Raw genomic sequence first — 115,343 nt, 5'->3', positions numbered from 1 at the left:
AGTATGGACAATGCTAATCTAGTAAAAAAAGGCACTACAAAGAGTAATGCAAGTGTTCCTACCAATGCAACAGCAGTAACGAGTATGGTTACACCTGTAAATGGTACTATTGCTCAAGGATATACAGGAGTTGCTGGTGCTATGGCAGTAGGTTTAGATAATGTATCAAGAACCATATTAGGGGAGTATATAAAAGTAGCCAATAAAGGAGTACCTGTTTATGCGGCAATGAATGGAAAGATATCTTCAGTTAGTGGTGGAAATGTAGTTATTATAAGTAATGATGGAAAATTAAAAACTGTATATGACAATTTAGATCCATCAAGTATAGCAATAAAAGTTGGAGATCCAGTTGCTAAGAACAGCAAAATTGGTGTAGTAGGCGATAGTGATAATGCTAAAGATAGAATAGTTAATTGTGATCACTTATATTTTGAAATCGATGAAAAACAAAGTGATGGAACTTATAAGGATGTAAATCCACAGAATTATATAAAATACTAATTATTCTATATATCAGCCATTCCTAAAAAAATAGGGGAATGGCTGATATTAAGTAATCAATATGGTATATAGTGCATATTTATAATATAGAAGGGTTAAGGAGGTAGCACTTTGAAAGATTACATTGAGGAAAGAGTTTTAGAAGTAGCACAATACATTATTGAATCAAAAGCTACAATCAGAAAAACTGCTAAAGTTTTCGGAGTGAGTAAAAGTACTATACACAAAGATATGACAGAGAGATTACCTCAAATAAATCCTCAAATTGCTGAACAAGCTAAAAATATTTTAGAAGTTAATAAAGCTGAAAGGCATATTAGAGGTGGAAAAGCTACAAAAATGAAGTACAAGGCTATTGAAGGTTAGAAACATTCCTATTATAATAAAAAAGAAGAAATTTTTATAATTTTATGTAATAATAAAGTTATAATAAGATAAATGTGTTGTTTTATGTAAAAAAACATAAGAGATGGAGTGAATAGAGGGATGTTTTTTGGAATTGGATCTGATATGGGCATAGACTTAGGAACAGCCACCGTGCTTGTGTACCTTAAAGGAAAGGGTATAATTTTAAAAGAACCATCAGTGGTAGCGATAAATCGTAATACTAACGAAGTCCTTGCAGTTGGTGAGGAAGCAAGAAAGATGATAGGCAGAACACCTGGAAATATAGTAGCTATTCGTCCATTAAGAGATGGAGTAATATCAGACTATGATATGACTGAAAAAATGTTAAAGCATTTTATACAAAAAGCTTGTGGAAAAAGAAGAATGTCTACACCCAAGGTAGTAATTTGTATACCTTGTGAAGCTACAGAGGTTGAAAAAAGAGCTGTGAAAGATGCGGCAATGAATGCAGGAGCAAAGAAGCCTTGCTTGATTGAAGAACCACTGGCAGCAGCAATTGGTATGGGACTAGATATAACAAAGGCAAGTGGGAATATGGTTATAGACATAGGCGGAGGAACAAGTGATATAGCTGTTATTTCTTTAGGAGGAATAGTAGTAAGACGGACTATAAAAGTTGCAGGAGATAGATTTGATGAATCTATTATCAAATATATAAGAAAGAAACATAAATTAATGATTGGCGAAAGAACTGCTGAAGATCTAAAAATAAATATAGGTTCAGCCTTTAAGGGTGAGTCTGAGGAGTCTCTGGAAATCAGAGGAAGAGATTTAATAACAGGTCTTCCTAAAAATTTAATTGTTACGTCACAAGAGATAAGGGAAGCACTTGAAGATGCGGTTAATGCTATTGCTGAATGCACGCATTCAGTACTTGAAAAAACTCCTCCAGAATTAGCAGCGGATATTGCTGATAAAGGAATAGTTATGACCGGTGGAGGTTCCCTTCTAAAGGGGTTGGATAAGCTTATTCAACATGTTACTAAAGTTCCAGTTTATGTTGCTGAAGATCCGGTTTCTTGCGTAGCACTGGGAGCTGGTAAAGTTTTAGAATTTATTGATAAAGTATACTTAGATGGGGAAGATATATTAATGTAATAAATAGTGCTAAAAGGTGACTGCAGTATAACAACAGTCACTTTTTTTATTATTAAGATTTTTTATTTTAAGATGATTTCTCTATTTTAGTATTTTCTATATCCTTTTATTAGGAGTGTTCTTAAATAAATAATATGAATGCAGCAATGCATCACAAATTACTGTAGTCATATCTAAAATTAAGTTTAGTCTTATATTTCTATTGGTAAATAATTCAGTGCTATCGCAGGAGTCAACTATACCAATTATAGATGAGTTGCCTACGTCGGGAAGGGATTTTCCAACACCCTTTCCAGGATGTATAGGATAATCACGTACTTGTATTTCACCAATATTATTGCTATTACCTAAACATGCATCTATTCCTATGATTTCTGATTTAGGGTAGAGTAGTTTTATATGGTTTAATTTTTTATCAAGATTTAGTGCATGAATTGGTTCAGATATTGTTCCGTAAACTGGCAAAGGAAAATTTCTATTTTTTAACATAGTGCCTGTTAATGGTCCGAGGCAATCTCCTATGCATCTATCGGTACCAATACAAACTATTATTGTATTATCGTTAATATAATTTTTTAAAAAATAGGCTATTTCATAATAGGCCATGGAATTTTTGTAAAATGTTTTGACTTTATTCAAGAATTACACCTCCCAATAATCTATATGAAATTGTAATAGGTAATATTATGAAAAATTGAATAAAAAACTTTTTTGATGAAATAATTAATAGATATTGGAGGGATTTGTGTGAATAAAAAGAAATTGAGTATTGTGGTAATAATGCTTGCGATGGTAACTGTAATCATTATGCTTTTAACCTTTAGTTTCAGTAAGGGAATAGATACTGAGGATAATAAAACTTTGATTTTAAATAATAGTAAAGTGGAAAACAACCCCAATATAGATACTTCTAATAATATTAAAAAGGATTCCTCACAGGAAAGGGTAAATAGCAATAAAAATTCAATTAAATCTAGTAATGTAGAGGTACCTAAGGATGAAGATAGTAATAAACAAGTTTACCAAGATTCAAATTACCAAAATGAAAGTAAAGCAGGAGATATAGAAAAAGAAAATGTAAGTAGAGAAAATGATTTATCTTCTTATAGTTCAGAAGAGAAAAATCAGCTTGATGATAGAAGTGATATTTCAGTATTTAAGGTCTCTAAAGAAAAAATAGCAAGTGAACTCACTTTTTCAGATAAAATAAAAATTTTATCTATAAGTAAAAATCTTTCGTCCAGTGATGTAAGTGAACTGAAAAATGATATAAACAATGGTAATGAAAAAAAAGGAATTTCAGATGCTATGCAACTTTTAAAAAGAAAACTTAATAATAAGGATTTCAATAATGTTGAAAATATTGCATCAAGGTTCATTAATTTGGATAGTATAAATAATTGACTTTAATAATTTCTTATAGAATTTTATAGGCCCTTGGTAATGGGTAAGCGCATTATTAAAACTAATAATTAAATAGAAAATGTGAGTTTATGCATATAAGTGAGAAAAATGGACGTATGGCGAGATATATAGATAAAATCATGATATTTATCCCGATTTACAATTTGAAAATTCATTCTTAGAATTATATAATATTCCTTGTTGATGCGCTTGATTCTTAGAGCATTATCCAAATAGTACTTATAGCGTGGAGGAATTCCCGAGCGGCCAAAGGGGGCAGACTGTAAATCTGTTAGCTCAGCTTTCGATGGTTCGAATCCATCTTCCTCCACCAAAAAATGGGCGCTTAGCTCAGCTGGGAGAGCATCTGCCTTACAAGCAGAGGGTCACAGGTTCGAGCCCTGTAGTGCCCACCATTTTTATATAATTACATAGGCTGGCATAGCTCAATTGGTAGAGCAACTGACTTGTAATCAGTAGGTTATGGGTTCAATTCCTATTGCCAGCACCAATTTTGGAGGAATTCCCGAGTGGCCAAAGGGGGCAGACTGTAAATCTGTTAGCTCAGCTTTCGATGGTTCGAATCCATCTTCCTCCACCAAAAGACACATAGGTGTCTTTTTATTTTATACATATTGACTAGTGATAAATACTATGTTACTATAACATTGCAGTTTAAATTTAATTGTATAATGAATTTTAGACTCTTATCGAGAGAGGTGGAGGGAAATGGCCCTATGAAACCCGGCAACCAGTGTGTTATTTTCACATTAAGGTGCCAATTCCCGCAGATAGATTTCTGCAAGATAAGAGAGATTTGCAAAAATAGTCTCTTCTTATTTAAGAAGAGACTTTAGTTTTTTATATGACAAGGGGGAAAGTACAGTGAGAAAATTATTTACTTCTGAATCGGTAACTGAAGGACATCCAGATAAAATATGTGACCAGATATCTGATGGAGTATTAGATGCTATACTTGCACAGGATCCATATGGAAGAGTGGCTTGCGAAACAACAGTTACTACAGGTATAGTTAATGTAATGGGAGAAATATCAACAAAATGTTATGTTGATATACCTAAAGTTGTTAGAGAAACAATAAGAGAAATAGGATATACTAGAGCAAAATTTGGCTTTGATTGTGATACATGCGCAGTGGTTACCTCAATTGACGAACAATCTGCTGATATAGCTCAAGGTGTAGATGAAGCATTAGAATCAAGAAAGGGAGAAATGGACAAATTAGAGGCTGTTGGCGCAGGAGATCAAGGTATGATGTTTGGTTTTGCAACAAATGAAACTCCAGAATACATGCCTATGCCTATAGCTTTAGCTCATAAGCTCTCAAGAAGGCTAACTGAAGTTAGAAAAAATGGGAAATTAGCTTATTTAAGACCAGATGGAAAAACTCAGGTGACAGTTGAATATGAAGATAACAAACCAGTAAGAATAGATGCTATTGTTATATCAACTCAGCATAGCCCAGAAGTTTCACAGGAAGATATTGCAAAAGATCTTATTGAGAATGTTATAAAGCCAGTTGTTCCTGCTGAACTTTTAGATGAAAATACAAAGTATTTTATCAATCCTACCGGAAGATTTGTTGTAGGTGGACCTCAAGGAGATTCAGGACTTACTGGTAGAAAAATAATAGTAGATACTTATGGTGGATATGGTAGACATGGTGGTGGAGCATTCTCTGGCAAAGATCCAACTAAGGTTGATAGATCAGCAGCTTATGCTAGTAGATGGGTTGCTAAAAATTTGGTTGCAGCTGGTATTGCTGATAAACTTGAAATACAACTTGCTTATGCAATAGGTGTTGCAAAGCCTGTATCAATTTCTATTGATACCTTTGGAACTGGAAAAATTTCTGAAGATAAGATTGTTGAAATTGTTGAAAAAGTATTTGATTTGAGACCTGCCGCTATAATAAGGGATTTAGATTTAAGAAGACCGATATATAAACAAGTAGCAGCTTATGGACATTTTGGTAGAACAGATATAGATGTACCATGGGAGAAACTTGATAAAGTAGATGAAATAAAAAAATATATATAAAGTTACTTTAAAATTTAATATCTAAAATATAATGTTTTAAAGTTAGTTAAAATAGGGAGCTTGAATAAGCTCCCTATTTTCATGCCCCAATTATTTGTTGAATTTTAGTTATTAGATTATACATTAAATACAGTATTTAATGTAATATTTATGTAAATAATAACAATGTTCTCTGTATAGAGTAATGTTGTATAATGAACATTATTTGTAATTAGGCATATAAAGCCTATAATATCACTATAAATTTTCATAGAACTTCAGGTGTAATTAAATATTTTGTAATGGGCATATTTAGTATGATATAATTTTTATATTAAGCATTATAGATAATAATTGTAACTGGATAAGATTTGTTGATAGTAGGAGAGATTTTATGTCCCAATTAAACTGCATTGTTGAAGATATAGTTTTTAAAAATGAAGAAAATGGGTATGTTGTAGCTCACGTTAAAGAAAAAGATATAAGGCATACCATAGTAGGGTGTATACCATATATTATAGAGGGGCAATCATTAAAGTTGCAGGGAGAATGGGTTAAGCATCCACAGTTTGGAAGACAATTAAAAGTTATTGCCTGTGAAGAAGTAGTACCAGATTCTAAAATTGGAATAGAGAAATATTTATCTTCCGGAGTTATAGCTGGAATTGGTCCTGTAACAGCAAAGAAAATAGTTGATAAATTTGGTGAGAAGACTCTTGAAATATTGGATAATGATATAGATAGACTTAGTGAAATAGAGGGTATAGGAGATAAAAAAATAAAAATTATATATGAATCTTATTCTACACAAAGAGAAATAAGAAATATAATGGTTTTTTTACAGACTTATGGAATAACTCCTAACCAATGTGTAAAAATATATAAGAAATATGGATCAGAATCTATAAAGGTTGTTAAAGAAAATCCCTATATGTTAACAGAGGATATAGCTGGTATCGGATTTAAAAGTGCAGATAAAATTGCAAGGAGTTTAGGTATAGAAGCAGACTCTCCTTTTAGAATACAAAGTGGAATAAACTATATTGTAAATGAATTTTGTGCTATGGGAAATACCTATATGCCTATAGAAAAATTAATTAAACAAGCCATGGATATGCTTTCAGCAGAAAAAGCAAATATAGAAAAAAATATATATGAATGTACTCTAGAACAGAAAATAAAAATTGAGATAATTGATAATGAAAATTGTGTATTTACTATGCCCTATTACTATTGTGAATTAGGTGTGACTAAAAAAATAATAACTTTGGCTACCAATAAATACGATGATATTAAAATTGATATAGATAGCAAAATAGAAGAGTTTGAAAATTTGAATTCTATAGATTTTGCGTTAACACAGAAAGAAGCTATAAGAGGTGCGTTTGAAAATGGAGTTGAAGTGATTACTGGTGGTCCTGGCACGGGTAAAACTACTATCATAAATTGTATAACTCATATATTTGAAAAGGAATCTTTAAGAGTATTTATGGCTGCACCAACAGGTAGAGCTGCCAAAAGAATGTCAGAAGCCTCGGGAAGGGAAGCAAAGACAATACATAGATTATTGGAGCTGGGAGTTGGAAACGATGAGCAAATGACATTTTTTAAAAAAGAGGAATGTCCTTTAGAATGTGATGTAATTATAGTTGATGAAGCATCTATGATTGATATTGTATTAATGAATAATCTCCTTAAAGCCATAGGAATGGGCACAAGGCTTATAATCGTTGGAGATGTTGATCAATTGCCTTCTGTAGGACCAGGTAATGTGCTAAAAGATGTAATAGAAAGTGGAGTTATAAAAGTAGTGAGGTTAAAAGATATATTTAGGCAAGCCAAAGAGAGTATGATTATAGTAAATGCACACAAAATTAATAGCGGAGAAATGCCAATTTTGAATAAAAAAGATAAGGATTTTTATTTTATAAGCAGGGATGGAAATGAGAATATACTTAATACTGTTATAGAGCTTATACATAAACGTCTACCTAAGTTTAATACAAAATGGCATAGTAAACATCATATTCAAGTTCTTTCACCTATGAGAAAGGGACTTCTAGGAGTATCAAACTTAAATAATAGTATTCAACAGGTTTTAAATCCCAATGAAGAAGGAAAAAAAGAAATTAAATCCAGAGACATAATATTTAGAACTGGTGATAAGGTTATGCAGATTAAAAATAATTATACATTGAAATGGACTAGAGTTGCAGGTATTGGGGAAAAAGAAGGAGAAGGTGTATTCAATGGAGATGTAGGATTTATTGAAGATATTGATGATAAAAATAATCCTGTTGTAATATTTGATAACGAGAGAAAAGTAGTCTACGAAGACATGTATTTAGAGGAGTTAGACCTTGCATACGCTATTACAATACATAAAAGTCAGGGAAGCGAATTTCCAGTAGTGGTAATGCCCGTGTTTATGGGACCACCGCTGCTTATGAATAGAAATTTATTATATACGGGTATAACTAGGGCTAAAAAGCTAGTAGTTCTTGTAGGTAACCAAAAGGCAATACAATTTATGATAAATAATAATAAAAGCTTTGATAGATATTCCGGTCTTAAGTGGAGAATTATAGATATAATACAATAGAAATGTAATATAATAAAATACAAATAAATATATTATTTGTATTGGAAAAATTGAATTCTATTATATCATCATTGAAAATAATATGATGAGTATGGGAGGCATAGTTATGAATACTAATAATTTAAATAATCTCAGCATAGAAGAAATAAAAATCAGTAATGCTATTTTAAATTGGAGTCTCGGAAGAAAAAATTTTTTAAGCGTTGTAGCGCCTCCGTATAATACATCTCTTATATTTATTAAGACAATAATGGAATTCATAAATGATGAAAAAAAGGTACTATACATAACTGGTGAATATGAAAAAAATATTCAAATAATTAAATACTTTAGAAATAATACTAAGTTCAGAAAATATACTTATATTAGAAATAGTGTAACTATGACAAATTCTTCTTTAGTCTTCTGTAATTATAAAAAGTCTATACTGATTAAAGATAAATTTGATTTAGTAATTTATGATGATATTAGAAGCTACCCACTATATTCTAAATATGAAATAATAGATATTATGAATAAATGCTGCAATGGACATGGAAAGCTTATAGCATATTCTATTGATGATATCTTTAACAAGGGAAAAGAGATCCTTTTGCCTGCTAAGTATAATAAAATGCCTTTAGTTGAGCCTAGAGTCATAACCACAAGAATTGATATAAATAAAGATATGCCCTTTGTTGTATACGAATATATAAAATGGTCAATAAATATAGGTAGAAGAGTAGCTATGATTTTACCAAATAGTGTAAACATATTTAATGTTACATCCTATGTATTTAAGTATTGTGAAATGCTTACTCATAATATAACATATCATTCCAAGTACGAAAACAATACAAGTAAAATAAATGAGCTCCATAAATATGAGGGTGGGATAATTGTAACAGATGATTTTGATAGCATTTGCAATAATGGCAGTATGAATATAATAGTTTTATTTGCAGATAATAGTGAATTTAATTATAAAAAATTAGTATACTTTTGTGGTAGAACAGGAGAAGGAGATATAGGAAGTCGGGGAGAAGTTATATTTTTAGCCAAGGAAGAAAATTATGAAATTGAAAAAGCTAAGGCTATAACTCGAAACTTCAACAAAAAAGCATGGGAAGATGGATTATTAAGTATATAAAATATTTATTGGATTGTATACTGAGCATAGTATACTGTGGGGAATATAAGTGCACAGTATGTGGGGCTTATGTGGAAGAAATAAATATATGTGATGAATGTAGAAAAAAAATTAAATTTTGTAAGGATATTATAAGAATTGAAAGGGCAAATAGTGAAATAATTTGTTATAGCGTGTCTTATTACTCTAATATCATGGCTAAATTAATTTTAAGGCTTAAATATAAAAGTGATTTTGCCTGTGCGGATATCATAGGAAGTTTTATGGTAAAGGTCATAGAAGAGAATGCTATTAAATTTGAGGGCGTGACTTTTGTGCCCATGACTAAAAAAGCTGTGAAGAAAAGAGGATATAATCAGAGTAGAATTTTAGCTAAGGTTATAAGTGAAAAACTTCATGTAGAACTGATAGACTGCCTTGGAAAAGTAAAAGAAACTAAAGATCAAATTGGATTGGATGGTGAGTCAAGATGGAAAAATCTATCTTCATCCTTTAAAATAAAAAATCCCAATATAATTTTAAATAAAAATATTTTAATTATTGATGATGTTATAACTACAGGTGCTACTTCCTATTATTGTGCTCAGGAAATACTTAACAATGGAGCAAAAAAGGTTAGCGTCTTGACTGCTGCTAAAACTAGTATATAATATTAAGTATTAAGTTAGGTTTGTGGTTGAAAGTCGATGCCAGTCGCAGGCAAAGCGATCCACGTAAGTTAAACAAAGTTTAATGAGCATGGTGCGGTTTAGAGGTAAGTCCTGCCGTGAAAACGAGAGAACAACTAGTGAGAGGTTAATTCCGGGTAGCAAAAGTTCCAGCAGGCGAGTGTGGGGTCAAAGACCAGGTCAGCTAATTTAATAATGCACTTATGGTGCTGTTTAGCAGTCTTTTTTAAGACTGCTATATTTATTTAAAAATCATTATTCCCGACCTAGTTAGCATATAGTTAACTAGAAGGTACATTAAATTTATGGAAAAGGCAAAGACGATTTGTCTGGGAGTAAATATTAAGGAAACTGCTATGAAGGTAATAATAATGAGTTGTTTAAATAATCATAAAGATGAACCTAAGGGGCCTACGATAAGGCTCCTTTTTATTTAATGCTATATTTATCTAATAATTCAATATATCTATATTTGTTAATAATTAACACCAGCAAAATGCCGGTGTTTTTTTTATATATGCTCTATTTATAAATATTTTAAAAAATATGTTTATATCCGCGAATTTTGTTATTATATGGTAATGAAAGGAGGGATATTATGACAGAAGTAGAGATAATGTTAAATAAAATTGAAGAATTAAGAACTTTAATGCATCAGTTAATGAATAAAAAATTAGAATTAACTGATCCAGAATTAGTAGACTTAAGTCAAAATTTAGACAAGCTACTAAACAAATATAATAGATTATTAAAAAAGTTTAAGTAATCTATTATAGAAATTGAAAGGAACACCCAAATTGGGTGTTCTTTTGATGAAAATCAATTCTTATTAAAATTATAAAATTTAAAACTAAATTTTGATAATTTATTGATAGATTTTAATTTACAGCTTTTGTGGTCTAATCATTTAGATGTGTTTAAAATGATTATATATTAAAAATAACAATTATTTTATGGTTTTAAACATAGATATTTTGTAAATAATAATAAGGTATATATAAAAGAGTATTAATAAAAAATTTATATAATATTCTGTCAATTTATCTTTTAATACTTGATACTTTATATAAAAAGTAATAAAATATTATCACAGGAATAATTATCCTAAGAATATAATTCAACAATTGGTTCTAGAGAGGAGCTGTTAATATGAGAATAACTATTAGCGGAAAAAATGTAGAGGTTACAAATGGTCTTAGAAGTGCCCTTGAAAAGAAATTGACAAAATTAGATAGGTACTTTAATCCTGATGTAACAGCTCATGCAACTTTAAGTGTGGAAAATTACAGGCAAATAGTTGAAGTGACTATTCTTTTTGGAGGAGCTATACTTAGAGGTGAAGAGTCTAATACAGATATGTATGCTGCCATAGATTTAGTTGCAGACAAAATGGAAAGACAGGTGAGAAAGCAAAAAACTAAGTTAGAAAAGAGAAAATATGGTGCATCTTTAAGATTCCAATCTATACCTGATTTTGAACAAGATAATAAAGATGAAGTAAAAGAACCATCAATAGTAAAGACAAAAAGATTTGCCATAAAACCAATGTCAGAGGAAGAAGCTGTTTTACAGATGGAGTTATTAGCGCATAGTTTCTTTGTTTTTCAAAATGCTGATTCAAGTGAAGTAAATGTAGTTTATAAGAGAAAAGATGGTAATTATGGTCTTATCGAGCCAGAATTTTAATTTATATATTAAAAGAGTGTGGATTTATAAATCTACACTCTTTTAATGTAAAGTTTAAATAAACATTATATAAGTTGAAGGAATATAAGTTAGATGTTATAATCTATTAGGTATAATACTTTTGTATAAGGCACATTCAAATAAATAACTAGTCAGTATGCTAATCTATTATGAATCCTACTGGGCCAACAGAATCCTCAGATAGCTCACTATCTTGGTCACCTGTTTCCTTGTATGATCCAAAATATACGTGGCATCTTTAACTTACTATTTATTTTCATATGCCTAATTTTATAAAAACATAGTGAGGATGAATTCGATGGGAATTTTAGGAAAAATATTTGGATCTTATAGTGAAAGAGAAGTAAAGAGAATTATTCCAATTGTAGATAAAATAGAGAGTTTTGATGAAAAAACAAGTGTTTTAGATGATAATGAACTTAAAGAAAAAACAGAAGAGTTTAAAAATAGACTTAACAATGGAGAAACATTAGATGATATACTTCCAGAGGCTTTTGCAGTAGTGAGAGAGGCATCTTATAGAGTACTTGGTATGAAGCATTTTAGAGAACAGCTTATTGGTGGTATTGTGCTTCATCAAGGAAGAATTTCTGAAATGAAAACTGGTGAAGGTAAAACATTAGTTGCTACATTGCCTTCATATTTGAATGCATTAAGTGGTAAGGGTGTACATATAGTAACTGTAAATGATTATCTTGCAAAGAGAGATAAAGAGTGGATGGGAAAGGTTTATGAATTTCTTGGCCTAAGCGTAGGAGTTATCCTTCATAATTTAAATCAGGATGAGAGGAAAGAAGCTTATTGCTCAGACATAACCTATGGAACTAATAATGAATTTGGATTTGATTATTTAAGAGACAACATGGTTATATATAAAGAGGAAAGGGTTCAAAGACCACTAAATTATTCTATTGTGGATGAAGTTGACTCTATTTTAATAGATGAATCTAGAACTCCTCTTATAATTTCTGGTGAGGGAGATAAATCAACTGAATTCTATAAAGTAGCAGATGGTTTTGCTAAAACCCTTAAGAAGGAAGACTATACAGTAGACGAAAAGTCTAATTCTGTAATATTAAATGACTCAGGAGTGGAAAAAGCAGAAAAGTTTTTTGATTTAGAAAATTATGCAGATTCTGAAAATATGGAAATTCAACACCATCTATCACAAGCATTAAAAGCTAATTACATGATGAAAAAAGATAAAGACTATATGGTGAAAGATGGAGAAGTAATCATAGTGGATGAGTTTACTGGAAGACTTATGGAAGGCAGAAGGTATAGCGATGGTCTTCATCAGGCAATTGAAGCAAAGGAATCAGTAAAGGTTCAAAAGGAATCAAAGACTCTTGCTACTATTACATTCCAAAATTATTTTAGATTGTATAATAAGCTTTCTGGTATGACTGGTACTGCATTGACTGAGGAAGTAGAATTTAGAGAAATATATGGCTTAGATGTAATTGTTGTACCAACACATAGAGGTATTGCAAGAAAAGATTTTCCTGATCTAGTTTATAAAACAGAAATGGGAAAGTTTAATGCTATAGTTGACGAAATAGTAGAAACTAATAAAAATGGTCAGCCGGTACTTGTAGGTACCGTAAGTATAGAAAAATCAGAAGTACTTTCTGAACTTTTGAAAAGAAAAGGCATACGGCATCAAGTACTTAATGCTAAATATCATGAAAAGGAAGCTGAAATTATATCCCGTGCAGGTGAAAAAGGCAGTATAACTATAGCTACCAATATGGCAGGCCGTGGTACGGATATTAAACTTGGTGATGATGTTGTGGAGTTTGGCGGACTTAAAATAATTGGTACAGAAAGACATGAGTCAAGACGTATTGATAATCAATTGAGAGGTCGTTCTGGACGTCAAGGAGATCCAGGAAGTTCAAGATTCTATGTATCATTAGAAGACGATCTTATGAGAATATTTGGATCAGATAAATTAAGTGGCATGGTCGATAGACTTGGATTACAAGATGATGAAGCAATTGAAAGTAAAATGGTAAGTAATGCCATAGAAAATGCACAGAAAAAAGTTGAAGGCAATAATTTTGATATAAGAAAAACTTTGTTAAAATATGATGACGTAATGAATCAGCAGAGAGAGATTATGTATAAGCAAAGAGCACAGGTGCTTGAAGGTGAAGACATGAAATCCCAGATTCAAGCTATGATTAAAGATCTTGTCTATACTTCTGTAGATTCACATTTAACAGATATAGAAGAAAATATAGAAGAAGATTTATCACACTTAATTGAATTTTTAGAGGATATCTATTTACCAAAGAGTAAGATTACAGTTGACGAATTAAAAGTAATGTCTAATGAAGAAATTAAAGAAAAGCTTTTGCAGACGGCTATGGATATATACACTGAAAAAGAAGAAAACTTTGGATCTGAGCAAATGAGAGATATAGAAAGAGTAATTCTTCTAAGAGTAGTAGACACAAAGTGGATGGATCATATTGATAATATGGATCATTTAAAGCAAGGTATGGGACTTAGAGCGTATAGACAGCAGGATCCTGTTCAGGCTTACCAGTTTGAAGGAAGTCAAATGTTTGATGAGATGATTTATAACATTAAAGTTGAAACAGTAAAATATTTATATCGTGTTCAAGTTGAAAGAGCTCCTGAAAGATTAAGAGTGATTAGACCAACTACTACAAATCATGGTGATACAGAAGAAGTGAGAGAACCTATAAGAAGGAAAGAAGAAAAAGTTGGAAGAAATGATCCTTGTCCTTGTGGATCTGGTAAAAAATATAAAAATTGTTGTGGAAGAAGAGCATAGATAGGATGTGATTACAGTGTTTATAAAGCTTGATGAGTGCTTAAGTGATACAAAAATACTTGAAGAGGGAATACAGGAAATAAGGGATTCACTTTGACCTGCCTTTAATGCAAGTAAAAATAGAAGAATTAGAGAATATTATGCAGGAGCCAGGTTTCTGGGATGATATGAAAAGAGCTCAGGAAATAGCTCAAGAAGCTAAAGGATTGAAAGATAGAGTTGAGTTAGTCAATTCTTTAGAGCAAAAATTGGATGATGTTAAAGTTTTAATAGAAATGTGCCAGGAAGAAGAGGATGAAGCCGTTTTAGATGAAATAGTTTCTGAAATTAAAGAATTAAATTTATCAATAGATAAATTTAGGATAGAAATCCTCCTCTCTGGTGAATATGACAGGAATAATGCCATATTGGATTTGCATACTGGTGCAGGTGGTACAGATGCTCAGGATTGGACAGAAATGCTTCTTAGGATGTACACGCGCTGGGCGGAGTCAAAAAATTTTAAAGTTGAAACTTTAGACTTATTGCCTGGAGATGAGGCAGGTATTAAAAGCGTTACGCTAAAGATAACAGGAGAATTTGCATATGGGTATCTAAAGGCAGAGAAGGGAATCCATAGACTTGTAAGAATATCGCCCTTTAATGCAAATGGTAAGAGGCAAACTTCTTTTGCTTCTGTAGAAGTTTTACCTGAACTTACAGAAAGTCAGGATATTGATATAAAAACAGATGATTTAAGAATAGACACCTATAGATCCAGTGGAGCTGGTGGACAGCATGTAAATAAAACTGAATCTGCTATAAGAATAACCCATATCCCTACAGGAATAGTAGTTCAATGTCAAAATGAAAGAAGTCAACATTCTAATAAAGAATCAGCTATGACTATGCTTAAAGCTAAGCTTGTTGAATTAAAAGAAAGAGCTCATAAAGAAAAGATAGAAGATTTAACTGGTGAACTAAAGGACAATGGATTTGGAAGCCAAATACGATCTTATGTTTTTCAACCATATACTATGGTAAAGGATCATAGAACTGGCGTTGAAATGGGTAATATTGATTCAGTAATGGATGGAGATATAGACAATTTTATAACAGAATACTTAAAGAAAAATAGCTTATAAAACAAAAGAAAGACTATCTAAAAATAAAATTTTCAGATAGTCTTTTTTGTTTTAATTTAAAACTGTAATAAATAATAATATAAAAAATAGAATAACATATGGCTAACTAAAATTTAATATTGATGAATTTACATCAGAAAGATTTGGTATTATTCTATCTGCCATATTTGTTTCTATATTGATTCCTATTCCTATAGCTGTCATGTTAAGCAGTTTTGCTTCATTTAATCCATCTATTTCACTGTCAAATACAACGCAGTTTTCAGGTGCAATATTAAGGTTTTCAGCAGCTTTAAGAAGCAAAGGCTTAAAATCAGAATCCAAATTGTTATCTGAGATGACGTCAAAGAAATCTTCAATTTTTAGAATTTTTACAATATCCAATAAATTATTATTGTTAGAAATAACAGCTAATTTCATGTCGGACATTCTTAGATTAATTAAAAATCTTTTAAGATCTTTTAATCCAATTGAATTTTTAGAATAATTTAAAATGTAGTCAAGGTGAAAAATACATCCTTCTACTTTTTTCAAAATTACACCCCCATCAATAAATAGAAATTTAATAAATCTAATATTGTATGAAAAATTTGTAATAATAAATCTAATATTGTTAAATTTATTATACAATCATAGTTTAATTTTATTATAATACAATTTAATGAGAAAATAACATTTGTTAAGAATAATTAACATTAGTATAATGATTTCCACTAAATGGCAATCGATTCTAAGTATCACAAACCGATACTTAGAAATCTGTTTATGATAATATAGATTAATCAATATACCAATATTTATAGATGGCAGTGTAATAAGTAATAATATATAATAGAAAAGGGTGTAATTATTATGAATGAATATTATCCAATAATGTTAAATGTAAAAAGTAAAAAATGTGGAGTTATTGGGGGAGGTAAGGTTGCATATAGAAAGATAACTGCCTTATTAGAATGTGGAGCTGAGGTTTTAGTTATATCTAGAGAGATAATACAAGATATCGAAATATTGGTAAATGAAAATAAAGTAATATATTTGGAAGATAATTATGATTTTAAATATATTTCAGATTTGTATCTTGTCTATGCTGCTACTAACGAAAAAAATATAAATAACAAAATATATAAGCAGTGCAATGAAAAGAACATTCTTGTAAATGTAGTTGATGAACCTGATATTTGTAATTTTATAGTTCCATCTAAGATTAGAAGAGGAGATTTGACAATAGCAGTATCTACTAATGGTAAAAGTCCAATGCTTGCAAAGAAAATAAGAGAAGATTTAGAAGAGATTTATGACGATAGATATGAAATATTTTTAGATATTATGGGACAGATAAGAAAAGAGGCTTTTGCTATTTTAAAAGATAGCAAAAGGCGGAGTGAATTTTATAGGCATGTAATATATTCGAATTTTATAAACAGATTATCTTATGATAATAAAGAGTCTATACAAAAAGAAATAATGGATATTTTAATAGAATATAAGAGTAATGGAAAATTATAGATAATAATTTTGTAAAATAAAATTTTTGTTGAAATTTAAAATATAAATTTAGAATTTTTTATAAAAACCATTGACATATTTACTAATATAAATTAAAATTAACAGTAATATAGTAAAACCATATAAACAAAGTAGAATACTTGGTATTGAATTAAGGTTGATAAATAATTTATTAACCTGCAATTTTTGTAAAAACTTTTTACCATTTTGGAAAGAACAATAGGTTAAGGAGTTTATAAATGACAAAAGTTATTGATACATTAAAAAACATGAATAGAGATGGAAAAAATATTTTCAGTATTCTCCAGAAAAACGGTCCATTAACAAAGGCGCAAATTATGGATTTAACTAAACTAAAATTGACGACCTTAAACCGCATAATTAAACCTATTATTGATGAAAAATTAATTGTTGAAGCAAGTATAGGTGAATCCACAGGGGGAAGAAGACCTAGTTTATATGATGTAAACATGACAGATTATGCGTTTATTGGCATAGATATTTCTAGAATTTATACACAGGTTATTTTTGCTGATTTTAAACTTAATATAATTCACAAAGAACGTTTTAGTATGGATAGTTCATATTCTCCAGAGAAAACAGTTGATAGGATAACAGATATCTGCAAAAATGCAATTCATATGGCTGAATTAATGAATAAAGAATTAATTGCGGTAGGACTTGGTACAGTAGGGCCAATGGATATCTACAAGGGGATAATGAAAAGTCCGGCTAACTTTATGTCAAAGGGATGGACAGGTACTCCTATAAAAGAAATGCTGCAGAAAAATTTGAATTTAGAAGTGTATATGGATAATGGTGCAAATGCAGCAGTCACAGTAGAATATTTGTTTGGATATGGAAAAAATTTAAAAAATATTGCATATTTTAACTTTGGTATAGGTATAAGAACAGGGGCCATATCTGATGGTAATATAGTGAGAACAATTAATGATGCAGAGGATGCTTTCGCTCATATGGTAATAGATGTAGACGGTGAAAAATGCATTTGTGGAAATTATGGTTGTGTTGAATGCTACTCTTCCATAAAATCCATTACAAAAAATTTTAAAAAAAGAATTGCAATGGGTGAAAGTACTAAAATACAAAAATCTATAGATGATATTAATTATATTGACATAAGTTTGGCAGCACAAAATGGAGATAATGTATCAGAAGAGGTAATAAAAAAAGCAGCAGAGATATTTGGAACAGGATTATCAAATTTTATAAATTTATTAAATCCAGAATTAATTATTTTAAGTGGACCACTTATAATGGTGTCAGAGTTGTTTTATAAAATTAGTGTGGCTACAGCAAAACAAAAATGTTATTTAAGTAAGCATAGTAACATTTTTTTCAATAGAGGCGGTTACTTTAAAGAAAATGCAATTTCGGCAGGGGCTGCTGCTATGGCAATTGAAAATCTGCTTAGAGAATAAGCATATGAAAATAAATTATATATGCCAAAATGCTAGGTGTTAAATTTAAAATATATAGTTATTATAATGAGGAGGACAATCATGAAAATTAAAGTAAATGGTGAAGTCAAAGAAATAAAGGATGCAGTAACAGTAACGGAAATATTAAAAATTGAAAATGTAGAAATGCCTGATATGGTATCAGTACAATTAAATGGAGAATTTGCAGAAAGAGATAAATTTGATACCACAGTACTTAAAGAGAATGATGAAATTGAATTCCTTTACTTCATGGGAGGTGGAAGCTGTGGATTTTAGTGAAGAGCAAATAGAGAGATATTCAAGGCACATAATTTTATCTGAAGTTGGAGTTGAAGGCCAGGAAAAATTACTTAATTCAAAGGTTCTTATAATAGGAACTGGTGGACTTGGAGCACCGGCAGCTATGTATTTGGCAGCAGCAGGAATAGGTACTATTGGTCTTGTAGATGGAGACGCTGTAGATCTTTCCAATTTACAGAGACAGATAATTCACCAAACTGCAGATGTTGGTAAATTAAAGGCTGAATCTGGTAAAGAGACCATTAATGCCATAAATCCGGATGTGAAGGTAATTACATATAACGAATTTGCCACTTCAGAAAATATAATGGATATAATAAAAGATCAGGATTATGATTTTATATTAGATGGTACAGATAATTTTCCAGCAAAATTTTTAATAAATGATGCTTGTGTGCTTGCTAAGAAACCATTTTCTCATGCAGGTATAATAAGATTCCAGGGACAACTTACAACCTATATACCTGATAACGGAACACCTTGCTATAGATGTATTTTCCAATCACCACCACCAGAGGGAGTTGTACCAACTTGTAGAGAGGCTGGTGTAATAGGTGCTATGGGTGGAATAATTGGAACACTTCAGGCAATGGAGGCAATTAAATATTTACTTGGACTTGGGGAAACTTTAGCAGGGTATCTTTTAACTTATGATGCATTAAAAATGGAGTTTAAAAAGATAAAAATAAATTATAATAAGAGATGTGGAGTATGTGGTGACAATCCAACAATTGATACGTTAATTGATTATGCTAAACCAGCGTGTGATTTAAAAACAGGAAATTTAGGCATGTGAGAATAAATAGTCTAGCATTTTGACTGGTTATTTATTTGAATATGACTCAAGCGGGTGATTATATGATTTATATAGAAAAAAAAGAGTATGAAAAAATTATAGAGCAGGCCAAAAAAGAATTTCCAAATGAATGTTGTGGATTTCTTGCAGGAAATAAAAAAGATCAGGATTTATTTATAAAAACAGCATATGCAATGACCAATATAGATGCCAGCAGTGAACATTTTTCCATGGATCCAAAGGATCAGTTTAAAGCTGTGAAAGCTATAAGAGAAGAGAATATGGAGCTAATAGGGAATTATCATTCTCATCCATATACACCTTCACGTCCTTCGGAAGAGGATAAGAGACTTGCCTATGACCCAAAGGCCATTTATGGAATTTTGTCATTGGAAAAGGAAGTACCAGTTTTTAATCTTTTTAAAATAGAAAAGGGTAATGTGGAAAAGATTCAATATGAAATTATTTAGAAATTTAAAATAATTGTATGGGGTGATATGAGTGATACAGATAACTGAAGATAACTTTAAGGCTATTGAAGATTTTAAAGAAAAAGCAGATCAGTATAAAAATGGTGACATAGATCCACTTAGATTTAAAGCTTTCAGAGTTTCAATGGGAGTTTATGAGCAGAGAGAAAAAGAAACTTATATGGTTAGAACCAGAGTTCCGGGAGGAGTTATAACTCTTCAGCAGCTTCAGACAATAAATGATATTGCAAAAGAGTATGCAAATGGAAGAATGCATATTACATCAAGACAGGATCTTCAATTTCATAATGTAAAACTTGAAGATGTCTATGACATTATGAAACAGCTTATAGAAGTTGGAATAATTACAAAGGGTACTGGAGGAAATACTGTAAGAAATGTGCAATGTGCAGCACTTTCAGGTGTTTCAACAGATGATGTATTTGATGTAACTCCATATGTGAGAGAGGTAACTAATCATTTAATAAAAGATCCTTCAAATATGAATCTTCCAAGAAAATACAAATTAGCTTTTTCAAACAGTCCAGTGGATGAAGCTGATGCTACCATATCAGATCTTGGTTTTATAGCTAAAGTACAGGATGGCAAAAAAGGGTTTGAAGTCTATGGCGGCGGCGGTTTCGGAGGTAATCCTAGAGTATCTCTGAAATTGGCAGATTTTATTGAGGATAAGGATGTAATATATTACGTTCAGGGAATGAAGGAGCTTTTTGAAAAAGAAGGGGATAGATCCAATAAAAATAAAGCTAGAATAAGATACATAGTTGCAAGACTTGGAAAAGAAAAATTTATTCAGCGTTTTGAAGAGGAATTGGCAAGAGTAAGGAAAGAAAATAATCTTGAAATCAATATAGATGAACCTTATGAGAAATATGACACTGATAATATAGAAACTATAGATAAACCACTTAAGAATATAATATTCCCACAGAAACAGAAGGGCCTTTATTCTGTATATGTACATCCGCAAAGTGGTAATCTGGCTTCAGAAAATTTAGATAAGGTTATAAATTTTATAAATACCTTAGACTATGGCACTTCCATAAGAGTGACAAATACTCAGGCATTCTTTGTAAGAGATTTAAAGGAAAAGGATGTAGCTAAATTATCGGATATAATTCTTCAATTTACATCCAGATTTAATATAGATAATTCCATAACCTGTGCAGGAGCTTCTACTTGTCAATTGGGACTTTGTCTTTCACAAAATCTTTTAAAGGGAATTAAAGAGGAATTTAAGGATGCCAGTGACGATATAAAATATGCTTTACCAAGAATATATATATCAGGATGTCCAAATTCTTGTGCAGTACATGAAAAGGGAAAGATAGGTCTAAGTGGAAGAGCAAAAAGAACTGAAGATGGACTTATACCAATGTATACAATTTTCCTTGGAGGAAAAGTTGGTGCTGGTGGTGCAAAAATGGGTGAGGTTTATGGAGACATACTAGCTAAAAAAGTTCCTAAATATCTCTACAAATTAGCAGAATTGAAAAGTAAATCTTCCTATGAGAATTTTGATGAATTTTTAGATAACAGCAAAGAAGAGATTAAAAAATTAGTAAAAGAATATAGTACTTTAGAAAGTTTTGCTGAAAATGCTGACCTCTACTATGATTTTGGAGCCTGCAATAAATTTACCTTAGAAGGAAGAGGTGCAGGTGAGTGTAGTACAGGAGTTGTTGATGTTATAAAGCTTGATCTTGCAAATGCAGAAGGGGCTCTTGAAAAATATAAGACCACTAAAGAAAATGCTGATTTGTATTCTTCAGCAGTATCTTCAGCTAGAGCACTTCTTGTTTTAAATGGAGTAGATACAAATAAGGATAGAGAAATTTTCAAAGCTTTTAAGAAAGATTTTGTTGATACAGGATATGTAAAAGCTGAAATAGGGGATTTATTTGATACACTTATAGATTTTAAATTAGGCGATATAAAGAACATAGCTGATAAAGCAGAGGATATATCATATTTGTACAATAAGGTAAGAGCTATGTATGACTCATTAGACGGACAATTGCATATAACTCTTCCAAAAGAAGTTGAAAAAGAAGAAACTAAGAAAAACTTAGAAGATAAGCAAGAAAATTCATATGAAGTGATTGACTTTAGAGGAGTAAAATGTCCTATAAACTTTGTAAAAGTTAAGGTTGAGTTGGCAAAAATAAAATCTGGAGAAAAAAGAGGATTTTATTTAGATGATGGAGCTCCTATAGATAATGTGCCTAAAAGTGTAGAAAAAGAAGGACATAGAATAGTAGATATTGATACTAATTATGATGGATATAATTTGCTTATAGTAGAGAAAAAATAAGGAAAACATTACTATTATTTTCAACAAAATCTTTATTTTATCTACACAATTTTGTTATATAATGTATTCAAGTTAAGTTAATTTAACAAAATCTTTATTTTATCTACACGATTTTGTTATAGAATATAGTCATATAATATATTCGATTAAAACTAGGCTTATGGCGGAGGTTGTATATGAATTTTAATACCAAACTTATTCACGGTAATCGTAAAAAAGATGAAATAGGAGCTACTAATACTCCAATATATCTTTCCAATGCATATGCTCATGATTCGGCTGAAAAGCTCGAAAGTATATTAATGGGAAATAGTATGGGTTATGCTTATACAAGAATCTCCAATCCTACAGTTACTGCTTTTGAAAGAAGAATTGCCAGTATAGAAGGTGGTATGGTGGCTACTTCAGCAGCTTCAGGCATGAGTGCAATATATTTAGCTATTACAAATATAGTGGAAACAGGAGACGAGATAATTGCTTCCAGTGGTCTTTTTGGTGGAACATATACTTTAATGAGAAATTTAAAGTCTTTTGGTGTAAGCGTTAAATTTTTAGATAGTATAAATGAAGAAACACTAAAGGAAAATATAACAGACAATACAAAATTAGTATTTGCAGAAACAATAGGTAATCCAAAGCTTGATATTTTGGATATAGATTCAGTTTCAAAAGTCTGTAAGGATAATAATGTAATTTTAATAGTTGATTCTACAGTAACTACTCCATATCTTATAAAACCATTGGAACATGGGGCAGACATAGTTATACATTCTACTTCTAAATATATAAATGGTACTTCAAATTCTATTGGTGGAATTATAGTAGATGGTGGCAGTAATAAATACAGTGATGAGAAATTTAAAAACTTTAAAGATTTTTCTAAAAAGTTTGGTAAAATGGCATTTACAGCAAAGCTTAGAGCTACTGTAGGTAGAGATCTAGGTGCAGCCTTGTCTCCAGTTAATGCATTTTTAAATCTTACAGGAATTGAGACTCTGTCACTTAGAATGAAGGAACACTGCAAGAATGCTATGGCTGTAGCTGAATATTTAAGTGGAAATAAAAAAGTTGTCTCTGTAAATTATCCTAAGCTTAAAGGCTCAGAATATTATAGTTTAGCTGAGAAGTACTATGAAAGAGGCGCTAGCGGAGTTTTAACATTTAGACTTGGAACAAAAGAAAATGCATTTAAATTTGTAAACAATCTAAAGCTTATATCAAATTTAACTAATATAGGAGATACAAAGACATTAGTCATTCATCCCTCTTCTACTATCTGTGCAGGAAATACAGAGGAAGAAAAGCTTCAAATGGGAGTTTATGATGATCTTTTGAGAATGTCTGTTGGAATTGAAGATATAGAAGATATAATAGCTGATATTGAAAATGCTTTAAGCATATGAAAATAAATAGTAAGTCAAAATAGACTAGAATACTGACTATTTATTTGAATGTGCATTAGAAGCAATATGAGGTGATTCTGTGGGAATAAAGGCAACAAATATAGTCTGGCAGCAGACGAATGTAAGTAGACAGGATAGAGAAAAACTTCTTAGGCAGAAGGGGATACTCATTTGGTTTACAGGACTTTCAGGATCCGGAAAGTCTACTGTGGCAACTATGCTTGAAAAGAAGCTTCACGATATGGGAAAGCTCACATATTTATTGGATGGCGATAATGTAAGACATGGTTTGAATTCTGACCTTGGATTTTCTATAGAAGATAGAATTGAAAATATAAGAAGAATAGCAGAACTTTCAAAATTATTTGTGGATTCAGGGGTTATAACCATAACAACTTTCATTTCACCTTTTATAAAGGACAGAGAAGCTGTAAAAGAACTTTTAAAAGATGACTTTATAGAAGTTTATGTAGACTGTCCTATAGAAGTTTGTGAAAAGAGAGATCCAAAGGGTATATATAAAAAAGCCAGAAAAGGTGAGATTAAAAATTTTACAGGTATAGATTCACCTTATGAACCGCCTGTTAATCCGGAGATAACAGTGAAAACACATATAGACAGCTTAGAAGAATGTGTATCTAAAATTATAGATTATCTGGAGCTTAAGTAAGCCGTTGTAAAATTAATTAATTTTGCAGAAATCAGTTAAAGATACTATAAAGGTAATTAAAGTGAGGACAATACCGATGAGATTAGAACCTAGAATTAGTACTACAGATATTCTTATAATAGGCGGTGGTGCTGCAGGTTGCTTTGCAGCCATCACTGCTGCTAAATCAAATATAAAGGTAACTATTGCGGAAAAGGCAAATATAAAAAGAAGTGGATGTCTTGCAGCAGGAGTTAATGCATTGAATGCGTATATAACAAGGGATGAAACACCAGAGTCTTTTGTAGAATATGTGAAAAAGGAGTTCAATGGAGTTATAAGGGAAGATCTTGTATATTCCATTGCTAAAAGGCTTAATAAAGTAACTAAGGATATAGAAGATGCTGGGCTTACCATTTTAAAGGATGAGGCTGGTGAGTATATAACCAGAGGCAAGCGAAGCATAAAAATAAATGGTGAAAATATTAAACCAATACTGGCAGTTGCGGTTAAAAACATAGAAAACATAGAGGTTATAAATAAATTAAACATTATAGATTATATTGAGAAAGATGGAAAGATAATAGGAGCATATGGATTTTCTCTGGATACTGATGAGTTTTATGTAATACATGCAAAGTCAGTAATATGTACTACAGGAGGAGCAGCTGGAGTATATAAACCTAATAATCCTACCTTTTCAAGGCATAAAATGTGGTATAGTCCTTTTGATACTGGAGCAGGTTATGCTATGGGCATAAGAGCAGGGGCCGAAATGACTACCTTTGAAATGAGGTTTATAGCACTTAGATGTAAAGATACCATAGCACCTACAGGAACTATAGCACAGGGGGTTAGGACACCTCAGGTAAATGGTTCAAAAGAGTTGTATGTAAATAAATATGGTAAACCTACTACAATTAATAGATTATACGCCACAGTTATGGAAAACTTAAATGGAGAAGGTCCATGTTATTTAAAGACTACAGGTATAACAGAGGAGCAAAATGAGGAATTACTTAAAGCCTATTTAAATATGGCACCAGCCCAAACTTTGAAATGGATAGAAAATGGTACTTCACCAGCTACAGAGGATGTAGAAATTGAAGGAACAGAACCTTACATTGTTGGAGGCCATACAGCTAGTGGATACTGGGTAGATACTAATAGAAAGACTACTTTAAAAGGCTTATATGCAGCAGGAGATGTAGCAGGTGGCAGCCCTAAAAAATATGTAACAGGATGTTTTGCAGAAGCTGAAATTGCTGCCCAGGAAGCAGTGAAATATATACAATCTGTACAGCTTCAAGAAGTTCTAGAAGCTGATATTAAAGATAAGCTTAAAGAGATTAACAGTTTTTTTGAAAATAAATTTTCTCTGTATTCCATAGAAGAAGTGGAAGAAGCCATGCAAAAAGTAATGGATGAATACTCAGGTGGTATATCTCAAAATTACAGATATAGTGCTAGAAAACTCAGTATAGCAGCAAAGAGAATTGAAGAGCTCATTGAAATAACTGAAAAACTTAATGCAAAAGATACCCATGAATTATTGTTTATATATGAAATACTTGATCGATTGTATGTGGCTAAAGTATTAATTTGTCATCTATCAGCCAGACATGAAACCAGATGGAAGTGTTATCAAGAAAATGAGGATTATACACAAAGAGATGATGAAAACTGGCTAAGATATGTAAATTCTACTTATAGGGATGGGAAAGTTAAAATTATATTTAGGGATTTAGTGGGAAGGGATGAAATCTATGAGCATAAAAATTGATAAAGATAAATGTGTTGGTTGTGGAAAATGTATAGATGTTTGTCCTGGTACCTTAATATATAAAGATAAAGAAAATAAAGCCTATATAAAGTATGAAAAGAACTGTTGGGGATGTACAGCTTGCCTGAAAGAATGTAAAGTAGCAGCGATTAAATATTATTTAGGTGCAGATATTGGTGGTAATGGTGCCAGCTTATATGTAGAGCAGGATAAAGATATATTAAATTGGAATATTACCGATAAAAATGGCGAAAAAGTAGTAATATCTACAAATAGAAAAGAGGCAAATAGATATTAGCAATAATTTTACTAATGTTTATATAAGGCACATTCAAATAAATAACTAGTCAGTATATCTTTGACTTACCATTTATTTTCATATGCCTAAATTAGATTCAATATTATAAAAGGGGGTTTATAAAATGAAAGGTAAAAAAATTCTATTTTCACTGGTTGCAATGCTAACTATAGGGGTGCTAGCTGGCTGCAGCAGTGCTAATAACACAAGTGGCTCTTCTAATACAACAGGTAGTAAGCCATTAGATACAGTAAGGATTGCATATTTCCCTAACATAACCCATTCACAGGCTTTAGTAGGTATGCAAAATGGTCAATTCCAAAAGGATTTAGGGAGTACAAAAATTGAATGGAAGCAATTTAATGCCGGCCCTTCAGAAATTGAAGCATTTCTTTCAGGAGCTGTGGATATTGGGTACATAGGACCAGGACCAGCTATAAATGGATACACAAAGTCAAAAGGTGATTTACAGATAATTGCTGGTGCCACTGATGCAGGTGCAGTGCTTATAGGTAAAAAAGACAGTGCAATAAAAAGTGTAAAAGATCTATCGGGTAAAAAAGTAGCTATACCTCAGTTTGGTAATACTCAGGATTTATGCCTTAGATTTTTACTTCAAGAAAATGGTTTAAAAGATACTACTAAAGGAGGAACAGTTCAGATAGTGCAGGCTGACAATCCAGATATAGTGTCTTTACTTGATAAAGGTTCTATTGATGCAGCATTAGTTCCAGAGCCATGGGGAGCAACAATCCAGGCTAAATCAGGGGCTTCAATAATATTGGATTACAATCAGATATGGAAACAGGGAAAATATTCTACAGCAGTTGTAGTAGCTAGAAAAGAGTTTATCAAAGACCATCCGGATGTAGTTGAAAAATTCTTAAAAACTCATGTAGAATTGACTGATTATCTAAATAAGAGTCAGACTGAAGCATCTACGAAAGTAAATGATGAATTGAACACATTGACAAAGAAACCTCTAGATAAATCTGTCTTAGATACAGCATTTAAGAGATTAACTGTTACTGTAAATCCAGAAACAGAGGCAACAAAAGAAATGATTGATATGTCTGTAAAAGCTGGATTCATAAAAGAAAAACCAGATGATAAAGGTTTATTTGATTTAACCATACTAAATAAAGTTTTAAAAGCAAAAGGTGAAAAAACTATTAATTAAGTTATAATAGATAAAAAAATAAAAAGTCAATTTATAAAAACAAAGTTGACTTTTTATTTTTGGTAATGCTAATCTAGATTTGGTAAGTAATTTTTAAAAGGGTTGATATATTTACACTCATGTGTAAAATTTCTTATAAAAAAATTCAAGTGTTATCAATGATTTAGTGAATTATTTGTAGAATTGGAGTTTAATTAAAAATAAAAGAGGTGATATGTTTGAGTTTAGTCATTGATGGAGTCAGTAAGAAGTTTATAACAAAAAGTAAGGAAACTTTTACACTGGACAATATAAATCTTTCTTTTAAAAAGGGAGAGTTTATATGTCTTTTGGGGCCCTCGGGCTGTGGTAAATCCACTCTGCTTAATATAATTGCAGGTCTTGAAAAACCTACTTCGGGAAAAGTAACCTTAAAGGATAAAGAAGTAAAGGAAGTTGGACCGGATAAGGCCTTTATGTTTCAGGAAGCCGCATTGTTTCCTTGGCTTAGTGTCATAGAGAATGTAGAGTTTGGAATGAAAATGGCAGATGTATCAAAAGAGCAGCGAAGAGAAAAAGCTTTAAAATATTTAAAGATGGTACATCTAACTAAATTTCAAAATTCTTTTCCACATGAATTGTCTGGTGGAATGAGGCAGAGAGTTTCTCTTGCCAGAGCTTTAACTCTTGATTCGGAAGTGCTTTTAATGGATGAGCCATTTTCAGCCTTAGACAGTCAGACTAAAAGTATACTTCAGCTTGAACTTCAAAAGATTTGGTGGGAAACAAAGAAAACTATAGTATTTGTAACTCATAATGTGGAAGAGGCCGTACTTTTAGGCGATAGAGTAATAGTAATGTCTGCTAATCCAGGAAGAGTGAAAAGAGAATTTAAAATAGAACTAGCAAGGCCAAGGGAAGCGCAGAGTATAGATCTTACTTATGTAGTTTCCGAGGTTATGAAAGAGTTAAAAGAGGAGGTGGAGAAGGTTGCAAAAGCTGAATACGACAGTGATTGGAGTATTGAAGAGAATAATATTTTATATAATTCTGATAATGATATGGGAAATGGTTTATAAAATAGGTGTTGATGCTTTAGGAATATGGAAGCCCTATTCTTTTCCATCACCTATAGATGTATTTAAAACTTTAAAATCACTTATAGGAGATAATAGTCTGTTTATTGCAACTGTAGTAAGCCTTAGAAGACTCCTTATAGGCTATTTGATTTCACTTGTTATAGGTTTGCCGCTAGGACTTATTGTTGTTAGATATAAATATCTGGATGAAAATTTAAGTTCTTTAATATTGGGACTCCAAACCCTTCCAAGTGTATGCTGGTTACCTTTTGCTATACTTTGGTATGGACTTAATGAAAGTTCTATATTATTTGTTGTTACTATTGGTTCTGTATTTGCAGTTTGTATGGCTACAGAGTCTGGAATAAAAAATGTAAATCCCATACATATCAAAGCAGGCAAGATTATGGGTGCTAAGGGAATAAAGCTTTATTGGAATGTAGTAGTTCCTTCTGCACTTCCAGACATAATAGGAGGTATGAAGCAGGGCTGGTCCTTTGCCTGGAGAGCATTAATTGCAGGAGAGATGTTATCAGCAACTAAAGGACTAGGGCAAATATTAATGGTAGGAAGAGATCTTGCTGATATAAGTCAGGTAGTAGCAGTAATGATTGTAATCATAGTACTTGGACTTATAATTGATAAACTCATATTTGGAGCTTTAGAGAATAGTGTGAGAAATAAGCGTGGACTAGGTAGAGTTTTGTAAACTTATAAAAAAAATTAAGTTGCAGTAAATATAAGTATAAAATGTGTAAATCCATATAATTTATATAAGGATAACATATATGAATTATATGGATTTACATGAGAAAATAGGAGGAATTAATTATGGATCATTTAGACAGATTGGAAGCCGAAAGTATATATATATTGAGAGAAGCTTATAAGCATTTTGGAAAACTTGGAATGCTTTGGTCAGTAGGAAAAGATTCAACAGTAATGCTGTGGCTTGCAGAGAAGGCTTTTTTCGGAAATTGCCCATTTCCACTAATTCATGTGGATACTACATTTAAAATACCTGAAATGATAAAATTTAGAGACAAAGTTGCTAAAGACTATAATCTGAATCTTATAGTAAATACAAACTGGAAGGCATTAGAAGAGGGGATGGGACCACAAAAAGGAAGATTAGTCTGCTGCAAAGCATTAAAAACGGATGGACTTCAGGAAGTAGTTAGTAAATATGAATTTGAAGGACTTATTGTTGGAGTAAGAAGAGATGAAGAGGGATCAAGATCCAAGGAAAGAGTTTTCAGTGAAAGAAATGCTGAATCTGAATGGGACTATACTGATCAGCCACCAGAACTTTGGGATCAATTTAAAACTGACTTCAAAAAGGGAAATCACATAAGAATACATCCACTTTTAGGCTGGAGAGAAATAGATATTTGGGAATACATCAAAAGGGAAAATATTCCTGTAGTTGATTTGTATTTTGCTAAAAATGGTAAAAGATACAGAAGCTTAGGATGTGCGCCATGTACTAATCCTATAGAATCCAGTGCTTCCAATGTAGATGAAATAATAGAAGAATTGAAGAATACAAAAGAAACAGAACGATCAGGAAGAGCACAGGATCAGGAAGATGCTCATGCATTAGAAAAACTTAGAAAACATGGATATATGTAGTTGGAGGTGCCTAAAATGAAGAGCGAAAGAGAAAACTTAAATATTGTAGTAGTTGGACACGTAGATCATGGTAAGTCAACACTTATAGGAAGACTGTTATATGATACAGATTCACTTCCTGCTGGAGCTATAGAAAAAGTAAAAAAGATATCTGCAGAAAAGGGAAAGTCCTTTGAATATGCCTATCTTTTAGATGCTTTTGAAGAGGAACAAAAGCAGGGTATAACTATAGATATAACTATGATTCAATTTTTTACAAAGAAAAGAGACTATGTAATAATAGATGCTCCAGGACATAAGGAATTCCTAAAAAATATGATATCAGGGGCAGCCAGTGCAGAAGCAGCCTTCCTTTTGATAGATGCAAAGGAAGGTATTCAGGAGCAGTCCAAAAGACATGGTTACATACTTTCATTACTTGGTATAAAGAAAGTATATGTGCTTGTAAATAAAATGGATCTTGTAGACTATTCAGAAGAGAGATTCAATGAAATACAGGTTCAATTTAACGAATTCTTAAATAATTTAAATGTATATCCTGAAAAGTATATACCAATATCTGCTTTTAATGGTCAGAACATAACTTCAAAACCATCTGAAATGCCTTGGTATAAGGGAGATTATGTTCTTGAATGTATGGATAAAATAGAAAAGGCAAAAGGAATAGAGGAGAAGCCTCTAAGATTCCCAATACAGGATGTTTATAAATTTGATGACAGAAGAATAATTGCCGGAAGAATAGAAGCAGGTACTTTGAAAAACGGTGACGAAATTGTAATATATCCAGGCGGTAAAACTACAAGAATTAAATCTATTGAGGCTTGGCAAGGCAAGGATAAGACTGATGTGATTTCAGCTGGCATGTCCGTTGGAATTACTGTGGAGGATGAGTTCTTTAACAAAAGAGGAGAAGTTATTTGCCACAAAGAAGATCATGTTGCTACAGCCAATATTTTTAATGCAAATGTATTCTGGATGGGTAAAAATAACCTAGAAAGAGGAAAGAAGTATAAACTTAAAATTGCAACTCAGGAAGTGGAATTTGAAGTTTTCTCAATTAATAAGATAATAGATGCGGCATCACTGAAAACTAATAGTGAATTAAATTATATAAAGAAAAATGACGTGGCAGAAGTTACTATAAAGACAAAAACACCTATATGTTTTGATGCCTTTGGAAATATACAGGCTCTAGGAAGATTTGTAATTATAGATGATTATAATACTGCTGGCGGTGGAATCATATCAAATGTAGAAGATTCTCTAAATAGAGAAGTGACAAATGTAAAAAGCAAAAATATTACTATAAGAAAGAGACTTGTATCGAGAAAAGATAGAGAAGAGGCTCTAGGACAAAAGGGTAAAGTAATATGGCTTACTGGACTACCTGGATGTGGAAAAAATGAAATTGCCGTTAAACTTGAAAAGAAGCTTTTTGAACTTGGCAAAAAAGTATATTATATAGATTCAGCTAATGTAAGATTTGGACTAAGCAGTGATTTGGATTTTTCTCCTAAGGATTCTTACGAGCAGACTAGAAGAATATCTGAGGTTTCAAATCTATTTGCAGATAGCGGAACTATAACTATAGTAACTTCTGTAAGCAGATTTAAAGAAGCCAGGGAATATTCTAGAAAAGTAATTGGAAAAGATAATTACGTAGAGATATTAGTGGAAGCCTCCAACGAAATATGTAAAAAGAGAAATCCAAATGCCTTTACAGAAGACTGCGATAACGTATTTGATTATGAAAAATCAGAATATCCAGTTATATCTTTGAATATAGATGAAGCAGAGTTTAATTCTGATAAAAAGGCTGAGGCTATTATAGATTTATTAAATCTATAAATTTTAAAATAAGGCATCCAAAAAGAAATAACTAGTCAGTATATAGTATATTTCTCTGAAGATGCCTAAATAGCTGCTCTGTGCATAATATTGTGAATTGTGATTATATAGAATTGTATACTCTTTATTAATTGCAATTTTCTTCTTGTAACTTGTTATTTTATTTAATATGCTTTACAATTAATATTATAGTATTAGGATAAGACACAATTGTGTCTTATCCTATAATAATTTTTGGATGTTTAATTGATGAATATTGTTTAGAGGATTTATCAATGATTTGCTACTGTTATGGTATAAATTTATTTCCCCATATAAATAACATATTTACAATATTACTATACAACATATGTAAATTAGTATATTTTTTTAAAAATAATTTTAGAAGGTGAGTATAAAATGTATTATTTAGTTATGGCTGGAGTTGATTATAAAAATAGTAAGCTTACCACTAGAGAAAAAGTGAATTTCACCTCTAGCGCCATAAAAAGAGCCTTTGAAAGAATAAAAAGTGAAGGTATTTTAAAGGAAGCTGTGATTTTATCTACCTGTAATAGAAGTGAAATATATGGAATTTTGGAAAAAGAAAATGGAGAAGAATACTTACGTAGTTTTTATTGTTCATTTTTTAATATAGATACAGAAGAAATTAAAGATAATGTAGTCTGTAGATCAGGCTTTCAAGTTATTGACCACCTTTTTCAGGTGACTAACGGATTTAAATCTATGGTACTGGGAGAAGATCAGATACTTGGTCAGGTGAAAAATGCCTATAGTGAGGCACTTACTAATAAAGCCAGTGGAAAGATTTTAAACAGATTATTTTTAAGTGCTATTACTAATGCCAAAAAAGTTAAAACTATTACTAATATCTCTCAGACATCTATATCTGTAAGTTCTATAGGTATAAAGCTTATACATAAGCATTTCGGAAAGCTTAAGGGTAAGAAAGTCCTGGTAGTAGGACTTGGCAAAATGAGTAAGATAGCTATAAAATATCTTCTATCTGAAGGTGTAGAAAAAATTTATGTTACCAATAGAACTAAGAATAAAATTATGGATATGGAAATTATTGCAGATAATATTCAGGGCATAGATTTTGATAATAAATATGAAGCTGTCAAAGATGTGGATATAATAATAAGCTGTACAGGTGCACCTCATTTTGTCATACACAAAGAGGAATTCTTAAATAATTATAGTGGAAATTCCATGTGTATATTGGATTTGGCTGTACCAAGAGATGTAGAACCAGACATTGGAAATATAGAAAATGTAAGCTTATATGTAATAGATGATATAGAAAAAATAGCAAAAGAAAATGAAAATAAGCGTAGAATAGAATTTAATAGAGGCATGATATTAGTAAGAGAAGATATATCTAAATATTTAGAGTGGATTGTAAACGAAAATATAGATATATATCAGTGTGATAGTTCCTCCAGGATTACATTGGAAAAGGATGTTGCACTTTAAAATCGAAAGAGGATTGTATATGAAATCTAAAATTATAATAGGTACTCGTGGAAGTAAACTGGCAGTTACTCAGACTAATATGGTTATTGAAAATCTTAAGAAGCATTATCCAAATCTCATTATAGAAGTAAGGCAGATTAAGACCACTGGAGATAAAATACTGGATAAAAGCTTAAGTAAAATAGGCGGTAAAGGATTATTTATAGCAGAAATAGAGAATGCATTGAAAAATCATGAAATAGATTTAGCTGTTCACAGCATGAAGGATGTGCAAAATGTTGTGATAGAGGATTTTGAAATTTTGTCTGTGTTAAAGCGAGAAGATCCTAGAGATGTTTTGGTTGCTAAGAAAAAAATATCTCTTTTGGATTTACCAGAAGGGGCTGTTATAGGCACCAGCAGCCTTAGAAGGATGGTACAGCTGAGGAGGCTTCGCCCTGATTTTCAGTTTAAACTTTTAAGAGGAAACATAGATACCAGAATAAATAAAATGTTAAATGGAGAAGCTGACGGAATAATATTGGCAGCAGCTGGTCTTAAGAGAATGGGCTGGGAAAATAGAATATCAGAATACGTTGATATACATAAATGTATACCTTCTGTGGGACAGGGAGCATTATGTGTGGAATTCAGAAGTGGAGACAGGGAAGTAAAGGATATTGTAAGCGCTCTGGTGAGGGAAATAGAATTTAAATGCTTGCTTTCAGAACGCAGCTTTTTAAGAGAAATGAATGGAGGCTGCAGTATTGCTATAGGTGCTCACAGCACTGAAATCAATGGCAAAATTGAGTTGGAAGGTTTTGTATGTGATGATGATAATGCTGCTATTTTTAAAAGCAAAGTAGTAGGGAATATAGATGAATATGAAAATATCGGGATAGAACTTGCTAAAAAACTTATGAAACTTAAGGAGGAAAAATAATTGTGGAGGGTATAGTATATATTATTGGGGCTGGTTCAGGTGATGAAAGGCTTATAACCTTAAAGGCATTGGAATGTATAAAAAAATCGGACGTAATAGTATATGATAGACTTATAAACACAAAACTTTTGTCTTATGCTAAAGAATCAGCGGAAAAGATAGATGCAGGGAAAAAAGCAGGTAATCATACCATACCTCAGCACAATATCAATGAAATACTGGCAAGTAAGGCAAAAGAGGGTAAATATGTTGTAAGATTAAAGGGGGGAGACCCTTTTGTGTTTGGAAGAGGTGGAGAAGAGGCAATTCATCTTTTTCAAGGGGGAATAAAATTTGAAATTGTACCCGGGATCTCAGCAGTAAATGCTGTAACTGCCTATGCAGGAATTCCTGTAACACATAGAAACGTAAGCAGTTCCTTTCATGTAATAACAGGCCATGAAAATCCATCAAAAGAGGAAGAAGCTATAGATTATAAGGTCATAGCAAAGCTTTCTGGAACTTTGGTTTTCTTTATGGGTCTCAATAATCTAGATACCATATGCGAAAATCTCATAAATTACGGCAAGAAAAAGGAAACTCCTGTGGCTGTAATATCTAATGGTACCCGTGTAAATCAGAAAACAGTGTGTGGAACTTTAGAGAATATTGGAACCTTTAAAGCTGAAATGGAATCTCCCGCATTAATTGTAGTTGGAGAGGTGGTTTCCCTTAGAAAGTATCTAAACTGGTTTGAAGGTAAAACTTCTTCTAAAAAGAGAGTGCTTGTAACCAGATCAAAGGAACAATCACAGAAAATATGTTCAAGACTTAAGGATATAGATACAGTTCCTGTAGAACTGCCAATGATAGAAGTAAAGGATAATATTGATAGGAATAAGGAAATATATTTAGATATAGAAAAGTATGATTGGATAGTGTTCACCAGTGAGAATGCTGTAAAAATATTTATTAAGGGATTAATGAAATATAAGGAAGACATAAGATCTATAAGTAAAGCTAAAATAGCTGTAATTGGAAGTGCTACGGAAAAAGCTTTAAATAACTACTATTTAAAGTCGGAAATTTCGCCAAAGGAATTTGAATCAGAAAAATTAGCAGAGGAGTTAAAACATAGAGTTAAAAGAGGAGAAAAGGTACTAATACCTACCTCTAATATTGCCCATAATTCTATTGCGCAAACTCTTGAAGAAATAGGGGCAGAGCTGGAAGTAGTATATATATATGATGTGGTGAGCCCACAGTATGAGTCAGGTAAGCTGTCAGAAATTTTAGAGAAGGTTAATGTACTTACTTTTACTAGCCCATCCTGTGTAAAAGGATTTATGAAAAATTTTCAAGGAAGTAAATTGGATTTTAAATTATTAGAGCATAAAGAAATAATATGCATAGGACATATAACTGCAGAGGCTCTTGAAAAAGTTAATATTAAAAATTATAAATGTGCAAGAACTCATAATGTAGAAGGTATTGTTGAGTTATTGAGATAATGTAATATACGAGGTGAATTATAATGAAAAAAACAAATAACATAAAGTCAGAGGAACTCTTCAAGAGAGCAAAGGAACTTATCCCTGGTGGTGTCAATAGTCCTGTAAGAGCTTTTAAAGGTCTAGATATAGACCCACCCTTTATAGTAAGAGCGGATGGGAGTAAAATTTATGATGAAGACGGTAACGAATATATAGATTACATAGGTTCCTATGGTCCTATGATTTTAGGGCATAATTCTGAAATCGTAAATAATAAATTAAAAGAGCAGATAGATAATTCCTTAAGTTTTGGGGCACCTACAAGACTTGAAGTTGAAATTGCAGAACTCATAAGGTCAATTGTACCATCAGTAGAAATGATAAGAATGGTTAATTCAGGAACAGAAGCCACTATGAGTGCCCTAAGAGTGGCAAGAGGATACACTGGAAGAAGTAAAATAGTGAAATTTGCAGGTAATTATCATGGTCACGGTGATTGTCTTCTGGTTCAGGCAGGTTCAGGAGCATTAACCCACGGAGTACCTAGCAGCAGTGGCGTGCCGAAAAGCATTACTGACAATACTATAGTTGCTGAATATAATAGTATAGAATCTGTTGACAATATATTTCAAGAATATGGAAATGACATTGCAGCAGTTATTATGGAACCTATTTCTGGAAATATGGGAGTAGTTCCTGCAGCTCAAGAGTTTATGGACTATGTACGAAAAATTACAAGGGAATATAACAGTGTCTTAATTATCGATGAAGTTATGACTGGATTTAGAGTGGCGCTTGCTGGAGCACAAAGTCTTTATAAGGTGGAACCTGATTTAACTTGCTTTGGTAAGATAATAGGGGGAGGACTTCCAGTAGGTGCCTATGGTGGCAAAAAACAAATAATGCAGTGTGTAGCTCCACTGGGCTCTGTATATCAGGCAGGTACTCTATCCGGTAATCCACTGTCTATGACTGCAGGAATTACCACTTTAACATATTTAAAGAATAATCCCAAAGTATATGAGGAGCTTGAAAATAAAGGACAAAAGCTGCAGAAGGGAATAGAAAAAGCTATAGCTGATTTTAAAATTGAAGCTACTGTAAATAGAGTTGGTTCTATGGTTACTTTATTCTTTTCCAAGAAAAAGATAGAAAATTACGGGGATGCTAAAAAATGTAATATAGAAGTATTTGGAAAATATTTCAGAGCTATGCTTCAACATGGAATATATTTGCCTCCATCTCAATTTGAAACCTTCTTTATTTCACAGGCTCATAGTGAGGAAGATATTGAAAATACCATAAAAGCTGTAAGAGATGTTTTTAGTACTATATGATTGATAAAATTCAAGAGTTTGTTCTAATTTTTATATAATTGATATTAGTTATTCAGTAAAGCATCTGAAAATAGATAACAAGACAAAGATGTTCTGGATATTTTATCCAATGACTAGCCGCTGTAACACTCCACCTTCTAAAGGTGGAGATAACACCGGCATGTCCCTGGATAATTCGTCTAAACTCAGTGGGGATACAAACTCCCACTGAGTAAGATTCATTGATAATCATATAGTCTTTGAAGGTGGCTAACGAAAATTATATAGCAAGGAGTGTTGAGGAGGAGTTGGGAGTGCCGCATATGAGAATAAATCCTATTTCTAAGGAAACTGTAATAATGTCAGAAAATCGCTCAAAACGACCAACAGATTTTTCTTCCAATAAAAATGGTATTGAAAAAATGGAATTTAAAGATGATTGTCCTTTTTGTATTGCAAATCAGCATATGACAGCGGAAAAGATTTATGACAGTAAAGGTTCATATCCAGTTACAGTAGTAGAAAATAAATATCCTATTGTATCAAAAAAAGAAGACACTAAAAGTAATATATATGGTTTCCACTATGTAGTCATTGAGGGAAGGGAGCATAGTAAAAGTTTTTATGAACTTAAAAAAGTGCATATAGCTGAAATAATAAAGGCTTATATTAGTGTTTCAAAAGATATATATGAAAATGAATTTATTAAATATGTACAAATATTTAAAAATAATGGCAGAGATGCAGGGGCATCATTGCAGCATGCTCATTCCCAAATTGTAGGCATTAATATTATACCGGAAAAGATAAAAAGAGAGATAGAAAACACAAAAGAATATTATAAAAAAAATAAAATTTGTGTTTTATGTGATATATTGAAAAATGAAATTCAGATAAAAGAGAGAATTGTACACCAGGGCAAGGAATTTATAGCTCTTTGTCCTTATGCTTCTACCTACAAATATGAGATTCAGATTGTAAAAAGAAAGCATTCCAGTACTATGATGAATTTAAATGAAAAGGAAATAGATGACCTAAGTGACGTGCTAAAAGTTGTAACAAATAAGCTTCATAGAGTACTTGGGGAGAATATTTCCTATAATATATATTATAATTTTATTAAAGAGGATAATGAATATTATCATTTTTACATTGAAATATGTCCTAGAACAGTAAAGGGGGCAGGGTTTGAGATTAGTACAGGAATAATGGTAAATACGGTTTTACCTGAGATTGCAGCTAAAAAACTGAGAGAAGCTATTGTTTAGCTTCTCTATAAAATCAGAGTTTTACTTTCAATAATTATTGACTTCAATTTGGCAAGCAATCTAGAAAATCATTAATACTACTTGATTTTGTATTTTAAAAAATTTTACAAACAAATTTAATAATATCAATGCTTACAAGAATTACTTGTCAAATACAGGATTAAATTCATAAGCACATTATTTTATATAATTAATCACATCTAAATTTCGTTTTGGTGCAGTTAGATTTTTTTCGCTGGCTTTATATCCAAAGGCTACTCCATAATAGGGTTCATAACCTTCTGGAATGTCAAGATTTTTCATTTCATCTTCCAATTGAAAGAAAAAGGTTACTAGTCCAAGCCAAACAGAACCAATATTTAAGCTTTCAGCAGCAATGAGCATATTTTCAATGGCAGCAGAGCAATCAACTTTAGGAGCAACAGCATCTTTTTTACCTGATACTATGATTAAGGTTGGAGCATTATATAATATATTTACTTTAGTATTTAATCCCATATTTTTAATCCATTCAATTTTTGATTCTGCCATTAATTCTTTAGATTTAGCACTAATATATTGAAGCTTCTCTTTATTCTGTATAACTGTAAAATGCCATGGTTGGTCGTTATGAGCAGTAGGTGCATAAATGCCGGCTTCAAGTATTGCTTGTAATTCTTCATCAGATATCTGATCTGGCAAATATGCTCTTATACTTCTTCTACTTTTAAGTGTTTTTAAAACTTCGTTCATAAAAATCGTCCTTTCACATAGATAGTATTTGAAAATAAATAAAAAGTATATAATGTGTAATTTGCATTAGTACATAAAAATAATAACATTGAATATAGTAATTTTAAAGTATGCACAAATTTGAAACTTGGTATCAAAAATGATATTATATATATTAATAAAATAAAATATTCAGATAATTTAAAATAAACAGGAGAATATATATGGCCAAATTAGAAGATTTAGTACCCAGTTGTCCTATTAATTTAACTATAAATATTTTAAGTGGAAAATGGAAAATAGGAATTCTTTGGCATCTGTCAAAGGGCGTGATTAGATTCAATGAACTTCAGAGATTATTGCCCAATATCACTCATAAAATATTAGCTATGCAATTGAGAGAATTGGAGACAGATGGGATAATCTATAGAAAGGTTTATGCTGAAATTCCACCTAAAGTTGAATATGGACTTACAGAGATTGGAGAAAGTATAAAACCTGTTTTAAAATCCATGTGTGATTGGGGAAAACAATACGAGACATTAATGAAAACAGATTTTAATAGCAAAATAGATCATAATTAATATGTAATAATTTGACTTAATAATATGTGACTGATATGATAATTATACCAATATAATAAAATTTAGGAGAAAGATAAATGGATGTAGACAGGAAACACCAAAATATACCTGATAAATTGTATACAAGGAATGCTAGAAAAATTAGCTTTAAGAAATTAAAATTTATTGGGGAGGAATTCATCACTATATGATTATTTTTATAAATATTATTATTGTTATTTTACTTGTATTTATGAATGGTTTTTTTGTGGCTACTGAATTTGCAATGGTAAAGGTAAGAAAATCCAGAATAGAGACCTTGGTACATGAGGGAAATAAAAGTGCAAGATTTACAGAAAAAGTGGTGAATGATCTAAATTCATATTTATCTGCCTGCCAGCTTGGAATAACTTTAGCTTCTTTAGGTTTAGGCTGGATAGGAGAGCCGGCTATAGCAGATATACTTATGCCTTTATTTAATCTTATGCATTTACCAGAGAGTGCTATTCATTCTATTTCCTTCGTACTTGGTTTTGTAATAATAACAGCTTTTCATATAGTGCTTGGTGAATTAGTTCCTAAATCCATAGCAATTATAAGCGCAGAGAATATCGCTTTATATACAGCATTACCGCTAATTATGTTTTATAAGCTAACCTTTCCTATAATGTGGACGTTCAATCATAGTACTAATTTAGTTTTAAGAATATTTCACATTTCACAGGTGGAAGAACATGAAGCAGCGCATACAGATGAAGAGATAAGATTATTAGTTGAAGATAGTTATAATCACGGGCTTATAGATAAAACTGAGTTAACCTTCGTAGATAATATATTTGATTTTTCTGAAAAAACGGTAAAAGAAATAATGCTGCCTCGTACGGATATGGAGTGTATTTCCATTGATGATACTTTTGATGAAATAATTGAAACCACATTAAAAGAACAATTTACCAGATATCCGGTTTATAGAGAGAGTAAAGATAATATTATTGGATTTATACACATTAAAGATTTATATGAACAGAAGATACATGGCAATAATCGGGATATAAAGGGAATCCTTCGTGAAATAAAATTTGTTCCTGAATCCTTATCCATAAGTGAGCTGCTTAAGACCTTTAAGAGAGAAAAAGCTCAGATAGCAATAATAATTGATGAATATGGGGGTACAGCTGGACTAGCCACAATTGAGGATATACTGGAAGAAATAGTTGGAGATATACAGGATGAATTTGACGAGGAGAGTAAAGAAATCAATAAAAATGAAGAGGGAAATTATATTGTAGATGGTAAAGTACTTATTGATGATATTAATGAACTTTTAGAAACTGACATTAATGTGGAAAACATTGATACTATAGGAGGTTGGGCTTATTCTCAGTTAAATTCCTATCCTAAAATTAATCAGAAAATTATTTATTCAAATTATGAGTTTATTATATTAAAATGTAATAAGAAGAGAATAAGCAAATTGCTTATTAAAGGAATATCCAAACAACAATAAAAAAGTTAAAAAATACTTTTTGATTTCTTAATTTAATATTAATAAATGAAAGGTCTATCTCACAATTCATATATATGAATTGTGAGATAGACCTTTCTAAATTATAATAAAATAACTATGAATCTTGTTCTATGAAAGTTTTTTTTGTATTTTTTTCTTTTTTATGCTAGTAGAAATATAGAAGTATAGTGATGACATAGCTGAAATTCAGCTATTATCAATATTGATTTTATAAATACATTAGGAATATCACTGTAATTTAAATCATAAGTTTATTTTAAAGACCAAATTTATAAATTATTATTGTCAAATAAAAATTACAGGAGGTATTGGTTTTAAATGTATATTAGTGAAATAAAATCAAAAGCAAAAGAAAGTTTAAGGGGTAGAAAAGGAAAGGCAGCTTTGGCAACATTTCTTTATTATTTAATTGTAATATCTATTCCAGAGATAATAAATTTTATTATAAGAAGTACAATAGGTAATACACCAGCGGATATAATTGCCCCAATCGTATCCATTGTATGGTCTTCAATATTTTTAATTGGATTTTATAAATATTTTATAAGCTATTCTGATAGAGATAAGGATACAAAAATTAATTTATTATTTTCAGAATTTCATTCTTTTTATAAAGCACTTGGATTTCAGTTATTAGTGAGTATAGCTATTGCTATTCTTTATTTAATATTAGGTCTAATAGGATTTATAATAGTTCAATTTAATGATTTTAATGCTCTATCAATAATTATTTTAATTATCCTCATTTTAATCGGAATTATAGGAACTATTTATATATCGTTGAGAGTAGTATTTTCTGTTATAATCATAGCAGAGGACAAATCAATTGGTGTTATAGAATCTATAAAAATAAGTTTAAAATTGACAAAAGGATATGTATGGAAGTTATTTTTAACAGGTCTTAGTTTTATCGGATGGATTATATTAGTTGGTATAACCTTTGGGATAGTTGGATTATATGTAATACCATATATGCAGCTGACGTATATTAATTTCTATTTTGAATTAAAAAATAAAAACTTAGAGAGTAATGTATAATCAATATTAAAAATTAACACTATCAAAGTTATTAAATTTTAATTTACTTTGATAGTGTTTTTATTTTAACTCTGTTTATGCTTATACTAAAAATATTTTTAATTATAAGTGATTTGTAATTAAATGATATTTATAGTAAAATTAATAAATAAGTTGTAAAATAAAGTTTAAATTTGAAAAATAGTATATAAAAATATAAATATAAATATATAAATAATAGATTGAAAATACTCTAATTTTATTATGATAGAATCTTTATTACGAGCAAAATTTTCAGAAATATTAGAGGATATATCAGTGCCCTCTGAAGTTAAAAATGCACTGACAGGTAAGGAGATAAATATTTACAGTAAACTGTTAGAGGTAATTGTCAGCTATGAAAATGGCGAATGGGATAAATGTATGTCAATTTTATCATATTTCAATTTAGATAGAGAGGAACTAATTAATAGCTATGTTGAAGCCATTTCATGGGTAAATTTAAATATTTCAAATAGTTTTTATAGTATCAGCCTAATAGATGCTTGAAATACATAAAGAAATTACAATATAATAATATAATACAGTCGTATACATTATTAGGAGGAAATAAAACTATGACAAATATTAATGAAAGTCTTTCAGAAGAGTTTAAAATAAGTATAAAACAGGTAGATAGTGTTATTGAAATGTTGGATGAAGGTAGTACAGTGCCTTTTATAGCAAGATATAGAAAAGAAAGAACTGGTGGTCTGGATGATATTTTACTGAGAAATCTTAATGATAGACTTATATATCTTAGAAACCTAGAAGATAGAAAGGAAACAGTAATAAAAGCTATTTCAGATCAGGATAAATTAACAGATGGGTTAAAAGAAAAGATTATGAATGCCAATACTTTAACAGAAGTAGAGGATTTATATAGACCATATAAACAAAAGAAAAGAACAAGAGCAACCATAGCTACAGAAAAGGGATTAAAGCCACTGGCAGAAGTTATTTTTACCGGAGAGTTTAATGGTAATATTGAAGAGTATGCTAAGCAATTTATTAATGAAGAAAAGGGTGTCAAAAATATAGAGGAAGCTATATATGGAGCAAAGGATATAATAAGTGAAATTATTTCCGATGAAGCAGAGTATAGAAAGTGGATAAGAGCTTTAGTTGAAAAAGAAGGAATTATTGAGACTAGTGGAAGCAGTGAAGAGCCTACACCTTATGAAATGTATTATGATTACAAAGAAGCTGTAAGCAAGATTCCTCCTCATAGAATTTTAGCTATAAATAGGGGGGAAAAGGAAAAGATTTTATCTGTAAAAATAAGCTGTGATGAGGATAAGATAATAGATTATCTAAAGAATAGGTGTTTAAAGGCAAATAATAATACAGATAAATACATAGAGGAAAGTGTAAAGGATTCTTTAAAGAGACTTATATATCCTTCTGTAGAAAGGGAAGTCAGATCAGAATTGTTTGAAATAGGTGAGGATAGCGCCATAGATATATTTAAGGCCAATTTAAAAGCACTTTTAATGCAGTCACCTATAAAGGGAAAGGCAGTTCTGGGATATGACCCTGGCTTTAGAACAGGTTGTAAAATTGCAGTGTTAGATGAAACTGGAAAACTTTTAGATACTGCAACAGTTTATGCCACTGCTCCTCAAAACGATGTAGAGGGAGCTATAAAATTATTAAAATCACTTGTATATAAACATAATGTGGGCATGATATCCCTCGGAAATGGAACGGCCAGTAGAGAGTCTGAAGAAGTAGTGGCAAGACTTATAAAAGAAGTCAAAGCTGAGAAAAATATGGATTTATACTATGTTATAGTTTCAGAAGCTGGAGCTTCTGTTTATTCAGCTTCAGAGCTTGCAAGCAAGGAATATCCTGATGTAAATGTATCCTTAAGAGGAGCCATATCTATTGGAAGAAGATTACAGGATCCCCTTGCGGAACTGGTAAAAATAGATCCTAAATCCATAGGGGTAGGGCAGTATCAGCATGATGTGACTCCTAAAAAAATGGATGAATCCCTAAGAGGTGTGGTAGAGGACTGTGTTAATAGTGTAGGAGTAGATCTAAATATAGCAACACCTTCACTACTTTCCTATGTATCAGGAATTAATATCAATATAGCTAAAAATATAGTTGATTATAGAGAAGAAAAAGGTAAATTTAACAGCAGAAAAGAGCTTTTAAAAGTTAAGCGACTGGGACCTAAAGCCTATGAGCAATGTGCTGGCTTTTTAAGAGTTATGGAAAGTATAGAAGCACTGGACAATACTGCAGTACATCCGGAATCCTATAAAGCTGTTAAGGAACTTCTAGACATGTTGGGTTATACAGAGGATGATATTAAAGAGGGAAAACTTGCAGATATAGATAATAAAATTAAATTTATTGAAATAGAAAAGCTTGCAGAAAAATTACAAGTAGGAGTTCCAACCCTATCAGATATAGTTAAAGAAATAAAGAAACCTGGAAGAGATCCAAGAGAGGAAATGCCAAAACCGGTGCTTAAAACAGGAATAATTGATATTAGCCAGCTTAAACCAGATATGCTGCTTACAGGTACAGTAAGGAATGTAGCAGATTTTGGTGCTTTTGTTGATATTGGAGTCCATCAGGATGGACTTGTACATATTAGCCAGCTTTCAGACAAATTTGTAAAACATCCTTTAGATGTAGTAAAGGTGGGAGACATTGTGGAAGTTAGAGTTTTAGAAATCGATGGTAAGAGAAATAGGATATCTCTTACCATGAAAAAATAAATTATAATATAGTTCTTAATTGTAATTTATTATGAACTAAAGTTTTGAAGGAAGAAATTAAATGAATAATATTCTAGAAAATACTAGCCGAATGAATTCTTAATTTGTTATTGAATTTTAATAAAAAGTATACTATAATCTAGGTATAAAATTAAATATTGATAATCTTCAGGGCAGGGTGAAAATCCCTACCGGCGGTATAGCCCGCGAGCCAATTTTTGGTATGATTCGGTGAAACTCCGAAGCCGACAGTAAAGTCTGGATGAAAGAAGAGAGAACGTGTAAATGCATTTAGTGCCCTGATTTTTATAATCAGGGTTTTTTGATTACTGTCTTTTGAAGAGAAGTCAAAATTGGAGGGGTAAAACTATGAAAAGTACAAAGCTTAATATCATGACCAAAACAGCAATACTGAGTGTTATAGGTTTTTTAATTATGTTTATTGAAGTACCTATACCAATATTTCCGTCATTTTTAAAAATTGATGTAAGTGATTTGCCAGCACTTATAGGGGCATTTGCACTAGGACCTGTTGCAGGAATTATAATTGAATTATTGAAGAATATATTACATGGTATCTTTAATGGACAAACTGCTTTTATAGGAGAATTTGCAAATTTTGTAGTAGGTGCAATATTTGTGGGAGTGGCAGGAGCAATATATAAGAGAAAGAAAACAAGAACTAATGCTTTAATTGGGTTAGCTATAGGCACTATAGTAATGTCAATTGGAGCTGGTATTCTTAATTATTTTGTAATACTTCCACTTTATGAAACTGTGCTTCATTTTCCGATTAGTGCAGTGGTAGGTATGGGATCAAAACTTAATCCCGCTATAAAGAATTTAAATACCTTTATAGTATTTTCAATACTTCCTTTTAACCTAATAAAAGGTGTGATAGCTTCAGTAATAACAATGGCCGTTTATAAGGCTGTATCACCATTAATTCACAAGGAAGCAGAGAAGATAGAAGCAGTGCAGAATAAAGCTTAAATAAAAAAAGGATGTTCAGAATATATTGTGAACATCCTTTTTTTATTATTAGCTTTAAGTATTCAAATAATATATGAAATTTTGTATAATGTCATTGAATTTCTTTAAAGCTTAGCTTTAGTTATGCATTTTTTATATATCCCTTTTCCACATTATAAGAGCATTTTCATTGTTATCAGCATAATAATTTTTTCTTATACCCTCTGTTACAAAGCCAAATTTGCTATAAAGGCCTTGTGCAATTGTATTAGATACTCTCACTTCCAGAGTAAGAGAAATAACTTTTTCTTTTTTACAAATATTTATAAGAGATTTCAGTATAAGTTTTCCAGCACCAATACATCTGTATTCAGGTGCAACTGCAATATTTGTAATATGTCCTTCGTCTAAGATTATCCACATACCACCATAGCCTATAACTTTATCATTGAGTTTAACAACTACGTATCTCGCAAAGTTATTGTTAAGTTCTCTTTCCATGGAATCTTTGCTCCAAGGATCTGTGAAACTTAGTTTCTCTATAGACAGAATAGAATCTATATATTTTTCTTCGAAAGGGCAAACTACTAAATCACTCATCTATACTTTTACCTGTCCTTTTTTCATACTCTCTTTCCGCCTGAGATTTTCTTATATATATGGGAGCTGAATCATATAAATTATCATTTTCGCCTTGAAGCAATCTTTTAAGACCAAGTTCCCCTAAAGCTGACGATCTAACTAGATTTAGATGGCTAGGAGCAAAACTTGCCTCTGGAAGATATTTTAATATTTGTTCTTTAAATAATTTTATTCCGTCACCAATAAATGTAATGGACTTGTTTTGTTCTTTAACAAAGACTAAAAGCTCCTCTAAAGATATAATTTTGTAATCTGTTAATCTATTCAGGTTATTTTCTTCGAATTGGTATAATGCAGTGTACACATTACCTCTTAAAGCGTCTAATATAGGGCATATAATACCAGGGGTATAGGCCATATTATAGGCTAGAGCATCTAGGCTTGAGATGCTTATAAAAGGCTTATTGGAACCCTGACTTAACCCTTTAACTGTAGCCATACCAATTCTAAGGCCTGTAAAGGAGCCAGGACCTTTTGAAATTACAAAACCATCTATAGTGTTTATATCTGTGTTTATATTTTTTAGCAAGTTGTCAATTATAGTCATTAAAATAATGGAATGTTGTTTTTTGTAATTGAAAGTGATTTCTCCCAAAAGTCTTTCATCTTCAATAACAGCGCAGGTTGCAGCCTCTGTAGCTGAATCTATACTTAAAACTCTCATAGTGTAATCCCCTTTACATAATTGTATCTATCGCCACAATAATTTAGTACTATTTTTCTGTAATTATCACCTTTTTCAGGAAGCTTTTCTATTATAACAGATATATGCTCCTTGGGAATAAGCTCTTCAATATAAATTGACCATTCTATTATGTTTACAGCATCACTAAAAATGTATTCATCAAAGCCTATTGCATATATTTCGTCAGGATCATTCACTCTATATACATCAAAATGATATAATTTTAATCTTCCATTGTATTCATTAACGATGTTGAATGTAGGGCTTGTTATATAATCTTCTATTAGAAGACCTTTGGCAACTCCTTTAGTGAAATGAGTCTTACCTGTACCAAGTTCCCCATTTAAGCATATTATATCTCCAGGATTTAAAAGAGAACCTAATTTTTTCCCAAGTTCCATAGTCATATTTTCATTGTTAACTATAAATTCCATAAGAATTCACCTCTTAAATATTTTATATTAAAAACAAAAAAAAGAAAAGGCAAAGCCTTCACTTCTTATTTAGTATTATTATGATAACACCTGTTGCATATATATTGTAGTAAATATATTAATTGCAGAATATTAAATAGCTGGTACTAAATTGTTGATTGAATGCATAATTAGAAATAGTAAATAAATTAAAAAATATTTTCACTTAAAGTACCTTTTAATTGTGCCAATGCATTTTTACATACTAGGCCTTCGCTTGTCATACCATCAAGAATTGAGAATGCCATAGAACTATCTAAACCATTTCTATAGGGCCTATCCTCTGTTAGCGCCTGATATATGTCACAGGCACAGAGAATTTTCGCTTCATTAGAAAGAGTAAAATTCTCTAATTTTCTTGGATAACCAGTAGCATCTAATTTCTCATGGTGATTAGATGCCCACTCGCTTATATCTTTTATATCTTCTATTCTATCTAAGATTATTTTAGTATAATATACATGTGATTTAATAATTGAAAATTCATCTTTTGTGAGCTCACCGGTTTTATCCAATATGCTATTTGGAATAGCTAATTTACCAATGTCATGAAGAAGGCCGGCTATTTTCATTTCTAAACATTTTTCTTCTGAGTATCCAATATGCTGTGATACCATCCAGGATAGGTTTGCAATTCCCCTTGAATGTTTAGCAGTAAAGGAACTTTTATTATCAATTATACTGGCTAAAATATAGGCTATTTTTTCAAATTGATGTAGATCAAGAGATATATCTAGCTTTGGAGAAATATTATCTAAAATAAAATCCATAAAAGATATGTTTTCTATATCAAACCAAAATATATCTTTTTCAGCAATAGATAAGAAAACATTAACTAAATTTTGAGAAAAAATAGAATTAGCATTTAATTTAACCCATTCAATAATCTTAGCTCTTTGTGTAAAGGATGGATCCTCTTCATTATAGAGAAGTTCCACTAAATCAGAAAGTCTGATAATTTGGCTAGCTAATGGAATTTCATTTTCTTTTAATCCCATAGCACCACTACCATCAAAATTTTCATGATGGTATAATATTACTGGACTTATATTACTGAATATAGGAAAGTTTTCTATTATTTGAGAACCATTTTTACAATGGTCTAAAATAAATGTATTTGTTATATGACTTTCCTTCAAAAAATTTGATGCACCAATATCATGCAGAAGGCTAGATATATATAACTCCTTCATGAAAATTTCAGAAAGACCTAATTGTTCTCCCAATTTTAATGAAATATATGTAGTTCTTTTGGAGTGGTTTAAGTAGTTATGTTTTGAGAAATTTATATTTGATATATCTTCGATTATTATTGAATCTTTTACTGAACTTATTTCAGCTAGGTCCAATGCAATGGCCATTGCTCTTATGGTTTTGTCTAAACTTATCTTCATAGTATTATCCCACCTAAAATTTACTACTTTAATTTTAGAGCATCTTCAAAGAAATAAATAATCAGTATACTAGATTATTTTGTATTATACTTTTTCTTCATAATCCTTTCATAATAGAACTATCTGGAAAATTTGCAAACTTGTCTCATACAAAATATATATAGCATTTTTGACTTGGTATTTTCTTCAGATGTCTTATTGCAATTACATTTTATCATATTTAATTGTATCGTAAATTACTTAATAATACTTTAATAAAAAATGTTTCAGTAATGTAGAAATAATACAGTAAATTACTGTATAATATATATATACTTTGAAGCTATGCATTTAAAACTGAGGTGGAAAAATTGAAAAAACTAATCTGCTTATTTTTTTTATCTATAATAATTATATTGCAGAGTGCCTGTGATAAGAACATAAATATTAATTCAAATACAGAAAATAATAAAAAAGTTATAAAAAATTTAGATATTATGATAACTAATAAATATCTTTACAATATAGTAAAAGATATTGCAGGTGACAATAATAATTTGGAATTTATGTTAAAAAGTGAAAATGAAGATTTTACATATACTGACGATAGCATTCTAAATGTAGGAAAACAAGATTTATTCATATATACTGGTGCGGGATTTGAAAATTGGATAGATGATTTTTTGAGTAAGGTTGATAAGAGTAAAGTATCAATAATAAATTCTTCCAGAGGAGTTAGCCTTTTAACCTACAATGATAAAAATTCGAAAAGCTATGGACAGAAGAATCCATACTATTGGATGGATATAGATAATTACAGAACAATGCTTCTAAATATAAAAAATGCTATAGAAGAAAAAGATCCTAAAAATAGAAATGAATATGAAACTAATTTTAGAAATTCTATTAAAAATGTAGATGAATATGGAAACATTATAAAAGACATTACTAGTAAAATGAGTGAATATACGGTTATTACTGATACGGATAGATTTGATTATTTGTTAAAAAGTCAAAACCTGAAAAGTATAAAATTTTATAGAAATGATCAAGGAAATATTTCCCCTGAAGATAATCAAAGAGTATCAACGGAAAAGGATAGTGGAAGAAAATTATGTTTTATATATGATGATGATAAAGATTTGCAGCAAAATAAAGATATAATAGATAGATATGGTATACAGCCAATAAAGCTTACAGTCTATAACCCTAATATGAGTTATATTGATATGCTGAAGAGCAATATAGAAAGCTTTAAAAATGCTGCAAAATAATATTGATATAATGAGTAGCTGTTGTAACATTTTATATTTTAAAACTGAACATAAGAGCAGCACGTCCTTGGGTAATCCATTTAAGCTTAATGGGAATGCAAATTATCATCAGGTAAGATTTATTGATAAACATATTGGATAAATCTTATAAATACAACAAAAGACTATATGTTGATGGAGGTTTATTAATGTTTTTTATAGGCATATTTGGAATGGGAACTAAAGAAGTGGATATAAGAACTATAAATAATATGATTTGCAAATCCTGTGGAAGAATGACTTCCTATAAGCTCGTAAAAACTTATAATTATTTTCAATTATTTTTTATTCCTATTTTTAGATGGGGAGAAAAATATTATTTAGTTTCAAAATGCTGTGGAAGTCTATTTGAATTATCGGAAGAAGAAGGGCAAAATCTAGAAAAGGGAAAAGATTCTGTTTTATCAAATTTAAATATTACTATAGTGGAAGATAAATCACAATGTGGAAAACTTATATGTCACAGCTGTGGAAAAGAAGTAGATGAAAGCTTTGAATTTTGTCCATATTGTGGTATAAAGTTAAAATAGAAAAATTACCTTATTGACTTTGTAGACTTTATATATTATAATATCAAATGTTGGTAACTGTAGTAATGAAACAATGAAAAAGTTGCTAAATATACACTAAACTAAAGGGGTATGGCTCAACGGTAGAGTAGTGGTCTCCAAAACCATTGGTTCTAGGTTCAAATCCTAGTACCCCTGCCATTTATAAAGTCTGTGAAATTAACGCTTCACAGACTTTTACATAATAAAAATTTATTCAGTGATTTTAGTGTTTTGGTTGTCTTTTGGTTGTCTAATTAAAAACACATAATAAAATCACTATTTTTTTATAAAAAATCTTCTGCCTTAGCAACTTCTTCTCTTTGCATTTCTGTATTTACATGTGTGTATGTTTTTAAGGTAAAAGCTACATCAGCATGACCTAATCTCTCACTTATTACTTTAGCATCAACTTTTAATTTCCTTAGTAAAGTGGCATGAGTATGTCTTAGATCGTGGAATCTAATTTGAGGTATCTTATGGCCAGATAATATAAATGGGAATTTTTTAGATACATAGTTCGGATCTATTGGTCTTCCATCTTCCCAGTGAAATATATATTCTAATTCAAGTCCTGTTTCTAATTTAAGGGCTTTATCTTTATTTTTTAATGTTTTTAAAAATTTGGCTGTGCTATCAAATAAAGTAACAATCCTAGTTGATTTTTTAGTTTTAGTTATCTTTGGTTTTAGCACACTATTTATTCTTTGTAATGTTTTGTTAACTGTAAGTGTTTTTTCTATTATATCAAAATCTTCCCATTTAAGAGCGCAAAGTTCACCCTCACGTAATCCTGTATGAGCAGCTAAATATATAATTGGGTATAAAAAATCATCTTTTAAAATGTCTAAATACATACTAATGTCGTCAGGTTCCCAGTATTTCATTTCAATTGGATCACTTGTAGGTGGTGTAGCTAAATCACATGGATTAACAAAGATAAGCTGCCATTTTTGAGCGTGTTTTAATGCGAGGTGAAACATTCTATGTGTTTTGATTATAGTATTATTAGATACGCCTTGTATTGGCTGTTCTTTAAGTTTATTTAACTTATCTTTTAAAGTCTTAGCTTCTTTGGAATTCTTTAATGCCTTATCATAAATAGCCTGTAATTCAGATAATTTTTGTTTTTTTAATTGCTCTTTTATAGTACCGTTTTTTAAATCTTCATAAAACTTTTGAATTAACAAAGGATTAAGCTTTGTAAGCTTATAATTACCTAAACCGCAAACGATATCCCTACAAAAGAATTCATATCTTTTATATGTTGCTGGTTGACAATTATTTTTAGGATAAGTTTCAAGCCAATATTCCAAATAATCTTTAACTGTCATTTTATCATTGTTTACTGCAGTACCTTTTTCAATTTCAGTAATAAATTTTGCCAGTGCAGCTTCACATTCTTTTTGTTTTTTAAAACCTCGCTTTCTTTTATATTTTTTCTTGTCATTTTCATCTACACCCATATAGACTAAGTAACCCCAAGTTACGGTTCCATCTTTATGGATATATTTCCTCACAGTTCCTTTCATAGTAATTCCTTCTTTATAGTATATTTAAAACAACCTATAGGTTAAATAGGTGTAGTTTTACTACTTATCAGCATCATTTAATATTTTCATCATATCTTTTATAGCCTTTTCTTTTTTATCTTTAGGAAGTTTTTCTAATTTAGATTTTATTAAAGTTTGAAGATCTTTAGTTGTCTCCTCAATTTCTCCAGGAAATTTTTCGGATGTTTTTCCTAATATGTAATCAATAGATACATTGAAAATTTCACTTAATTTATTTAATGCTTCTAAATTTAATTCTCTTTCTTCTCTTTCAATCATTCCAATAGCTGAACCACTTTTAAAGTTAATAAGCTTAGCTAAGTCTTCTTGGGTTAATTTTTTTTCTTTCCTAAGTTTTTTAATTATTTTTCCATACATTTAACACACCTCAATATTATTTTAGCACAATATGTGCGAAAGTCAACGATAAATTAAGTAATTATAATAATAGCACATTATGTGCGATTTAATTTGACGCTATGAGTTATCATTACACAATATGTGCTAATTTAGGATTATATAAATAGCACATATTGTGCTATTATGTATTTGAAGGGAGGGAGCACAATGCTACAGAGTCAAATAAGAAAATTAAGAATGGAAGCTGGTTTGCAGCCAGAAGAAGCTATGGAAAAACTTAAAATAAGCTATAGCTTCCTTAATAAAATAGAGTTAGGGGATAGACGACCTGGAAGAGATTTAATTAAAAGAATGAGCAAGGTATATGGATGTTCTGTAGATATTATATACAATGCCATAGATGAAGGAGTGTGTCAAAAATGTTAACTCCCAGGAATTTTGCTAATAAAACAGGATTATCTTATAACCAAGTTTTGACAATGTGCAAGGAAGGTGAATTAAAAACAGTAAAAACCAATAGAGGACATTTTAAAATTTCTGATATTGAGTTAGATAAATTCATAAAAAATGATAATTGCATTTCTAAAGAAAAATATGAGGAATTAATTAGAGAAAATGAAAAGCTAAAAAGTACCTTAGAACAGCTAAAAAAATATATTGGTAGCCTGTCAATTTAGTTAATTCAAATCAATCATTTCAATAACTAATCATATCTGTAGTGCCGCAATGGCTAAAAAGTAAAAGGAGATTTTAAGATGTTTGAAACTAAGAACATAAAGAATTACAACAGATTAGGTTCAAATGCAAAGAAAGCATTTGATAGTTTTCTAAAAAGATTCTACAATGCCTGGGAATTTCCAGAAGATCATAAGCCTATAGCAGTAAATATGTGTAAGGGATTCTTAAAAGTAGACCTAAATGACGGTAGCTGGCTTCACGTTACTCCAAGTGGAGAGTGGTATTAAAAGGGGTGATGAATTTGAACAAATACCAAAAGGTCATTAATCAAATTGTAAAAGACCATCTTGAAAAGACCTTTATACCATTATCCTTTACATGTGTTAGAAAAGTAATCCGTAAAAAATTTAAAAGAGCAACTAACGGATATGGCTATAAGAGCCTTAGATTTTCAACGTTACTAAAAATCAAACAGTATGGCAAGGATCATGAATTTAGAGCATAGGAGGTGAAATCATTGAAGATTAATGAAAACTACAAAATTGAAGCTATTGACGAAAGAAATGTTTGCATTATGGAGCGTAAAGTTCCAAAAGCAGAGCTAGGAAAAGAACCAAAGAAACCTTATTGGAAAACAGAAGGCTACTATCCTAACATAGAATTTGCTCTTAAGAGTTTAGTTACAAAAGAGATTAATGGTACTGGAATAAAAGGTCTAAAAACAGTTACAGATAAAATTAAAGAACTTCATGAACTTATTGAAGGACTTAATTATAAGACAGCTATGGAGCTACTGGAATATAAGAAAAAGAATAAGGAACTTGAAGCAACTATTAATGAAATGTCGGAGAGAATAATTGATTTGGAGGCGTGTGAGTAATGGCAAAATATAAAATTTATATAGATGAAACACGTACGCTTAGACACACTGTAATTTTAGAAACTGAGGAAGATATTGATAAAACTTTAGACCAGGCTCAAATAGGAGATTGTGTCCACCTATATGATGTTATTTCCGCCTTGGAAGATGAAGGATGCAATGTTAATGAAGTTGCGGAAGATGATAACGGAGACAGCGAGTTTGATGTTGATGAATATGAGGAAATTGATGAGAGTGAGGGAAATGTTGATGGGAAGAAAAGTTAATGTTGATATTGACCGGGCTAAAGCTTTGTACGAAAAATACGGCACCCTTGCAAGAGCGGCATTAAGTTTAGATTGCTCACCAACTCATCTAAAGAAAGTTCTTGTTAATGCTGGTGTTGAAATCAAGTCTTACAAAGCTGAAAAATGGAATATGAAGTCAGGGGGATGGAATAATGGCTAATAAATTTTTACCCGGTCTTAAGTATGTGTTCACTAAAAAGAATTATATTAAAAGATTTGGCAAAAAGGAATACAGAGATAGCAAAAGATGGGTTAACAGAGCTAATGGCGGCAAGGTTAAAGTAGCAAGCATTTTTAGTGGTGATGTCAGAGGCTTTCTAGTAAGCCCCGAGTGGTGCAAATGCATAGGGAAGGAGTAAAGGAAATGATTGATGTTCAAGAACATTTAGGGCTTGCAAAACTTCAGGCAGGTAGGGTATATAAAAAATTTCAATTGTCTTATAGATATGACTTTGACGATATTCTTCAAATATGCCATGTAGGGCTAATAAAAGCTGCACAAAAATTTGATGAAACTAAAGGATATAAATTTAGTACCTATGCTTTAAGCTTAATGTATGGCTATACATTAAATATTATTTTAAGAGATAAATTTTACCCCTCTGCTGAGAGAAATGGAAGTTTAAATTCACATGTCCTTAGCTTAGATGTTAATGTTAATAATTCTGATGATAAAGAAGTTACTTATAAAGATGCCATTATGGACAAACAGGAACTTGATACTGAATTTACTGGTATTTTAGTAAGAACTGCCTTGGGGAAATTGTCCGGTAAACATAAAGAAATTATAAAACTAAAATACTTTCAAGGGAAAACTCAAATGCAAATAGCAAAACTATTTGGAACTAGCCAAACTACAATTGGACGGTTTGAAAAAGAAGCACTTACTAAACTAAGGCGATATGTAAGTTAGGAGTGGCAAAAGCAATGATAAGAAAATTACTAGAGCAGCAAGGTATCAAAATGTCAGACCAAGAGTTTAATGAAGTCATGGAAGAAACTCAAAACGATATTAGAGAGAATCACATTAAGTTAGGGGTTAGGACTTCAAAGGATTATTTGTTAAGGGTGGCAATTATTTATTATGGAATTTCAAAGAGTATATAAAAAAGAGCTCTTAGAAAAAGAGCCAATAAATAAAATAGTGTATCCCTATTCTACTATGGAATGAGGGTAAAAGTCAAATAGGAGGAAATATAAATGCAGGTAAATATAAATAAGATAGCCATAAAAGGCTTTAAGGGCTACGTAGACGAATGTGAATTTGTCTTAGGTAAAAGAACACTGGTAAGTGGCGACAACGGTCTAGGAAAGTCTAGTATAGGTGAAGCTATAGCGTGGGCCATAACTGGTTGCGACATCAACGGAAATGAGAAAGCTACAGCAAGACTTGTTAATGATAAGAAACCAAAGCTTACCGAGGTAGTACTTGATTTTGAGATAGATGGAACGCCGCAAACTTTAATTAGAAGAAAGAAAGGCTCCAGTAATGAGATTTACTTGAATGACGTTAAAGTGGCCAACAATGATATCTCAAGGGACTTGTATAAGAGCAAAGATGTTTTCCTCAGTATATTGAATCCTTATTACTTTCCTAATCTAGCTCCAAAAGATGCAAAGAATCTTTTATCTAGTATCTTAAAGCCAATAAGCAAGGAAGAAATATTTGCAGAGCTCGGGGACTTCTTAAAGGAAAAATTAGAGAAGAATAAATTTAGAACTCCTGAAACTTTCTTAACAGATAAGAGGGCAGAATTAAAGGATCAAGAGGAAAACATTATATTCTTAGAGGGGGTCATTGAAGGTGCCAAACCTATAGATATTTCTGAAAGAAAGAGTTTTGATAATACAGAGCTGAAGAATCTCAAAGAACAACTCAAAACTTTGGAATCAGTAATTAAAGATCCTAAGTTTGATGAATTAGAAAATAAAAAGAGAAAATTACAATTAGAATTTTCTAAAGGATATTTTGATGTAAAGCCTATAAATGATACTAAGTGGCATAAAGCAGAGAAGGACAGTTTACTTAAGAGATTTAAAGAGATTAAAGTCAAAATATCTAATCTTGGTAAGAATGTAGTTACTTGCGATAACTGCGGCAATGAAATTGACCTTAATGCGACTCTAAAAGCTAATTTAGAAAAAGAATTAAAGGATATACAAATTAAAGGTGTTGCCAAGAAAAAAGAAATAGAAGAATGGGAGAAAGAAAATGAAATTACCAAGGCTGAAAATGCGAAAGCAGTTCAGGAATGGGAGATAGGACTTAAATATCAAATAGAAGCCATTCAAAAAGAAATAAGTGAACTTGCAGCAGAAAAATCAAAAGAGGAAGAATCCAGAAAAGAGAAAATCACATCAATAAAAGCAAAAGTATTAGAGCTTGATGAGGAAGAGAGAAAAGTTTTTGCTCATAACTCAAATATAGAGGCTCTTGAAAAGGAGAATGAAAAAATCAAACATGATATAGAAAAATCCAAGAGAGAAATTGAAAACTCCAAGCTAAAAATAGCAGAATTAAAAGTTGCTATAGATGCCGGTAAGCAGTACAACTCTATAAAACTTAAAAAGCAAACTGACATTATAGGTAAGTACCTGGATAAAGTAGAATTGCAGTTTGAGAAATTGACTAAAGATGGAGAGCTTAAAGATGATTTTAAAATCCTATATGAAGGTAGAGAATTTAATAAGTTATCCAATGCAGAAAAAATAAAGGCTGGCCTTGAAATGAGTAACTTTGTTTCAAATATGATGGATTTACATTTTCCAGTTTTCATAGATAATGCTGAAAGTATTACAGTTATACAGGAACTAGATACACAAATGATTATGGCCAAAGTAGTTGAAGGTCAAGAATTGAAAGTTGAGGTGCTTAAATAATGAGAAATGATAATACTGATGTTTTAGCAATGGGTAGAGTTGAATACGAGGTTAATGGAACTCAAATAAAGTTAACTTCTACTATAGTAAAAAAGTATTTAGTAAGTGGTGATCCAACACGAGTTACAGATGAAGAAGTAGGAGTTTTCCTTCAATTATGCAAAGGTCAAAAATTAAATCCATTCTTAAGAGAAGCATATCTAGTAAAATTCGGCAATAAGCCAGCAGCCATGATAGTTGGCAAAGATACTTTTACCAAGAGAGAATTAAGAAATCAAGATAGTGAAGGACATGAGGCAGGAATAATAGTTGTTAATCTAAAAAAAGAGGTTGAGCAGAGAAGCGGAACATTCTATCTTAAAGGCGAGGAAAAATTAGTTGGCGGATGGGCCAAAGCTTATAGAAAAAATAAAAAATTTCCTACTGAAATTACAGTTACATTAGATGAATATATAGGGAAAAAAGCAGATGGCACGATAAATTCTAACTGGACACAAAGACCAGCAACTATGATAAGAAAGGTTGCATTGGTACAGGCTCTCAGAGAAGCTTATCCAGAAGAATTTGAGGGCTTATATGTAGCTGAAGAAATGAATGTTGACGATAAAGATTTAAATACAGAGCCAGTAGATCCTGAAAAGGAAATAGAAAAAGAAAATGAGGTACCAGAGCAGCCAAAGCCAGTACAGAGAGAGCAAAAAGAATATTTGATGCAGCTAGGAGCTCAAAAGGGACTTGTAATTGGTGAAGGTAAAGAAGCAGATGTAAGTAAGCTTGAAGCACTAGCAAATGAGCACAAAATAAGTCTTAGAGGGTTAACTTATGAAAGTGCAAATACTCTTCTAAAATTAGTTGAAGAATACACTGAGGTTGTAGATGTTGAGGTAACTCCAGTAAATGATGATCCTGGCCCGGATGCTCCACCTGATGATATTGATGACGCAGATCCATTTTAAGAGGTGATTTTATGGTCACAAGTGTAAATATTTTTATAAAATCTGATGATAATTATTCATTCAACCCTGAAAATAAAGATACTTTTATCCTTAAATGCCCAGAAGCAACATGGATAATTGGCTCATGGGACGCATTTAACAAACTATTTGCAATTATAGATGAGATGCTGCACGAAGAAAAAGAAACTCATGCATTATTACAGGATAGATTACTAGAATCAGAAACAAGAGCAGATAAGCTTCAGGAAGAAAATGAATATTTAAGGGAGCAGTTAGAATTAAGGAGGCAAAAATGAAAGATATAAAAGTAGTTAAAGAACAAATATTGAATCTCTTAAGTAATGTTCAAAAGCCTGGCATGGACAAATTAATTATGTATTTAGTAGCGAGCGACTTCTTTGTTGCTCCTGCTTCCACTAAATATCATGGCAACTATGATGGAGGGCTGGCAGAACACAGCCTTAATGTCTATGAACTCTTAAAAGAGAAAAATGAAAGATTCCAACTGGGATTATCAGAGGATACTGTAGTTGTGACAGCTCTATTACATGACTTCTGTAAGATTAATTTTTATAATAAGCAAACGTGTTGGAAAAAGAATGACAGCAATAGATGGGAAAGTTACGAAGGTTATAAGGTCCAGGACGATTTTCCAGTGGGCCATGGTGAAAAATCAGTAATCATGATTCAGAACTTTATAAGGTTAACTAAGCAAGAAATATTGCTCATAAGATGGCACATGGGAAATACGGAGCCTAAGGAAATGCAGATGAATCTTAACAATGCTTGGGAGTTGTTCCCGGCGGCAGTAGCACTCCATACAGCGGATATGGAAGCTAGTTATTTATTGGAACAGCATATAGAACCAGGGCAAGATAGTAATCAAGTGAAGTTTAGTGAGGTGAAATAGATGAACAGAGTTGTTTTAATAGGCAGACTGACGAAGGATCCGGATTTGAAATTTACTCCTGGTTCAGGGAATGCAGTATGTACTTTCAATTTAGCTGTAGAAAGAAATTTTACAGACAAAAATACGGGAAAAAGAGAAGCTGATTTTATTCCTATAGTAGTATGGGGCAAAACAGCAGAGTCGTCAGCAAATTATTTAAATAAAGGTAAGCTAGCTGGAATCTCAGGAAGAATACAAACCAGGAATTATGAGGCTAAAGACGGTCACAGAGTTTATGTTACTGAAATAATTGCTGATGAAGTCCAATTCCTTGAATGGGATAAGAAAGCAGTTGATGGAGAAATAAATAATCAAGGTAGCAAGGTTCTTGAACCTGTGAAAAATAATGATGAATATTTAAAAGCGGATATAACGCCTATAGATGATGGTGATATACCTTTTAAGATAGCAGTTAGTCAAGCTGCTTAAACAAAAGGGCAAACAGTATTTATCGTGAAAATTTTAATATGATTAATATTTATATGACGAAGGAGAATTTATTAAAATATGATTAGGATAATGTTAGAGAATATATCTGATGAAATAAATATTAAAGGACTTATTGAATGTGGATGCAAGTCTTGTAAAAAATCTATAGAAGCAGGTCATGGTAATCCAAAACATTGTGAGACTTGTGCGAAAAATAATATAGAATATTACTTTATAAACAAGCAAGAATAGTACGTAATTCAATAATATTGAGAACTAAGAACGATTTTAAACATTGTTGTAATTAGATATTATCAAATGACAATCAATTGATAAAAGAAGGTGAATATATGCATTACAAATTTTCAGAAACAGAAATCAAAAAACTTCTAAAGGAAAATTTTCAAATATTATATGACACCAGAGAGCAAGCCAATTTGCACATATTGGATTATTTAGATAAAAAGAAGGTCTCATATAAGAAGAAAAAGATTGATGAAGGAGACTACACTGCAATAATCACTAAGCGCCCGGATATGGGAATCTACAGAGATTTATATTTTCCAGTAGCAGTAGAAAGGAAAAATTCTATAGATGAAATTGCCGGAAACTTAGCAGAAGAAACCGACACTCATGATGATGTAAGGCTTATACGTGAGTTACAAAGGGCAAAGACAAAAGGCATTAAGATTTATCTCATAATTGAAGATAAGAACGGTATGGAGAACATAAAGACAGGTAATTACAGGAGTTTATATACTCCAAAAGCACTCTTAGGAAGATTATCAAGCATACAGGATTTATATTTATATGACACCATATTTACTGAAAGAGTTAACTCAGGATTTGAGATTTACAGGAAACTTTACTATAGTGTTAGAAACTTTTTAAAGGAATTGGATATGGATATAAGCCCAGAGGCGGAAAGCTATGAGTGATATAAAGAAAGTAACTAGTGAAGAAGCAAGTAAAATAATCGAAACAAGAGAACCATTAGGAAAATTTTATACGATAGAAAAAGATTTTAAAACTGGGAAAAGAAATATGTTGGCATAGACAATCAATGTGGCGACGCATGGACAGAGGATTTTAAGTGTCTTGGCACATGTAAGCGGTGGCTTGGTTAATAAATGAAATCATATCATGGGGGGGGTGGAAAATTGGAAATACAGGATATAGATTTAAAAGAGCTTATAGAAAGAGAAACAGGAGAACATTTCAATCGGCAGGGATACATTAGATGTCCCTTCCATAATGAAAAAACGCCCTCACTCTCAGTAAAGTTTTTTCCAGATGCCAATAAGGAGAAATTCAAATGCTTTGGCTGTGATGAAGTTGGAGACGCAATAGATTTTATTACGAAGCTTAAGAATTTTAATTATGTTGAAGCCAGGGAGTACCTTGGTTTAACTGTAGAGAAAAGTATCCAAGAGCAGCAGGTAGAAAAGATTAAAGGCTATATTGATTGGCAAATATCTAAAGGCCTTAAAAAAGGTAAGCTTGTTGGATTGTTTGAATATGTGAATGATAAGAATGAAATCATGTACTTTAAGGCTAAATTTAAGAACGAAGATGGTGAAAAATCTCTTTCGTACTATCATATAGAAAACGACAAGGTTATCAATAAACGAAAAGGCGAAGAATTTATATACAACTATTACAGCGTTTTGGAGGGCATTAAAGACGGAAAGATAGTAATTATATGTGAAGGTGAAAAAGATGCCAACAAACTCAACAGCACGCTTAAAAAGGATAAGTATGTTGCTACAAGTATTAAAGGTTGCAAAGACTTATCTGCTTTGGAAGGTGCAAAGATTTATGTTTGTTCGGATACTGGTGAAGCTGGAGAAAAATACAAGTGGCATATATACAATGAGCTTTTTGCGTGTGCCAAGGCATTTAAATTTATCAATCTTCCAGGAATAAAGAATTTAGGTGACAACAAAGATGTTACGGACTGGTTAGATGCTGGACATGATAAGTTTGATTTACTGAAGGCTTTTGGTAGATCCTTAGATTTGAAGAATAAATATGAGTTGCAGCAAGATAGAGAAGGAATTTATAAAATAGTTCGTAAAGTTAAAAAAGATGATTTTGAAGAAAGTAGAATTAATATAACCAATTTTAGGCTTATTAAGGCAACTAGAATTAGTTTTGAAGATGAAGAGCAGGAAGGTGTTAAGTTAATCTTAAAATCTCCTACAGGTAATGTTATAGAAAAAATAGGGCCTTCCACGGTTTTTGATGATCTAAAGAGCTACAGAAATTTCTTAGGGACCATAGACCTTAGTTTTTCAGGAAACATGGATAATTTGGTAGAGCTTAAAAGCTGGATAAACAATTATTTTGCTCTTGAAGTAGAAGAAATTCACCAGGGGGTCAAATTTAAAGAGAAAAATGAAGAGTTGCTTTTCATAACCAATGATGGAGCTATAGGTAAGAATGGGACCACTGAAACTATAAAGGCTGATAAGAGGAATAATGCTGATGTTATAGGGATAGAACCCATAAGCGCTGAAGAACTTAAGAAACTCAAAAACCATATTTTAAAGTTTGCAACTCCTGAAAAGACAATCTCCATTATAGGCACAATTATAAATGATCTAGCAATATATCAGAATCAGAAAATGAAGGAAAAGTTGCATCATTTGTTAATCGTAGGCGAGAGCGGCAGTGGTAAGAGTACAATCTTAGAAAATGTTATTGCTCCAATTTTAAATTATCCTAAGAGAGATATAAAAAGTATAGGTTTAATCACTCCTTTTGCTCTTATAAAGGGATTATCAGATGGTAATTACCCAATGCTATTTGATGAATTTAAGCCTTCCAGTTTAGGCAGATATAAGGTTGCAAAACTTTCCGAGACTCTTAGAAACTTATATGATAGGGCCACTATAAGCAGAGGTGATAAATCCTTTAAATCAAAAGATTTTCAGCTTAATAGGCCATTGGTGCTAGTTGGTGAAGAAAGCTATCCCAACCAGGAAAAAGCATTAATTGAAAGAAGCTGCATTGTATATCTATCCAAGAGAGAAAGAGAACAAAAACACACTGAAGCTATGGAATGGATCAATGCCAACGAAGAGATTTTGAATAAGTTTGGGAAAAGCATTATAGATATAATTCTTAATCTTAGTGTAGATGAATACAGAGAAATGAGAAAAGCAGTAAAGCAATCCATTAAAGGATTAAATAACAGACCCTTGAATACTGCTGTTAATATATGTTGTGGAATTGAGATATTTAATATTCTTCTTAAAAAACATGATTTAAAAACCATAACTAAATATGAAGATCATGTGATTAAGAACATAGAAACTGAGATACTTGATGGAGGAGCAGATGCACATTCAACAGTGGAGCAGATGTTAATTCTCTATAATGACATGATTGAAGATAAAAGAAATGAAAAAGATGGAGAATTAAATCCCGTTTTATGCCGTGGCGATGGAGTTTTTATTAAAACCTCTGAAATGCTTAATCAAATAAGGGTTCATATTAGAAATACAAATTTAAATATGAATATTTTAGATAACAAAGACTTTAAAAAGCAGGCAACTAAAGCAGGATATCTAGTGAAAGCTTCAAATAAAGTAGTCTGGATAAATGAGAAGTCAATTAGATTTGATACTTATAATAAGGAAATGTTATCTAATTTAAGACTTTATGGCATTGTGCCGCCGGAGATAATTGACATTACCGGGGATATAGACGAAGGAAATACAAATATCAGTTAAATGGGAACTTTTAACTCTTACATAAATTTAAAAAATGTAAGGGAAACGTAAGGAAAATGTAAGGGGCTCAAAGCTAGATATTTCAAGGCTTTATATATATATAATATATAATTCTTACATTATTACATTAAATAAAATATTAACTACGTATATGAGAGAATATTAATAAAGCAATAAATATAAAGATAAGTGTATTATATTTATAAAAATGTAAGAGTTAAAAAAACCATTCTAAGGCTAGATATATCAACGGTTAAGAGATGTAAGAAAAATGTAAGGAAAAATGTAAGGTTAATGAGGTGAAATAACTATGAGCCTAGATTCTGCAACGGTTTATAAGCATAATATAGAAAACATCAAAAAGCAAGAAAATAGAGCAATTTTAGATAAAAAGTGGACTGAATTAGCTAAATTAAGAGTAAAAAGAGCTGATTTTGAAGCAAAAATTAAAGAGATTGAAGAAGGTAAATTGTAAAGTTATTACAAAACGCAGACATTTATAATACTAAACTGTTAATTAATACTAAAGTGGTATTTAATAACTCATTATTTTTAGTTAAAAAAGAGGTGTTTTTATGGCAAAAATAAGTGCTAATGATATGTATAAAAATAGAATTGAACAAATTAATCATGATTTGCAGCAAGAATATTACAAAGGCAAAAGGAAAAGCAAGAATAAAATAAAAAAGCTTTCTGAGGAAAAGGAGAGACTAGAGAAGTTAGTTAGGTGGTGATGAGGTGGTTATTATAAAGTATTACAAAGGAGTTGAATCAAATCTATATAATTATAAAGCAATGCAGGCTGAAATAAAGAATATAGATTTAGAGTTAAATGAATTAAAGAACGAATACAATGGATGCAGCTCTATTTCGTATGAAGAAAAGGCAGCTCCTACTAATAAGTTTAATTCCAGTGTTGAGAATGAAATGATTGATAGAAGACTTAAGCCAGAGCAATTAAAAATAAAAAAACATAAACTAGAAGTTCAATTGCAAAAGATAGATAATGCTTTAGAAACTTTATCTGAAGATGAAATGCATTTAGTTGAACTAAGATATTTTAAGAAGCTTCAATTCAAAGTAATAGCAGAAAGAATAGATAGAAATGAAATGTATTGTGTTTGTTTAAAGAGTAAAATAATAAAGAAACTTATACCTCTTATATTTCTCTTAGATAAATAATAGTAAAATATTAGATTTATATAAGATATATGTTATATGCTACATGTTATTATAATATCATAGAAAATATCAAGAGAGACACTTGCAGTAATGTAGGTGTCTTTTATATTCAAAATATATTAACTTATATTTAATTAAAGATACACAATATTGGGAGTGAATTGGTAGCACTAAAATGCTATCATAAAGATGGTGAAGTTACCCCTTTACCGATGTAGTATTAAGGCACTTACAGTAATGTAGGTGCCTTTTTAGCGTACAAAATATGTATATCTGTCTAGGAGGTGAGAGCATGGCTTATGATGTGCTTACAGTTAAACAAAATGATATGGTTACAATGCTTATACAGGGTGAAACTATCACTGATATAGCCAAGAAGCTTGGTGTTGTTAGGCAAACTGTTTATGATTGGATGGCTAAGGATAATATTAAGGCTGTCCTTGACAGGCGCAGACAAGACCTCACAAACCAAGGAAATCGCTTGATATTAAAGGATATTAATACTTATATTGGTAATATTAAGGAATTAGCCAACGACGATTCGGATAAACGTGTGTGTCTTGCTGCTAATCAATATCTCTTAAATAGGATACTTGGTAACCCAACAACGTCAATTATTGATGCAAATAGTGATGATAATGACGGAAGTATTAGTGAATTGGTGCTTGAAGAGCGATTGAAGAGATTCAAAGTAATAAAAAAGTAACTCATTTAATAGTGTATATTCCATGTATAAACAGTATATAAATGCATAACTATACTAATCAAATTGCATATATATTTAAACAATATTAAAACATAACAACATAATGCTTATAAATGGCTGAACATAAACGTTTATAAGCATTTGCTATATATAAAATAGACCAATGGGTTTATGTATAAAATTTACGTTTGACGCAGTTCATAAAAACACAATGTATATAGTATTCATTGTAAAGAGGTTTGCAAGATAATTACTTGCCACCTCTTATTTTTGTTATCTAAAAAATAAGGTAAGGGTGGTAATATAGATGAACTTTAAGGATTTAACAGGAATGAAATTTGAAAGGCTTAAAGTGGTTAAGAGAATAGGTAAGACAGCAGGTGGTAAAGTGCAGTGGTTATGCCAATGTGATTGTGGTAATACAACAATTGCTACTACTGATAACTTAAAAAGGTTACACGTTACTAGTTGTGGATGTAGGCAAAAAGATATAATCAGCGAAGTAAATACTATTCATGATCTATGCCATACAAGACTTTATACTATATGGGCAGGTATGAAAAACAGGTGCTGCAATTCATATACACCAACATATAAGAACTATGGAGCAAGAGGTATAAGGGTCTGCAATGAATGGTTAAATAGCTTTGAAATCTTTTATAATTGGGCCATTACCCATGGATATAAGGACACTCTTACTATAGACAGGAAAGATAACAATGGCAATTATGAACCTGGTAATTGTAGATGGGCAACGGATAAAGAACAGAGTAATAATAAGAGGACTAATGTTTACATTACTTACAATGGTAGAACCCAGACTGCAAAGCAATGGAGTGATGAATTGGATATTAATTATTCAACTTTATTGAGAAGATTTCATAAAGGCTGGCCAGTATTTGGTTTGTTACAAGGATTATAAGATATGGGTATACAATACTTTCACAATGCACTGCTTTAATGTGCGAAAGGGGGTATCCTTCTAAATCACGATTTCGTTGCGAGCCGGTCCATGGGTTCCACATTTTTCACAAAATTTTTTAAAGTCGAGGGTCAATTTTCACATTGTGAGGGATAAGATATTGTACTAAGGAGCACTCCGTTTAAGAGTGCTCCTTTAAATTTGTATTTAATATATCTCAAAAGATCTATAAGGCATAGGTCTACGTCTTCTACGTATCCTTCTACGTATTCTTCTACGTATTCTTCTTCTACGTCTGCGACGGGGATCAGGATCTGGGTCATCTGCTGAGTCATCATAATAATAAGGACCAGGATCATCATAGCCATCGTCATAAGCATCGTCATAAGCATCATCATAGCCGTCGTCATAGCCATCATCGTAGGCATCATACATCATCATTGGGTGTGGTGCCATAGAAGGCATCTTAGTATATTTTTTATTGGCGTGATGAGGTGGTTTAGGGTTCATAGGTGGTTTAGGGTTCATAGCAGGTTCGGGATTCATAGGAAAATTAGGGTTCATAGATGGATTAGCACGATCTTCGTAAATCTCCTGATTATTATTGTCAATGTCTGAATCTCCGCTATTGTAAGTATAGTACATAACTACCTCCATAAAATTTACTACATAAATAAGTTATGTAAAATTATAAAATACGTTACAAGAATAGAATAAAAGTAAAATTTAAATAATATCATAAAAGTATACGGTATCCCTTGCATGCAAATACTGAGAGAGCACCAGCAGAAATGTTGGTGTCTTGTTGCGTTTAAGACAGAGGAGACTTATAGCAATATAGGGATCTATTATATTTAAAATTTATTAACTTGTATTTAACATATATACATAATTTGGAAATTAAATATTAATAATAATTAGATATTATGTAAGTGTAGCTTCTTTCTCTATTTATGTAACTAATATATAGAAAGGCACTTGGTTAATTCTAGGTGTCTTTTTATATAACATATTGTAGAAAAATGTAATAAATATTTACAAAAATAGAATAAAAGAGTAATATTGAAGAGTACTGTAGACATATATGGTACCCCTTATCACTAAGCACTGGTAGAAATACTGGTGCTTTTTCTATATTCAAAAATAAGGAGTGTGAAGTAAATGTATAACTGGTGTACGCAGCATCCTTGGATGACATTTTTTATATTACTTACATTGGCTGATTCTATAGGATATTGGTTCTGGAGCAATAAAAAGGATGATGCCTGATGCTAGAAAACGAAGATATAGAAGATATCGTTGATGAAGAAGAACAGAATACTTTTTTATTATATAAATACCTTCTTGAAGTTGGATTTAATGAAGATGCAGCTGATAAATTAATACTTGAGAACAGTTCTAACTTATTTGGCTATCACGGCCTCGCATGGCAGCTTGGAAAAATGAGTTTTGAGTTTTACTGTATGTATTTCCTCCAGGATACTTTTCTAGTAAAAGAGGATAATGTAGCAGCTCCTATAGCTGATGTCCATAGAGAAATTTGGAAAGATATTCAGGACTCCATTATTGGTAATGGAAATAGTCAGATTGGCAGGGTACTTCCGAGGGGTACTGGAAAGAGTGCTTTTGGTACTTTTGGAGCTTCTTGTTGGTGCCATGCATATGGATTTAAAAAATATACTCTCATTTGTTCTGATATTGGATCTACTGCTGAAAAATTTATTAAGGATATTAAAAATACATTTCTTGAAAATCATTATATAGAAAAAGCTTTTGGTGTATTACTTGACGATAAAGATAAAAAATATGTTTGTAACTCAACTCAATTAGAATTTACAAATAAAACCTTTATTGAAGCTATTTCCTCCACTTCTCCAATGAGAGGTAGAAAATATGGCAATAATAGACCGGACTTAATTATACTTGATGATTATCAATCAGAAGATGATGTAAGAACTGAGGAAGCTAGAGAAAAAAAGTGGAAGAGATTCTCAGATGACGTTAAATATTGTGTTCAAAAGGCAGTTAAACGTAACGGTAAAATAGTAAAAAGTGGAACAACTTTATTAGCTCTAGGAACCTTGCAGCATAAAGAATGTTTTTATAGTAGATTAATAAAACAACCTACGTGGAAGTTTAAAATAGAGAAAGGTGTCTTAATTGATGATTATGTTGACGAAAAAGGTATAAAAAAGAATGGTATAGACCATTATTTTGAAACTGGATTGTGGGCTGAGTTTAAGAAGAGTCTTTTTAATTTCAAAAATGAAAATCACTTGGAAGATGCCAAGGAATTCTATTGGAATCATGAAGCTGAAATGCAGTATCCATTGCTTTGGCAAGAATTTTGGGATTGTTTAGAGCAAGCTTTAAATTATTATGAAAATCCAAATTCATTTAAACAAGAATTCCAAAATGATGTTGATAGTATAGGTGAAAAATGGTTTAAAACTGTGGCTACATATCCAAGAGAAGAAAATGAAACTCATAATTTTATAAGGACTATGCTTTGTATAGATCCTGCTAGTACTGCAAAAGGTAAATCCGATTACAGTGCTTTTTTGGTTGGGTCCCAGGCTGATGATAATTTAAAGTATGCCCGTAAAGCGGAGTTAGCAAAATTTAATGCAAGAACTGAATTTGATAAATATATTGACCATGCTATTAAGCTATTAAAGGAATATCCGGATATAACTCATGTGTATATTGAAAAAAATACTTTTTCTGGAGTAGATGCTAATCAACTTGAGCTCAAAATCAACAAAGATGATATTTTAAGATCTAGAAATATTGAAATTATAAATGACCCTCAAAAGAAAAATAAGGATGATAAAATTAGTACAATTATCCCTTACATGAATAAAGGTCAAATTATCTTTGCTGAAGAGGATCAGGAGTTTATTAACCAGATATTAGATTTTAGAGGACAAAAATTCAGTGAACATGATGATGCCCCAGACGTAGTATCTGAATTTGCTAATAGAATTGAAAATATAGTTGTAGTGTGCCAAGCAAGGTTACTTGATAGAAATACATTATTTTAGTAAAGAAGGTGATTGAGTGGGTATTGTTTTAGATAAAAATGGAAAATTTGATTTAAATGAAAACAAATCACTGTTAAATGCTTGTTATGCACAGTTTACAGCAAATTTATATATATACAATAAAATATATTCTTATTATTGTGGCTGTACTGAACCCAGTGGAAGGATGTTTATTTCTAATGCCACAAGTGATAAAACAGACATAAAAACAGGATTTAATATCATAAATGACCGTACAAAACATAAGATTGGTACAAATTTTATTAAGAAATTTATAAAAGAGGAAGTAAGTTATAGTGTTGGTAATGATGTAACTTATGTATCTCGTTCCGGAAATTCTAATATAATTGATACAATTAAATACAATATGGCTCATTGGGATGAAGCACAGAATACAAATTTAGCAAAGAATATGCTCTTATATTCAAATGCTTTTGAATTGTATTATATTGATGAAGATGCTCAATTCTGTGGCATGGTAATATCACCTAGACATGGTTTTGCTTATTGTGATAATACAGGTAAAATAATATTTTTCTTGCATGTATTTAGCAGTGAATTTGATTGCGCTAATAGATACATTGACATATATACCGATAATGAAATAATCCACTGTAATGAAATATTTAATGAGGTAGATGATAAACTACGCCAAACAAATATATTCGGTAAGGTTCCTGTTGGAATAGCAAGTTTATCTGATGAGGATTGGCTTGATACCATTTACAATGATATTAAGAGTTTACAGGATAGTTTTGAAATAAATCTTACTAACATATCCCAGGAAATAACAGAACTCCGTAATGCTTATCTGTGGCTTAACAATATAGCAATTAGCGGTGATGACTATAAGACTATAAGACAGAAAGGCATTATTGAAACTAAAGGTGACAATAAAAATATAAGTGCTTCATGGCTTGTTAAAAACATTAACGATAGCTTTATTCAAAATACACTTAAGACCATAGAAGATATGATGCATAAAATTACATTCCATATTGATACCAATGAGAGGCTACCTAGTAATACAAGTTCTCTTACAATGAGAGCCAGGCTAATAAATCTTGAACAAAAGTGTAAATTAAATGATAAAGCACTTGCAAACTGTATTAGAACCCGATTGCGAATGCTTTTGTTGTATCTAAATAGTATTAAAGGCACAAATTATGATTATAAAGATGTAAAAGCTAAATTTACACCTAATGTACCTATGGATGATATGATGACAGCACAAACGATAGCACAGCTCGGAGATAAATTAAGCATTCAAACTGCATTATCCCAGTTAAGCTTCGTAGAAAATCCACAGGAAGAAATTGCAAAAATAAAACAGGAAAGTGCAGATGCAGTTTTGGGAGCCATCCTGCTGGGCGGTGGCTCTATTCCATTGAATAATAATAGTAATACTGATAACAGTGGCAACACTAACGACCAAACTAACTAAATTTGATGAGATAAACAAACTTCCTCAGGATAGCAAAGCATATAAAATATTACCTTACAGGAAACAGATTGAACAGCTTAGCCTTGACAATGTCTGACGTAAGGACAGTAAAAAGAGAAAAATTAACATGGAATAAAGTAACATGAAAAAAAGGATAGAAAAAAACATAGCCAAGCCCTAAAATATAAGTTAAATTCGGACAAACAAACTTATAAAAAAGGAGAATTGGCTATGCTTAACAATCAAGAATATATTACCGCAGAATTAGGAAAAATGCTATATGAGATTTTACCCATATCATCCAAGAAACTAAAAAATTTAGTATATATTGTTTTGGGAATATTGTTATCAAAATCAGTTATAATCTCAGAAATATCAGAAAAGCTAAAAGGATTACTATACAGAAGCCAATGAAGAAAGTAAAATAAAAAGAATTTATAGATTTTTTTCAAGTTCAACAATAAAGTCAGACTACCTATATTATAATTTTATCGATGAAATTATGATAAATTATATAAAAAGAAGTACCACTAATAAACTGGTTGTAATATTTGACCATACAACACTGGAAGATAAATTTTTAATACTTAAATTTTCGCTGAAAGTGGGAAAAAGAGCAGTTCCACTATGGTATAAAATATTTGAATATAATGAAAAAGATAATAAAAATTTCAAACATATAAAACAGGGAATAGAAGAGATTAAGGATCTTATAAGTTCATATAATTATGAAGTTGTATTGCTGGCAGATAGAGGTTTTAAGAGTATAGATTTATTTAAGTTTATAAATAAAATAGGATGGAAATATTGTATAAGATGTACCAATGATATGCTTGTAAATATAGAAGGGAAAGAAAAAATAAAATACCTTAGAGATATAAAAACTCTAAAAAAAGGCGTAAAAAAGTTTAATGGAATTTTACTAAGTGCTGAAAAATATAGATGCAATTTAGCAGTTTGTAAGGCAGAAGAAGCAGCGGATACCTGGTATATAGTAACCAATCTTGATAGTAAGAATGCTGTTAATGAATATAAGAAAAGATTTATTATAGAAGAAATGTTTAGAGATTTAAAATCCAGTGGCTTCAATATGGAAGATACATGGACAAACAGTCTTATATATTTTGAAAACTTATATTTATGCTTATGTATAGCATATACATGGATGATAATATTAGGAGCAGATTGTTCTAAGAATAAGAAGAGTAAGATAATAGGCGCAACTAAAAAGATAAGAAATAAAATAGTTAGAATATACAGCTTATTCAGCAGTGGATTGACATGGTTTAACAGATGTTATGATTCTAATAGAAAAAAATATGCCTTAAAATTTAATTTGATACTTTATGACATCTAATATGGCAAAAAAAGTAAATATATTCTTTAATAGTAAGGCACCAGTATACCCATTCTCTATTACATTAATTTCATGTTTATGATTATATTATCTTTATAAGCATATTATTGCATTATTACTATTTGGAAATATAATCTTGTAAATGATTTTTATGTTTATTATTCTTATTTAATGCAATTCACTGTCCGTAAGTCAGTGTTTGAGGCTTTATTGTTATACTGAATATATATGAAGGCAGGTATTAATAATGAATAAAAAGGGATTGTATTTCGATAGCTTAAATTGAGGGTGCACAGATTATTTTACATGCTCTTTAAATAGCCTTAAATTTTCCCACACTTTTCCCACACAAGTTTCAGAAACTTTTAGTTCCTGACAGAAAGCAATAGTTAATAAATCTAGTAATACCAACAATTACAGTAAATTATAGAAAGCTATTATATGACTTTAAACAAAACCATTGGTTGTAGGTTCAAATCCTACTACCCCTGCCAAAATGTTGGAATAAGAGGGTTTATAGAAATGTGAATCTTCTTATTTTTCCACACTTTTCCCACAAAAGTTTTAGATAACTCTAGTTTTGATTAGAAAGTATAAGTAAGGAAAGCTAGTAATATCAACATTTATAAGAGAGTGCAGAAAAATAAAAATATATAAAATCAAATCACGGGTTCGATTCCTGTTAAGGCTACCAAAGCTTGAGATAAGCGAGTTTACAGAATTTGTAGACTCGCCTATTTTTACAATAAGTCTATAACTATTGATGATTTATTAGAATTTAATGATATTTAAATTAAACCTTCAAGGGTAGTATTTTTCAACAGCTTGTGAACAATCCATTCGGCAGGGAGAGGGCGTCCACTATATAGTGTTTTTGTTGCTGCTGCAAGTACACGAATATCGTATTTAGATGGATATATTTCCGGTACTTTTTTCTCAAGATTAAGTAGTGTATAAACTGCCATCATTGCTGAACGAATAGAATATTCAACTGTAAACACACAATCATCTGCTATCTCTGCAAATTGACCTAAAAAGGCAAGGTTGCTACTACCTTCAGGAACAACGTCGGGACGATCTCCTTTGACACGTGGCATAAATTGACTGGTGATATAAGGCATCATACATGGGATGACATTAACGGTTTTAATAATTTCAGGTATTTCATCTTTCATACCCATATGATATAGAAGTTCTGTCACTAGTTCTTTACCAGTACAATTGCACATTTTCTTTTTCACAAAATCACCAACATTGTCAGGGAAAAGACCATAAGCCCAAAGAACTAATACATTTTGGGGTTGATTAATAAAGTGAGGTTGCCTACTGCAGGTTACGCTCAAAAGCCAGTTTGAGTCCTTAATGGTTATAATACCTCCAGTAACAACTTTACCAGAGAAAGGATCTCTACCTGTCAGATTCTTAAGAAGGTCGGCTATCTTAGAATCTGTGCATGTTATAGTGAAAGATTCCCATTTACTCTTGTCGATGTCACTACAGAATACTTCAGGTTTTCCAAATGATGGGTATTTATTCGATATGTTTTTCCATAAAGTCCAGCACGCTCCAACTTCACGATTAAGTATTGCTGGTTCGTTCATACTTCCAAGAGTAGAATTTTCTGTCATAGATCCATTAGTAACAAATACTAGATCATTTTCACTTGTATGAATTATTTCATCTTTCCCATTACGTAACAAGTGAATTGCAGTAACAGTTTTTTTATTTTCGTGTATGTCAATATTTAAATCTATAACTTGTGTATGCAGATTAAAGGCTACATTTTTTGATTTTAACCATTTTTCTAAAGGGAGAATCATAGAATCATACTGGTTGTATTTTGTAAACATAATGTTTTTTAAACGACTCATTCCAGGAAGTAAGTGCATAAAACGCTGCATATAGCGCTTCATCTCCACAACGCTATGCCAATTTTGAAATGCAAACATGGAGCGCCAGAAATACCACATATCAGTCTCTAAAAAAGAAGGGTGGAAATACTGCTCAACAGTGGTAGCACCTAATTCTTCTTCCGTTGCAAGAAAAAGCATAGTCAGTTGTTTGATGTGAAGGTCGCTTAGTCCAAGAGAAGAAAAATCAGCTTTTTCACCGTAATTATGAAGTAATCTACAAGTAGACTCGTTAGGGTCAACAATATTTAACTCACGAAATTCGTCTAAAACTGTTCGTTTTGGATTGCTTAGTGAAGGAATTTTGCTATATAAGTCCCAACAACACTCATAGTGTTCTTCCATTTCTCTTCCACCACGAATAACGTAGCCATCCTTTGCATTGCCTGACCCGTCCATAGCGCCTCCAATAATATGTGTTTCTTCTAAGATAGTAATGTTTTTGCCATCCATATGGCCATCACGAATCAAGTATGCAGCAGCCGCAAGAGATGCTATACCACCACCAACCAAATACGCTTTTTTCTTCTCAATGCCTTTCGGTATTAAAGTGTTTATGTTTTCATAATTTCCCATAAATTTTACCATCTCCAATATTAGTTTATATATACTTATACTATGATTAAATAACAAGAAACTGTAGGTTAATATAATTTGTAGTATAGTTACTTTGTAAATATTACAATATGTGGTAATTTAATTTATGGAAAAGAATTCTATTATCAAAGTAGGATAATAATTTAAATTATTATGCTAAGTCAAAATTGTGTAATATCCACAATTTAAGAGTTGGAAGAAAGAATTAAATCTAATAAATTGAAATGCTAAAGAAGCTATGTATGATATTAGAGATTGGTCACCTGAATATGAAAAAATTGGGAAAAGAATTACTTTGACAGTAGAAGAATTAAAAAAGCTCAAAGATATACTTAATAAGATGAATTTGTTTTGAAATGTTTATTAAATTTTTTCCACACTTTTCTCACAAAAGTTTCAGATAACTCTAGTTTTGATTAGAAAGTATAAGGAAGGAAATCTAGTAATATCAGCATTTATAGGAAAGTGAAGAAAAATAAAAATATATAAAATCAAATCTAGAGATCGTAGGTTCCACTCTCTCTGGGCGTACTATTGGTAAATTTTTGCGTCTTTGGGGTTGATTGAACATAATTATCATTGTGTTGAACTCATAAATTCTCATAATTATAATTTACCACCTAATAAATTATGTGGTATCATCTAATATATAATTAAGACGTACTATAAATATAGAATAGATTTGGAGGAATTTATAATGACTGGAAAAACACATGCGGCAGTAGGAATTTGTTCAGCAGCTTTTATATTAGTACCTAAAGTAGACATAAAAACAGCTTTAATAGGATTAGGCTTTTGCATTATAGGCTCTTATGCTACAGATGCAGACCTTAAAGTGTCTAAAGCAGGTCATGTTGTTAGTGATGTTATTTATGCAGTTTTTATTTTAACAGCCTTATACTTGGTATTAACATATAAGCTACATTACAATATATGGGGTTTAGTAGGAAAAAATATGCCGAATCAACTTAAAATTATAGGAGGTTTATTTATAGTAGGTTCTATAATTCTTGGGAGGATTACAGGCCATAGAAAATATATGCATAGTTTAATTGGTTTCTTTATTATGACTATGGGTGTATGGCTAATTGTAGGAAACTTTGCTATTTGGTTTGGACTTGGATATGCTCTGCACATGATAGTAGATCTTCTAAACGAAAAGCCGGAAGCTTTGTTATTCCCATTACCACTAGGAAAAGTTTGCTTTTCACTTGCAAGTTCCAGGGGTATTGTAAATTGGGGTTTATCCACAATCGCTTATGTTGGTTTTATATATAAAATAACATCTATCTATAACCTTAGTTATCTGCATAATGTTTTTATAAGATAGGAGCTAAATATATAATAATGTAGATTCTTTTAGAAGAGTATTTAAATAGGAACAGTTGTATAGATGGAGAGCCCTATGATGGGAAACTATCACGTACGGTGAGCTTTTCCTAAAAAGAGGACACTTCAGAATTAGATATTCTAGTGAAGGTACATAGATTTGTATAAATCAAATCTATGCACCTTCCCATATAAATCTTATTTCCAGCTTACATCTGCTTCTTTTCTTGGTACTGTTCTTAAATACTTTACATCAGGATAGCCAAGTATCATACAGGTCACAATTTCTTTTCTTCTTTTGACTCCAAGGAAATCTTTAATCTCCTTACTTTCCTGGGCAGCCCTTACAAAGAATCCACTAAAAAATGTTCCAAGGCCTAGAGCATTAACCATAAGTTCCATATTTGAGGAAGCTAGCGCTCCATTTACCTGTGAGCTAGCTGTGATAACTATTACTACTGGAGCATTAAAAAATATTTTGTCATTCTTAGGATTTTCTTTATATTCTTCATACATTTTAAGCCACATCTTTGCATATCTTCTATATAGTCTAGTTTCCGGAGTGTGGTTATTGAGAACATATTCTCCCATTGACTTTAAGCTTTCAAAAGTTAAATCTTTTAATTGTTCTAGCCCTTCTCTCACCACTATGTAAGATGGATCCTGCATATTGCTGCCAGTTTCAGTAAATCTTCCAGCTTCTATAATTTTAGCAATTTTTTCTTCTTCCACTTGTTTATTTTTAAATTGCCTTACGGTTCTTCTGAATTTTATGAAATTTAGTAAAGTATCTGGAGCTATTGAAAAGCTTTCTTTATCGTAATCTTTCACATCTTCCATACTGTATTCATCCATTGAGACTGCGTCTTTGGGGCAGACTGCAATACAATGTCCGCACTTAATACAATTTTTATTATTAATCTTTGCTTTACCATCCAATATTTCTATATCCATTGGGAAACAATCTTTAACACATTGTCCACATCCAATGCATTTTTCAGTATCTATTTTCATCATAACAATCTACTCCCTTGTACAATCTTTAATTAATCGTTTTTTAGTCCACAATTAATTATAAATATTAACTTAAATATCTTATAACAATAATTATATCATAATATTTTATAGTACTATTGTTAGTTATATTTTAAATATGTTAAAAAGAGATATTTAAAAGCTAAAATAAATGAGAAAAATTTTTATTTACTTATTTTTACATCATATATTGTATAATAATAGAATTCCATGCTATAATTTAAGGGTAAAGTAAAAAATGGGAAATAATTGATAAATTATTAATTTTAAATGACATTTATAGGGAAGGTTAATAAAATGGATATGAGCAGTTTGTATACAATTTTAGTAGTTGATGATGATGAAAATAATTTATTTACTGTAAAAACTCTTATAAAAGAATATATTGATGCTAATGTATTGATTGCAGATACTCCCAAGAAAGCATTACAAGAACTTATAAAAAATCCTATAGACTTAATCATTTTAGATGTACAGATGAAGAGAGAAATGGATGGTTTTGAGTTGGCACAGATTATAAAGGGAAGAAAAAAAACAGAGCATATTCCCATTGTATTTTTAACGGGAGCCTATATTGGCGAAGATTTCAAAAAGAGAGGCTTTGAAATAGGAGCTGTGGACTATTTAACTAAGCCCATTGATGATTTTTTACTTATAAATAGAATAAATGTATATTTAAAGCTAATTGAAAAGGAAAGGAAAACAAATATACTATTACAAGAACAAACAAAAGAATTAAAAAGAGCAAAAGAAATGGCCGAGGCAGCCAATGAAGCTAAAAATATCTTTTTTGCAAACATATCTCATGAATTTAGAACTCCTCTAAATATTCTCCTAGGATCCTCCCAAATGATAAAACATTATCTGGGAAATGGTAATGTTTTAAATAAAGAGAAAATAAAGTCAAATGTAAAAACTCAGATTCAAAATTGTTATAGACTTGTAAAGCTAGTTAATAATCTATTGGATATTACAAAAATGGATTCAGGCAATTTTACTCTTAATTTAACAACATGTAATATTATTGAAGTGGTGGAATCAGTTACACTCTCTGTTGTAGAATTTGCAGCCTCAAAAAACATAGAAGTAACATTTGATACTAATGTTGAAGAATTAAATTTTTGTTGTGATTTAGATGCAATTGAGAGAATTGTGCTGAATCTTTTATCAAATGCAATAAAATTTACCCCTAAGGATGGAAATATATTTGTTAATGTAAAAGTTTTAGATAAATTTATTCAAATTAGTGTAAAGGATTCTGGTGTAGGAATTCCTAAAGATAAGCAGGAGATGATTTTTCAAAGGTTCAAACAAGTAGACAACCTTCTTACAAGAAGTTGTGAAGGCAGCGGCATAGGTCTTAATCTTGTAAAATCTTTAGTTGAAATGCACGGCGGAAATATACAACTTAAGAGCGAGTATCAAAAAGGAAGCGAATTTATTGTTGAAATTCCTATTAGAGAAGGATGTGGAGAAAACGATGCACAAGGCTGTTGTACGAATAACAGCAGCACTGTAATTAAAAAAATTGATATAGAGTTTTCTGATATATATTTCTAATTTAGAAGGATTTTTTATCAATTAGTGATAAGATACAAGGAAAGGTAAATACATAGGGGCTGTTATTATTGAGACAAAACTATATAAGGGAGATAAAACTAATGAAAAAATTTTTGTTAATGATGCTTACTGTTATGACAATATGTTTATTTATTGGATGTGTAAAGACAGGAAATGATACAGCAAAAGATATCAACAAGATTAAGATTGGTGTTTGTATCGCTAATGGTAATGACAAATACGGGTCTTATTTGCTTGATGAAATGAAGAATTACTCCAAATCTTTAAAGGATGTTGAAGTAGTATTTGCTGATGCAAAACAAAATTCTAATACACAGTTGTCGCAGGTTGAAGATTTCATATCCCAGAGAGTAGATGCAATAATTGTTACTCCAGTTTATATAGATTCATCAAAGGAAATAACTGATAAAGCTAAAGCAGCTAATATTCCAATTATCAGTCTTATGAATCCCTTTGAAAATCAAAGTGATTCAGCATGTTATATAGCTCCCGACTCAAAACAAGCTGCCACATTGGAAATGGAATACCTTGCAAAGAAAATGAATTACAAGGGTAATGTTGCAATTATAATGGGGCCAATGGATGATAGAGCACAGAGAGTGAGAACTGAAACTTATCATGAAGTAATAGCAAAATATTCTGATATGAAAATTGTTGCGGAGCAACCAGCTGAGTGGGATAGAGCCAGGGGTATGGCTCTAATGGAAACTTGGCTTAAATCTGGAAAAGAGATTGATGCTGTAGCCAGCAACAATGATGAAATGGCAATAGGAGCATTAAAAGCTATAGAAGCAGCAGGAAAACTTGGAAAGATAACTGTAGGTGGTATAGATGCTACTCCAGATTCTCTTCAGTATTTAAAGAGTGGCAAATTGGCTGTTACAGTATTTCAGGATGCAGCAAAACTAAGTAAGAGTAGCATAGACACTGCAATTAAAGCAGCCAATGGTGAAAATGTAGAAAAAACAATAAATATTCAAAATGAATTAGTTACTCCGGAAAATGTAGACCAATATATAGCTAAATGGAAAAATAAGTAGAAAATTGTTACATATACTTTTAAGGAGGAATTTATGAATATTTTTAAAAATTTTAGTATAAAGCAGAGATTTCTAACATTGTTTTTTGTTTGCCTTATGACATTTATTGGATTTGGCATCTTTGCTTTAATTGAGCTTGATAACCTGGCAAAAGTAACTAATAGCTTATATAATCAATCATCAAGGGTTTCAGATGCTACAGTTAATGCAAAAGTAGATTTGGTTAAAATAAACAGTGCTATAAATGATGTGATTTTATCATCAGGTAGTGACGAAATTCAACAAGGGATAGATCAGGTTAACAAATATGAAAGTGATTTTCAAAAAAATTTAGATACTATAGGAGGAAATTCTGTTGATTCTGATACTATAAGAAATTTGCAAGACGCTAATAATATTCTTTCTAAATGGTGGAAACCACAGCGGGATAAAATTATTCAAGATGTGCAAGAAGGTAAAAAAGATGATGCCATAAATATATCTAAGGGTATAAGCTCAGATTTTGTAAGTGAGCTTGAACTTGATCTTAATAATATATATTCAAATTCTTCAACTAATCAAACAAGTTTAATTCAACAATCAAACGCGCTGCAATCTTCAGTGAGAATAACTTTATTTTTAACTTTAGCAATTTTAACAAGTATACTTTTAGTATTATTTATGTTAATAACAACAAGTATTTTAGCTCCTATTAACAGATTAAGAGATCATATGATTAAAATTTCAAATACAGGTAATTTTGAAGAATATGAAATAAACCAAAAAGATGAAATTTCAGAAATGGGTAAAAACTATAATATATTGATAAATAAATTAAAAATCGATTTTTGGATAAACAATGCTCGAAATTCACTAAACGACGAAATGACTGGCAGCGTTTCTGTAAAGGAATTAACACAAAAGACTATTAATTTTTTGGCAAAAACTTTAGATGCTGGAAATGCAACTTTTTACATATATAAAAATTCAGAGAATAAACTTATTTTGAATTCCTCTTTTGCTTTTACAGAAAGAGAGAGATTATCAAATACATATGACATGGGTGAAGGAATAGTTGGACAAGTAGCTTTAGAGAGAAATCCAATACATCTCAAAAAAGTGAAGGAGTCAGAAGCTGCAATTTGCACTTCAACCGTGTTTGGTCCGCCACTTAATGTCTATGCCTTTCCATTAATTTATGAGAATGAACTCTATGGAGTTATTGAATTGTCTTCTTTTGAGTATTTTGATGACTTAAAAAAGAAATTTATAGAAGAAGTATGCAATGCAATTGCCATAAATCTTTACTCTGTAATTCAAAATGAAAGGATTAAAGAACTATTACTTAAAAGTGAAGAGGCAACTAAAGAAGCTCACGAAATATCAAGTGAACTTAAAAATGCAAATGAAGAATTAGAAGAACAACAAAGACAGCTTCAAGTTCAAGCTGAGGAACTCCAACAAACTAATTCTCAACTTGAAGAGCAACAGCAAATACTTCAGCAGCAAAGTGAAGAACTACAGCAAACTAACTCTCAGCTTGAAGAGCATCAAGTGCAAATAGAAGAGCAGTCAAGACTTCTTAGCATTAAAAATGAGGAGTTAGAAAAATCTAAAGAAGAAATTTTGGTACGTTCAAAAGACTTAGAAGCTGCAAATAAATATAAATCTCAATTTTTAGCAAATATTTCTCATGAACTTAGAACGCCACTTAATTCAATTATATTATTATCTAATCTCTTGATTAGAAATGGAAAAGATAAGTTTGAAAATGGTACAAGAGAAAAATTTAAAGTTATATATAACTCAGGACAGCATCTACTTCGTTTGATAAATAATATTTTAGATTTATCAAAAATTGAGGCTGGAAAAATAGATCTTAATTATAATTATTTTAATACAAGTGATCTTATAAAAGAACTTAGGGATATTTTTGATGAAACAGCAAAGGAAAAAGATATTCAGTTCATATTGGAAGATCAATTTGAAAATAATTTCTATGGTGATAGAGATAGAATTTCACAAATAATTAGAAATTTTTTATCTAATGCGTTTAAATTTACGGATAAGGGAACTGTAAAACTAAAGATAGCAGAAGATCATCAGTATGAAAATAATCTGGTATTTTCTGTATCCGATACAGGAATAGGTATAGCTAAGGAAAAATTAGATATAATTTTTCAAGAATTTCATCAAGGAGATGGGTCCATTTCAAGAAAGTATGGGGGTACAGGACTTGGATTATCTATTAGCAGCAAACTTTGTGAACTTATGAATGGTAGAATAGAAGTAAGTAGTGAACCTGGAGTGGGGAGCACCTTTTATTTGTATTTGCCTTTAGCACTTTCAGAAGGGGAGTCTACAAAGCAAGAGGCAGCTGCTGCTATGAGTCTAGAGCCTAAGAATGAAAAAGAAGTATACATAGAAGAAATAAAAAATATAAGACAAAAAAATTTACTAATAGTTGAAGATGATAAAAATTTAATACAGTCAATAAAAGCTGTCTCTGAAGGCATAGGCTTCACTACATTAATATCTAGTAGCGGAGCAGAAGCACTAAAACTTATAAAAGAACATGAAATTAATGGTATTTTATTGGATCTAGGGCTGCCAGACATAAATGGAATTGCTTTGTTAAAAGAAATTAATGAAGTATTAAAACTAAAAAACATATATGTTCCTGTTATCATTTATACAGGCATGGATATATCTTCTGAACAAGAAAAAGAGATAAAATTATATGCAGACAGAATAATTATTAAAACTTCAAACTCAGATGAAAGATTGCTAGATGAGCTGACTTTAATACTTCATAAAGTTAATGATGAAGAAGAGTACAGAAGTATTATGACTTCTAAAATAAATAAAGATACAGCACTAAATCTAGCCAATAAAAAAATACTCATTGTAGATGATGATCCACGAAACATATTTGTACTTGCCGCTGCCTTAGAAGATTACGGTGCAGAAATCATTGAAGCTGAAAATGGAGAAGTAGCATTAAGAAAACTTGAAACTCAGGCTGTAGATTTAATTTTAATGGATATAATGATGCCTGTTATGAATGGATATGAAGCAATTAAAAAAATACGAAATTCAGATAAAATTAAAAATATACCAATTATAGCTACAACAGCAAAGTCATTAAAAGGTGATAGAGAAAAGTGTATGGCAGCTGGTGCCAATGATTATATCTCCAAGCCAATTGATTATGATGTACTAATAACATTAATAAGAGCTTGGATTAATAAAGCTTAATGAATTTGGAGGGTTAATTTTAATTTGACTATTAGAACTATTTGCAAGCAGGATAAAATATATCTAACAATAATTGGGGAATTAGAAGACTCTAAACAAATAGGTGAATTAGTGGAATCTTTAAGTATATCAGAAACTAAAAATTTTAATGTGACTTTTTTAGGTGCCAATATAATTCCCAAAAGTATTATAGAAAAACTTTTTATTTTGCAAGAGGATAAAAAATGTAATATTTTTGTTTTAAAAAGATATTTGTTTTCATATTTACAATATTTAGGCATAAAATGTAACTATATAACTAAAAAATTAACTTTTAAAAAGCCTAAAGATAATATATCTTATGAAAAAGAAAAATTAAGTCAGGAAGAAATCTACATTTTCTTAAAAGATATAAACAATATTTATGGCTATGATTACACAGAGTATCAAATGGATAGTATTATGCGAAGAATAAATATAGCCATGATCAGAGAGAGAATCTATGATTTTAATATATTTAGAGAACAAGTATTACACAATCAAAAAATTTTTCATGACTTGTTTTTAGATCTTTCCATAAATACCACGGAGTTTTTTCGGGATCATGAAGTATTTAATATGATTAAAAATAAAATACTGCCATATTTAAATTCCTATAATCACATTAAAATTTGGTGTGCAGGTTGTTCAATAGGTAAAGAAGTATATTCATTAGCTATAATACTAAAGGAAGCAGATATGCTTAGCAAAACTCAAATTTATGCCACCGATATCAATCCCTATGTTATTGAAGAAGCAAAAAATGGACTGTATTCAATTACTACTTTGGACAAGGATATAGATAATTACAGAAATGCCCAAGGAGAAAAGAGTTTTATTCAATATTTTGATATTAATAAAAACTATATTAAAGTTAAGGAAGAATTGAAAAAAAATATATTATTTTTTCAGCATAGTTTACTAAGTAATGGAACATTAAATGAGTTTAATCTAATACTTTGCAGAAATGTTTTTATTTATTTTAATGATGCTTTACAGGAGAAGGTCTTAAAAAACTTTTATAATTCCTTAGATAATAATGGATTTTTAGTGCTTGGTAAAAGTGAAGGAATTCAAAAAAATAATGGACACAATTATTTTTATAAGTATAATGAGCAAAATAAAATATATAGGAAAATAAATAAGTAAGCAAATGATTCAAAATAGATTACGCTGACTTCTTTAGCATAAATAAAGGAAGAGGGTCAATTTAAATATAAGGTTGTATAATTTTAAAATGGACTATCCTAAAAATGTATTTGGGATAGCCTATTTCATTTTTATTTAGATAGTCTCTATATTTTTTTAGCTTCAATATAAAGTACCTTTATAAATTTTTTTATATTTATCCGAATATGGTAAAATGGATTATTTGTTTTATTTTCTATTTGTAACATTTTTTTTCGTACTTCAGCAAAATCAAAAAACTTTGATGCATATTCTTCAAATTTAGGATTACCGTAATCTGTAAGTCCTAAGGAAGCTATATAATTTATGCTTTGAAATATAGCTCTTCTAATTCTCTGTTCAGAAGCTTTTATTTCTTTTTTTATATCCGATTCTGTACAAGAGTTTCCCAATTTTTCTACAGAAATGCTGGTAAATAAAGCCTTTAATGAAGGAAATTCAGATTCGTATAATTCTTTATCCTCATTTGCAAGGTGTTGAATTATATCCAGTATATCCTTGCTGCCATTTTCACTTATCATGCCAAGATCTGTTAATATAAATTGAGCAGCTTCTAAGATTGTCTTTTTTAAAGGTTTTTCAATAGGTACTTTTAATTGCTGATAACCAAGCATGTTTATAGTTTGTTGAATATCATTTATGGATTTTTGTAGTTTTACATTTGAGGTTACTTTTTCTATTATTTTTATAACTTCTAATCTATTAATCGGTTTTGTTATGTAATATTCTACTGCCAGGGAATATGCTTCTCCAATTATTTTTTTATCTTCTATTTGTGAAAGCATTATAATTTTGAAATTTAAGGAACTACCAAGATCTTTAATTGCTTCAATGCCATCTTTAACAGGCATAAGTAAATCGATAATGAGAATGTCTACTTTTTTAAAAGTTAGTAGATCTATATTTACAAATGAACCATTTTCTGCTTCACCAACAACTGTACCAAGATCATAATCTTCAATAATTTCTGATAGCATAGAGCGAATTGCTATATCATCATCCACAATAAAAAAATTCATTATATCATCCTTCCATTAGACATCTTCAAAAATATTTTCAGAGTATGCTAATCTGTTAAGTATTTGTAGTTAGTGATTATTATATCTTAGCTAAGCTTTTAATTGGCAGTTTTATAGTAAAAATGGTGCCACTTATAACTGGAATACTCTCTATTTTTATAGTACCATTAAAATTTTCTATTACACTTTTTACATAGGGAAGTCCCATACCTGTAGAAGATACACCAGAATCATCATATTTTGTAGTATAGCCTGGTTTAAAGATTAAATCTCTTTTTTTCTCAGGAATACCAGAACCATCATCATGAACTTCAAAGTTAATATATTCAGTATCCTTGTAAACTATAATTTTTATTAATCCAGTTTCTTTAATTGACTCAATGGAGTTGGATACCAAATTATTAATGAGAGAGAGAGTAGTATAAATGTGAAGCAGAGGAATAGAAAAATTAGCTTTAAAAATAAATTTTATCTTTTTCCCCAGAAAAGCTGCATATTTTTTATTGCTATTTATAATAATATTGCCTATTTCGCTTATATCCATATAATCTATGCTGCTTTCCTTAGAGATCATTTTAGAAATACCTGCATATATTCTTTGGTTGTCTTTTTTTATATCATGTACTTCTCCTGCAATACTCAATATTTTTTTAGATAATTCTTCTGTGCTCGTATTTAAATCTTTATTTTGTACATGTCTATACAAATTATAACAGTTCTTCGTAATGTTTTCTGCATCTTGTAAGGATTTTTTTAGTTCCACAGCTTCTTCATACAAACCAGATATTAAAAATATCATGTGGCTATTTTGCTTTTGCTGTTGAATTACTTCAAGTTCAGCTTCATGAAGCTTAAGCATACTAAAAATTCCAAGTACAAAAATACTTCGGATAAGGGATATAATCATTACTTCACCTATTATTAATCCGTTAATAGTATCCCTTAAAATAAAATATCTAAAGGCAAGTTCTACAATGTTTGAACATATGTCTATAAAAGTAGCTAAGTATATTATTATAGGGAAACGATTCTCAAAATTTTTCACTTTCATCAAATAAAATAAGAGAGAGTAAGTAAAATAATAGAAAAATGCAGGAAAATTTATAATAAGTGAAGGTAATAGCTGAAAATTTTTTACCGTACTGAAGTCTAAAAAAATACGAAAAGCCACTACAGCTATGCCCACTACTAAGGCTGACAAGATTAAGGGTACTTTACGTGCCCATAGCAAGAAGAAGAAAAAAATAGGTGTACCTAGACTTACACGAAAGCTATCATGAAAGGGAAAAAATTTAAATTCGCCTGCTAGGGGTATCAATATTACAAGCAGGACAAGTATGTAAAAGTTCTTTTTCAACAGTAATTCACTCCTTGTTTGTTTAGGTATTTTTTTGTGTAACGCTCTTTATCAAAAAAGTTTACAGATAATTGTAACTATATTTATACTTAGATTTATAAATAATATAGCTTATTTCTAGTAAATTAACAAATAATATAAATTATTTTATTGATTTATCAAAATATTTTGTAGGTTTCTGTTGGATTTTATAGATGCAATTATAATATATAAATATAATCTTACGACAAAGAGATGATAGAAGTCAAAAGGAAATAATTTAGTAAGCATATTAAAAGAAATAACAAATCAAAGATGTTGTATATTTTGTATTGATAAGGACGCGGGCTCTGATGATAGTGGGATCATCAAAAAGATTCTGCAGAGGCAGTATGGTGCAAAATAGAGTAGCATATTAAATTAAGAAAGGTGAAATTAAATGAAGAAATTGAAAAAATTTAGATGTGGATTAGCTCTGCAGATTGTTATTGGTCTGGTACTTGGTATTACAGTAGGAGCTATTTTTTACGGAAATCCAGCTGTGGAGACCTATCTTGAACCAATAGGACAAATTTTTCTTAACCTTATAAAGATGATAGTTATACCTATTGTTTTTTCATCACTGGTAGTTGGGGTTGCAGGTGTAGGTGATATTAAAAAGCTTGGCAGACTAGGTGGTAAGACTATTATTTACTTTGAATTAATTACTACCATTGCTATTATTGTGGGTCTTGGGGCTGCTAATATATTCCATCCTGGAAGTGGTGTAAATATCCATGAACTTTCAAAAGTAAGTATTAAGAGCTATATGAATACAGCCACTTCATCTCATCATAGTTTGGCAGATACTTTTGTAAATATTGTTCCTAGTAATTTCTTTGAAGCACTTTCTACAGGAAATTTACTTCCAATTATATTTTTCTCTGTTATGTTTGGCTTAGGGGTAGCTTCTATAGGAGAAAAGGGAAAGCCAGTACTTAATTTTTGTCAAGGTATTGCTGATGCAATGTTTTGGGTAACAAATCAAGTTATGAGAACTGCACCTATTGGTGTATTTGCACTCATTGGAGTTACAATATCTAAATTTGGAATTGCCTCTTTGATTCCATTAATAAAATTAATTATTACTACTTATGGTGCAATGATTTTCTTTATACTGGTGGTACTTGGAATTGTAGCAAAGCTAGCTGGTACAAGTATCTTTAAAATGATTAGAATATTAAAGGATGAAATTATCCTAGCTTATACTACTGCAAGTTCTGAATCAGTTTTACCAAAGATTATGGAGAAGATGGAGAAATTCGGTTGTCCAAAGGCCATTACATCTTTTGTTATCCCAACAGGATATTCTTTTAATCTTGATGGATCTACATTGTATCAATCCATAACAGCATTATTTATTGCACAGATATATGGAATTCATATGTCCTTTCCAGCTCAAATTAATTTAGTGATCGTGTTACTTGTAGCTTCAAAGGGCATGGCAGGGGTACCGGGAGCATCTTTTGTAGTTCTGCTTGCAACTTTAGGAACTGTAGGTATTCCAATGGAGGGAGTAGCTTTTATTGCAGGAATAGATCGTGTTCTTGACATGGCAAGAACTGTGGTAAATGTTGTGGGTAATTCTTTAGCAGCGGTAGCCATATCAAAATGGGAAGGTAAATATAATTCTGTAAAAGGACAAGAGTATATTGAAAATGTAAATTCTGTAGGCGAAATAGCCTAGGAATGGTGTTTAGAACTATAGAGATATTTCTTTCAATGGATTGATGATTTAGGAAAGCCATTAGCTGAAAATAGAATACTTATGGGACTTGGAGATTTTATTGTAAGTGTTACTTTATACTTTATCTTTGGCATACACCCACCACCTATCCTGTGTTTAGGGGTGGGGGGCTTGGGATGTACCAACTATCGTTAGTATAGTTACCAAGTTACCCCTTTGCCCAACGGTTTTTTATTTAAATATTATTATACTATCAGACTATATATAATTTTTGCCATTTCGTTATCACTTTCTTTCATGCCATTCTTAGCCCACTCTATTAATACTTTATAATATCCTCCTGCTATATATTCAATCACATATTTTTCTATTTCTCGCGGGTATGACTTATTACAAACCATGCCTGAAAATAATGAGTGAAAAAATTCACTACATCTTTCCAGAAGCAAATTAGTCAAATTGGAATTAATCAAATTATTAATTAATTTCTTATGTTCTCTGAAGTAGGCAAAATATAAGCATAGGTTCTCATAATTATGGAGTTCCTTGTTGCTTAATATTTGATTCAAATGATCTCTAAAAAATATAAGAAGAACTCGGGCTGGCTGCTCGAGTTTTATTTTTATTCGTGTTTTACAATAAACATCTAATTATATTATTTATTTTGTAATTTTTTAAAATATTTTTATGAAATTAATAAAATAATTTGTAGGTTTTTGTTGGATTTTATAGTTCGAAATTATAATTTAAATATACAAACATTAGACAAGCTTACTTATGCTTTAATAAAAAATTGGAGGAATATTTTATGAAGAAAAAACTAATAGCAGCAATAACTGCTTTCACAATCTTAACAACAGTATTATTAGCCGGATGTGGCAATTCAACATCACAAGCAGGTGGAAAGAAAAAATATATTATAGCAACAGATGTTACTTTTGCACCTTTTGAATTTCAAAAGGATGGTAAATATTTAGGTATAGATATTGATTTATTAAATGCCATTGCAAAGGAAGAAAATTTTGAGCTTGAACTAAAACCTATGAATTTTAAAGGTATAATACCAGCTCTAACTTCAAATCAGGTAGATGGTGCAATTTCAGGTATGACTATAACTGATGAAAGAAAAAAGGTTCTTGATTTCAGCGATAAGTATTATGATTCAGGATTAGGCTTAGTTGTTAAACAAGATAATGCAGATATAAAATCTATGAATGATTTAAATGGAAAAACTATTGCCGTAAAGAAGGGAACTTCTGGAGCTGAGTTCGCAGAGAAGAATAAGGATAAATATAAGTTAAATATAAAGTATTTTGATGATACTCCTTCTGTATTTCAAGAAATAAAAAATGACAATGCAGTAGCTGATTTTGAAGACTATCCTGTAATAGCTTACAGCATTAGTGTAAATCCAAATCAAGGTTTAAAAGTTGTTGGAGAAAAATTAACTTCAGAACCTTATGGTTTTGCTGTTAATAAGGGAAAAAACAAAGAACTTTTATATAAATTTAATGAAGGTTTTAAAAAATTAAAAGCAAATGGACAATATGATGAAATCATAGCTAAATATATTAAAAAGTAGGTGGAAACTCTTGAACATGGAAATACTTATAAAACAAAGCTTGCCAACACTTCTATCTGGACTGAAAGTTACACTGGAAATTGCAGTGGTAGCTTTGATTATTGCTACTGTAATAGGATTATTTATTGGTCTTATGAATATAAGTCATAATAAAATTTTGAAAATAATAGCTGCAATATATATAGACATCATAAGAGGAACTCCACTTATAGTACAGGCGTTTTTCATATATTTTGCATTACCAGGGGCTCTTAATTTTAAAATTGATCCATTGACTGCAGGTATAGTAGCCATAAGTCTTAATGCAGGTGCCTATATAGCTGAAATATTCAGAGGAGGTATTATGTCTATAGATAAAGGGCAGACAGAAGCAGCTAGAAGTCTTGGATTATCCTATGCTCAGACTATGAGAAAAGTCATCTTGCCTCAGGCAATAAGAAGAATGATTCCTGCTCTTATAAATCAGTTTATAATTTCACTGAAGGATACATCCATTTTATCTGTAATTGGATTACAGGAATTAACGCAAAGTGGGGAGATAATTATAGCCTCGACTTACAGGGCCTTTGCAATATGGACTATGGTGGGATTAATGTACTTTATCATAATTACGATAATTTCTAATTTATCAAGAAAGCTTGAGAGGAGGTTAAAAGTATGCTAGAAGTTAAAAATTTAAAAAAGCAATATGGAGATTTGCTTGTACTTGATGGTGTAAATCTATCAATAGATAAAAGTGAAGTACTGTGTCTTATAGGACCTTCAGGCTCAGGTAAAAGCACATTCCTCAGATGTTTAAATGGTTTGGAAGAAATAAATGGAGGAGATGTATCGGTAAAAGGAAAAAGCTTAATTGATAGTAAAATTAATATAAATAAATTAAGAGAAAATATTGGAATGGTCTTTCAGTCTTTTAACCTGTTTCCTCACTTAAGTGTACTAGAAAATATAACATTGGCTCCTGTTTTACTTAAAAAAATGGACAAAAATGAAGCAAGAGAAAAAGCATTAAATTTACTTCAAAAGGTAGGATTAGAGGAAAAATCCAACGTATATCCGGAAAAGCTTTCCGGAGGTCAAAAGCAAAGGGTAGCTATTGCAAGAGCACTGGCTATGGATCCGGAAATAATGCTTTTTGATGAACCAACTTCAGCACTGGACCCAGAAATGGTTGGAGAGGTTCTTAAAGTTATGAAGGATCTTGCAAAAGAAGGTATGACTATGGTAGTGGTTACCCATGAGATGGGATTTGCTAGAGAAGTAGCAGATAGAGTTATTTTTATGGCAGATGGCAATATTGTAGAGGAAGGTACACCGGAAAATATATTTTCAGATCCTAAAAACCAAAGAACTCAAGATTTTTTGAGAAAAATATAATTAATTCACAATCAGCACAGCTAAAAGGATAATGTCCCTTATTGTTTCTTTATAATCATTTTGAGTAGAGAATTTTATAAATTTTTTAATATATTATGTATTATAGGACTCTTTAAAATATACCTCATTAAATAGAGATTAAAAATATAAAGATTAAAGGAAGTTTGTTATCATGACAGAAATTAAACAGGAAGTAAACTTAAACACAGCACAAATGTTAGTAAAGTGCCTAGAGGCTGAAGGAGTAAAGTATATTTTTGGTATTCCAGGTGAAGAAAATCTGGAAGTAATAAATGCAATTGCAGATTCAAGTATTAAATTTATTACAACTCGTCATGAGCAGGGTGCCGCATTTATGGCAGATGTTTATGGGCGTCTCACAGGGAAGGCAGGAGTTTGTCTGTCAACCTTAGGCCCTGGTGCAACTAATTTAGTCACAGGTGTAGCAGATGCTGACGGTGATGGTGCTCCTCTTGTTGCCATTACAGGTCAGGTAGGTACTGAAAGAATGCATATTACCTCACATCAATTTTTAGATCTTTGCAAAATGTTTGAACCAATTACAAAGAGAAGTAAACAAATTCTTCGTCCTGATACTGTTAATGAAATTGTTAGAATTATTTTTAAATATGCTGAAAGTGAAAAACCAGGAGCAGGTCACATTGACTTGCCTGTAAATATTTCAAAAATGCCAGTAAGCATTGGAGAAAAACCTTTAGAAAAAAAGATTCCACCAATTGAGCATGCGGATTTATCCACAATTGAAGAAGCAGCAGGTGAGATTTTTCAAGCAAAGAATCCTGTTATATTAGCTGGAATAGGTGCTATCCGCAATAACTGTGCAGAGGCTGTTACGGAATTTGCAAATAAGTTAAAAATTCCTGTAATTAATACAATGATGGCAAAAGGTATTATTGCCTTTGATAATAAATATTCAATGTGGACAATTGGTATTCCTCAAGAGGATTATGTGGATAAAATTATAGAGAAAGCAGATTTAGTAATTACAATAGGATATGATATTGTAGAATATTCTCCATCAAAATGGAATATAACTGGTGATATCAAAATTGTGCATATTGATACAAGACCGTCACATATCAATAAATTATATCAGCCAATTGTAGAAGTAGTTGGAGAAATTTCAGATTCCCTTTATGATATAATGAGAAGAACATCAAGAAAGGTAGAACCAGTAAAAGCTCTAGGGATTAAAGCAAAAATGTTAGCTGAACATGAAAGCTATGCAAATGACAATGCCTTTCCAATGAAGCCACAAAAAATTTTGAATGATGTGAGAAAGGTCATGAAAGCAGACGATATTGTTATATCAGATGTAGGAGCCCATAAAATGTGGATCGCCAGACATTATAATTGTTATAAACCTAATACATGTATTATTTCAAATGGATTTGCTACAATGGGTATTGGACTTCCAGGTGCAGTTGCAGCAAAACTAACTAATCCGGATAAGAAAGTATTAGCTATTGTTGGCGATGGTGGATTCATGATGAATAATCAGGAATTAGAAACAGCACTTCGTATAGGGACTCCAATTGTAGTTTTAATATTTAATGATAGTAACTATGGTTTAATAAAATGGAAACAGGAGGATCAATATGGAAAGAGTTGCTGTGTAGATTTTACTAATCCTGATTTTGTAAAAATGGCTGAGAGCATGTATGCAAAAGGATATCGTATAGAAAAGGCAGAGGATTTAATAGGGACTTTAGAAGAGGCATTTAAACAGAAAGTACCAGTAGTTATTGACTGTAAAGTTGACTATGGTGAAAATGTAAAATTAACAAAGCGTTTAAAGAAAGTTTGTGAAAGTCTATCCCAGTAATATTCGTTCATAATAGAGAGGTGTAAAGTGAAGGAATTATCTATCAAACCAAAGATTTACACATTTGACAGATGTGAAGAATTTATAAATAAGTTTAAAATAGGAAAAGATGATTTGATTATTACAAGTGAACACAACTACAGGGCATATTTTGAGAAATTTAACCTTCATGCCCATGTAATTTTTATTAGAAAATATGGTCATGGAGAACCAAGTGATGAAATGGTAGAAGCCATATACAAGGATATAAAGGATATTTCTTATAAAAGGGTAGTTGGAATTGGTGGGGGAAGTGTTCTTGATGTTTCAAAATTGTTTGCACTAAAAACAATTTCACCGATAATTGATTTGTTTGATCATAAATTACAATTTATAAAGAATAAGGAATTGATATTGATTCCTACTACCTGTGGAACAGGTAGTGAAGTGACTAACATTTCTATTCTTGAATTAAAGTCAAGACATACAAAACTTGGTCTTGCCGTAGATGAATTGTATGCAGATTATGCTATTATGATTCCAGAACTTTTGAAAGAGTTACCCTTTGGATTTTTTGCTACCAGCTCTATTGATGCATTAATTCATGCCATTGAATCAAGTGTTTCACCAAAGGCTACAAGTTATACAGAAATGTTTTCCTATAAAGCAATGGAAATGATTTTAAAAGGATATCAGGAAATTGAAAAATATGGACGGTCGGCAAGAATTCCGATGCTAAAAAATTTTTTACTGGCAAGTAATTATGCAGGAATTGCCTTTGGTAATGCAGGGTGTGGAGCAGTACATGCCATGAGCTATCCACTAGGGGGTAATTATCATGTTCCCCACGGAGAATCAAATTACGAGATGTTTACCGGAGTTTTCAAAAAATATCAAGCTCTAAAGCCAATTGGAAAAATCACAAAATTAAATGGATTCTTAGCAAAAATCTTAGGATGCAAGGAAGATAAAGTCTATATGGAAATAGAAAAACTTCTAAATGTGCTTATTCCTAAAAAGCCATTACATGAGTATGGTGTTTCAGAAGAAGAACTAAAAGAATTTACTGAAAATGTCATGACAAAACAAGGACGTTTAATGGCAAATAATTATACGGAACTTACTAGGGAAACAGTATATGAAATATATAAATCCTTGTACTAAAGTATATATTAAATCGAAAACATCAGCTATGTATATTATTGCATAACTGATGTTTTCTTATAAATTAATACATTACAGTGTTAAAATACTTTGATAGGACTAAAATAAGTACAAAAACTAGTATAAAAGTGTTATAAATTATAAAAATAAATGATATTATATATAAAAATGGACAATACTACAGAAAAATCAAGAATAACGTTACATAACAGAGTTATTATAACATCTTTTACAATGTTGTATATGCTATAATATGAACCATATATTAATAAAAAAACGGGGTGAAATAAATGGATAATATACAATTTACAAAAGAATATATTAATGATCGAATTGAGGAAAGAGGATTTGATGAATATGGACAAATATGCATTGATTTCTCCAATATATGCAACAAAACAGAGTTGCTTTTAGCTGTAAAACAGTTAGAATTTACAGCTAAAAAAGGACAAGGTAAAGGTGTGTATTGGATCGTGAAAAAATAATCTTTATCACAATCATTAAATATCTAAATTATTATTTAGGCATATTCAAATAAATAGACTAGCATCTTTGACTTACTATTTATTTCAATATGTCTTAAAATTGTTCTTAAAATTTTAAATAATAATCCTTTTTTATATGTTATACTAATAAAAAATACATTTAACGACAAAAAGGGGTTGAAATTGGTTCTTAATAACCTAATGGGTTATGTTGAATATGAACCTTATAATTATGAAATTTAAAAAAATTATATATGTATTTATAATTAGTATATTTATTTTAACTTTATATGGGATGTTTCATCAACGCAGCACTTTATATAGCAAAGTTAATGCAATTAATACAGTAAAGGTTACAATACCTGAAGGATATACAAATGAGCAAATAGGACAAGCACTGCAAAAATCAGGATTGGTTACAGAAAAAGACTTTGTAAATGAAGCTGAAAATTGGACAGATGATAATTACTGGTTTTTAAAAGGGGTGCCAAATGATAAGCATAAGTTAGACGGATTCTTGTATCCTGCCACATATTCTTTTCCAAAGAATGCATCAAGTAAAACAATTATAAATGAAATGCTTAAAACCTTTGCGATAAACATAGAACCTAGTAAAAATTATATAACCGAGAACAAACTAAATATAAGAAATGTTGTAATAACAGCTTCTCTAGTAGAAAAAGAAGCAGAAAAAGATGTAGACAGACCAAAGATAGCAAGTGTTATTTATAATAGGTTAAATAAAAATATGCCATTGCAAATAGATGCAACTATCCTATATGTAATTGGACATAGAGACAAGCTATACAATAAAGATTTAGCAGTGCAATCACCATATAATACCTACTTGAATAAAGGATTGCCACCGTCACCAATATGTAATCCAGGCACTAAGTCAATAAATGCCGCTATCCATCCATCAAGTACGAATTATCTTTATTATGTATTAAATAGTAAAACTAATGAGCATGTATTTTCTGAAACCTATGCTGATCATGCTAAAAATGTATCCTTATATGTCAAATAAACGAAGTAGCTAAAATACAGAAAAGCATAATATTTCTACTTGAATTTTAGCATTGTGAATTTTAGCAATTTTTGAACATAATGCAAGTCCCAAACCATCACCTTTATTACGTCTATCTCTTGATTTATCAACCATATAAAAAGGCTTAAATATTTTTTCTATGTACTCATCGATTACGTACTATTTATGCGTTGAAGTGATCTTTTAATTGTCTCCTAATTGTAAAATATATTTGTAAGTTATATTATAATTATAGTATACTTGTAGTTTTAAAGGGAGAAAATTATAACGAAATGAGGAGTGCGTATGCCTAGGATAGGTGCTGGAAATGTGAAATTTTATAAGGAGACAGATGAAAAGCCTAATATAACTAAGTCCCTTGTAATTAGAATACTCACTTATTTTTTTCCTTATTGGAAATTAATGATTGCCATGTTTCTAACAATCATAACAACCTCTATTTTGGGGATTATTCCATCAATTTTAACTAAGGGTATTATCGATAGTGCACTACCTAAAGGAAACTTGAAGCTGCTTTTATTATACATATTGATGTCTTTTGGTATATTGATGTTAAGTAATCTTATTTCAGTGGCTCAAAGCTATCTTAATAGTCTTGTTTCAAAAAATATTATTCGTGACTTGCGTGGAGATATGTACAAGCATCTGCAGAATATGTCACTTAAATTTTTTTCTGATGTTCATACTGGTGAAATTACATCTTTAATAAGTAATGATATCGGGGGTATTGAAAGCGTATTTTCAAATACATTTATTCAGATTTTCCAGGGGATTTTTGTCTTTGTCACAACGGCCATAACACTTTTTTATACAAACTGGAAACTTGCCATTATAAGTCTCCTTATGTTGCCTTTGTTTCTGGCACCAACCAAGAAAGTTGGAAAGAAGAGATGGAAAATAGCTAAGCAGACTCAGGATAAACTTGCAGAGCTAACTAACATAATTACTGAAACTCTCAACGTCAGCGGATCCCTTCTTATTAAGCTTTTCACCAAGGAAAGGGAAAGGTGTGAAGAGTTTCAAGCTGTAAATAATGAAGTGACACGTCTTCAGATTCATGAAACAGTAGTTGGCCGGTGGTTTTTTATGACAATACAGACCTTTGTTTCCGTCAGTCCCATGCTTATTTATCTCTTTGGTGGAATATTCATGATCAAATACCATGATATTACTATCGGTGGAATTGTTATGTTTGTTACACTTATAGGCAGGCTTTATGGACCAGTCACTACATTTTCCAATATTCACGTGGATATTGTTCGTTCTATGGCACTTTTTGAACGTATCTTTAAATATTTCGATTTGAAAAGTGAAATTATAGAGAAAGTGGATGCTATAAATGTAAATAATGTAAAAGGTGAAATTTCCTTTGAAAATGTTCAATTTTCCTATAACAAAAAATCCACAGCACTTTTAGATGTTAACTTTGTTATAAAAGCTGGTCAGATGGCAGCTTTTGTGGGACCAAGTGGAGCTGGAAAAACTACAATAACTTATTTGGTACCTAGGCTGTATGATGTTTCTGAAGGAGCTGTTCTAATTGATGGTATAAATATAAAGGATATGACTCTTGAATCTCTGCGTGGTCAGATAGGCATGGTAACTCAAGAAACTTTCCTTTTTAATATCTCTATTCGTGAAAATCTTCTTTTTGCCAAGCCTAATGCCAGTGAAAAAGATATTATAAATGCATGCAGAACGGCTAATATACATGATTTTATTATTTCTTTACCTGATGGTTATGATACCGTGGTAGGGGATAGAGGTATTAAGTTATCGGGTGGTGAAAAACAGAGAATTTCAATCGCTCGAACTTTACTAAAAGATCCTAAAATTGTAATTTTTGATGAAGCCACATCAGCTCTGGACTCAAATTCCGAAACGTTGATTCAGCAAGCTATTGAACCACTTTTAAAATCCAGAACCAGCCTTGTAATAGCACACAGGTTATCCACTATAATATCAGCAGATGTAATCTATGTGGTGAAGGAGGGCAGCGTGGTGGAGAGTGGAACTCATGAGGAACTGCTGCATGCAGGAGGAGTATATAAAGATCTATATGATAAACAATTTAAAGCTTTGAAAAAGCATGAAAGCAGCATTTAATAAATTACATATTACTGTACAGTTGTAATTTTTTAATAAACAGTGCTGCTAATCTGGATATGCTTTTTTCATGTACCATATAGGAAAAATATCTATTGTATTCAGTTTTAGTAGGAATAATTTCTATTTCTCTGTTTTTTACTGCCTCATTTACAACTAAAGATGAAATAAAGGTTATTCCAAGATTATTTTTAACGGCTTCCTTTATGGCATAATTACTTCCTAAGACGATAAAGTTCTTGGGTGATATACCTTCATTATTCAAAAAAATATTTAAGTTTTCTCCCGTTCCAGAGCCTTCTTCTCTATGTATCCAGGTTTGTCTTGATAAGTAATCTCTTAGTTTTAAGTCATTATTGCCACAAAAGGAGTTAGGAGCAACAATAACCATGGTATCCTTGTAAAAATTTTTATGCACATAATTATGTACAGGAACTGTACCTTCAATCAAAGCTATATCTATATCATAATTTTTGAATTTATCGTATATATGCTTTGTATTTTCTATGGTAACCTCCAGTTTTGTTTTTGGAAACTCTTTAATAAAATCACCTAATATGGATGGAAGGAGGAATTCTCCTATAGTCATACTTGAACCAAGCTTTAGGGTTCCCGAAATGGAATTGTGATAGCTACTTAGTTCTTCCTTGGTTTCTTCTAAAAATCCCAGCAGCTGCTTAGCACGTTCATATAAAATTTTACCTGTCTGTGTAATTAATATATTTCTCTGTTTATTTGATCTCTCTATTAACCTTGTATTAAAATATTTTTCTAGAATTGCTATGTGTGAACTGACACTTGGTTGAGATATATTAATAAAATTTGCAGCTTTAGTAAAACTTTTTTTATCTACAACAGCAATAAATGTTTTTAATTCTTCTATCATAATATCACCCTAGTTATTAAAAATATTAATAGGTATAATAAAAAATCTGTATTATACTTATTGGTTAAAAGAAAGTATACTATAGACACAATAATGTTGCAAGAAAAACAGAGGTGTTATAAATGAAAAAATTAAATGAAGTTCTTCTAAGTGAAATTGATGAATTTAGAAGCCTTGGTCATAAATTTTTAAAAGGTGAAGTAAGTAAAATGGATTTTAAAAAAGCTTCTGGTGGTATGGGGGTATATGCCCATCGCAATGGAAAAGAATTTATGATAAGATTCAGAATACCATCAGGCATAGCTTCTAGAGAAAATTTAAAATTAATATATGATTTTGCTAATAGATACAATTTAAAGGGAATACATCTAACTACTCGACAGGCAGTTCAATTACATGGTATTAGTATTGATGATATTTGTGATGCAATGAAAGAGGGAATAGAAAAAGGACTATATTCAAGAGGGTCAGGAGGAAATTTTCCAAGAAACGTTGCCGTATCCCCACTATCAGGAGTAGAAAAAGAAGAAGCCTTTGATGTATCTCCCTATGCTTTGGCAGTAGGACAGCATTTTTTAAAAAAAATATATTTATATAAACTACCAAGAAAGTTAAAGGTATCATTTTCTAATAATAATGATGATCTATCTCATGTAACTGTAGTTGACTTAGGTTTTTTAGCTGTAAAGAAAAATGAGAAGGACTATTTTAAGGTATATTTAGGTGGCGGACTTGGAAGAAATCCTAAACTATCTGCAGAATTTCCTGAGCTTATAGAATCAAAAGATGTTTTATATCATATTGAAGCTATGACAGAGCTTTTTATAAATGAAGGAGACTATAATAATAGTGGAAAAGCCCGTATAAGGTATATAATGGAGCGAATGGGCAAAGAGGAATTTGTAAATTGCTATAAAAGCTACCTTGAAAAAGTAAAAGCAAATGAAAATTTAGAAATAGATATTAAAGAGAAATTTTATCCGATGACTAGTCGCTGTAATATTCCACCTTATAAAGGAGGAGATAACAGCCACACGTCCCTGGATAATCCATCTAAACTTGGTGGGAGTACAAACTCCAACCAAGTAAGATTCATTGATAATAGAAAGGAAATTGAAACCGCAATAGAAAATCCAAGATTGGTTTCTCAAAAACAATTTGGACTGTATAGCATATATATCCATCCAGTAGGAGGACAATTATCCTTAAAGGATTTAAAACTTATATTAGAAGAGACGGAAAATATAGAAGATGTAGAAATAAGATTATCCTTAACTGAAGGTTTATATATTAGAAATTTGAATGGAAAAGAAGCAGAAATACTTCTTGAAAAAACAAAGCATATAGGTGGGGTAACACGCTTAGAACATTCAGTATCCTGCATTGGTGTGCCAATATGTCAAATGGGTGTTTTGGAGACTCAGCGTACTTTAAAGGAAATAGTAGATTATTTTAAAAGGAATAATTTTACTAAAGATGTGCTGCCGCAAATTCATATATCAGGATGTCCAAATTCCTGCGGTGTACATGAGATAGGTAAAATTGGACTCTGCGGAAAGATGAAAAAGATTAATGGTGAACTAAGAAATGTATTTGAACTTCATTTAGAAGGGGATCTGGGTGTAGGTAAGACAAAACTTGCTAAATACTATGGGGATATTCTTCAGGAAAAAATACCTGAGTTTTTATATGAACTGGCTATAATTGTAGATGATTCTAATGAAGAATTTTCTAAGTGTATAGAAAGAAATGAAGAACAAATAAATAAATTTATACAAAAGTATATAGTATAGAGTTAGAAGCATATTAATGAATCTTACTTAATGGGAGTTTGAACTTAAACTATGTTTAGATATTGGAGCTGTCTCAAAAGGAATAAATATTCACTAAATTTGAGAACGGCCCTATTTCTTTATTAAAAATAGGATTTTAATAATTATTTCTTAAAAAACTTTATCGCAATGCATAGATATGCATTGTGAGACAGGCTCTTCAATTATGAGCCTGTCTGAATTATATTAACTCCCCAATTTAATTAATTTCTCCACTTCACCTTCTGGGCACGTGAAAGAGCCTAGTGGATGTGGTGAATTTGAATAGTATCCATGAAAGTCTGTTCCGCCGGTCATAATTAAACCATATTTTTCAGCAATACTTTTTATTTGCTTTTTTACTTCCTCTGAATTCCTAGGGTGATTGTATTCAACACCTTGTACCAATTTCTTTTCTGCCAATTTTTCTAATAATCCTATGGAATCAAATTGACCAGGGTGGGCCATAACTGCAATGCCGCCTACTTCTTTTATTATTTCTAATGCTTCGTATACGCTGGGGTAGGAAATTTGTACATAGTATTTTCCCTTTTTTGAAAGCAATCCTTTATAAAATTCACCAATTACAATGTTTGTGTATCCTAAATCTGCCATAGGCTGCATTATGTGAGTTTCATACATGGATTGGCTTTTGGAACTGTATTTCTCTATGTCCTCCATGGTAATGGGGTACTCCTCCATCAACATTTGTGCCATTTGTCTTTTGGCATTTTCTCTATTAATTAAAGTTTTATTTAAAAATCCCTGAAGTTTAAACATATCTTTTGGAAAATAGCAAAGCATATGAACGGAACGTTTGGTTTCATAGTCAGTAGTGGATATCTCAACTCCTGGTATTACAGATATGCCTATTTTTTCACCAAGTGTATAGGCTGGAAGAACCCCTGCCATAGTATCATGATCTGTAATTGCCATGCAATTTAAACCAATTTTTTTTGAATAAAGTACAATATCCTGTACACTCAAAACTCCATCAGATAAAAAACTATGATTATGCAAATCAGCTTTCATTTTTTTCCTCCTATCTGCGTAATCTAATACACATATAAGTTAAATTTACTTTTAACAATAACATATCATGAAAAATATTTTTCTTCAAGTCGTTTATATGAAAGATAATTGCTTATAATAATAGTGTTAAACTTAAAATAAATTTTCATGAAATAAAATTTTATGAAAAACATGTTGACAAAATTATCACTTCATACTATAGTAAATATAGAAGGACAAGAGTAAGACATATATTCTGTAATAAGGCATATTCTGTCTAATATTATTTTATCCGATGGCTACCCACTCCAATACTCCCATATTTCTCAAAGAGGGAGTAAAGAGTGTCTACGTCCCTGGATAACGACTTCTAAACATCAGAGGTCATAAACAAAAATTCCATCTGATGCCAAGAATTCTGTTTATGAAAGGAAGCAAAGTATGGAAAATAATAAAACAGTATTAGACGTGATATTCTCTAAATATGATGATTTTTTCGATGCAGAAAAGAAGATTGCAAATTATATAATAAATAATAAAGAAAAAGTCATCGAGATGACAATTGCAGAGTTATCAGCAGCGAGTGGAGCCAGCGAAGCAACCATTTCGAGATTCTGTAAAAAATGCAATATGAAAGGCTTTCATCATCTTAAAATTAGTCTTGCAAAAGAAATTGTGGAATCAAATGTAGATGCTGTACCAGTATCAAATGATATTGATCAAAATAATGTTGATCAATCTTTACAGAATATTTTGGCCAACAAAATAGAAGAACTTAAACAGACAATCTCAATGATAGATGGGGAAAGGTTCAAGGAAATATTAGATATACTCAGTAATGCAAAAACCGTTCAACTTGCAGCAGTTGGTAATACTATTCCAGTTGCTCTAGATGGAACTTATAAGTTTAACCAAATTGGGATTCCAACTGTATCCAATACCATTTGGGAAACACAATTGGCTTATACCTATAATTTGACAGATAAAGATGTAGTCATTGCAATATCTAATTCTGGGGCTTCCAAAAGATTATTGACAGTAATTGAAGCAGCTAATGAGAAGAAAGCTACAACTATTTCCATTACTAATAACGAGTGGTCCCCTATTGCAAAAGCTAGTGACTATCATATTACAACTGCTACAAGAGAAAAATTATTTATGGATGAGTATTATTTTTCCAGAGTATCTGCATCTATGATAATTGAAATTCTGTATTTATTCTTAACAGTAAAGAAAAAAGATGCTTATAAAAATATTAGTAAACATGAACAGGATATTGCTGATGACAAATTGTAATAAATTTATTCTTTAATAGTACATCAATAAAAATATAGTGGAGATAATACATACTTCATTATTAATAAATAATTATAAGTATGAGAATGAAGTCAAAATTAAAATTAAATAGAAAGAGGGAATTTAAAATGAAAAAATATAATTGGGCTATTTTAGGAACTGGTAACATTGGTGGAGAAATGGCAACTGCGTTAAATGAAGTAAATGGTGAAATCTATGCAGTATGTGACATTAATTTAGAAAAAGCACAGGACTTTGCAAATAAATTCCATGTATCAAATGTTTATAATGATGCTGACAAAATGATTGCAAATCCAGAAATTGATATTGTGTATATTTCAACACCACACAATCTTCATTATGAATTTTTATTAAAGTCAGTTAAAAATGGGAAACATGTTTTCTGTGAAAAGGCAATTACAGTAAATGCAAAACAATTAGATGAGGTAGTTGCAATTGCTAAAGAGAAAAACTTAGTTGTAACAGAAGGAATGACTATGTTCCACATGCCTTTATATAAAAAATTAAAGGAAATTGTTGATTCAGGTGCTATAGGTAAAGTAAAAATGGTTCAGGTTAACTTCGGAAGCTGTAAAGAGTATGACGTAAAAAATCGTTTCTTCAGTAAAGAATTAGCTGGTGGAGCGCTATTAGATATAGGTGTTTATGCAGCTTCCTTTGCAAGATATTTCTTGGAGAGCAAACCAAATGTAATTCTTACTACAGCAAAATATTTTGAAACTGGAGTAGATGAACAATCTGGTATTATTATGAAAAATGATCGTGATCAAATGGCAGTTATAGCTTTAACTATGAGAGCAAAACAACCAAAACGTGGTGTTGTTGCAGGAGAATTAGGATATATTGAGGTAAACAATTATCCAAGAGCAGATAAAGCAACTATCACTTATACAGAAGATGGAAGAACAGAAGAACTTCAATTAGGGGAAACAGCAAAAGCTCTTAACTATGAGGTAGAAGATATGCAGGAGCATATTACAAATAAGACTGGCCAAGAACAACTTCAATTATCAATTGATGTTACTCACTTATTAAGTGAAGTAAGAAATCAATGGGGCTTTGTATATCCTTTTGAATAAAATATTATTGATTTTGTAGTTAGAAAAATGCTTATTATGCTTCTTGCATGATAGGCATTTTTAAAATGAAGCCATATAATAAAATATCTAAATTGATTGTAAATTATTCACATTTATTATTTAGATGAGGATAATGTTTAATGGACCAATCTTCAATTTCTTTAATAATCTTAGTAAGTTTTTTTCCTTTATTAGTAAGGTAATATTCAACTTTAGGTGGTATTTCAGGATAAATTGTCTTAGTTACTAATTCATCATTTTCCAATTCTTTAAGTTTTTCATTTAATACCTTTTGGCTGATTCCATTAGTTATTCGCTGAAGTTCTAAAAATCTTTTAGGTTCACTATATAAATGGCATAATAAAATTGCTTTCCATTTACCTCTTATAAAATCCATTGCAAAATCCAATAGGCATATATATTTTTTCCCGTTACAGTATATCATTGAGCTACCCGCCTTTAATTATTTTTAAGTAAATAGAACTAATTTTAAGATAAAAATACATTAAACTAAATTATATACTAATAATAAAATCATAGCAAATTCAGTCCTGTTAAATGTAGACGTTACAATAAATCTTACCTTTAAGTAAGCATCTAACGAAAAAGTACGTACTTGTTAATGAAACTATGAAACTATATAATGAATTTATGATTGAATGCTAAAGCAGGATTGAAAAAAAGATAAGTATATTATGGAGGTATGTATTATGAAGGTAGTTGCTTTTAACGGAAGTCCTAATAAAAATGGAAATACTTATGAAGCTATAAAAGTTGTAGCAGCGGAATTAGAAAAAGAAAATATAGAAGTGGAGATTGTTCATGTAGGGAATAAAGTAATACGTGGATGTTTGGCCTGTGGTGGATGCAGTAGAAATATGAATGAAAAATGTGTTATACAAAATGATGAGGTTAATGAATGGATTCAAAAAATGAAAGAGGCAGATGGAATTATTCTTGGTTCTCCTGTACATTATTCAGCTATAGCAGGAACAATGAAATCATTTTTAGATTGTGCATTTCTTGTGACTTCTGTAAATAATGGAATGCTTAGACATAAAGTTGGTGCCAGTGTAGTTGCAGTAAGAAGATCTGGCGGTGTTTCAACATTTAGTCAATTGAATAACTATATTAATTATTCAGAAATGGTAATGCCTACGTCAAATTATTGGAATGTAGGCTATGGTACAGCGCCAGGAGAAGTAGCTCAGGATGAAGAAGGAAATCAAATCATGAGAGTTTTAGGCAAAAATATGGCTTGGTTAATGAAAATTGTTGATTTTGGAAAAGATCATGTAGAGGAAAGCAAAAAAGAAGATAAGATATTTATGAATTTTATAAGATAACATATAATGAATTTTAGGGGGATTATTATGGTGAATATTTCAAATGAAACAGTAACTTTGAATAATGGTGTAAAAATGCCAGTATTAGGACTTGGTGTTTTCAGGGTAGAGGATAGTCCGGAATTAGTTAATGCAGTGAAATCTGCAATAAAGAATGGCTATAGAAGTATTGATGGTGCAGCAATTTATGGTAATGAAGAAAGCATGGGTAAGGGAATAAGTGAAGGAATCAAAGAAGCTGGAATTTCAAGAGAAGATTTATTTATAACATCAAAGGTTTGGAATGCGGATTTGGGATATGAATCAACCATAGCAGCCTATGAAACAAGTTTAAAAAAACTTGGACTTGACTATTTAGATTTATATCTTATACATTGGCCTGTACAGGGAAAATATAAGGAAGCTTGGAGAGCATTGGAATATCTATATAAGCAAGGTCGTGTAAGAACCATAGGAGTAAGTAATTTTCAGGTGCATCATCTTGAAGACATATTAAAGGATGCAGAAATTAAGCCAATGATAAATCAAATAGAATTTCATCCACGTTTAACACAAGGTAAGGTAAGAGAATTCTGTGAAAAAAATAATATTCAAGTGGAAGCTTGGTCACCATTAATGGTTGGTAAATTATTTGACAATAAAATATTAAAGGAAATTGCTGATAAATATAATAAATCAATTGCTCAGGTTATATTGCGTTGGGATTTAGAGAATAACATAGTTACTATTCCAAAATCTACAAATGAAAGCAGAATAATCCAAAATTCAAATATATTTAATTTTCAGTTAACTAGAGAAGAGGTTGAAAGAATAAGTAGCTTAAATCAGGATCTAAGAGTAGGACCTGATCCAGATAATTTTGATTTCTAATTAGATGGGGATTTAGGTGATTATATTGTAGTATGGAGCTGTCTTGCAATGCATTGCAAGACAGCTTTTTAACTATTCCACTATTAAAAATATGATTTTTAATAAACAAATGAGCCTATGAGCCTATTCTTAAATTTAATGAATATTTATTTTTTTAAAACGGTATTGTATTTTGTAAAATTCTTGATAAATACATGTAATTTAAAAATCAAGTAACAAAAAGATGTTTTTGTTACTTGATTTTTGATACTTATTTTGTTATAATCAATATATAAACTTAAGTTGAGTAAGTAATCTTACAAACTATTGATAACACTTAAATTTATTTATCAGTAAAGAGTGGCCAAGATTACGGATAACGAGTTCTAAGTATCATAGGCCATAAACAGAAACTTCACCTGATGCCAAGAATTCTGTTTATAAGGATCACTTGCTCAATATAGGATAAAAGGAGGCGTGGCAATTGAGAGGTTAAGAATGATATCTTTCATCTAATAATTTCTCAATGATAAAATATGGCAAATGAATTAAAACTAAGTAAAGACATTATTTTGGATGCTGCTGAAAAACTAATTCGTCGTTATGGATCAGAAAAAACTTCTGTTATAGATATAGCTAAAGAGCTCCATGTCAGTCATGGTATGATTTATAGGTATTTTCCCAGCAAATCTTCTTTACAGGAAGATGTGACAGAAAGGTGGCTTAATAGAGCCTTAGTGTCCCTGAAAACTATTGCTGAGGAAACAAAGGGAACTGCTATTGAATGTTTAACATTATGGATGGATACACTGATAAAATTCAAACGTACAAATTCCATTTCAGATCCGGAGTTATTTATGATGTATACAAAAGTAACCTTGGAATCAACAGAAATGATTTCTAAACACATGAATGAATTAATTATGCAGATATCCAATATTGTTAAATATGGAATGAATTATGGAGAATTTAAAACAGGAGAACCTGAGGCTATTGGAAAAAGTATTTTTATAGCTACTTCCAGATTTCATCACCCTGCTCATTCCTATGAATGGCTGGCTGATAATATAGATGAAGATTTTCAAGGTGTGTGGAAGCTTATACTTTCAGGAATTTTAGAGTAGATTCTTTAAAGCTATATGATCATGTGATAATTTCAACTGTTTGATATAATATCAAAGTTTTTAAACATTAAAAAAGCATATTAATTTCAAAGCAGAGAGGATTATAGATGTGAATATTGAAAATATTTAAGTTTTTTACAAAGAAGATGCCTTATTGATCGCAATATAAGATTTAATACTAAAAATTTTATGAAATTCAAATATTAGATTTATTATGAGGAGGAACAAACACTATGGAAAAAAAATTAGAAGGTAAAGTGGCTTTGGTAACAGGCGCGTCAAGGGGAATTGGATATGCAATTGCTAAGGAATTAGCGTCAAATGGAGCAAAGGTCATTGTTAATTATGCGGGAAATACAGAGAAAGCTGAAGAGGCTGTTACAAGTATTAAACATACGGGGGGAGAGGCTCAGGCAATTAAAGCAGACGTAAGTAAGGTATCAGAAGTGGAAAAGTTATTTAAAGAGTCTATTGAAATCTATGGCAAAATAGATATTCTTGTGAATAATGCAGGTATAATGATTACTAAACCTATTGATAAAATTACTGAGGAAGATTTTGATAAGCTTATAGAAATAAATGTTAAAGGAACTTTTTTTGCATGTCAACAGGCAGCAAAATATATGAAAGACTCTGGAAGAATTATTAATATATCAACTTCTGTAGCTGGGCAAATGTTCCCTGGATATAGTTTGTATGCTGGTTCAAAAGGGGCTGTAGAGCAGTTTACCCGTCAATTGGCAAAGGAATTTGGGCCAAAGGGCATTACAATTAATGCTATAGCTCCAGGACCAGTGAATACAGAATTATTCACTGTAGGTAAAACTGAAGAACAAATTGAAGGAATTAAGAAAATGAATGCCTTTGGACGTTTAGGGGAACCAAGTGATATATCAAATACAGTTTTACTATTAGCAAGTGATGAATCTCAATGGATTACAGGTCAAACTATTCGTGTAAATGGAGGATTTATCTAAAAATATCACATTTATTAAAATTAAATATCAGTTAATATATTATAAGCCTGTGATTTTATTAAGTCACAGGCTTATAATAGTTTATATATTTAAAAATCATTTAAGGCATATGAAAATAAATAGTAAGTCAAAATAGACTAGAGTATACTGACTAGTTATTTATTTGAATGTTCCGAAGGGGAGAAGGAAATAGAAATGATTTATAAAAATATGAAGAATTATTGTAATATTGGTGATATCAGGCTTGTATATTATGAAAGAGGTAGTGGTGAAACTTTGCTGTTAATTCATGGGAATAACATGAACAGTTTGATGATGAAAAAAATGTTTAACTATCTTTCAAAGTTTTATCACGTTATAGTGTAGATAGTAGAGGCCATGGGGAAAGTGAAAATGGAGAAAAAATTTATTCAATTGAATTATATGCTGAAGATATGATGAAATTTTGCAGAAATAAATCCTTAAGTAATATAATTGTTATAGGATACAGCGATGGTGCAAATGTGGCACTAGCTATTGCACATAAATATCCATATATAGCTAAAAAAATGATTTTAATTTGTGGTAATTATAATGGAGATGGAGTAAAATGGATAATTAAGATGCCAATTTTATTTGCAAAATCAGTGGTAGGTATTGTGAAAAAATTTTCACCTAATGTGAAATTTATGTTCTGGAAAATAAAATTAATGGTAGAGGATTATGGCATAACTGAAAGTGAAATGAGAAAAATTAATACAAATATACTTATACTGACTGCAAAATATGACTTTGTTTACAGGCAGCATCAAGTAGATATGAATAGATATTTAAAAAATTCACATATGTATATTGTTAAAGGTACAAACCATTTTAATATTATTACTTCCAGGAAAACCTTTAATGTAATAAAGGCATTTATCAATGGAAGTAAATAGGAGCAATGAAAATGAAAAAAAGATTTAAGGTAATCATACAAAATATAGCTATTCTTATGCTTGTTTTTTCAGGAATGGCCAAAATAATATTTCCTTTCCTACACAATCATGGTATTATGCACTATGTTTATCGACTTTATACAAAGGTATATCCACAGGCCATAGTAATTCACAATACTTTGAATATAGTAATTGGATTTTTGACTTTATTTTTAGCTTTTAAACTATATAAGAGAATACGATATGCCTGGATAATACAGATTATTATGCTGATTATGTCCATGGCACTTCATATTTTTAGGACATTTAACTTATCTTCAATACTTTTAGTGTATGAAGCTTTTATTTTAATTGTTTTATTAATCTACAGAAATGATTTCAAAAGAAGATCCAATAAAATAACAGTTAAATATGGTATTATAATTGCATTTTTTTCAATTTGTTTAATAATTTTATATACTGCTATTGGCTTCCTTTCTATGAAGGGTAATTTCAGACATATACACGATTTTAATGATGCTTTGTACAGGGCTATTAAATTATTATTTCTTATGGATATAGAGTATAAAAATAGAGCAGGAAGATTATTTGCAGAATCTGCAATTATTTTTAATTGGATTTCTATTTTACTATCCTTTATGCTTATGCTAAAACCATTGATTTACAATCCAATTATTTCAAAGCGTGATAGAGAAAAGGTAAGAAGACTTGTAATGGAGTACGGTGAGAATACCTTATCTTATTTAGCCTTGGATAATGATAAGCGATACTATTTCAGTAATGTTGTGGAGGGAACAGTAGCCTTTACTATAGTGGCAGATGTGGCAGTCTGTTGTGGTGATATTATATGTTCAGATGAAAATGCGGAAGCCTTCCTTTTAGAATTTATGTCCTTTTGTAGAGAGAATGGATTGGAAATTGTATTATTAAATGTTTCAGAAAAATTTTTACAAATATATAAAAAGACAGGCTTTGGATGTGTAAAGTATGGAGAGGATGCAATGTTTCAGTTGTCAGAGTATAATTTGAAGGGCGGCAGAGTGGCCAAGGTAAGGGCTGCAATTAATCATGCAAACAGATATGGAATAACAATTGAAGAATATGAGCCATTAAAACATAAGGATGTTAATATAGAAGATGAAATAAATGAAATTACAAAGCTTTGGAAAGAAAATAAACATGGAGAAATGTCTTTCATGTTGGGAGGAACAGAATTAGATAATCCTATGGATAGACGATACTTTTTTGCAAGGGATGCTGAAGGTAAAATGTTAGGGTTTGTAGTATTTATACCCTTTGAAGGTGGAAAGGGGTATCTTGCAGATGTAACAAGAAGATTACCTGATGCACCTCAAGGTGTAATAGAAAAAGTAATCTATGAAGCGTTTATGGTAATGAAATCAGAAGGAGTAGAATGGGGAAGTATGGGACTTGCTCCTCTTGCAAATGTGAGGGAAAATGACAAGAACGCAATTACAGGTATATTATTTGAATTTATCTATGAAAATTTAAATAATATATATAGTTTTAAGACTCTTCATCATTCTAAAGAAAAATATGCTCCTACTCAGTGGCAATCAAGATATATGGTATATCATCCTAAAATTTTTACTCCAAAGATTGCCTATGCTATTGTAAAGGCACAGAATCCAAAGGGTATTTATGGTTTAATTAAATCATAATATTTAAATTTTTTTGTTGACAAAATATTTAATGTGATTTATTATGTAGTTAGGGAAAACCTAACAAACTAATGAGGTGATCTTGTGGACATTAACAAAAAGCTTTATGACACTTATACACAATTGATGAAAGTAAAGGGGCAGTGTTCCTGTAAGCTTATTGACGAACTGAATATGTCGGAATTAACTCTTCGTCAAATTGAGTATATAAAAAAATTTGATCAACAGGAATGTATTACTACCAGTAAACTAGCTGAAGTTTTAGATTTATCCAAACCATCAGTTACAGAAATGATAAAGAAGTTCATTAAATTAGATTGTATTTATAAGCAAAAATGTCATAAGGATGGTAGAGTTTATTATATTCATCTTACAGAAAGAGGAAAATGTATCGCACGATTTGACGAATTGACTACTAAAAGAGTGGTAGATAGAATTATTGAAAGTCTCAATGAAGATGAAATTAATACGTTAATAGATCTTCTGTCAAAAGTTAAATAAAGCATTAAACAAATTTTTTTAACAATATAGTTAGGTTAATTAAAACTAACTACCACAATTAAATATATAATTTGCAATTAATATTGTACATTTAATCAGTAACATCAGACAGAATAGACTTTGTTGCAATATATATAAATTTATCATTAAAAGGTGAGGGGAATAAAAATGAGAAATGAAATTATTGAAGTATTAGATGAGATTCGTCCAGCATTACAAAGAGATGGGGGAGATGTAAAATTTATAGACGTTACAGAAGATGGCGTTGTAAAAGTTGAACTACAGGGTTCATGCAGTGGATGCCCATTTTCCCAAATGACAGTGAAAAATTTAATTGAAACAGAATTGAAAAATAAGGCTCCTGAAGTTAAGGCAGTGGTAGGAGTATAATTTAATCCTCCTGAATGTTTATCCATTTGTTTATAGAGTTTCTTATGAAATAAATAGTAAGGGTATGTAAAATTAATAAGACAAATATACTTTAGAGCTACAAAGGATAAACTGAATTGCCTGACTAATCAAGGTTAAACTAAAAGGATTGGAGATGATTGGAATGAAAGAATGGAATGTAAATAAAGAGCTATCTGTAGCTGTTATACCAAATACAGTGCTGTTGCAGGGAAAAAACATAACAATAAAGACAAGTAAAGAAATTGGCAATCAATTCTATAATAGAATTGCACAAGATGGTTTTTATGGTATTGCATTAGCACTTAAGGAAAAGGGTAATGGAAATTCATATAGAGAAGATAATTTCTATCATGTTGGTACATTAATTAAAGTTGAAGATAGAAAAATATCAAAAGATGGTTATGAATTTACTATAGATGTAGTTGAAAGAGCTGAAGTAGAAGAATTTATTCCAGATGGTGAAAATTACAAAGTAACCTATAAACTCATTCCTGATATTATAGATTTAGATGAAAAAAATCAAATAGAGATGATGAATTATATTAAAACTTTAGTTTCTGAAATTAGTGAAAATTTTAGAGGTTCAGAAACCTATGTAGAATATATAAATAAATTAGATAACATTACAAATATTATTGCTTACGTATTTCCATTTATGAATTTATCCTATGAAGAAAAACAGGAATTCATGGAAATCCGTTCATTGAAAAAGAAAAGTTTGAGATTTTTAGATATACTCATAGATCAAAAAGAATCCATAAAATTTCAAATGGAATTGGCAGCAAAGTTCAATGATAAAGTTAATAAAAATTACAGAGAAAATATGCTTAGGCAGCAGCTTAAAGCAATTCAGGAAGAATTAAATGAATCAGAAGGAAATGAGTCATCAGGCAATAAAAAAGATTACAGGGTATTAATAGAGGAAGCTAATATGCCTGAAGATGTTAAGGTAATTGCACTGGAGGAATTGAGTAAATTAGAGAGACAGGGTTCTGGCAGTTCTGAAGGAAATGTTATTGTAAATTATCTTGACTTACTGATAAGTTTACCTTGGAAGAAGAATGAAATTAAGGACATAGATATAGAAGCTGCAAGAAAAATATTAAATGAGAGGCACTATGGACTTGATAAAGTTAAAGATCGTATAATTCAGCATTTAGTAATGATGAAATTGAAACAAAATAAACAGGGATCAATTTTATTATTAGTAGGACCTCCTGGGGTTGGCAAAACAAGTTTAGGTAAAAGTATTGCAGAAGCTCTCCAGCGTAAATATGTCAGAATAAGCCTTGGTGGAGTTAGAGATGAAGCAGAAATCAGAGGGCACAGAAGAACTTACATTGGTGCATTACCAGGAAGAATTATTCAGGGAATGAAACGTGCAGGTGAAAAGAATCCAGTATTTATTTTAGATGAAGTTGATAAGATGATGGCATCTGTAAGCGGCGATCCTGCCAGTGCACTGCTGGAAGTTTTGGATCCTGAACAGAATAATACTTTTTCAGATCACTATTTAGAAGTACCTTATGATTTATCAGATGTGTTCTTTATTGCAACAGCAAATTCCTTGAGAGATATACCGGGACCTTTGAGAGATCGTATGGAGATTATAGATATAAGCAGCTATACAGGTCAGGAAAAGTTTCATATTACAAAGGAACATTTGTGGGACGAGGTATTGCAGGAACATGGACTAAATAATAATCAGCTGCAAATTGAAGATGAAGCTTTAAAGGCAATTGTTGAGAAGTACACTAGAGAAGCTGGTGTAAGAAGTCTTAAACGTCAATTGTCAGCAGTGGCAAGAGTGGTATCGGAAAAAATTGTACTTGGCAAGGTAGATTTGCCTTATGTAGTTAAAGAGGACATGCTCTTTGATATTTTGGGACATGAAATTGCTGACCATGATAAGGTTGGTGAAAATAATCCACCAGGAGTTGTAACAGGACTAGCTTGGACTCCAGTAGGAGGAGAAATTTTATTCATTGAAGGAGTGCTTATGCCGGGAAATGGACAATTGATTCTTACAGGTCAATTGGGAGATGTAATGAGGGAATCTGCTAAGATTTCTCAAAGCCTTATTCGTTCAAGATTAGCTTTTAGTTCAAAAAATGTTGAATTCAATAAAAATGATTTACATCTTCATGTACCAGCAGGAGCTATTCCAAAAGATGGACCATCTGCAGGAGTAGCATTGTTTACAACCATTGCTTCATTGGTAACAGGCCATAAAGTAGATCCTAAACTGGCAATGACAGGTGAAATTTCATTAAGAGGTGCAGTACTTCCGGTAGGTGGAATCAAAGAAAAAGTATTAGCAGCCCATCGTGCAGGAATAAAACGTGTTATTTTACCAAAGGGCAATGAAAAAGACTTAATGGATGTTCCTGAAGATGTTAAAAATGAATTACAATTCATTCCTGTGGAAACTATTGAAGATGTGATAAAGGAAACTATAGGTATAGAACTTCCAAAACCAGCTGCTTTGGATATGACAACAGGGACTGTGGGGGAAGTTAGAATATAGAGTTAATATCTAATGATTAAATATTATGATAAATTATTTATGAACGTATGTGGATTTACATAAAAATCTACATACGTTATTTTATTTTGTAAAGCTAATAAATTAGAAATAAAATTAGTTTGCCATTAATAAATCTTAGCTAATTAAAATTAAATAAGCTGAGATCTTAAAAAATGTTAAATTTTTCAATAATTATATTACTATAAAATGAAAAATTAACGATTATATGGTATAATAACAAATAAATATAAATAACATATTCTATTTGATTATCAATGAATCTTATTCAGTAGGAGTTTGTATTTTAACTGAGTTTAGATGAATTATGCAGGGACATGCATATGTCACATATCCACCGCACTCTGCGAAAGCGATTCACATAAAATCAAAGATTTTAGTTCTCTGCTTTTCTAAAGGTGAAGTGTTACGGCGGCTAGTTATCGGATAGAATAGTAAAATAATATTATTATGGTTGACTAGAAAACTAGAGACTAATCTTTTTTAGATTAATTTAAAAAAGATTAGTCTTTTTATGTTATTTAAATTTAAGCATATTTAAGCATAATAAAGCTATGAATATTAACCATAGTAATATATACATTGTTTCAAACTATTATGATAAGGGGGTATATTAGTGCTATGAGTAATTTTATAGACAAATTAGTAAATACTAA

117 protein-coding genes, 5 tRNA genes and 2 riboswitches (2 of these 124 only partly in view) are annotated in these 115,343 nt (G+C 30.8%); of the genes, 103 read left to right on the top strand and 19 right to left on the bottom strand.

What is annotated here, in order from left to right:
• From CLOPA_RS20610 to CLOPA_RS20600, 3 genes are all read left to right on the top strand, one after another.
• Positions 1-504, top strand: partial view of a M23 family metallopeptidase gene (locus CLOPA_RS20610; protein ID WP_015617359.1) — the 3' portion only. The gene continues 273 nt to the left of window position 1, outside the view; only the last 504 of its 777 coding nucleotides appear in the window; its start codon lies off the left edge, out of view; it ends in the stop codon at positions 502-504.
• Between the two features lie 111 nt (positions 505-615).
• Positions 616-870: a sporulation transcriptional regulator SpoIIID gene (spoIIID, locus tag CLOPA_RS20605; RefSeq protein ID WP_003445786.1), complete on the top strand. Its 255-nt coding sequence runs from the start codon at positions 616-618 to the stop codon at positions 868-870.
• A gap of 120 nt (positions 871-990) precedes the next feature.
• A complete protein-coding gene (locus tag CLOPA_RS20600; protein WP_015617358.1) occupies positions 991-2,010 on the top strand; it encodes a rod shape-determining protein in 1,020 nt (339 codons plus the stop codon).
• A gap of 96 nt (positions 2,011-2,106) precedes the next feature.
• Here CLOPA_RS20600 and yyaC read toward each other — a convergent pair whose 3' ends face one another.
• Positions 2,107-2,649 carry a spore protease YyaC gene (gene yyaC, locus CLOPA_RS20595; RefSeq protein ID WP_015617357.1) on the bottom strand — a complete coding sequence of 181 codons (543 nt, stop codon included), beginning with the start codon at positions 2,647-2,649 and terminating at the stop codon, positions 2,107-2,109.
• Between the two features lie 108 nt (positions 2,650-2,757).
• Here yyaC and CLOPA_RS20590 point away from each other — a divergent pair, with 108 nt between their 5' ends.
• The 14 genes from CLOPA_RS20590 (at position 2,758) to prfB (ending at position 15,490) form a co-directional block, all read left to right on the top strand.
• Positions 2,758-3,414 carry a hypothetical protein gene (locus CLOPA_RS20590; protein WP_015617356.1) on the top strand — a complete coding sequence of 219 codons (657 nt, stop codon included), beginning with the start codon at positions 2,758-2,760 and terminating at the stop codon, positions 3,412-3,414.
• A gap of 249 nt (positions 3,415-3,663) precedes the next feature.
• Positions 3,664-3,748: transfer RNA gene (locus CLOPA_RS20585), tRNA-Tyr, on the top strand.
• A 6-nt stretch (positions 3,749-3,754) separates the two neighbouring features.
• Positions 3,755-3,830, top strand: a tRNA-Val gene (locus CLOPA_RS20580).
• 19 nt (positions 3,831-3,849) lie between these two features.
• Positions 3,850-3,925, top strand: a tRNA-Thr gene (locus tag CLOPA_RS20575).
• A gap of 5 nt (positions 3,926-3,930) precedes the next feature.
• Positions 3,931-4,015 (top strand) — tRNA-Tyr (locus CLOPA_RS20570).
• Between the two features lie 103 nt (positions 4,016-4,118).
• Positions 4,119-4,227, top strand: a riboswitch (SAM riboswitch).
• Between the two features lie 72 nt (positions 4,228-4,299).
• A complete protein-coding gene (gene metK / locus CLOPA_RS20565; RefSeq protein WP_015617355.1) occupies positions 4,300-5,475 on the top strand; it encodes a methionine adenosyltransferase in 1,176 nt (391 codons plus the stop codon).
• Positions 5,476-5,848: 373 nt separating this feature from the next.
• The gene (recD2, locus tag CLOPA_RS20560; protein ID WP_015617354.1) at positions 5,849-8,056 is read left to right on the top strand and encodes an SF1B family DNA helicase RecD2; all 2,208 of its coding nucleotides are present in this window, start codon (positions 5,849-5,851) and stop codon (positions 8,054-8,056) included.
• A gap of 106 nt (positions 8,057-8,162) precedes the next feature.
• Positions 8,163-9,185 carry a hypothetical protein gene (locus CLOPA_RS20555; RefSeq protein ID WP_015617353.1) on the top strand — a complete coding sequence of 341 codons (1,023 nt, stop codon included), beginning with the start codon at positions 8,163-8,165 and terminating at the stop codon, positions 9,183-9,185.
• A gap of 71 nt (positions 9,186-9,256) precedes the next feature.
• The gene (locus CLOPA_RS20550; protein ID WP_242834242.1) at positions 9,257-9,835 is read left to right on the top strand and encodes a ComF family protein; all 579 of its coding nucleotides are present in this window, start codon (positions 9,257-9,259) and stop codon (positions 9,833-9,835) included.
• Between the two features lie 323 nt (positions 9,836-10,158).
• Positions 10,159-10,290 carry a hypothetical protein gene (locus CLOPA_RS26580; protein ID WP_015617351.1) on the top strand — a complete coding sequence of 44 codons (132 nt, stop codon included), beginning with the start codon at positions 10,159-10,161 and terminating at the stop codon, positions 10,288-10,290.
• Positions 10,291-10,451: 161 nt separating this feature from the next.
• Complete coding sequence (locus CLOPA_RS20545; RefSeq protein WP_015617350.1) at positions 10,452-10,619, top strand: aspartyl-phosphate phosphatase Spo0E family protein; 168 nt, start codon at positions 10,452-10,454, stop codon at positions 10,617-10,619.
• A gap of 383 nt (positions 10,620-11,002) precedes the next feature.
• On the top strand, positions 11,003-11,539 hold the full coding sequence (gene hpf, locus CLOPA_RS20540; RefSeq protein ID WP_015617349.1) for a ribosome hibernation-promoting factor, HPF/YfiA family: 537 nt from the start codon (positions 11,003-11,005) through the stop codon (positions 11,537-11,539).
• 319 nt (positions 11,540-11,858) lie between these two features.
• The gene (gene secA, locus CLOPA_RS20535) at positions 11,859-14,366 is read left to right on the top strand and encodes a preprotein translocase subunit SecA (RefSeq protein ID WP_015617348.1); all 2,508 of its coding nucleotides are present in this window, start codon (positions 11,859-11,861) and stop codon (positions 14,364-14,366) included.
• A gap of 16 nt (positions 14,367-14,382) precedes the next feature.
• A protein-coding gene (gene prfB, locus CLOPA_RS20530) for a peptide chain release factor 2 (RefSeq protein ID WP_242834241.1) occupies positions 14,383-15,490 on the top strand; the annotation gives its coding sequence in 2 pieces (ribosomal slippage) (positions 14,383-14,460 and positions 14,462-15,490; 1,107 coding nt in all).
• 102 nt (positions 15,491-15,592) lie between these two features.
• Here prfB and CLOPA_RS20525 read toward each other — a convergent pair.
• Positions 15,593-16,024, bottom strand: coding sequence for an HAD hydrolase-like protein (locus tag CLOPA_RS20525; protein WP_041711021.1), 432 nt, complete (start codon positions 16,022-16,024; stop codon positions 15,593-15,595).
• A gap of 318 nt (positions 16,025-16,342) precedes the next feature.
• Between CLOPA_RS20525 and CLOPA_RS20520 the strand changes: the two genes are divergently transcribed.
• From CLOPA_RS20520 to galT, 20 genes are all read left to right on the top strand, one after another.
• Positions 16,343-16,996 (top strand): precorrin-2 dehydrogenase/sirohydrochlorin ferrochelatase family protein, encoded by a 654-nt coding sequence (locus CLOPA_RS20520; protein WP_015617346.1) that lies wholly within the window; start codon positions 16,343-16,345, stop codon positions 16,994-16,996.
• A gap of 239 nt (positions 16,997-17,235) precedes the next feature.
• Positions 17,236-18,438, top strand: a complete 1,203-nt coding sequence (locus tag CLOPA_RS20515) for an ROK family transcriptional regulator (protein WP_015617345.1) — start codon at positions 17,236-17,238, stop codon at positions 18,436-18,438.
• Positions 18,439-18,519: 81 nt separating this feature from the next.
• A complete protein-coding gene (gene thiS, locus CLOPA_RS20510; RefSeq protein WP_015617344.1) occupies positions 18,520-18,735 on the top strand; it encodes a sulfur carrier protein ThiS in 216 nt (71 codons plus the stop codon).
• A complete protein-coding gene (locus CLOPA_RS20505) occupies positions 18,725-19,555 on the top strand; it encodes a HesA/MoeB/ThiF family protein (RefSeq protein WP_015617343.1) in 831 nt (276 codons plus the stop codon). The genes thiS and CLOPA_RS20505 overlap by 11 nt, the downstream gene beginning before the upstream one ends.
• Positions 19,556-19,617: 62 nt before the next feature.
• Complete coding sequence (locus tag CLOPA_RS20500; RefSeq protein WP_041711019.1) at positions 19,618-20,025, top strand: M67 family metallopeptidase; 408 nt, start codon at positions 19,618-19,620, stop codon at positions 20,023-20,025.
• Between the two features lie 31 nt (positions 20,026-20,056).
• The gene (locus CLOPA_RS20495) at positions 20,057-22,360 is read left to right on the top strand and encodes a sulfurtransferase TusA family protein (RefSeq protein WP_015617341.1); all 2,304 of its coding nucleotides are present in this window, start codon (positions 20,057-20,059) and stop codon (positions 22,358-22,360) included.
• Between the two features lie 176 nt (positions 22,361-22,536).
• On the top strand, positions 22,537-23,763 hold the full coding sequence (locus CLOPA_RS20490; RefSeq protein ID WP_015617340.1) for an O-acetylhomoserine aminocarboxypropyltransferase/cysteine synthase family protein: 1,227 nt from the start codon (positions 22,537-22,539) through the stop codon (positions 23,761-23,763).
• Between the two features lie 79 nt (positions 23,764-23,842).
• A complete protein-coding gene (cysC, locus tag CLOPA_RS20485; RefSeq protein WP_015617339.1) occupies positions 23,843-24,433 on the top strand; it encodes an adenylyl-sulfate kinase in 591 nt (196 codons plus the stop codon).
• 76 nt (positions 24,434-24,509) lie between these two features.
• Positions 24,510-26,195, top strand: a complete 1,686-nt coding sequence (locus CLOPA_RS20480) for an adenylyl-sulfate reductase subunit alpha (protein WP_015617338.1) — start codon at positions 24,510-24,512, stop codon at positions 26,193-26,195.
• Positions 26,179-26,493 carry a 4Fe-4S dicluster domain-containing protein gene (locus CLOPA_RS20475; RefSeq protein WP_015617337.1) on the top strand — a complete coding sequence of 105 codons (315 nt, stop codon included), beginning with the start codon at positions 26,179-26,181 and terminating at the stop codon, positions 26,491-26,493. The genes CLOPA_RS20480 and CLOPA_RS20475 overlap by 17 nt, the downstream gene beginning before the upstream one ends.
• Before the next feature lie 124 nt (positions 26,494-26,617).
• The gene (locus CLOPA_RS20470; protein ID WP_015617336.1) at positions 26,618-27,673 is read left to right on the top strand and encodes an aliphatic sulfonate ABC transporter substrate-binding protein; all 1,056 of its coding nucleotides are present in this window, start codon (positions 26,618-26,620) and stop codon (positions 27,671-27,673) included.
• Positions 27,674-27,891: 218 nt separating this feature from the next.
• Complete coding sequence (locus CLOPA_RS20465; protein WP_015617335.1) at positions 27,892-28,731, top strand: ABC transporter ATP-binding protein; 840 nt, start codon at positions 27,892-27,894, stop codon at positions 28,729-28,731.
• The gene (locus CLOPA_RS20460) at positions 28,709-29,440 is read left to right on the top strand and encodes an ABC transporter permease (RefSeq protein WP_015617334.1); all 732 of its coding nucleotides are present in this window, start codon (positions 28,709-28,711) and stop codon (positions 29,438-29,440) included. Before CLOPA_RS20465 ends, CLOPA_RS20460 begins: the two co-directional genes overlap by 23 nt.
• 122 nt (positions 29,441-29,562) lie before the next feature.
• Positions 29,563-30,363: a sulfate adenylyltransferase subunit CysD gene (gene cysD, locus CLOPA_RS20455; protein WP_015617332.1), complete on the top strand. Its 801-nt coding sequence runs from the start codon at positions 29,563-29,565 to the stop codon at positions 30,361-30,363.
• 15 nt (positions 30,364-30,378) lie between these two features.
• Positions 30,379-32,211 (top strand): GTP-binding protein, encoded by a 1,833-nt coding sequence (locus tag CLOPA_RS20450; RefSeq protein ID WP_015617331.1) that lies wholly within the window; start codon positions 30,379-30,381, stop codon positions 32,209-32,211.
• Positions 32,212-32,610: 399 nt separating this feature from the next.
• Positions 32,611-33,687 (top strand): glutamyl-tRNA reductase, encoded by a 1,077-nt coding sequence (gene hemA / locus CLOPA_RS20445; protein WP_015617330.1) that lies wholly within the window; start codon positions 32,611-32,613, stop codon positions 33,685-33,687.
• A gap of 19 nt (positions 33,688-33,706) precedes the next feature.
• Positions 33,707-34,609 (top strand): hydroxymethylbilane synthase, encoded by a 903-nt coding sequence (hemC, locus tag CLOPA_RS20440; RefSeq protein ID WP_015617329.1) that lies wholly within the window; start codon positions 33,707-33,709, stop codon positions 34,607-34,609.
• A 2-nt stretch (positions 34,610-34,611) separates the two neighbouring features.
• Positions 34,612-36,099: a uroporphyrinogen-III C-methyltransferase gene (cobA, locus tag CLOPA_RS20435; protein ID WP_015617328.1), complete on the top strand. Its 1,488-nt coding sequence runs from the start codon at positions 34,612-34,614 to the stop codon at positions 36,097-36,099.
• 23 nt (positions 36,100-36,122) lie between these two features.
• Positions 36,123-37,418: a glutamate-1-semialdehyde 2,1-aminomutase gene (gene hemL, locus CLOPA_RS20430; RefSeq protein ID WP_015617327.1), complete on the top strand. Its 1,296-nt coding sequence runs from the start codon at positions 36,123-36,125 to the stop codon at positions 37,416-37,418.
• Positions 37,419-37,663: 245 nt separating this feature from the next.
• Positions 37,664-38,665, top strand: a complete 1,002-nt coding sequence (galT, locus tag CLOPA_RS20425) for a galactose-1-phosphate uridylyltransferase (protein WP_242834240.1) — start codon at positions 37,664-37,666, stop codon at positions 38,663-38,665.
• A gap of 177 nt (positions 38,666-38,842) precedes the next feature.
• On the opposite strand, the gene CLOPA_RS20420 is transcribed toward galT, so the two are convergent.
• Positions 38,843-39,397 carry a nitroreductase family protein gene (locus tag CLOPA_RS20420; RefSeq protein ID WP_015617325.1) on the bottom strand — a complete coding sequence of 185 codons (555 nt, stop codon included), beginning with the start codon at positions 39,395-39,397 and terminating at the stop codon, positions 38,843-38,845.
• A gap of 203 nt (positions 39,398-39,600) precedes the next feature.
• Here CLOPA_RS20420 and CLOPA_RS20415 point away from each other — a divergent pair, with 203 nt between their 5' ends.
• The 6 genes from CLOPA_RS20415 (at position 39,601) to CLOPA_RS20390 (ending at position 46,251) form a co-directional block, all read left to right on the top strand.
• The gene (locus CLOPA_RS20415; protein WP_015617324.1) at positions 39,601-39,960 is read left to right on the top strand and encodes a winged helix-turn-helix transcriptional regulator; all 360 of its coding nucleotides are present in this window, start codon (positions 39,601-39,603) and stop codon (positions 39,958-39,960) included.
• Positions 39,961-40,147: 187 nt separating this feature from the next.
• Positions 40,148-41,446 carry a hemolysin family protein gene (locus CLOPA_RS20410; protein WP_015617322.1) on the top strand — a complete coding sequence of 433 codons (1,299 nt, stop codon included), beginning with the start codon at positions 40,148-40,150 and terminating at the stop codon, positions 41,444-41,446.
• A 339-nt stretch (positions 41,447-41,785) separates the two neighbouring features.
• The gene (locus tag CLOPA_RS23940; RefSeq protein ID WP_015617321.1) at positions 41,786-42,505 is read left to right on the top strand and encodes a DUF975 family protein; all 720 of its coding nucleotides are present in this window, start codon (positions 41,786-41,788) and stop codon (positions 42,503-42,505) included.
• 243 nt (positions 42,506-42,748) lie between these two features.
• Entirely contained in the window at positions 42,749-43,033 is a 285-nt protein-coding gene (locus tag CLOPA_RS20400; RefSeq protein WP_155241955.1) for a hypothetical protein, read from the top strand.
• Positions 43,034-43,101: 68 nt separating this feature from the next.
• On the top strand, positions 43,102-45,258 hold the full coding sequence (locus CLOPA_RS20395) for a Tex family protein (RefSeq protein WP_015617320.1): 2,157 nt from the start codon (positions 43,102-43,104) through the stop codon (positions 45,256-45,258).
• Positions 45,259-45,418: 160 nt separating this feature from the next.
• A riboswitch (FMN riboswitch) is annotated at positions 45,419-45,536 on the top strand.
• 91 nt (positions 45,537-45,627) lie between these two features.
• Positions 45,628-46,251, top strand: a complete 624-nt coding sequence (locus CLOPA_RS20390; RefSeq protein WP_015617319.1) for an ECF transporter S component — start codon at positions 45,628-45,630, stop codon at positions 46,249-46,251.
• A gap of 132 nt (positions 46,252-46,383) precedes the next feature.
• On the opposite strand, the gene rimI is transcribed toward CLOPA_RS20390, so the two are convergent.
• The 4 genes from rimI to CLOPA_RS20370 all read right to left on the bottom strand — a co-directional run bounded on the left by rimI (position 46,384) and on the right by CLOPA_RS20370 (position 49,424).
• Positions 46,384-46,830, bottom strand: coding sequence for a ribosomal protein S18-alanine N-acetyltransferase (gene rimI / locus CLOPA_RS20385; RefSeq protein ID WP_015617318.1), 447 nt, complete (start codon positions 46,828-46,830; stop codon positions 46,384-46,386).
• Entirely contained in the window at positions 46,823-47,536 is a 714-nt protein-coding gene (gene tsaB / locus CLOPA_RS20380) for a tRNA (adenosine(37)-N6)-threonylcarbamoyltransferase complex dimerization subunit type 1 TsaB (protein ID WP_015617317.1), read from the bottom strand. The genes rimI and tsaB overlap by 8 nt, the downstream gene beginning before the upstream one ends.
• Positions 47,533-47,991 (bottom strand): tRNA (adenosine(37)-N6)-threonylcarbamoyltransferase complex ATPase subunit type 1 TsaE, encoded by a 459-nt coding sequence (tsaE, locus tag CLOPA_RS20375; protein WP_015617316.1) that lies wholly within the window; start codon positions 47,989-47,991, stop codon positions 47,533-47,535. Before tsaE ends, tsaB begins: the two co-directional genes overlap by 4 nt.
• Positions 47,992-48,179: 188 nt before the next feature.
• Positions 48,180-49,424 carry an HD-GYP domain-containing protein gene (locus CLOPA_RS20370; RefSeq protein ID WP_015617315.1) on the bottom strand — a complete coding sequence of 415 codons (1,245 nt, stop codon included), beginning with the start codon at positions 49,422-49,424 and terminating at the stop codon, positions 48,180-48,182.
• A gap of 350 nt (positions 49,425-49,774) precedes the next feature.
• Between CLOPA_RS20370 and CLOPA_RS20365 the strand changes: the two genes are divergently transcribed.
• From CLOPA_RS20365 to CLOPA_RS20355, 4 genes are all read left to right on the top strand, one after another.
• On the top strand, positions 49,775-50,677 hold the full coding sequence (locus tag CLOPA_RS20365; protein ID WP_015617314.1) for a metal ABC transporter substrate-binding protein: 903 nt from the start codon (positions 49,775-49,777) through the stop codon (positions 50,675-50,677).
• A gap of 10 nt (positions 50,678-50,687) precedes the next feature.
• Entirely contained in the window at positions 50,688-50,819 is a 132-nt protein-coding gene (locus CLOPA_RS26575) for a hypothetical protein (protein WP_278246006.1), read from the top strand.
• A gap of 46 nt (positions 50,820-50,865) precedes the next feature.
• Positions 50,866-51,246, top strand: coding sequence for a zinc ribbon domain-containing protein (locus CLOPA_RS20360; protein ID WP_015617313.1), 381 nt, complete (start codon positions 50,866-50,868; stop codon positions 51,244-51,246).
• 105 nt (positions 51,247-51,351) lie between these two features.
• Positions 51,352-51,426: transfer RNA gene (locus CLOPA_RS20355), tRNA-Trp, on the top strand.
• A 125-nt stretch (positions 51,427-51,551) separates the two neighbouring features.
• Here CLOPA_RS20355 and CLOPA_RS20350 read toward each other — a convergent pair.
• Together CLOPA_RS20350 and CLOPA_RS20345 are read right to left on the bottom strand one after the other, a co-directional pair.
• Positions 51,552-52,796: a tyrosine-type recombinase/integrase gene (locus CLOPA_RS20350; protein ID WP_015617312.1), complete on the bottom strand. Its 1,245-nt coding sequence runs from the start codon at positions 52,794-52,796 to the stop codon at positions 51,552-51,554.
• A gap of 60 nt (positions 52,797-52,856) precedes the next feature.
• Entirely contained in the window at positions 52,857-53,195 is a 339-nt protein-coding gene (locus CLOPA_RS20345) for a helix-turn-helix domain-containing protein (RefSeq protein ID WP_015617311.1), read from the bottom strand.
• Positions 53,196-53,384: 189 nt separating this feature from the next.
• Between CLOPA_RS20345 and CLOPA_RS20340 the strand changes: the two genes are divergently transcribed.
• The 24 genes from CLOPA_RS20340 (at position 53,385) to CLOPA_RS20245 (ending at position 66,783) form a co-directional block, all read left to right on the top strand.
• Complete coding sequence (locus CLOPA_RS20340) at positions 53,385-53,603, top strand: helix-turn-helix domain-containing protein (RefSeq protein WP_015617310.1); 219 nt, start codon at positions 53,385-53,387, stop codon at positions 53,601-53,603.
• Positions 53,597-53,854, top strand: a complete 258-nt coding sequence (locus tag CLOPA_RS20335) for a hypothetical protein (protein ID WP_015617309.1) — start codon at positions 53,597-53,599, stop codon at positions 53,852-53,854. Before CLOPA_RS20340 ends, CLOPA_RS20335 begins: the two co-directional genes overlap by 7 nt.
• A gap of 78 nt (positions 53,855-53,932) precedes the next feature.
• Positions 53,933-54,142 (top strand): hypothetical protein, encoded by a 210-nt coding sequence (locus CLOPA_RS20330; protein ID WP_015617308.1) that lies wholly within the window; start codon positions 53,933-53,935, stop codon positions 54,140-54,142.
• 14 nt (positions 54,143-54,156) lie between these two features.
• On the top strand, positions 54,157-54,360 hold the full coding sequence (locus CLOPA_RS20325) for a hypothetical protein (RefSeq protein ID WP_041711013.1): 204 nt from the start codon (positions 54,157-54,159) through the stop codon (positions 54,358-54,360).
• 12 nt (positions 54,361-54,372) lie between these two features.
• Positions 54,373-54,735, top strand: coding sequence for a hypothetical protein (locus tag CLOPA_RS20320; RefSeq protein ID WP_015617307.1), 363 nt, complete (start codon positions 54,373-54,375; stop codon positions 54,733-54,735).
• Positions 54,735-55,001, top strand: coding sequence for a hypothetical protein (locus CLOPA_RS20315; RefSeq protein ID WP_015617306.1), 267 nt, complete (start codon positions 54,735-54,737; stop codon positions 54,999-55,001). Before CLOPA_RS20320 ends, CLOPA_RS20315 begins: the two co-directional genes overlap by 1 nt.
• A complete protein-coding gene (locus CLOPA_RS20310; RefSeq protein WP_015617305.1) occupies positions 54,985-55,182 on the top strand; it encodes a hypothetical protein in 198 nt (65 codons plus the stop codon). Before CLOPA_RS20315 ends, CLOPA_RS20310 begins: the two co-directional genes overlap by 17 nt.
• Positions 55,175-55,381, top strand: coding sequence for a hypothetical protein (locus tag CLOPA_RS20305; RefSeq protein WP_015617304.1), 207 nt, complete (start codon positions 55,175-55,177; stop codon positions 55,379-55,381). The genes CLOPA_RS20310 and CLOPA_RS20305 overlap by 8 nt, the downstream gene beginning before the upstream one ends.
• Before the next feature lie 5 nt (positions 55,382-55,386).
• Positions 55,387-55,935, top strand: a complete 549-nt coding sequence (locus tag CLOPA_RS20300) for a sigma-70 family RNA polymerase sigma factor (RefSeq protein WP_015617303.1) — start codon at positions 55,387-55,389, stop codon at positions 55,933-55,935.
• A 2-nt stretch (positions 55,936-55,937) separates the two neighbouring features.
• Positions 55,938-56,129, top strand: coding sequence for a hypothetical protein (locus tag CLOPA_RS20295; protein ID WP_242834239.1), 192 nt, complete (start codon positions 55,938-55,940; stop codon positions 56,127-56,129).
• A gap of 93 nt (positions 56,130-56,222) precedes the next feature.
• Positions 56,223-57,902, top strand: coding sequence for an AAA family ATPase (locus CLOPA_RS20290; RefSeq protein WP_015617301.1), 1,680 nt, complete (start codon positions 56,223-56,225; stop codon positions 57,900-57,902).
• Positions 57,902-58,858, top strand: coding sequence for a phage recombination protein Bet (gene bet / locus CLOPA_RS20285; RefSeq protein ID WP_015617300.1), 957 nt, complete (start codon positions 57,902-57,904; stop codon positions 58,856-58,858). The genes CLOPA_RS20290 and bet overlap by 1 nt, the downstream gene beginning before the upstream one ends.
• An 11-nt stretch (positions 58,859-58,869) precedes the next feature.
• Complete coding sequence (locus tag CLOPA_RS20280; RefSeq protein ID WP_015617299.1) at positions 58,870-59,154, top strand: hypothetical protein; 285 nt, start codon at positions 58,870-58,872, stop codon at positions 59,152-59,154.
• Positions 59,151-59,768: an HD domain-containing protein gene (locus CLOPA_RS20275; protein WP_015617298.1), complete on the top strand. Its 618-nt coding sequence runs from the start codon at positions 59,151-59,153 to the stop codon at positions 59,766-59,768. The genes CLOPA_RS20280 and CLOPA_RS20275 overlap by 4 nt, the downstream gene beginning before the upstream one ends.
• On the top strand, positions 59,769-60,236 hold the full coding sequence (locus CLOPA_RS20270; protein ID WP_015617297.1) for a single-stranded DNA-binding protein: 468 nt from the start codon (positions 59,769-59,771) through the stop codon (positions 60,234-60,236).
• A 78-nt stretch (positions 60,237-60,314) separates the two neighbouring features.
• Positions 60,315-60,488 carry a hypothetical protein gene (locus tag CLOPA_RS25390; protein ID WP_015617296.1) on the top strand — a complete coding sequence of 58 codons (174 nt, stop codon included), beginning with the start codon at positions 60,315-60,317 and terminating at the stop codon, positions 60,486-60,488.
• Positions 60,489-60,586: 98 nt separating this feature from the next.
• The gene (locus tag CLOPA_RS20265; RefSeq protein WP_015617295.1) at positions 60,587-61,174 is read left to right on the top strand and encodes an ERCC4 domain-containing protein; all 588 of its coding nucleotides are present in this window, start codon (positions 60,587-60,589) and stop codon (positions 61,172-61,174) included.
• Positions 61,167-61,292 (top strand): hypothetical protein, encoded by a 126-nt coding sequence (locus tag CLOPA_RS26570; RefSeq protein ID WP_015617294.1) that lies wholly within the window; start codon positions 61,167-61,169, stop codon positions 61,290-61,292. The genes CLOPA_RS20265 and CLOPA_RS26570 overlap by 8 nt, the downstream gene beginning before the upstream one ends.
• A 104-nt stretch (positions 61,293-61,396) precedes the next feature.
• Entirely contained in the window at positions 61,397-63,973 is a 2,577-nt protein-coding gene (locus CLOPA_RS20260) for a CHC2 zinc finger domain-containing protein (protein WP_041711642.1), read from the top strand.
• Between the two features lie 310 nt (positions 63,974-64,283).
• Entirely contained in the window at positions 64,284-64,448 is a 165-nt protein-coding gene (locus CLOPA_RS25710; protein ID WP_015617292.1) for a hypothetical protein, read from the top strand.
• Positions 64,449-64,548: 100 nt separating this feature from the next.
• On the top strand, positions 64,549-64,707 hold the full coding sequence (locus CLOPA_RS25705; protein ID WP_015617291.1) for a hypothetical protein: 159 nt from the start codon (positions 64,549-64,551) through the stop codon (positions 64,705-64,707).
• 4 nt (positions 64,708-64,711) lie between these two features.
• Complete coding sequence (locus tag CLOPA_RS20255; RefSeq protein WP_015617290.1) at positions 64,712-65,155, top strand: DNA-directed RNA polymerase specialized sigma subunit; 444 nt, start codon at positions 64,712-64,714, stop codon at positions 65,153-65,155.
• Positions 65,156-65,447: 292 nt separating this feature from the next.
• Positions 65,448-65,861 (top strand): helix-turn-helix domain-containing protein, encoded by a 414-nt coding sequence (locus CLOPA_RS20250; protein ID WP_015617289.1) that lies wholly within the window; start codon positions 65,448-65,450, stop codon positions 65,859-65,861.
• 307 nt (positions 65,862-66,168) lie between these two features.
• Positions 66,169-66,783 carry a hypothetical protein gene (locus CLOPA_RS20245; RefSeq protein ID WP_015617288.1) on the top strand — a complete coding sequence of 205 codons (615 nt, stop codon included), beginning with the start codon at positions 66,169-66,171 and terminating at the stop codon, positions 66,781-66,783.
• 207 nt (positions 66,784-66,990) lie between these two features.
• Here the strand turns inward: CLOPA_RS20245 and CLOPA_RS20240 are convergent, their stop codons facing one another.
• Entirely contained in the window at positions 66,991-67,428 is a 438-nt protein-coding gene (locus CLOPA_RS20240) for a hypothetical protein (RefSeq protein ID WP_015617287.1), read from the bottom strand.
• A gap of 623 nt (positions 67,429-68,051) precedes the next feature.
• On the opposite strand from CLOPA_RS20240, the gene CLOPA_RS20235 reads away from it, so the two are divergent.
• From CLOPA_RS20235 to CLOPA_RS23935, 4 genes are all read left to right on the top strand, one after another.
• Positions 68,052-69,827 (top strand): hypothetical protein, encoded by a 1,776-nt coding sequence (locus tag CLOPA_RS20235; RefSeq protein WP_015617286.1) that lies wholly within the window; start codon positions 68,052-68,054, stop codon positions 69,825-69,827.
• A 16-nt stretch (positions 69,828-69,843) separates the two neighbouring features.
• Positions 69,844-71,271, top strand: a complete 1,428-nt coding sequence (locus tag CLOPA_RS20230) for a phage portal protein (protein WP_015617285.1) — start codon at positions 69,844-69,846, stop codon at positions 71,269-71,271.
• Between the two features lie 231 nt (positions 71,272-71,502).
• Positions 71,503-71,685: a hypothetical protein gene (locus CLOPA_RS26305; RefSeq protein WP_051115677.1), complete on the top strand. Its 183-nt coding sequence runs from the start codon at positions 71,503-71,505 to the stop codon at positions 71,683-71,685.
• Positions 71,686-71,695: 10 nt separating this feature from the next.
• Positions 71,696-72,628, top strand: coding sequence for a transposase (locus tag CLOPA_RS23935; RefSeq protein WP_155241952.1), 933 nt, complete (start codon positions 71,696-71,698; stop codon positions 72,626-72,628).
• 788 nt (positions 72,629-73,416) lie between these two features.
• Here CLOPA_RS23935 and CLOPA_RS20215 read toward each other — a convergent pair.
• The gene (locus CLOPA_RS20215) at positions 73,417-75,114 is read right to left on the bottom strand and encodes an oleate hydratase (protein WP_015617284.1); all 1,698 of its coding nucleotides are present in this window, start codon (positions 75,112-75,114) and stop codon (positions 73,417-73,419) included.
• A gap of 718 nt (positions 75,115-75,832) precedes the next feature.
• Between CLOPA_RS20215 and CLOPA_RS20205 the strand changes: the two genes are divergently transcribed.
• Entirely contained in the window at positions 75,833-76,465 is a 633-nt protein-coding gene (locus CLOPA_RS20205; protein WP_015617283.1) for a metal-dependent hydrolase, read from the top strand.
• Positions 76,466-76,662: 197 nt separating this feature from the next.
• On the opposite strand, the gene CLOPA_RS20200 is transcribed toward CLOPA_RS20205, so the two are convergent.
• The gene (locus CLOPA_RS20200) at positions 76,663-77,481 is read right to left on the bottom strand and encodes a nitroreductase family protein (protein WP_015617282.1); all 819 of its coding nucleotides are present in this window, start codon (positions 77,479-77,481) and stop codon (positions 76,663-76,665) included.
• A 315-nt stretch (positions 77,482-77,796) separates the two neighbouring features.
• Here CLOPA_RS20200 and CLOPA_RS20195 point away from each other — a divergent pair, with 315 nt between their 5' ends.
• From CLOPA_RS20195 to CLOPA_RS20180, 4 genes are all read left to right on the top strand, one after another.
• Positions 77,797-79,059, top strand: coding sequence for a hybrid sensor histidine kinase/response regulator (locus CLOPA_RS20195; protein ID WP_015617281.1), 1,263 nt, complete (start codon positions 77,797-77,799; stop codon positions 79,057-79,059).
• 101 nt (positions 79,060-79,160) lie between these two features.
• Positions 79,161-80,120 carry a sugar ABC transporter substrate-binding protein gene (locus CLOPA_RS20190; RefSeq protein WP_015617280.1) on the top strand — a complete coding sequence of 320 codons (960 nt, stop codon included), beginning with the start codon at positions 79,161-79,163 and terminating at the stop codon, positions 80,118-80,120.
• Positions 80,121-80,153: 33 nt separating this feature from the next.
• On the top strand, positions 80,154-83,357 hold the full coding sequence (locus CLOPA_RS20185; RefSeq protein ID WP_015617279.1) for a response regulator: 3,204 nt from the start codon (positions 80,154-80,156) through the stop codon (positions 83,355-83,357).
• A gap of 24 nt (positions 83,358-83,381) precedes the next feature.
• Positions 83,382-84,524 carry a CheR family methyltransferase gene (locus CLOPA_RS20180; RefSeq protein ID WP_015617278.1) on the top strand — a complete coding sequence of 381 codons (1,143 nt, stop codon included), beginning with the start codon at positions 83,382-83,384 and terminating at the stop codon, positions 84,522-84,524.
• 146 nt (positions 84,525-84,670) lie between these two features.
• Here CLOPA_RS20180 and CLOPA_RS20175 read toward each other — a convergent pair whose 3' ends face one another.
• Together CLOPA_RS20175 and CLOPA_RS20170 are read right to left on the bottom strand one after the other, a co-directional pair.
• On the bottom strand, positions 84,671-85,582 hold the full coding sequence (locus tag CLOPA_RS20175; RefSeq protein ID WP_015617277.1) for a response regulator: 912 nt from the start codon (positions 85,580-85,582) through the stop codon (positions 84,671-84,673).
• A gap of 79 nt (positions 85,583-85,661) precedes the next feature.
• On the bottom strand, positions 85,662-86,633 hold the full coding sequence (locus tag CLOPA_RS20170) for an ATP-binding protein (RefSeq protein ID WP_242834238.1): 972 nt from the start codon (positions 86,631-86,633) through the stop codon (positions 85,662-85,664).
• A gap of 724 nt (positions 86,634-87,357) precedes the next feature.
• Here CLOPA_RS20170 and CLOPA_RS20165 point away from each other — a divergent pair.
• Positions 87,358-88,644 (top strand): cation:dicarboxylate symporter family transporter, encoded by a 1,287-nt coding sequence (locus CLOPA_RS20165; RefSeq protein WP_015617275.1) that lies wholly within the window; start codon positions 87,358-87,360, stop codon positions 88,642-88,644.
• Positions 88,645-88,889: 245 nt separating this feature from the next.
• Here the strand turns inward: CLOPA_RS20165 and CLOPA_RS25695 are convergent, their stop codons facing one another.
• Complete coding sequence (locus CLOPA_RS25695) at positions 88,890-89,213, bottom strand: TetR-like C-terminal domain-containing protein (protein WP_015617274.1); 324 nt, start codon at positions 89,211-89,213, stop codon at positions 88,890-88,892.
• Positions 89,214-89,452: 239 nt separating this feature from the next.
• On the opposite strand from CLOPA_RS25695, the gene CLOPA_RS20155 reads away from it, so the two are divergent.
• The 7 genes from CLOPA_RS20155 to mltG all read left to right on the top strand — a co-directional run bounded on the left by CLOPA_RS20155 (position 89,453) and on the right by mltG (position 96,104).
• Positions 89,453-90,226, top strand: coding sequence for a transporter substrate-binding domain-containing protein (locus CLOPA_RS20155; RefSeq protein WP_015617273.1), 774 nt, complete (start codon positions 89,453-89,455; stop codon positions 90,224-90,226).
• Between the two features lie 16 nt (positions 90,227-90,242).
• A complete protein-coding gene (locus tag CLOPA_RS20150) occupies positions 90,243-90,890 on the top strand; it encodes an amino acid ABC transporter permease (RefSeq protein WP_015617272.1) in 648 nt (215 codons plus the stop codon).
• Positions 90,884-91,603, top strand: a complete 720-nt coding sequence (locus tag CLOPA_RS20145) for an amino acid ABC transporter ATP-binding protein (protein ID WP_015617271.1) — start codon at positions 90,884-90,886, stop codon at positions 91,601-91,603. The genes CLOPA_RS20150 and CLOPA_RS20145 overlap by 7 nt, the downstream gene beginning before the upstream one ends.
• 172 nt (positions 91,604-91,775) lie before the next feature.
• Positions 91,776-93,449, top strand: a complete 1,674-nt coding sequence (locus tag CLOPA_RS20140) for an acetolactate synthase large subunit (RefSeq protein WP_015617270.1) — start codon at positions 91,776-91,778, stop codon at positions 93,447-93,449.
• Between the two features lie 27 nt (positions 93,450-93,476).
• Positions 93,477-94,592 (top strand): 4-hydroxybutyrate dehydrogenase, encoded by a 1,116-nt coding sequence (locus tag CLOPA_RS20135; protein WP_015617269.1) that lies wholly within the window; start codon positions 93,477-93,479, stop codon positions 94,590-94,592.
• A gap of 290 nt (positions 94,593-94,882) precedes the next feature.
• Positions 94,883-95,077: a hypothetical protein gene (locus CLOPA_RS20130; RefSeq protein ID WP_015617268.1), complete on the top strand. Its 195-nt coding sequence runs from the start codon at positions 94,883-94,885 to the stop codon at positions 95,075-95,077.
• A gap of 232 nt (positions 95,078-95,309) precedes the next feature.
• On the top strand, positions 95,310-96,104 hold the full coding sequence (mltG, locus tag CLOPA_RS20125) for an endolytic transglycosylase MltG (protein WP_242834237.1): 795 nt from the start codon (positions 95,310-95,312) through the stop codon (positions 96,102-96,104).
• Between the two features lie 9 nt (positions 96,105-96,113).
• On the opposite strand, the gene CLOPA_RS26565 is transcribed toward mltG, so the two are convergent.
• Complete coding sequence (locus CLOPA_RS26565; RefSeq protein ID WP_347460086.1) at positions 96,114-96,266, bottom strand: ATP-binding protein; 153 nt, start codon at positions 96,264-96,266, stop codon at positions 96,114-96,116.
• Positions 96,267-96,410: 144 nt separating this feature from the next.
• Here CLOPA_RS26565 and CLOPA_RS20120 point away from each other — a divergent pair, with 144 nt between their 5' ends.
• Positions 96,411-98,231 (top strand): ABC transporter ATP-binding protein, encoded by a 1,821-nt coding sequence (locus CLOPA_RS20120; RefSeq protein WP_015617266.1) that lies wholly within the window; start codon positions 96,411-96,413, stop codon positions 98,229-98,231.
• Between the two features lie 4 nt (positions 98,232-98,235).
• Here the strand turns inward: CLOPA_RS20120 and CLOPA_RS20115 are convergent, their stop codons facing one another.
• Entirely contained in the window at positions 98,236-99,117 is an 882-nt protein-coding gene (locus CLOPA_RS20115) for a LysR substrate-binding domain-containing protein (protein WP_015617265.1), read from the bottom strand.
• Positions 99,118-99,239: 122 nt separating this feature from the next.
• Between CLOPA_RS20115 and CLOPA_RS20110 the strand changes: the two genes are divergently transcribed.
• On the top strand, positions 99,240-100,910 hold the full coding sequence (locus tag CLOPA_RS20110) for a nitrite/sulfite reductase (protein ID WP_015617264.1): 1,671 nt from the start codon (positions 99,240-99,242) through the stop codon (positions 100,908-100,910).
• A 225-nt stretch (positions 100,911-101,135) separates the two neighbouring features.
• Here the strand turns inward: CLOPA_RS20110 and CLOPA_RS20105 are convergent, their stop codons facing one another.
• Positions 101,136-101,960, bottom strand: coding sequence for a PHP domain-containing protein (locus CLOPA_RS20105; RefSeq protein ID WP_015617263.1), 825 nt, complete (start codon positions 101,958-101,960; stop codon positions 101,136-101,138).
• Between the two features lie 420 nt (positions 101,961-102,380).
• Between CLOPA_RS20105 and CLOPA_RS20100 the strand changes: the two genes are divergently transcribed.
• Together CLOPA_RS20100 and CLOPA_RS20095 are read left to right on the top strand one after the other, a co-directional pair.
• Entirely contained in the window at positions 102,381-103,235 is an 855-nt protein-coding gene (locus CLOPA_RS20100; protein ID WP_015617262.1) for a MurR/RpiR family transcriptional regulator, read from the top strand.
• 128 nt (positions 103,236-103,363) lie between these two features.
• Entirely contained in the window at positions 103,364-104,335 is a 972-nt protein-coding gene (locus CLOPA_RS20095; RefSeq protein ID WP_015617261.1) for a Gfo/Idh/MocA family protein, read from the top strand.
• 103 nt (positions 104,336-104,438) lie between these two features.
• Here CLOPA_RS20095 and CLOPA_RS20090 read toward each other — a convergent pair whose 3' ends face one another.
• Positions 104,439-104,780: a winged helix-turn-helix transcriptional regulator gene (locus CLOPA_RS20090; protein WP_015617260.1), complete on the bottom strand. Its 342-nt coding sequence runs from the start codon at positions 104,778-104,780 to the stop codon at positions 104,439-104,441.
• 265 nt (positions 104,781-105,045) lie between these two features.
• On the opposite strand from CLOPA_RS20090, the gene CLOPA_RS20085 reads away from it, so the two are divergent.
• The 11 genes from CLOPA_RS20085 to CLOPA_RS20040 all read left to right on the top strand — a co-directional run.
• The gene (locus CLOPA_RS20085; protein WP_015617259.1) at positions 105,046-105,681 is read left to right on the top strand and encodes a flavodoxin family protein; all 636 of its coding nucleotides are present in this window, start codon (positions 105,046-105,048) and stop codon (positions 105,679-105,681) included.
• Between the two features lie 27 nt (positions 105,682-105,708).
• On the top strand, positions 105,709-106,551 hold the full coding sequence (locus CLOPA_RS20080; RefSeq protein WP_015617258.1) for an aldo/keto reductase: 843 nt from the start codon (positions 105,709-105,711) through the stop codon (positions 106,549-106,551).
• Between the two features lie 515 nt (positions 106,552-107,066).
• Positions 107,067-107,654: a TetR family transcriptional regulator gene (locus CLOPA_RS20075; RefSeq protein WP_015617257.1), complete on the top strand. Its 588-nt coding sequence runs from the start codon at positions 107,067-107,069 to the stop codon at positions 107,652-107,654.
• Positions 107,655-107,887: 233 nt separating this feature from the next.
• Positions 107,888-108,631: an SDR family oxidoreductase gene (locus CLOPA_RS20070; protein ID WP_015617256.1), complete on the top strand. Its 744-nt coding sequence runs from the start codon at positions 107,888-107,890 to the stop codon at positions 108,629-108,631.
• A 195-nt stretch (positions 108,632-108,826) separates the two neighbouring features.
• The gene (locus CLOPA_RS26300) at positions 108,827-108,997 is read left to right on the top strand and encodes an alpha/beta fold hydrolase (RefSeq protein WP_242834236.1); all 171 of its coding nucleotides are present in this window, start codon (positions 108,827-108,829) and stop codon (positions 108,995-108,997) included.
• A 38-nt stretch (positions 108,998-109,035) separates the two neighbouring features.
• Entirely contained in the window at positions 109,036-109,548 is a 513-nt protein-coding gene (locus tag CLOPA_RS20065; protein ID WP_347460085.1) for an alpha/beta fold hydrolase, read from the top strand.
• Between the two features lie 11 nt (positions 109,549-109,559).
• Positions 109,560-111,230, top strand: a complete 1,671-nt coding sequence (locus tag CLOPA_RS20060; RefSeq protein ID WP_015617255.1) for a phosphatidylglycerol lysyltransferase domain-containing protein — start codon at positions 109,560-109,562, stop codon at positions 111,228-111,230.
• Positions 111,231-111,314: 84 nt separating this feature from the next.
• Entirely contained in the window at positions 111,315-111,731 is a 417-nt protein-coding gene (locus CLOPA_RS20055) for a MarR family winged helix-turn-helix transcriptional regulator (protein WP_015617254.1), read from the top strand.
• 168 nt (positions 111,732-111,899) lie between these two features.
• Positions 111,900-112,121, top strand: a complete 222-nt coding sequence (locus CLOPA_RS20050; protein ID WP_015617253.1) for a NifU family protein — start codon at positions 111,900-111,902, stop codon at positions 112,119-112,121.
• Between the two features lie 163 nt (positions 112,122-112,284).
• Positions 112,285-114,669, top strand: a complete 2,385-nt coding sequence (lon, locus tag CLOPA_RS20045; RefSeq protein ID WP_015617252.1) for an endopeptidase La — start codon at positions 112,285-112,287, stop codon at positions 114,667-114,669.
• Positions 114,670-115,308: 639 nt separating this feature from the next.
• Positions 115,309-115,343, top strand: partial view of a molybdopterin-dependent oxidoreductase gene (locus CLOPA_RS20040; protein WP_015617251.1) — the 5' end (the start) only. 2,632 nt of this gene lie beyond the right edge of the window; 35 of the gene's 2,667 nt are visible here — the first part of the coding sequence; the start codon lies at positions 115,309-115,311; its stop codon lies beyond the right edge, outside the window.

It is taken from the genome of Clostridium pasteurianum BC1, from assembly GCF_000389635.1.
In the GTDB taxonomy this organism is placed as follows: Bacteria; Bacillota; Clostridia; order Clostridiales; family Clostridiaceae; genus Clostridium_I; species Clostridium_I pasteurianum_A.
The sequence above is the reverse complement of the archived record's forward strand: the minus strand, read 5'-3'. Positions and strand labels throughout refer to the sequence as shown.

Bases quoted from the DNA above. Each gene is read 5' to 3' on its own strand.
- CLOPA_RS20600 (WP_015617358.1), top strand. From the start codon at position 991: ATGTTTTTTGGAATTGGATCTGATATGGGCATAGACTTAGGAACAGCC.
- recD2 (WP_015617354.1), top strand. From the start codon at position 5,849: ATGTCCCAATTAAACTGCATTGTTGAAGATATAGTTTTTAAAAATGAA.
- CLOPA_RS20555 (WP_015617353.1), top strand. From the start codon at position 8,163: ATGAATACTAATAATTTAAATAATCTCAGCATAGAAGAAATAAAAATC.
- CLOPA_RS26580 (WP_015617351.1), top strand. From the start codon at position 10,159: ATGGAAAAGGCAAAGACGATTTGTCTGGGAGTAAATATTAAGGAAACT.
- CLOPA_RS20545 (WP_015617350.1), top strand. From the start codon at position 10,452: ATGACAGAAGTAGAGATAATGTTAAATAAAATTGAAGAATTAAGAACT.
- hpf (WP_015617349.1), top strand. From the start codon at position 11,003: ATGAGAATAACTATTAGCGGAAAAAATGTAGAGGTTACAAATGGTCTT.
- secA (WP_015617348.1), top strand. From the start codon at position 11,859: ATGGGAATTTTAGGAAAAATATTTGGATCTTATAGTGAAAGAGAAGTA.
- CLOPA_RS20520 (WP_015617346.1), top strand. From the start codon at position 16,343: ATGAATGAATATTATCCAATAATGTTAAATGTAAAAAGTAAAAAATGT.
- CLOPA_RS20515 (WP_015617345.1), top strand. From the start codon at position 17,236: ATGACAAAAGTTATTGATACATTAAAAAACATGAATAGAGATGGAAAA.
- thiS (WP_015617344.1), top strand. From the start codon at position 18,520: ATGAAAATTAAAGTAAATGGTGAAGTCAAAGAAATAAAGGATGCAGTA.
- CLOPA_RS20500 (WP_041711019.1), top strand. From the start codon at position 19,618: ATGATTTATATAGAAAAAAAAGAGTATGAAAAAATTATAGAGCAGGCC.
- CLOPA_RS20490 (WP_015617340.1), top strand. From the start codon at position 22,537: ATGAATTTTAATACCAAACTTATTCACGGTAATCGTAAAAAAGATGAA.
- CLOPA_RS20480 (WP_015617338.1), top strand. From the start codon at position 24,510: ATGAGATTAGAACCTAGAATTAGTACTACAGATATTCTTATAATAGGC.
- CLOPA_RS20475 (WP_015617337.1), top strand. From the start codon at position 26,179: ATGAGCATAAAAATTGATAAAGATAAATGTGTTGGTTGTGGAAAATGT.
- CLOPA_RS20470 (WP_015617336.1), top strand. From the start codon at position 26,618: ATGAAAGGTAAAAAAATTCTATTTTCACTGGTTGCAATGCTAACTATA.
- CLOPA_RS20460 (WP_015617334.1), top strand. From the start codon at position 28,709: ATGATATGGGAAATGGTTTATAAAATAGGTGTTGATGCTTTAGGAATA.
- cysD (WP_015617332.1), top strand. From the start codon at position 29,563: ATGGATCATTTAGACAGATTGGAAGCCGAAAGTATATATATATTGAGA.
- CLOPA_RS20450 (WP_015617331.1), top strand. From the start codon at position 30,379: ATGAAGAGCGAAAGAGAAAACTTAAATATTGTAGTAGTTGGACACGTA.
- hemA (WP_015617330.1), top strand. From the start codon at position 32,611: ATGTATTATTTAGTTATGGCTGGAGTTGATTATAAAAATAGTAAGCTT.
- hemC (WP_015617329.1), top strand. From the start codon at position 33,707: ATGAAATCTAAAATTATAATAGGTACTCGTGGAAGTAAACTGGCAGTT.
- hemL (WP_015617327.1), top strand. From the start codon at position 36,123: ATGAAAAAAACAAATAACATAAAGTCAGAGGAACTCTTCAAGAGAGCA.
- CLOPA_RS20420 (WP_015617325.1), bottom strand. From the start codon at position 39,397: ATGAACGAAGTTTTAAAAACACTTAAAAGTAGAAGAAGTATAAGAGCA.
- CLOPA_RS20415 (WP_015617324.1), top strand. From the start codon at position 39,601: ATGGCCAAATTAGAAGATTTAGTACCCAGTTGTCCTATTAATTTAACT.
- CLOPA_RS20410 (WP_015617322.1), top strand. From the start codon at position 40,148: ATGATTATTTTTATAAATATTATTATTGTTATTTTACTTGTATTTATG.
- CLOPA_RS23940 (WP_015617321.1), top strand. From the start codon at position 41,786: ATGTATATTAGTGAAATAAAATCAAAAGCAAAAGAAAGTTTAAGGGGT.
- CLOPA_RS20400 (WP_155241955.1), top strand. From the start codon at position 42,749: ATGATAGAATCTTTATTACGAGCAAAATTTTCAGAAATATTAGAGGAT.
- CLOPA_RS20395 (WP_015617320.1), top strand. From the start codon at position 43,102: ATGACAAATATTAATGAAAGTCTTTCAGAAGAGTTTAAAATAAGTATA.
- CLOPA_RS20390 (WP_015617319.1), top strand. From the start codon at position 45,628: ATGAAAAGTACAAAGCTTAATATCATGACCAAAACAGCAATACTGAGT.
- rimI (WP_015617318.1), bottom strand. From the start codon at position 46,830: ATGAGTGATTTAGTAGTTTGCCCTTTCGAAGAAAAATATATAGATTCT.
- tsaB (WP_015617317.1), bottom strand. From the start codon at position 47,536: ATGAGAGTTTTAAGTATAGATTCAGCTACAGAGGCTGCAACCTGCGCT.
- tsaE (WP_015617316.1), bottom strand. From the start codon at position 47,991: ATGGAATTTATAGTTAACAATGAAAATATGACTATGGAACTTGGGAAA.
- CLOPA_RS20370 (WP_015617315.1), bottom strand. From the start codon at position 49,424: ATGAAGATAAGTTTAGACAAAACCATAAGAGCAATGGCCATTGCATTG.
- CLOPA_RS26575 (WP_278246006.1), top strand. From the start codon at position 50,688: ATGAGTAGCTGTTGTAACATTTTATATTTTAAAACTGAACATAAGAGC.
- CLOPA_RS20360 (WP_015617313.1), top strand. From the start codon at position 50,866: ATGTTTTTTATAGGCATATTTGGAATGGGAACTAAAGAAGTGGATATA.
- CLOPA_RS20350 (WP_015617312.1), bottom strand. From the start codon at position 52,796: ATGAAAGGAACTGTGAGGAAATATATCCATAAAGATGGAACCGTAACT.
- CLOPA_RS20345 (WP_015617311.1), bottom strand. From the start codon at position 53,195: ATGTATGGAAAAATAATTAAAAAACTTAGGAAAGAAAAAAAATTAACC.
- CLOPA_RS20340 (WP_015617310.1), top strand. From the start codon at position 53,385: ATGCTACAGAGTCAAATAAGAAAATTAAGAATGGAAGCTGGTTTGCAG.
- CLOPA_RS20335 (WP_015617309.1), top strand. From the start codon at position 53,597: ATGTTAACTCCCAGGAATTTTGCTAATAAAACAGGATTATCTTATAAC.
- CLOPA_RS20330 (WP_015617308.1), top strand. From the start codon at position 53,933: ATGTTTGAAACTAAGAACATAAAGAATTACAACAGATTAGGTTCAAAT.
- CLOPA_RS20315 (WP_015617306.1), top strand. From the start codon at position 54,735: ATGGCAAAATATAAAATTTATATAGATGAAACACGTACGCTTAGACAC.
- CLOPA_RS20310 (WP_015617305.1), top strand. From the start codon at position 54,985: ATGGGAAGAAAAGTTAATGTTGATATTGACCGGGCTAAAGCTTTGTAC.
- CLOPA_RS20305 (WP_015617304.1), top strand. From the start codon at position 55,175: ATGGCTAATAAATTTTTACCCGGTCTTAAGTATGTGTTCACTAAAAAG.
- CLOPA_RS20300 (WP_015617303.1), top strand. From the start codon at position 55,387: ATGATTGATGTTCAAGAACATTTAGGGCTTGCAAAACTTCAGGCAGGT.
- CLOPA_RS20290 (WP_015617301.1), top strand. From the start codon at position 56,223: ATGCAGGTAAATATAAATAAGATAGCCATAAAAGGCTTTAAGGGCTAC.
- bet (WP_015617300.1), top strand. From the start codon at position 57,902: ATGAGAAATGATAATACTGATGTTTTAGCAATGGGTAGAGTTGAATAC.
- CLOPA_RS20280 (WP_015617299.1), top strand. From the start codon at position 58,870: ATGGTCACAAGTGTAAATATTTTTATAAAATCTGATGATAATTATTCA.
- CLOPA_RS20275 (WP_015617298.1), top strand. From the start codon at position 59,151: ATGAAAGATATAAAAGTAGTTAAAGAACAAATATTGAATCTCTTAAGT.
- CLOPA_RS20270 (WP_015617297.1), top strand. From the start codon at position 59,769: ATGAACAGAGTTGTTTTAATAGGCAGACTGACGAAGGATCCGGATTTG.
- CLOPA_RS25390 (WP_015617296.1), top strand. From the start codon at position 60,315: ATGATTAGGATAATGTTAGAGAATATATCTGATGAAATAAATATTAAA.
- CLOPA_RS20265 (WP_015617295.1), top strand. From the start codon at position 60,587: ATGCATTACAAATTTTCAGAAACAGAAATCAAAAAACTTCTAAAGGAA.
- CLOPA_RS26570 (WP_015617294.1), top strand. From the start codon at position 61,167: ATGAGTGATATAAAGAAAGTAACTAGTGAAGAAGCAAGTAAAATAATC.
- CLOPA_RS25710 (WP_015617292.1), top strand. From the start codon at position 64,284: ATGAGCCTAGATTCTGCAACGGTTTATAAGCATAATATAGAAAACATC.
- CLOPA_RS25705 (WP_015617291.1), top strand. From the start codon at position 64,549: ATGGCAAAAATAAGTGCTAATGATATGTATAAAAATAGAATTGAACAA.
- CLOPA_RS20250 (WP_015617289.1), top strand. From the start codon at position 65,448: ATGGCTTATGATGTGCTTACAGTTAAACAAAATGATATGGTTACAATG.
- CLOPA_RS20245 (WP_015617288.1), top strand. From the start codon at position 66,169: ATGAACTTTAAGGATTTAACAGGAATGAAATTTGAAAGGCTTAAAGTG.
- CLOPA_RS20240 (WP_015617287.1), bottom strand. From the start codon at position 67,428: ATGTACTATACTTACAATAGCGGAGATTCAGACATTGACAATAATAAT.
- CLOPA_RS20235 (WP_015617286.1), top strand. From the start codon at position 68,052: ATGCTAGAAAACGAAGATATAGAAGATATCGTTGATGAAGAAGAACAG.
- CLOPA_RS26305 (WP_051115677.1), top strand. From the start codon at position 71,503: ATGCTTAACAATCAAGAATATATTACCGCAGAATTAGGAAAAATGCTA.
- CLOPA_RS20215 (WP_015617284.1), bottom strand. From the start codon at position 75,114: ATGGGAAATTATGAAAACATAAACACTTTAATACCGAAAGGCATTGAG.
- CLOPA_RS20205 (WP_015617283.1), top strand. From the start codon at position 75,833: ATGACTGGAAAAACACATGCGGCAGTAGGAATTTGTTCAGCAGCTTTT.
- CLOPA_RS20200 (WP_015617282.1), bottom strand. From the start codon at position 77,481: ATGATGAAAATAGATACTGAAAAATGCATTGGATGTGGACAATGTGTT.
- CLOPA_RS20195 (WP_015617281.1), top strand. From the start codon at position 77,797: ATGGATATGAGCAGTTTGTATACAATTTTAGTAGTTGATGATGATGAA.
- CLOPA_RS20190 (WP_015617280.1), top strand. From the start codon at position 79,161: ATGAAAAAATTTTTGTTAATGATGCTTACTGTTATGACAATATGTTTA.
- CLOPA_RS20185 (WP_015617279.1), top strand. From the start codon at position 80,154: ATGAATATTTTTAAAAATTTTAGTATAAAGCAGAGATTTCTAACATTG.
- CLOPA_RS20175 (WP_015617277.1), bottom strand. From the start codon at position 85,582: ATGAATTTTTTTATTGTGGATGATGATATAGCAATTCGCTCTATGCTA.
- CLOPA_RS20170 (WP_242834238.1), bottom strand. From the start codon at position 86,633: ATGAAAGTGAAAAATTTTGAGAATCGTTTCCCTATAATAATATACTTA.
- CLOPA_RS20165 (WP_015617275.1), top strand. From the start codon at position 87,358: ATGAAGAAATTGAAAAAATTTAGATGTGGATTAGCTCTGCAGATTGTT.
- CLOPA_RS20155 (WP_015617273.1), top strand. From the start codon at position 89,453: ATGAAGAAAAAACTAATAGCAGCAATAACTGCTTTCACAATCTTAACA.
- CLOPA_RS20150 (WP_015617272.1), top strand. From the start codon at position 90,243: ATGGAAATACTTATAAAACAAAGCTTGCCAACACTTCTATCTGGACTG.
- CLOPA_RS20145 (WP_015617271.1), top strand. From the start codon at position 90,884: ATGCTAGAAGTTAAAAATTTAAAAAAGCAATATGGAGATTTGCTTGTA.
- CLOPA_RS20140 (WP_015617270.1), top strand. From the start codon at position 91,776: ATGACAGAAATTAAACAGGAAGTAAACTTAAACACAGCACAAATGTTA.
- CLOPA_RS20130 (WP_015617268.1), top strand. From the start codon at position 94,883: ATGGATAATATACAATTTACAAAAGAATATATTAATGATCGAATTGAG.
- mltG (WP_242834237.1), top strand. From the start codon at position 95,310: ATGAAATTTAAAAAAATTATATATGTATTTATAATTAGTATATTTATT.
- CLOPA_RS20120 (WP_015617266.1), top strand. From the start codon at position 96,411: ATGCCTAGGATAGGTGCTGGAAATGTGAAATTTTATAAGGAGACAGAT.
- CLOPA_RS20115 (WP_015617265.1), bottom strand. From the start codon at position 99,117: ATGATAGAAGAATTAAAAACATTTATTGCTGTTGTAGATAAAAAAAGT.
- CLOPA_RS20110 (WP_015617264.1), top strand. From the start codon at position 99,240: ATGAAAAAATTAAATGAAGTTCTTCTAAGTGAAATTGATGAATTTAGA.
- CLOPA_RS20105 (WP_015617263.1), bottom strand. From the start codon at position 101,960: ATGAAAGCTGATTTGCATAATCATAGTTTTTTATCTGATGGAGTTTTG.
- CLOPA_RS20100 (WP_015617262.1), top strand. From the start codon at position 102,381: ATGGAAAATAATAAAACAGTATTAGACGTGATATTCTCTAAATATGAT.
- CLOPA_RS20095 (WP_015617261.1), top strand. From the start codon at position 103,364: ATGAAAAAATATAATTGGGCTATTTTAGGAACTGGTAACATTGGTGGA.
- CLOPA_RS20090 (WP_015617260.1), bottom strand. From the start codon at position 104,780: ATGATATACTGTAACGGGAAAAAATATATATGCCTATTGGATTTTGCA.
- CLOPA_RS20085 (WP_015617259.1), top strand. From the start codon at position 105,046: ATGAAGGTAGTTGCTTTTAACGGAAGTCCTAATAAAAATGGAAATACT.
- CLOPA_RS20080 (WP_015617258.1), top strand. From the start codon at position 105,709: ATGGTGAATATTTCAAATGAAACAGTAACTTTGAATAATGGTGTAAAA.
- CLOPA_RS20075 (WP_015617257.1), top strand. From the start codon at position 107,067: ATGGCAAATGAATTAAAACTAAGTAAAGACATTATTTTGGATGCTGCT.
- CLOPA_RS20070 (WP_015617256.1), top strand. From the start codon at position 107,888: ATGGAAAAAAAATTAGAAGGTAAAGTGGCTTTGGTAACAGGCGCGTCA.
- CLOPA_RS26300 (WP_242834236.1), top strand. From the start codon at position 108,827: ATGATTTATAAAAATATGAAGAATTATTGTAATATTGGTGATATCAGG.
- CLOPA_RS20060 (WP_015617255.1), top strand. From the start codon at position 109,560: ATGAAAAAAAGATTTAAGGTAATCATACAAAATATAGCTATTCTTATG.
- CLOPA_RS20050 (WP_015617253.1), top strand. From the start codon at position 111,900: ATGAGAAATGAAATTATTGAAGTATTAGATGAGATTCGTCCAGCATTA.
- lon (WP_015617252.1), top strand. From the start codon at position 112,285: ATGAAAGAATGGAATGTAAATAAAGAGCTATCTGTAGCTGTTATACCA.